We start from the raw sequence: 113,436 nt of genomic DNA on the forward strand, positions 1-113,436 counted from the left end.
TCACGACCGACACGGGCGTGGAGTTCGACGCGGTCGTCCGCATCGACACCCCCGGTGAGGCGGACTACTACCGCAACGGCGGCATCATGCAGTACGTGCTGCGCTCGCTGATCCGCAAGTAAGCGGCACGAAGCGAGAGGGCCGCACCCCGAGGGATCGGGGTGCGGCCCTTTGCCGTCAGAAGAGGCTGTTGTACTGGCCCCAACCGCCGCCGATGCGGACGCGGTTGTCGAAGGGGTCGTTCTGGTTGCCGTTGCCCTTGTACAGCCAGAGCACGCCGTCGCGGTCGCGGGCGAGCATGTCGCTGCGGCCGTCGGCGTTCATGTCACCGGTGGACAGCAGCATGTCGTACGTGTTCCAACCGCCGCCGACGCGGACGCGGCTCTCGAACGGGTCGTTGATGTTGCCGGTGCCCTTGTAGAACCACAGCACACCGTCGCGGTCCTTGGCGACGATGTCGGTCTTGCCGTCGCCGTTGAGGTCGCCGCGGCCGACGATGTCGGTGTAGATGTCCCACCCGCGGCCGATACGGACACGGTCGCCGAGGGTGCCGTCCTGACGGGCCTGGTAGAGCCACAGGACACCGGACTTGTCACGGGCGATGAGGTCGGCGTGACCGCTGCCGGTGAGGTCGCCGGGGGAGAGGATGCGGTCGTAGGTGTTCCAGCCGCCGCCGATCAGCTTCGGCTGCGGCTCGTCGTTCTCGTTCTCGGGAACGCTGGTGAAGATCAGCGAGCCGTCGGTGGCGCGGAGGTAGAGACCGTCCATCAGACCGTGCTGGTTGAGGTCGACCTGCACCGATGCGGTGACGTCCCGCGAGTCGCTGTCCTTGACGATGTCCCGGTCGCCGAAGCCGCCTTGGAGGTTCGGCTCGTACGTGTAGACCTCGCCGGATGCCTTGGTGGCGAACAGCGGGAAGAAGGGCGCGGCAGCGGTCGGGTGGACCGGGGCGTGCTGAACCGCCGGGGCGGTCTTCAGGAGTGCCGGGACGGGCGGCGCCGGGGTGGCGGCGGCGGTTCCGGCGGTGGCACCGACCAGTGCGGCAGCGATTGCTGCGGTGGCGAGACGCGAGAGTGCGCGTCCGCGCTTGCGGCCGGAGAGTTGGGCCACGTGGTGCTCCTATGGCAGGTAAGAAAGACGTGACGCCCTCGAACGGGGCATCACGGTAACTCCTGGATCTTTACACGGGATCTTCAAAAATCAACCGGCTCTGATGCTCGGTTCAGAAAAGGTTGTTGTACTGGTCCCAACCGCCGCCGATGCGGGTGCGGTTGTCGAAGGGGTCCTGCTGGTTGCCGTTGCCCCTGTAGAGCCACAGGACGCCGTTGCGGTCGCGCGCCAGCAGGTCGCTGCGGCCATCGAAGTCCACATCACCCGTCGACACCAGGAAGTCGTATTGGTCCCAGCCGCCCCCGATGCGGACACGGCTCTGGAAGGGGTCGCGGTAGTCGCCGGTGCCTTTGTAGAACCAGAGGACGCCTTGACGGTCTTTTGCGACGATGTCGGTTTTGCCGTCGCCGTCGAGGTCACCGCGTCCGACGATGTCGGTGTACCGGTCCCAGCCGGGCCCCACCCGGAATCGGTCGCTCAGCGTGCCGTCCGGGTATGCGAGGTAGATCCAGAGAACCCCGGACTGGTCACGCGCCAGCAGGTCGGGCTCCTTGGCACCGCCGAGGTTGCCCGGGACCAGGATACGGTCGTAGATGTTCCAACCGCTCCCGATCTTCTTGGCTTTGCCCTCCCCCTGGGTCAGGTACAACGAGCCGTCAAGGGTCCTGAAATAGTGGCCGTCCGCGATGCCGTCCTGGTTCAGGTCGACCTGAATAATCGAGGTGATGCCCCACCACTTGTCTGTGATCTGCTCGCGATCGCCGAACCCTCCGTGCTGGTCGGGCCAGTAGCGGTAGAGCTCTCCGGATCCTCGGGACGCCATCAACGGGAAGCGGGGCGACTCGGCTCGGGATTCTCCGTTGGCCGCACGCGTTGCGGTCGGGGACTGGACGGTGGTTTCGACGGTCTTCACCGGTGCCGGGGTGTCCGCTGCGGCGGTTCCGGCTGTGGTGCCGATCAGTGCGGCGGCTATCGCTGTGGTGGCGAGGCGCGTGAGCGTACGTCCGCGCTTGTGGACGGGGAGTTGAGCCACGTGGTTCTCCTGTGATTTGAGGCAAGGCGCGACATTCCATGTGGGATGCCGCGATACGTCCTTGATCATTCCACGGGGCACTGACACGGCAGGGGCCGCACCTTGTGGCGGTGCGGCCCCTGGTCTGCTGACCGAGAGACTCAGAACAGCAGGCGGTACTGGTCCCAACCGCCGCCGATGCGGGTGCGGTTGTCGAAGGGGTCCTGCTGGTTGCCGTTGCCCTTGTAGAGCCACATGACGCCGTCACGGTCGCGGGCGAGCAGGTCGCTCTGGCCGTCGCGGTCGACGTCGCCGGTAGCGATCAACGTGTTGTAGGTGTTCCAGCCCTGGCCGACCTTGACGCGGTTGTCGAAGGGGTCATTGGTGCTGCCGTTGCCCTTGTAGAACCAGAGGACACCCTGGCGGTCCTTGGCGACGATGTCGGGCTTGCCGTCACCGTTGAGGTCGCCCAGGCCGGCGATGTCGGTGAACTGGTCCCAGCCGCCGCCGACGCGGATTCGGTCGCTCAGGGTGTTGTCCGAGCGGACCTTGTAGCGCCACAGCACACCGGACTTGTCCCGGGCCAGAATGTCCGACCCGTCGGAGCCACCGAGGTCACCGGGGGAGAAGATGTGGTTGTAGATGTTCCAGCCGGGGCCGATCTCCTGCTTGGGCTCGCCGTCGTCCGGGAAGAAGAGCAGCTGGCCGTCAAAGCCGCGGATGTACTCGCCGTCGGGGTGGCCGTCCTGGTCCTTGTCGACCGGGACGGCGGCGGAGACGCCGTCCCAGTGGGTGCCGAACCACTCCCGGTCCTTGAAGTTGCCGCGGCCGTTGGGCTCATAGCCCCAGAGCCAGCCGAGGTCGTCGACCGCGCGCAGCGGGAAAGACGGGGTGCTTGCGCTGGGTGAGAAGGCGGTTGCCCGCGGCGCGGCCTGCGGAACACCGGACTTCGCGGCTTTCTCGGGGGCCGGGTCGGTGGCAGGGGCAGCGGATGCGGTCCCGGCGGCGGTGCCAATCAGTGCCGCGGCGATCGCTGCGGTGACGGCACGCGACAGGACGCGTCCGCGCTTGCGGCCAGGAAGGTGAGTCACGTAAGACTCCATCGAATCGAAGGGTGAGATGTGACGAACCCCGTCGAAGCGAAGGATCGTCACCCAATCACCAGGATCCTTTCACATCCTCTTTACCTGTCAAATGCAATTGCTTGACCTTGGTGCTCAGGCCGTGGCCAGGTCGGAACTCACCGGTCGGCTGCGGCTCCGTACTGCGGTAGAGGAACCTGGATGGAAGGACCCCTGCCCCGCCTCTCAAGCGGCGGGGCAGGGGGTCCGGCAGGAGATGGGGCAGGATGCGTCAGGAACCCGTGGGCCACATGAGGCTGCGCTCACCGAGCATTCCGTCGTCCTTGCCGGGGTACAGGTAGAGGTCACCACTGCCATTGATGGCCGCGATGTCGCTCTTGCCGTCGCGGTTGAAGTCACCGCCCATCATGGCCCGGTACGTGTCCCAGGTGTTGTCACGCCACATGTAGGTGCCGTCATCGAACGTGCCCTGGGCGTTGCCCCGGTACAGGTGCATTGCGCCGTTGTTCGCGATGGCTGCGATGTCATCCCGGCCGTCGCCGTTGAAGTCGCCGGTGGTGATGTGCTTCTTGAACCAAGTCTTGTCACGCCACATCTCGCGCCGCGAGTCCAGGAGTACGCCATCGGAGCCCGTCGTGTAGGCGTACAGAGAGCCGTCCTTCGTGATGGCGAGCAGCCCGTCGCGGCCAGAACTGTCAGCCTTGTAGCGTGCAACGTGCGGCATTCCGTCCCAGGTGTTATCCCTCCACATGGTCAGCGGTTCACCCAGTGGCCCGTCTTTCTTCCCGGGGTAGAGGCGAAGACTGCCGTCGTAGGTGATCGCAGCGATGTCAGCCACACCGTCGCCATTGAAGTCGCCACCGATAATCTTTTGCATCTTGGGCCAGCTGGCGTCGTGAGCCCACAGCTCACGACCGTACTCAAGCTTGCCATCTGATGCCGTGTAGAACGCGTACAGGTTGCCGTCGCCCATCACCGCCGCTACGTCAGGACGACCGTCGCCATTGAAGTCGGCTGATGTGACGACGTCGGTTGTGCCTTTGTTTGCTCTATCCAGAGGGTTCTTCGCGCCCTTATGCAGGACGTCCTTGTACATGGATGCCAGACGGGTTCGCTGAATCCAGCTGTTGACGTCGTCGACCCGGGTCCCGACGGCCTCGTTGCGGCCTTCAGCGGAGCCGAAGCATCCTCCTTGCGATGAGGTGCTGTTGATCCCGACGAGCTCGAAGCGACCTTCATTCTCCCGGAAGATAGGGCTGCCAGCGTCACCCTGGCAGATGCCTGCACCGGACGGAGACTTTCCGGCGATGTTGAAGCTGCCGTTCTGCACCGATTCCACGGTGAAGGCGGCAGCGTGCATGCGATCCGGGACCCACTCGTCCTTGGTCCGTCCAAAGCCGCTTGACCTCAGGCCCTCGCCCTTGACGGGCGCAGTGGTTCCGACGGCGATCGGCTTGGGGCGGGAAAACGGGGAAGCAAGCTTGGGGGCGAAGGGGCCGGAGCTGATCTGTTCGGAGCTGACCCTGGCCATGACCAGGTCACGGTTCTCGTGAGGGACGAGCTCAACGATCTCGACTGTCATGATCCTGGTGGCAACAGGGTTACGGAAGTTGGGGAGATCGGCGCTATCGAGACTTACAGAGGCCTTCTTCTTGGGTGTGCCAGCTGTGACCTTTGAACCCTCCTGAGGACTGTCAGCAAAGCAGCTGGCTGCCGTGAGAATCCATCGCGGGTCGACCAGTGTGCCCGAGCAGATGCGCTCCCCATCGCCGATGTGGATCTTTGCGGTGAATGGATACTGCCCTTCCTGGGCCTCATCACCTACGACAGCATGAGCAGGGGTGCCGGTCAGGACGCCGGCGGCGACGGAGGCCGTGAGAATCCCTGCGAGCCACGCAGCGCGTGAACCCTTGCCAGACATGTTCTTCCTTACGAGTAGTGCTGCGTGGGCAGTAGTGGGTTTCTGCGGTGGAACGCTTCCGAACGTCACTTCTTGGCGACGATCTCCATGAGAGTGAACTCGCGGTTCAGGGGATCATCGGCGGCCTTGCCGACAGCGGTCCACATGTTCTTGTCCAGCTTGAAGGATTTCTCTTCACCTGGCGTCACCATGTTGAGGTTCACGTCGTAGTCGTTGCCCATCGCGCCGTAGACACGGGGGAGTTCCAGGCTGAGGTAGCCGGTCTTGCCAATGACGCGGAAGCAGTACCGGCCCTGGCCGACTGTGTCGACCTTCTGCATGCCACGAGCGGATATTTCGATGAGGCCGGGGCGGCTGTCGCAATCGACGAGCGTGATGTGCCCATCACCCCGCTTGAGCTTGATGCCGCGTTCTGTGAAAATCTTGTCGGCCTGCGGGTAGTCCAAATATTCAACGGTGGAGGACTGGGAGTCTTTTTCCTCGGCCATGGCATTGACGGAGCCGGCCGCAGCCATGGCAGTTGTGACGGCACCGATGATCAGTGTGCGGCGAAATAGCCTCATTGGTTTGGTTCCTTGCTCTTGAGATGCGGCCGTGACAAACCAGCTCGTCCCGAATGGTGCGCAGGCATGCCTGTTGGTGGGAGCCGGGTGGACGGAGCACCCTTCCTGACGGTTGAGGCGTGATTAGACGGCCGCCGGTCGGCCCCTCCGGCCATCCTGGCTGGCGGTGCCACTGAAACCACGTGTGGTGTGTTGTCCGCTGAGCGTCGCTGACATCGCGCCATACCGCCGTCTTGCTTGAGGTGTGACGTTCAGCCGGTCACGCCATGGTTGGGGGTTCTTGGCGGGTTCATCCCTTCCAGGAGGGTAGCCGGGGAAGGGACCGCCATGTCGGTTTAGTTATACGATCTTGCGTGCGCGATCGCAACTGTCGGCGCGTTGCGTGCCGTGGTCGCGATGCGCTCCGGCGGCATGACTGTCGGAGCTGCGACTCGCCCCTGCTCAACTTGCCCAAGTGGTGGGTGGGCTCAGGTCGAAGCCCAGTGGGCTGTGCAACGGAAGTATGTGAACGCGCCTTGTTCGATAAGGGACTTGGCGGCCCACCCGGCTCCGGTTCCTGTCGTTCGCCGACGGCGCGTCGACTGCCCTGTGCTCGAATCAGGCAAGGTCGCGTCACTGTCCGGCTCTGCCTGGAGGGGATGGCTGACGTTCCGTCATATCTGCGGGCTTCGTCAGTGTATATGCCGTCTTCGGGGGCTCGGCGACTCTTGGGGTCGCACACCCCAAACGTACCGTCCAGTCTGCTTCGCATACGATCAGGCGCTGTGTCGCAGCACATGCACGGCACATGACAGACCGTCAAGCGGTCTGGCGAAGTCTTTGAGGGGACATGACCAACAAGAGACCGATAGCTGGTCTGCCGCGCACAGAGAACTTGCGCGCGAGATTCGTATCCATTGCAGCCCTGAGCATGGCTGCCGTCGTCCTCGGTACGACGACGGCAGGCGCGGCTCCTGCCAGCCCCGACGGGTTGCCTCTTCCGGCGAACGCCCGTGCCCAGGTAATTGAAGCCTGGAACCTCGGTGGGACAGCGACGAGGGACGCCGCGGAGATGGCTTTGCTCGGCTCCGACCAGGACATCAGCACGTTCCTGAAGTCAGGGCTGGACCGAGCGAAGGCCGAAGACGAGCGCTTCGCCGTTCTCAAGATGCTCAGCACTGCCGGTGACAGTGTCCGTGAGGCGGCGTCGAAGGCACTGAGCGGTTCGGATGCGGACATTCACGAGTTCGTGAAGTCTGGCTATAAGAACCCGCTGGAAGATGATCGGCGTACTGCCATCCTCATGGCGATGAACCATGGGGGGGACGCGGTCCGTGAAGCAGGGGATCAAGCGCTCAAGAAGGGCTCCAGCGACGCCCTGAGCACGTTCCTTCAGGAGGGCCTGGACGAGGCCCAGGAAGAGGACGACCGCTTCCAAGTCCTGAAGATCATGAAAAACGGCGGACCGGAGGTGAAGAAGCTGGGCGACCGTGCCCTGAAGGGCACAGCCCAGGACCGCAAGGAATTCCTTGAGACCGGGCAGCACCTGGCTCGATCCCGGGACCAGGAAAGTTTGACCGTCGCTCAGCTGGCCCAAGTTGCCGATGAGGCGGGTAAGCGAGCCAAGGCGGAGACCGATGCGGCCAAGGAGGCCGGCAAACGGGCCGAGGACGCGGCGGCGAAAGCCAAGGAAGCTGCGCTGAAGGCTGCCAAGGAGACCGAGGCAGCCAAGAACGACATGCAGAAGGCGGGCCAGGCCGCCAATCGCGCTGCCGCCGCGGCCCAGGGCGCTGCTGATGCTGCGCGTACGGCAATCGCCGCGTCGAACACTGCGGTATCCGCTGCGCGAACGGCTGCGAACGCCGCCCAAGCGGCTGCAGCCGCTGCTGCGGCCGCTGGTCAAGCCGCTGCACGCGCCTACTTTGCAGCTTCCGCTGCTGCTGGCAACGCTGGTGAAGCAGCAGCGGCCCGTCAGGCTGCCCAGGCCGCACGAGATGCAGCGGCTGGCGCCCGTACAGCGGCCGCGGCAGCCGAGCACGCTGCCGATGCCAGCGCAGAGGCCGGTCGTTCCGGGGCGGCTGCCGCGCGGGCCGCACAGGACGCGGCGGCTGCGGCCGGTGCTGCGGCGGAGGCCAGCAGTGCGGCGGGCGAAGCCAGCGCACAGGCCCGCCGGGCTCGTGAGGCCGCAGGCGTCGCTCGCGATGCGGCTGCCACCGCGACCGCTGCGGCTGAGAGGGCTCAGTCACTGGCCAACCGAGCAGCGTCTGCAGCTCGTGAGGCGCACAAATTTGCCAACAGTGCTGCTGAGCATGCTGAGAAGGCTGCCAAGGCGGCGGACGAGGCTGCGGCGCAGGCTGGCAAAGCCCAAGACTGGGCGAACGAGGCCACGGAGCATGCCAATGCTGCCATCAATGCCGCCAAGACGGCCTCTGACGCGGTGGCACAGGCGCAGAAGACCGAGCAACTCGCCCGTGACTCCGAAAAAGCCCAACTCGAGGCCGACACGCAGGCCGGAATCGAGGAGGCAAAGGCCTTCAAGAAGGCCGACCGGGTCACGCACAGTCGGATTGCGCAGCTGCAGAAGCAGACAAATGACACCGATGAGGCCACGAAACAGCTTCTGAAGAAGGCCGCCGAGCCGGGTATAGGTGACAAAACCGCAGCCGAGCTGGGGCGCAAGGCTGCTGTCAATCTGCTGCGCAGCTCCGCAACTTGGACACGGGGCGCTGCTGAGACTGCGCTGTCCGGAACGGACAGCGCAGTCGTCAGCTGGGTCAAGACGGAATATCGTCGGGCCCAGCAGCTGGATGACAGGGATAAGGTTCTCTACCTCGGAAAGATCGGCGGTCCAGCGCTCGCCGAGGCGGCTCAGAAGACGCTGGAGAGCAACGACCCGAGCCAGGTAGAGAAGTTTCTCACCGAAGGTTCGTACGACGTTCAGTCCGAGGATTACCGGTTCCAGGTCCTCAAACTCATGAATGAAGCCGGGCAGTCCGTCAAGGAAGCGGGCAGTGCCGCTTTGAAGGACGGGAGCGTCAAGGTTCTGAGCGCCTTCCTGCTCGACGGGTACCAGGACGCCCTCGCCGAGGACGACCGGGTCCAGACCCTCGCCATCATGAACAGCGGTGGTCCGGCTGTGAAGGCCGCTGCCCAGGTCGCGATGGCTGGCCCCACGTCCATGCAGCACGACTTCGTGACAGGCGTCCGGTACAAGGCCGCACAGCTCGACGCTGACACGGCCACCCATGTGGCCTCTGTGCAAGCGATGATCGCCAACGCCGCCCGAGCAGCGGCCACCGCGAACCAGAACGCCTCAGAAGCCTACGAGGTCGCCGCCAACGCCCGTGCCAAGGCCAAGGAAGCCGGCGAATGGGCCGACAAGGCCAAGGCTTCCGCCAAGGAAGCTCAGGGATACGCCGACCAGGCACAGAGGAAGGCCCAGGAAGCCGATGCATCGGCGGCTTCTGCAGCAACCTCTGCACAGAAGGCGAAGGAAGCAGCGTCGACGGCTCAGCAGGCCGCCCGCCAGGCCAACTACTCGGCCAATCAGGCTACTGCGTCCGCCGAGCAGGCCGCTGCGTCGGCCAGCAGCGCTCAGGCATCGGCGGCAAGCGCCAGTCAGTCGGCCGTTAGCGCCGGCAGGGATGCTGCAGCGGCGTCTCAAGCTGCTGTCGAGGCCAAGGGCATCGCGATCCAGAAGTACCAGGCGGAACAGGAGGCTGCCGCTGCCAAGGCAGTACAGGAAGCCCGCGAGAACACTGCGAACGGCATCGACCCCGCCGACAATCCCAAGAACGACTCCCTCACCCTGGCCAGTTTCAATTCGGGAGGCGGGAAGGGGGACGATCACGAGACGGCAAGGAAGTGGGCCAGTTACCTTCGCATGGCGGGAGGTGCCTCGGGACTTCTCGCCTGGGGCTTCGGGAAGATACCGAAGGGAATTCCCTACGTCGGGCAGATAGGGGCCTGGGGTCAGGGCATTGCAAGGGGGATATCGATAGGATCCGGAGTAGGCGCGTCGGCCCTGACCTTCTATGCCGACGGCCATCTCGACGAAGTCCTCCAAGAGGCCGGTATCGGCTGGAACCAGTACCTCTATGGAAACACGGGGCGGGGGGCAAGCCCAGTCGCCAGGGCGATGGGTATCATCACGCGAAAGACCAATGAAGCCGTGGATGGCTTCAAGTCCGGCATCAGGCGATTGTTCGACTGACCGGCCTGAGTCCGCAAGAAGCTGTGGGGCCCGCTCCGCGGGCCCCACAGGCCAGCTCAAGGGGCAATGTATGCAACCTCCCTCAATCCCTCTCTCCGTATGGTGGAGTATTTCCGCCGCAGTGACAGTGGTATTTGTCGTCTTCTTTGTCACCATCCTTCCGAACCGGCAGCACAGGGTTCGAATATGCTCCATCCCTATATATCTCGCTACAGCTTCAGCGGTGCTCGCCTTCATCGGATTCTTGGGGGCGCGGCAATCGCAGATCTGTTACAGTGCTGCGGTCCTGGGGATCATCCTGGCCTTCATTGGGCGCCGAAAGACCATGAAGCGGGCGATCTCTGAATATGCCAATCGTTCCGATGGGGCAGAGGTGAAACCTACTCTCGGAATGTACATGCAGGTCGTCCTGGCGATCGTTGGGGTGATCGTGCTCGGGGCGTGGCTCGCCTAAAGGCCCGGCTCGCGACCGCTTACGAGCCTCGGCAGTTGCCCCTCGGGCCGCGGTCAGTGCGCAAGCAGCGACGGTCGGCGCAAGCAGTCCGCTCTGAGCGTTGGCCGCGCCCGGCCCAGGATTCGGCGCATGGCTCAGGCCCCACCCCGCCCCGCCAACAACTCCACCTCCGCCAACGTCCCCGAACCCCCCACCACCCGCAGCCGGTACCGCCCGTACGTCCCCGCCCGGCTCACCCCGAACACCCGCGTCTGCCGGTTCCAGGCAAACGTCTCACCGTCCCGCCTGTCGACCTCCGCCCACGTCTCCCCGTCGTCCGCCGAGCCTTCCAGCACCCAGCTCCGCGGAGCCCGCCCCCTATCCGCGCCCGACGTCAGCGTGTAGGACGTCACCGGACCCGCCCCGTCCGTCACCTCGAACTCCGCCGTCTCGAAAGTCGCCTCCGTCCGCGACGAGTTGTCCGTCAGAGGCGAGCTGCCCGGCACCGTCACGTCCACCGCCGGCGACGGCACCCGGCCCTCATCCTTCGTAATCGACGTCGGGCCCGCGTCCACCCCCGCCCCCCACTTCGACGGCTTCGGCCCCATCGTGAACTCCAGCGTGCCGCCCGCCGCCACCACCGCATGCGGCAGCGCCGTCGAGTTCCATGGCTTGCCGTTCACCTTCACGCCTTGCACGTACACATTGCGGGCGCTGTTGCCCGGCGCGTGCACCACCCACTTCTTGCCGTTCTCCAAGTGCACCGTCGCCTTCTTGAAGAGCGGTGAGCCGATCGCGTATTCGCCCTCGCCCATCACCAGCGGGTAGAAGCCCAGGGCGCTGAACACGTACCACGCCGACATCTCGCCGTTGTCCTCGTCGCCCGGGTATCCCTGGCCGATCTCGCTGCCCAGGTACAGACGCGACAGCACCTCCCGCACCTTCGCCTGCGTCTTCCACGGTCGGCCCGCCGCGTCGTACAGGTACGCAATGTGGTGCGAAGGCTGGTTGCTGTGGCCGTACATGCCCATGCGGACGTCCCGCGCCTCCGTCATCTCGTGGATGACGCCGCCGTACGAGCCCGCGAATTCAGGGGCGCCCGTCTCGGGCGTGGCGAAGAACTCGTCCAGTTTCTCCGCCAGTCCGGACCTGCCCCCGTACAGCGTCGCCAGGCCCCTCGTGTCCTGGACCGCCGGGAAGGCGAAGTTCCAGCCGTTCGTCTCCGTGTAGTCGTAGCCCCACACCCGCGGGTCGTACTCCTCCGGCGGCAGGCGCCATTCGCCCTGTTCGTCCTTGCCCTGGAAGAAGCCGATGCGGTGGTCGAAGAGGTGGACGTAGCCCAGTGCGCGGTTGAGGAAGTAGTCCGACTCCTCGCGGTATCGCTGCTTGTGCGTTTTCGCGTACAGCGCCTTGCCCATCTTCGCCAGGCCGAAGTCGTTCAAGTAGCCCTCCACGGACCACGAGACGCCCTCCGGTGTCTTCGTGCTCGTGTAGCCCAGGAAGGGGGACGTGTCCATTCCCTTGCGGCCCACCCCGGGGTTGTCCGGCGCCACCGTCGCGTTCTTCAGCGCGGCTTCGTATGCCGCTTCCGCGTCCAGCCCAACGCCCTTTACGTACGCGTCCGCGAAGGCCACGTCCGAGCTCGTGCCCGTCATCAGGTCGGCGTAGCCGGGGGACGACCAGCGGGAGATCCAACCCCCGTCCCTGTACTGCTGGATGAAGCCGTCGGCCATCCGGGCGGCTTCCCGCGGAGTGAACAGCGCATACGCCGGCCACGCCGTGCGGTACGTGTCCCAGAAGCCGTTGTTGACGTACATCTCGCCGTCGACGATCTTCGCGCCCGTGTGGGTCGGAGTGTTCTCGCCCGTCGGAGGGGAGAACGGGCTCGCATAGCGCGGCACCGGGTGCGCCGCCGTGCCCGTGTTCTCGTAGCCCGAGTTGGGGTAGAGGTACAGGCGGTACAGGTTCGAATAGAGCGTCGTCAGCTGGTCCTTGGTCGCACCCTCCACCTCGATGCGGCCCAGCAGCGCGTCCCACGCCGCCCGCGCGCGGTCCCGCACGCCCTCGAACGTCGTGCCCTCCGGGATCTCCTGGGCGAGGTTGGCCTTGGCCTGGTCGATGCCGATGAGGGACGTCGCGATGCGCAGATTGACCGTGCGGGACCCGAAGCGGAAGTAGCCCGCGACGCCCCTCGCGTCGCCGCCCCCGCTCGCCGTCACCGGTGCGTCGAAGACCCCGTACACGAACATCCGCCCCGCGCCCGTCGACAGGCCGCTCTTCACGTCCGTCCAGGCACTGAACGCCCCGTGCTCCGGGTCGAGCGTCAGGCCGCCCTCCCGCCGGACGTTGTCGAGGATGACGGACGCGTCCGGCCCCGGGAACGTGAAGCGCATCATCGCCGCGTGGTCGGCCGGGGCGATCTCCGCCCGCAGGCCGTTGTCGAACGTGACGCCGTAGTAGTGGGGGCGCGCGGTCTCGTGCTCGTGCCGGAAGGGCAGCGCGCGCGCCTTGCGCGCCGGATCCGGGATGCCGGTCGCCGTCGACGGCATCACCTGGAACGTCTGCCGGTCGCCCATCCACGGACTCGGCTCGTGGCTCGCGCTGAACGCCTGGATCGTGGGGAGGTTGTCGTCGTTGTTGGCCGCCGCGTACTGGTACAGCCAGTCGGTCGAGCCGGCGTTGGTCACCGGGGTCCAGAAGTTGAAGCCGTGCGGGACCGCGGTCGCGGGGAAGGTGTTGCCGCGGGAGAAGTTGGAGCTGGAATTGGTGCCGCGCGTGGTGACCGCCCGGTCCGCCGGGTGGGCCGGAGGGTGTTCCTCCGGGGCCGGTGCGATCGAGACGTCGTCGATCCAGCCGCGGAACTTCGCCGGGCCGACGGGGGAGTCGTAGGCCACCAGGATGCGGGCGACGGTCTTGCCCGCGGCGACCTCGCCGATCCGCGACTCCTTGGCGTTCCACTGGTTCACGTACAGCGTCTTCGACTCCGCCTGACCCTGCGGAGTCAGCGGCGCGCCGTGCTGGTCGACGGCGCCCAGATGAGAGAGATAGGTGCCGTCCGTGAAGGCCAGGTCGACCGCGACGTGGGTGGCCGGGTAGCGCGGGTCGCGCTCGGGCATGGCGGGGAAGACCTTGTACGCGAGCACGGTCTGCGGCGTGACCTCGGTGTGCACGGCGAAGACCTTGTTGTACGAGTACGCGTGGCCGGTCGCCAGATGGGTGCCGCCGTAGCGCAGGGCGTGGGTGCCGGTGAAGCCCACGTGGGCCTTGGCGGTGGGCGAGCCGGTGGGGCCGCGGTCGACGTAGCTGCGCATCTCGGGCGGCGGGGGCGGGCCGGCGTCGGCGGTGGCGATCTGGACCTCGGCGAGCTGGGTGATGCTGTCGCCGTTGTTGCGGGTTATCTCCAGGCGGTACTGGCGGTACGGGCGGGACGGCTCGAAGTCGAACTCCCTGGTCTGCTGGCGGCGTTCGAAGGTCTCGCCCTCGCGGGTGTCCAGGGTGGTCCAGGACTTGCCGTCGTCGGAGCCGAGGAAATTCCAGTCCCGCGGGTCGCGCGCGGGGGCGTCGTTGGCGGAGGTCAGCGCGTAGCGCACGGCCGGCACGGGCTCGGACAGCTGGAACTCCAGCCACGCCGTGCGGGCGAAGACCAGCCATTTGGTGGCGCCCTCGCCGTCGACCAGGTTCTCCTTGACCTCGCCGGCCTCGGTGTTCTCGCCGCTCGCGCGGACGGCGGTGACCTTGCCGGTCACGTTGCCGGGGATGCCGCTGGTGTCGCTGCCGTCGACACCGGAGGCGAGCTTGCGGCCGTCGGGCCCCGTCTCGACCGTGTTCAGCCAATCGGGCTGCGGCTCGCCGGGCTCGAAGGAGGAGGCGAAGCGCTCCTGCCCGGCTCCGGCGGTGCGCCCGGCGGATGCCGCCATGGCGTTGCTCCCTGTCGTCTGAGGGGTAGTCATCAGCAGAGCCGCCACGAGGAGGACCGCGAGGGCGGCCCACCGACGGTGCCCGGGACGGAGTCCGAGTCTGTGTCGCATCCCTCGCCTCTCCACGCATCCGACAACGTTGTCACCCCGTATCGCGCAGTGATAAGTAGGGCGTGCGACGCCATGAGTGTCAAGAGTTCCGGGGATGGTGTCGCCGGGGGACGGGGCCGTGGCCGGACGCGGGTGCCGTGGGTGTCGGAGAGGTCTCAACTCGGGAAAGACTGACGGCCGAAGCTGCTCCCGATCTTGCCCAGTTGATCGGAGTGGACTATACCTGTCGGCGTCCGGGGCGGCCGCGCGGCCGCCTTGCCGGTACGTACCCAGCACGCACCCAGTACACACCCAGGTACACACCCAGCACACCAGGCTTCAACGCTTCAACTGACCCGCGGTGTCGGGCCCTTCGTACGGCGAGTCCTCGACGGCGAATCGGCAAGGGGAGACCGGTGCACCGCCTGAGTCCTGTGGGAGAGCGAGGACTTGCGCATGGGAACCACCCCGGAATTCAGCCGGCGCGATCTGATCAAACGGGCCGCCGCAGCCGGACTGTTCGCCGTCCCGGCGATGAGTGCGCTGAGCGCCTGCGCGAGCAGCGGCGGCGGCAGCAGTGACAACCATGTGGACAAGGGGAAGAAGAGCGCCAAGAACCCCTTGGCCGTCAATGAGACCGCGCCGCTCGACGTCGTCATCTTCAACGGCGGATTCGGCGACCAGTACGCCAAGGACGCCGAGGCGGAGTACAAGGCGGCCTTCCCCAAGGCCCAGGTCAAGCACGCCGCCACGCAGGACATCCAGACCGAGCTGCAGCCCCGGTTCAACGGCGGTACCCCGCCGGACCTCATCGACAACTCCGGTGCCAAGCAGATGGACATGGGCACGCTCGTAGGAAAGCAGCAGCTGACCGATCTCAACGCCCTGCTGGACGCCCCCTCCTTCGACGACCCCGCCAAGAAGGTGCGCGACACCCTGCGCCCCGGCGTCGTGGAGATGGGGCAGTTCGAGGGCAGCGAGACCTGGATCCTCTACTACGCCTACACCGTCTACGGCGTCTGGTACTCGAAGACCAATCTGCAGAAGCTCGACGCCCAATACCCCGAGACCTGGGACGACATGCTCAAGGTCTGCGAGGCGGCGAAGAAGAAGGGCATCGCCGGCTGGACGTACGCCGGCAAGTACCCGTACTACCTGCCCTTCAGCCTCTACCCCTTCATCGCCAAGATCGGCGGTGTCGAGGTGCTGAACCGCATCGACAACCTGGAGCCGAACGCCTGGAAGGACCCGGCCGTCAAGGCCGCCTTCGACGCGTATGACGAGCTCTACAAGAAGGGCTACATCCTCCAGGGCACGCCCGGCCTCACCCATATCGAGTCGCAGACCGCCTGGAACGAGGGCAAGGCGCTGTTCATCCCCAACGGTTCGTGGGTGGAGAACGAGTCGAAGAAGACCACGCCCAAGGACTTCCAGATGGCCGTCGGGGCGCCGTCCAGCCTCGACAGGAACGACAAGATGCCGTTCGGCACCCTGTGGGCCGCGGGCGGCGAGCCGTTCATCGTGCCGAAGAACGCCAAGAACCCCCAGGGCGGCATGGAGTTGCTGCGGGTGATGCTCGGCAAGAAGTCCTCCCAGAACTTCGTCCAGAAGGTGTCCTCCCTCACCTCCTTCAACGGCGGCACCGAGGGGATCGCGCTGCCGCCGGGGCTCGCCTCCTCCCAGGAGGCCCTCGCCAAGGCCGGGAAGAACGTCGTCAACCCCCGGATCCAGGACTGGTACGTGGCCCTGCAGAAGGAGAAGATCGGGGTGGGGGCGCTCGGGGAGATGATGGCCGGCCGGATGACCCCGGACGAGGCGATCACGAAGATCCAGCGTTACGCCGACGAGACGGCCAAGGACGACTCCGTCAAGAAGTACAAGCACAAGTAGGGGCTTCAGTACGCACGCACGGAATCGGGTCGGGACGGGATCGGGACGGATCGGGGTCGGAGGGCATGCAGCACGGCAAGTACCGCTTCATCGTGGGGTTTCTGGTCCTGCCCCTGGCGATCTACGGGATATTCGTGATCTCGCCGTTCGTCCAGGCCATCTACTACTCCTTCACGGACTGGACGGGCCTGAGCCCCGACTTCGCGGTGACGGGCTTCAAGAACTATCAACGGCTCTGGCACGACGAGGTGTTCTGGAAGGCCGTGGGACACAACGTCCTGCTGTTGCTGATCCTGCCGTTGGTGACGCTCGGACTCGGCCTGTTCTTCGCGTTCATGCTCAACGTCGGCGGCCGCCGCAGGAAGGGCGCGGCGGTGGCCGGGGTACGCGGCTCCGGCGTCTACAAGGTCGTGTACTTCTTTCCCCAGGTGCTCTCGATCGCCATCGTCGCCCTGCTCTTCCAGTTCGGATACAACCCCAACAGCGGTGCCCTCAACTCCCTGCTCCGGGCGGTCGGTCTGGGGTCCGTCCACCCGGAGTGGCTGGGCGATCCGCGGCTCGCGCTGTGGTGCGTGATGGCGGTGATGGTCTGGAGCAACGTCGGCTTCTACGTGGTGCTGTTCTCGGCCGGCATGAGCTCCATTCCGAAGGACTTCTACGAGGCCGCTCTGCTGGACGGCGCCAACCGCCTCCAGACCTTCTTCCGGATCACGCTGCCGCTGCTGTGGGACACGGTGCAGACCGGCTGGGTCTACATGGGCATCATGGCGCTCGACGGCTTCGCGGTCGTGCAGATCATGACCGTGGGGCCGGGCGGGCCGGACTATTCCACGGAAGTGCTCTCCTTCTACCTCTACACGAAGGCGTTCCGGGACGGGCAGGCCGGATACGCCACCACGCTCGGAGTGGCGCTGCTCATCGTCACCCTCCTCTTCGCGGGCATCGTGATGAAGCTCGGCCGGCGCGAACGACTGGAGTACTGATGCCCGTACGCGATTCCCGACGTTCCCGGCGGGCCGATCCGCAGCGGGCAGGCGGCGAGGGGCGGGTGCTCAACGTCTTCTCGCACGGGGTCCTCGTGCTGTGGGGGCTGATGGTGACGCTGCCGCTGCTGTGGGCGGTGATGAGCGCCTTCAAGACCGACAAGGAGATCTTCACCTCGCCCTGGGCGCTGCCGGGCCGGCTGCACTTCGACGCCTGGGGGCGGGCGTGGTCCCAGGCGCACATGAGCCAGTACTTCCTCAATTCGCTGATCGTCGTGGCGGGTTCGCTGTTCGGGACGATGCTGCTGGGGTCGATGGCGGCCTATGTGCTGGCCCGTTTCGAGTTCCCCGGCAACCGTCTGGTCTATTTCCTCTTCGTGGGCGGGATGAGCTTTCCGATCATCCTGGCGCTGGTGCCGCTGTTCTTCGTGATGAAGAACATGCAGCTGCTGAACACCTACCCCGGGCTGATCCTGGTCTACATCGCCTACTCGCTGCCGTTCACGATCTTCTTCCTCAGCGGCTTCTTCCGGACGCTGCCGACGACGGTGGCGGAGGCGGCGCTGATCGACGGGGCGTCGCACACCCGGACCTTCTTCCAGGTGATGCTGCCGATGGCCCGGCCGGGGCTGATCAGCGTCGGCATCTTCAACTTCCTGGGCCAGTGGAACCAGTACCTGCTGCCCACGGTGCTCAACGTCGGCGACGAGAACCGCAAGCTGCTGCCGCAGGGCCTGGTGGCCCTCGCCGTGAACCAGGGCTACCGGGGCGACTGGTCGGGGCTGTTCGCGGGGCTGGTGATGGCGATGCTGCCGGTGCTCGCCGCCTACATCGTCTTCCAGCGGCAGGTGCAGGCGGGGCTGACGGCGGGTGCACTGAAGTAGGTGCGCCGAAGGAGGCAGCGCGAGGCAGCCACCCCTGACTGCATAAATTCGCCATGTCTCCACCCCTGTGGGTGACTGTGCACTCCGCGTTCCTGCAGGCAGACTCTTTTCCCCACAGGGGGAGGGGGAACGCCATGGGACGGAAACCGCCACCGACCATCCGCCAGAAGCGGCTGGGCGCCGAGCTGCGCCGGCTGCGCGAGGCGGCCGGCATGTCCGGGGAGCACGCCGCGGCGGCGCTGGAGTGCGGGCAGGCGAAGATCAGCCGGATCGAGACGGGGGCGAACGGCATCCGGCCGTTCGAGCTCCGCGGCCTGCTGAAGGCCTACGGGGTCGCGGACCAGGAGCTGGTCGAGTCGCTCGTCGAGATGGCCAAGGAGGGACGCCGGCAGGGCTGGTGGAACCAGTACGCGAAGACCTTCCCCGGCATCGTGGACCTGGCGCACCTGGAGTCCACCGCCGTGTGCATCCGCACCTGGCAGACCGTGCTCGTCCCCGGCCTCCTCCAGGCGCCGGGCTACATGCGCGCGCTGTTCCGGCGCGGCCGGCGCGCGTACACCGAGGCCCAGGTCGAGCAGTGCGTGGAGGCCCGGACGGCCCGGCAGCAGGTCTTCGAGAAGGCCGATCCGCCGGAGTACCGGGCCGTGCTCTACGAGGCGGTGCTGCGCTCGTGCGTGGGCGGGGAGACGGTGATGCGCCGGCAGCTGGAGCACATCGCGGAGCTGGCGGAGAGCGGGCGGGTCTCGGTACGGGTCGTGCCGTTCGGGAGCGGGGCGCACGGGGGGCTGGACGGTTCGTTCGTGCTCTACGGCACGGCGTGCCCGGGGATGGACGTCGTCCTCATGGACGGGCTGGCGGGGACGGCGCACCTCGATCAGGAGGAGGACGTGCAGCGGTACCACAGGGTCTTCGACGGCCTCACCGCCCTCGCGCTGGATCCGGCGCGGTCGCTGGAGATGATCAAGGCGCATGCCGTTTGCCCTTCGTGCTGAGAGGGTGCTTCTTCGGCTGCGGGTCCGTCGTGGTTGCCCGCGCAGTTCCCCGCGCCCCTTACGGGGCGTGACGCCCCCGTACGATGAGGGGTCGGCTGTTTCCGGACCTTGACGTGAGGCAACCCGGACGGCTGAGCTTAGAGTTCAGATGTTGTAGAAACGGCGTGGGAGTGGATGGGCGTGGAAACTCCGGGTTCGCAGTCGTCGCTGCACCGGGCCAACCTGGAGCGCGTCGTGCGCGCGGTCCGTATGGCGGGGTCGCTCACCCAGGCCGAGATCGCCCGCACCACGGGCCTTTCCGCCGCCACGGTCTCCAACATCGTCCGGGAACTGAGGGACAGCGGCACGGTCGAGGTGACGCCCACCTCCTCCGGCGGGCGGCGGGCCCGCAGCGTCTCGCTCTCCGGTGACTCCGGGATCGTCGTGGGCGTCGACTTCGGCCACACCCACCTGCGCGTCGCCATCGGCAACCTCGCCCACCGGGTGCTGGCCGAGGAGGCCGAGCCGCTGGACGTGGACGCCTCGGCCGCGCAGGGCCTGGAGCGCGCCGAGCAGCTGGTCGGCCGGCTGATCAAGGCCGCCGGGATCAGCCCCGGCAAGATCGTCGGAGTGGGGCTGGGGGTCCCGGGGCCGATCGACGTGGAGTCCGGGGTGCTGGGCTCGACCGCGATCCTGCCCGGCTGGGTCGGCACCAATCCCCGGGAGGACCTCGCGGCCCGGCTCGGTGTCCCCGTCCACGTCGACAACGATGCCAACCTCGGCGCCCTCGGCGAGCTCGTCTGGGGCGCCGGCCGCGGGGCCACGGACCTGGCCTACATCAAGGTCGCCAGCGGCGTGGGCGCCGGACTGGTGATCAACGGGCGGATCTACCGGGGCCCGGGCGGCACCGCCGGGGAGATCGGGCACATCACGCTGGACGAGTCCGGGCCGGTGTGCCGCTGCGGCAACCGCGGCTGCCTGGAGACGTTCGCCGCCGCCCGGCACGTGCTGCCGCTGCTCCATTCGGCGCACGGCACCGATCTGACCGTGGTGCGCATGGTCGAGCTCGCGCGCGCGGGCGACCCCGGCTGCCGGCGCGTGATCGGGGACGTCGGACGGCACATCGGCAGCGCCGTGGCGAGCCTGTGCAATCTGCTCAACCCCAGCCGGGTGGTGCTCGGCGGGGAGCTCGCGGAGGCCGGCGAGCTGGTGCTCGGGCCCATCCGCGAATCGGTCTCGCGGTACGCGATCCCCAGTGCGGCACGGCAGTTGGAGGTCGTGCCGGGGGCGCTGGGCGGCCGTTCCGAGGTGCTCGGCGCACTGGCGCTGGTGCTCAGCGAGATGGGCGACTCGAGCCTGCTGGAGGAGACCCGTCCGGCGGACGCCCCTGCGCTTGCCTGACGGGCGCCGCGGTGGTCCGATGGCTCTGACCGCCCCTTGGTTCCGCCCCTGGTTTCGAGTGCTCTGAGTTCACAGAGGTAACGAATGGCATCGTTGCCATGTCGTTAAGACGCTACTTCTTGACGCTGTTTGGGCTGCGCAGAAGACTTCCAGCCACCTCGGCCGCGATGACGCGGCCTCGTCAGGGAGGTATCTGCACGTGAACACGCATCTGCGCCGTGCCGTCGTGGCCGTGGCGGCGCTCTCCATGGCGGCGGGGCTCGCGGCCTGCGGCAAGGCCAAGGAAGCGGGCGGTGGCTCCACGAAGGAGAAGAAGGGCGCGCTGACGATCGGGCTGCTGCTGCCGGAGAATCAGACCGCCCGTTACGAGCGTTTCGACAAGCCTTTGATCGAGAAGAAGATCAAGGAGCTGGCGGGTACGGACACCACGATTCTCTACGAGAACGCCAAGCAGGACGCGTCGGTTCAGCAGCAGCAGGTCGACACGATGATCACGAAGAAGGTCGATGCGCTGATCCTGGACGCGGTGGATGCGAAGTCGATAGCGAGCTCGGTGAAGAAGGCCGCGGGCAAGGGCATTCCGGTCGTGGCCTACGACCGGCTGGCCGAGGGGCCGGTGAAGGCCTACACCTCCGTCGACAACGAGCGCGTCGGCAAGATCCAGGCCGAGTCGCTGCTCAAGGCGCTGGGCGACAACGCCTCCAAGGGCCAGGTCGTGATGATGAACGGCTCCGTCACCGATCCCAACGCGAAGATGTACAAGGACGGTGCGCATTCCGTCCTGGACGGCAAGGTGAAGATCGGCAAGGAGTACGACACCAAGGAGTGGAAGCCGGAGAACGCCAACGAGAACATGAAGGGCGCGATCTCCTCGCTCGGCAAGGACAACATCGTCGGGGTGTATTCCGCGAACGACGGTATGGCGGGCGGCATCATCACCGCGCTCAAGAGTGCCGGCTTCGACAAGCTCCCTCCGGTCACCGGCCAGGACGCCGAACTCTCCGCTGTGCAACGGATTCTGACGGGCGAGCAGTACATGAGCGTCTACAAGCCCTATAAGCCCGAGGCGGATGCCGCCGCGGAGATGGCCGTCGCCCTCGCCCGCGGCAACAAGCTCGACACCGTCGCGAAATCCACTGTCGACAGTGGTTCCAGGAAGAAGATCCCCGCCATCATCGTCACGCCCTTCGCCCTGACCAAGGACGACATCAAGCAGTACGTGGGCAAGGAGGGCTTCTTCATCCTCAATGAGATCTGCACCGCCAGGTACGCGGCGGACTGTGCCAAAGCCGGCCTGAAGTAGAGCGGGTGGCGAAGGAGTTGAGCGACATGCCTGCTGTGCCCGTGCTGGCGTTGCGTGGTGTCTCCAAGCGGTTCGGGGCCGTCCAGGCGCTGAGTGAGGTCGAGTTGGAGATCCGTGCCGGTGAGGTGGTCGCCCTGGTGGGTGACAACGGTGCCGGAAAGTCCACTTTGGTCAAGGCGATTGCCGGGGTGGGGCCGGCGGACGAGGGGGTGATCGAGTGGGAGGGCCGGCCGGTTGCCGTGGACCGTCCCCACACCGCCCAGGAGCTGGGTATCGCGACCGTCTACCAGGATCTCGCGCTGTGCGACAACCTCGATGTCGTCGGCAACCTCTTCCTCGGCCGGGAGACCGTGCGCGCCGGGGTGCTGGACGAGGTCGAGATGGAACGCCGCGCCCGTGAGTTGCTGGCCACCCTCTCCATCCGCATCCCCAGCGTCCGCATCCCGGTCGCGTCGCTGTCGGGCGGGCAGCGCCAGACCGTGGCCATCGCCCGTTCCCTGCTGGGCGAGCCCAAGGTCGTCATCCTGGACGAGCCCACCGCCGCCCTCGGCGTCGAGCAGACCGCCCAGGTCCTGGACCTGGTGGAGCGGCTGCGCGAACGCGGCCTCGCCGTCATCCTCATCAGCCACAACATGGCCGACGTCAAGGCCGTCGCCGACCGCGTCGCGGTCCTGCGCCTGGGCCGCAACAACGGCACCTTCGACGTCCGCACCACCAGCCAGGAAGACATCATCTCGGCCATCACCGGCGCCACCGACAACGCCGTCACCCGCCGCCGGGCACGCACTGCGGAGTCGCAGGGGGAGGGGGAGCAATGACCACGGACCTCACACCGGCCGAGGACAACGGCCGTCCGCAGGAGGCCCCGCCCGCCGCCGTCGCCACCGCCGTCGATCCGCGGCTGCTGGTCCGCCAGGAGGGTTTCGCGGGTTACTGGAGCGAGTTCGGGCGCAAGCTGCGCAGCGGTGAACTGGGTTCGCTGCCCGTGGTGGTCGGGCTGATCGTGATCGGTCTGGTCTTCCAGCTGAAGGACTCCGCCTTCCTCGGCCCGGAGAACCTCTCCAACCTCTTCGTCACCGCCGCGGGCACCGGGCTGATCGCGGTCGGCATCGTCTTCGTCCTCATCCTCGGTGAAATCGACCTCTCCGTCGGCTCCGTCAGCGGACTCGCAGCCGCCGTCTTCGCGGTCCTCAACATCAACCACGGCATGCCGGAATGGCTCGCCCTGATCGTCGCCGTCCTCTCCGGCGCGGTCATCGGTGCCCTGCACGGCTTCTTCTTCGCGCGGATCGGCGTGCCCGCCTTCGTCGTCACCCTGGCCGGACTCCTCGGCTGGAACGGCCTGATGCTCCAAGTGCTCGGCTCCGACGGCACCATCAACCTCGACGACTCGGGGCTGGTCGCCCAGCTGACCAACCACTACTTCACCGACATCTCCGCGGCCTACGGCCTGGCGACCCTGTGCGTGGCGGCGTTCTTCCTGTTCTCGTACCGCGACAGCAGGCGCCGGGAGGCGGCCGGGGTGCCCAGCCGGCCGGTGAGCGAGATCGTGCTGCGCACGGCCGTGCTCGCGGTGCCGGCGTTCGTGGTGGCGTGGCTGTTCAACCAGTACAAGGGGCTGCCGCTGGCCGTGGTGATCTTTCTCGGGGTGGTCGTCGCCTCCGACTTCGTGCTGCGGCGTACTCGTTACGGGCGCACGGTCTATGCCCTGGGCGGGAGTGTGGAGGCCGCGCGGCGTGCGGGCATCAACGTCGCGGCCGTGCGGATCTCGGTGTTCGCGCTGTCCGGCACGATGGCAGCGCTGGGCGGGATGTTCCTGGCCTCGCAGATCAACGCCGCCAACCAGTCCTCCGGCGCGGGCAGCCTGCTGATGAACGCCATCGCCGCGGCCGTCATCGGCGGCACCAGCCTCTTCGGCGGCCGCGGGCGTACCTGGTCGGCGTTGCTGGGCGTGCTCGTCATCCAGTCCATCGCCTCCGGCATGGCCCTCCTCGGCATCGCCTCCGCCGTCCAGTACATGATCACCGGCGCGGTGCTGCTGGCCGCCGTCGTCATCGACTCGGTGTCGCGGAAGACGCAGAAGACCGCCGGGCGGGTCTGACCGCGTACCGATGGGCCCGGACCGCGCTGCGGTCCGGGCCCACTGCCGTGCTCAAGTGCTGAAGTGCTCGCGTACTCAATCGTTCACGTGCTCACGTACTCAGGCGCGCGCTGCCGTCGTCGGTGGAGCCGGAGGCGAAGGCGGCGGTGCCGTTGGGGGTGCCGAGGCCGGTGGGGCCGTTGTAGCCGGGGCCCCCGGTGCACAGGTAGGACGGGCTGCAGCTGCCGTTGGCGCCGCTGGTCACGTTGTTGAGCGCCGAGGGGTGGGCGTAGGGGTACGAGGCCGGGTACGTGCCCGCGGCCGGGGTGCCGGCCAGCGCGTACACGGAGGCGATGATCGGCGACGAGGCGCTGGTGCCGCCGTAGACGTTCCAGCCGGTGGCCTGGTAGCTGTCGTAGACCGCGACGCCCGTGGCGGGGTCGGCGACGGCCGCGACGTCGGCGACGCTGCGGTTGGTGCAGCCGGTGTCCTGCTGCCAGGACGGCTTGGGGTCGTACGCGGAGCAGCCGGAGCCCGCGCCCTGGCCGCCGAAGCTGGAGCCCCACACCGACTCGGACCAGCCGCGGCTGCTGCTGTCGCGGGTGAGCGAGGTGCCGCCCACGGCCGTCACGTACTGGGAGGCCGCCGGGTACTCCACGCCGTAGCCGCTGTCGCCGGAGCTCACGGTGATGGCGACGCCGGGGTGGTTGAAGTAGGACGAGTCGGAGGCGGTGTCGGTCGCGTCCTCGTTGCCGCCGTAGCTGTTGGAGACGTACTTGGCGCCCATGGTGACGGCGCGGTTCACGGCTGCGCCCAGGTCGTCCATGGTGGCGCTGTTCGCCTCGACGAGCAGGATGTGGCACTGCGGGCAGACCGCGCTGACCATGTCGACGTCGAGGGAGATCTCGCCGGCCCAGCCGGAGTCGGCCGTCGGGTAGGTGGTGCCGCCGTTCTGGTCCGCCTTCTGGAAGCAGCCGTTGGCGGTGCTGCACTCGGGCAGGCCGTACTGGGCGCGGTAAGTGGCCAGGTCCTGCTCGGCGTTGGGGTCGTCGTACGCGTCGACGATGGCCACGGTGGCACCGGAACCGGCGCCGGAGGGCAGGTTGTAGGCGCTCTGCAGGTCGGCGGGGCCGAGGCCGGACGGGGCGGCGTCGGTGATGCCGAGGTGCTGCATGACGTCGGTGCGGACCAGACCCAGGCAGTGCATCTGCCCCGGCTGCGCGCTTTCGGAGCAGAGCTGCCGGACGTGGGGGCCGTCGGTGTGGGGGGAGACGGCGGCGGACGAGGCGGGGGCGGCGGCTATCAGACCGCCGCTGACCAGGGCCGCGAGGGAGAACAGGGCGGCGACGGCGCGGCCGGTGGGCCGTCTTGAGCCGGGGGACCCGGAACTCGTGGGGTGCATGGATGGGCCTCCATGGGGGGTGTCCGCCTGCGGTGCACAGGCAGGCCGATGAATGTAGAGGGCATGACAATCACGCCCTCCGAAAAGTGCCACCCCGGTGAGTGGTGGCACTGTCCCGAAAGTAGCGACGCCCCCTCCGGCCGACAACAGCCCTACGGCAAAGGCTTGTTATGGGCGCAACTCCGGCGGTCACCGGGTGATCTCCGGCGGATAGCGTGGGCGTCATGGAGCCGGAGCAGGAAACCGTCGCCGGCCTCGTGGCGCTCGGGCTGTCGCGGTACGAGGCGCGCGTCTACCAGGCCCTGGTCAGGCGCGAGGCGTTCACGGCCGCCCAGGTCGCCCGCGAGGCCGGGGTGCCCCGCCAGCGGATCTACGACGTCCTGGACGCGCTCGCCCGCAGCGGCCTGGCCACGGCCCACGGCGGACGGGTCGCCACCTGGTCCGCCATCGCCCCCGAACTGGCCCTCACCCGGCTGATGGCCCGCCGCAGGGAGACGCTCGAGGAGCTGGAGCGCGTCTCGGCCGGGCTCGCGGCGGCCCTGCTGCCGCTATGGACCGACGGCCGCACGCACACCGACCCGCTCGACTACATCGAGGTGCTCCGCGACCCCGGCACCATCGCCGACCGGTTCGCCGCCATCCAGACCCAGGCCACCGGCGAGCTCCTCACCTTCTGCCGGCCCCCCTTCGTCGCCCCCACCCGCAACACCGCCGGCATCAAGGCGGCCCGCCGCATCAGCCGCGAGGGCGGCACGGTCCGGGCCGTCTACACCCGGGACACGCTCGACGACCCGGAGCTGAAGGAGAGCGTCCTGCGCTTCGGCCAGGCGGGGGAGGAGGCCCGCTTCGCCGCGGAGCTGCCGCTGAAGCTCGTCGTCGCCGACGCCTCGCTCGTCCTGTGCGACATGCCCGATCCGGTGGCCGGCACCGGCTCCACCACCGCCCTCTACATCGAGCACCCGGCCCTGGCATCCTGTCTCCGCCTGGCTTTTCAGACGGTTTGGGAACGCGCTGCGCCGAACGCGTGACATAGGTCGCATTACCCGTTCACTGTGATCGCGGACGGAAGATTAGACTCGACGGGATCACTAGTCAGCGTCGACCGACACTCAAGGAGGCACGGGTGGCCCTGCTGACCCGCATCGGGGGACCGCGCGACCTGGACCGGCTCGGCCCGGAGCAGCTCGACCGGCTGGCCGCGGAGATCCGTTCCTTCCTCGTCGACGCAGTCGCGAAGACCGGCGGCCACCTCGGACCCAACCTCGGCGTGGTGGAGCTCACCATCGCCCTGCACCGGGTGTTCGACTCCCCGAAGGACAGGATCCTCTTCGACACCGGCCACCAGGCCTACGTCCACAAGCTGCTCACCGGCCGCCAGGACTTCTCCCGGCTGCGCTCCAGGGACGGCCTCTCCGGCTACCCCTCCCGCGCCGAGTCCGAGCACGACGTGATCGAGAACAGCCACGCCTCGACGGTCCTGGGCTGGGCCGACGGCCTCGCCAAGGCCAACGAGGTGCGCGGCCGCAAGGACCACGTCGTCGCCGTCATCGGCGACGGGGCGCTGACCGGCGGCATGGCCTGGGAGGCGCTGAACAACATCGCCGCCGCCAAGGACCGCCCGCTCGTCATCGTCGTCAACGACAACGAGCGCTCCTACGCGCCCACCATCGGCGGCCTGGCCAACCACCTCGCCACCCTGCGCACCACCGACGGCTACGAGCGCTTCCTGGCCCGCGGCAAGGACCTGCTGGAGCGCACCCCCGTCCTCGGCAAGCCCCTCTACGAGACGCTGCACGGCGCCAAGAAGGGCCTCAAGGACTTCATCGCCCCGCAGGGCATGTTCGAGGACCTCGGCCTGAAGTACGTCGGCCCCATCGACGGCCACGACATGGAGGCCCTGGAGTCCGCCCTGCAGCGCGCCAAGCGCTTCAACGGCCCCGTCCTCGTCCACTGCCTCACCGAGAAGGGCCGCGGCTACAAGCCCGCCGAGCAGCACGAGGGCGACCGCTTCCACGGCATCGGCGTCATCCACCCGGACACCGGCCTCCCGGTCTCCTCCGGCGGCACCAGCTGGACCTCGGTCTTCGGCGAGGAGATGGTCAAGCTCGGCCGCGAGCGCGACGACATCGTGGCCATCACCGCCGCCATGATGCAGCCCGTCGGCCTGCAGCCCTTCGCCAAGGCCTTCCCCGACCGCGTCTACGACGTGGGCATCGCCGAGCAGCACGCGGCCGTCTCCGCGGCCGGCCTCGCCACGGGCGGCCTGCACCCGGTCTTCGCGGTCTACGCGACCTTCCTCAACCGCGCCTTCGACCAGGTCCTGATGGACGTCGCCCTGCACAAGTGCGGTGTGACGTTCGTCCTGGACCGCGCCGGCGTCACCGGCGACGACGGCGCCTCCCACAACGGCATGTGGGACATGTCGATCCTCCAGGTCGTCCCCGGCCTGCGGATCGCGGCCCCGCGCGACGCCGACCAGGTGCGCGCCCAGCTGCGCGAGGCCGTCGAGGTCAAGGACGCCCCCACCGTCGTGCGCTACTCCAAGGGCACCGTCGGCCCGGCCGTCGAGGCCGTCGGCCGCATCGGCGGCATGGACGTCCTCCGCCGCCCGGCCGAGGACGCCGCCCTCCCCCGTAGCCTGAACGGCACGGGAGGTACCCCCACGGACGTGCTCCTCGTCTCCGTCGGCGCGCTCGCCCCGATGTGCCTGGAGATCGCCGACCTGCTCGACAAGCAGGGCATCTCCTCGACCGTCGTCGACCCCCGCTGGGTCAAGCCGGTCGACGAGGCGCTGCCCGGGCTCGCCGCGGAGCACCGCGTCGTCGTCACCGTCGAGGACAACGGCCGTGTCGGCGGCGTCGGTTCGGCGGTCGCCCAGGCCCTGCGCGACGCGGGCGTCGACCTCCCGCTGCGCGACTTCGGCATCCCCGCCCGCTTCCTGGACCACGCCTCCCGCAAGGAGGTCATGGCGGAGATCGGCCTCACGGCGCCGGACATCGCCCGCCAGGTGACGGGGCTGGTGGCCAAGCTGGACGGGCGGCTGGACGACGCCACGGCCGCCGACGCCGCGGAGCCGGCGCGGGACTGAGGTCCTCCGGTCCTGAAACGCCGGTCCTGAAACGCCGGACGGGCTGAAGAACACCCTCCATCGGGTGAATCCTGCACGGGGGTGGCCGTTGCCACCCCCGAACGGGTTCCATCATCGCGAAGACTCGCGACGGTGGAGGTGAGCCGATGACCCGCGGTACGCGCGGCGTGTTCCGGACGAAGACGGTCGAGCAGTCCATCCAGGACACCGAAGAACCGGAACACGCGCTCAAGAAGTCCCTCACCGCACTCGACCTCACGGTCTTCGGTGTCGGTGTCGTCATCGGCACCGGCATCTTCGTGCTCACCGGAAAGGTCGCCAAGCAGAACGCCGGGCCCGCCGTGGCGCTGGCCTTCGTCCTCGCCGGCGTCGTGTGCGGGCTCGCGGCCCTGTGCTACGCGGAGTTCGCCTCCACCGTCCCGGTCGCCGGGTCCGCGTACACCTTCTCGTACGCCACGCTCGGCGAACTGCCCGCCTGGATCATCGGCTGGGACCTGATCCTGGAGCTGGCGCTGGGCTGCGCCGTGGTCGCCGTCGGCTGGTCCGGCTACATCCGGTCGCTGCTGGACAACGCCGGCTGGCACCTGCCGGCCGAGCTCAGCGGCCCGCACGGCGGCACGTTCGGCTTCGACATCCTCGCCTGTGCGCTGGTCCTGCTGCTGACGGTCGTCCTCGTCGCGGGAATAAAGCTTTCCTCGCGGGTGACCGCGGTGGTGGTCGCGGTGAAGGTCACCGTCGTCCTCATCGTCATCGTCGTGGGCGCCTTCCTGATCAACGGCGACAACTACAAGCCGTTCATCCCGCCCGCCCAGGGCACCTCCGGCAACAACGGGCTCGCCGCACCGCTCTCGCAGCTGATGTTCGGCTTCACCCCGTCGAACTTCGGCGTCATGGGCATCTTCTCGGCCGCCGCCGTCGTCTTCTTCGCCTTCATCGGCTTCGACATCGTCGCCACCGCCGCCGAGGAGACCCGCAACCCGCAGCACGACGTCCCCCGCGGCATCCTCGGCTCGCTCGCCATCTGCACCGCGCTGTACGTGGGCGTCTCCATCGTCGTCACCGGCATGGAGAAGTACAGCCGGCTCTCGACGGAGGCGCCGCTCGCCGACGCGTTCAAGAGCCGGGGGCACCCCTTCTGGGCCGGTCTGATCAGCTTCGGCGCCGCGGTCGGCCTGACCACCGTCTGCATGATCCTGCTGCTCGGCCAGAGCCGGGTGTTCTTCGCCATGAGCCGCGACGGGCTGCTGCCGCGCTTCTTCTCGACGGTCCATCCCCGCTTCGGCACCCCCTACCGTTCGACGGTCCTGCTGGGCGTGGTCGTGGCGGTGGTGGCGGGGTTCACCTCGATCGACGTCCTGGCCGAACTGGTCAACATCGGCACGCTGTTCGCCTTCGTCGTCGTCGCGCTCGGCGTGATCATCCTGCGCCGCCGACGGCCCGACCTGCCGCGGGCCTTCCGCACCCCGTTCGTCCCGGCCGTGCCGGTGCTGTCGGTGACGGCGTCGGTGTGGCTGATGCTCAACCTGCCCGCGGAGACGTGGCTGCGGTTCGCGGCGTGGATGGTGCTGGGCGTGGCGGTGTACTTCGCGTACGGGCACCGGCACAGCCGGGTGGGCGGGGGCGCTCCTTAGGGGGCGCTCAGCCCCGCACTGCGCGCGGCCCCACAACCTCTGCGCCGAGTGCCCGCACCCGGCCCCGCAGCTCCCGGTCCGCAGTGACCACGATGCACCGCCGCCCGGGCGCCCGGGCGGCGACGATCTCCACGATCCGGTCGTCGCCGCTGCCCGCGGCGGCGACGACCCGCACCCCCGGCACCGGGCCGACGCCCCGTGCCGCCCCCTCCACCACGAGGACGATCTCCAGCGGCCCGGTCGGCGGCTGCACGGCCCCGCCCGGCAGCCCGTCCGCCGCGTACGCGGCAAGCCCGTCGCGCAGTCGTCCGGCGGCACCGGCGCGGTCGCGCCACCAGCCGTCGGGCACGGAGCCGACGACATTCGCCGCATCCACGACGAGAAGTGCTGTGTGATCGTTCACGGGCCGGTCCTCCACGCCGGACAGCCTTGCACGCCCGACGGTCCGCCGGGCGTGCAATGTTAGGGTCGGGCGTCGGTAAAGCCGACGAACTCCCCCACGAGAGAGGCTGGCAGCGAGTCATGGCAGTGCGGACGGCCGCCCACACCACCGGCTGGTTGCTGAGGGGCAAGGACGGCCGGCTGACGGCCTACGCCCCGGCCCAGGACGGCGTCACGCGCTGGACCGAGACCCGCCCCGGCTGGACCGGCCCCCAGCACCTGGCCATGCCCGGCCTGGAGCCCTGCCTGTCCATAGCGCAGACCCCCGAGGGGTACGTGTACCTGGCCGGCCTGCGCCGCCGGGCGCACGAGGACGGCCGGGCCGAGACGGACGTCGTCTACACCACCCAGTTCCAGCCCGGCCGCGCCGTCACCAACTGGCGCACGCTCGGCACTCCGTACGGCAGGGACTGGGAGCGCGCGGACCGGATCGGCGCCCCCACCGCGGTCGTGGACGCCGAGGGTCTCTTCCTCGTCCTGCGCAACGCGGGCAACGGGCTGAGCGCGCGCAAGCAGGACGCCAAGGGCATCTGGGGCCCGTGGCTGGACCTGGGGGGCAGCCGGGTGCTCGACCCGGTGTCCGCCGCGGCGACCGCCGAGGGCCGGGCGGAACTGCTCGCCCCCGCGAACGAGGTCGTCCTGCGCTGGCGCCAGGAGGAGCCCGGCGGCGAGTTCGTCCGCACCCTCAACACCCCCGCGAAGCCGCTGCCCGGCTCGCTGGCGTCCGTGTCCCTCGGCGACGGGCGCATCGCGCACTTCTGGCGGGACGCGACGGATTCCGCGCTGCTGGTGCAGCACCCCGAGGCCGGGCAGGAAGGCGCGGAGGCCCCTGCGCCGCTTCCCCTCGCCTCGCCGGATCCCGGCGGTTCGGGTCCGGTGGTCGCGCTGCGCGCGACGGTGGACGGGGGTGCCTGCACCGTCATGGCGCAGCGCGCCGCGTCGGGGCGGGCGGCCGTGGCCGTCGTGCCGGACGGCCAGGACGACCCGGCCCGGGTGTCGTGGTCGGAGCCGGGCACCGAACCGTGCTCGGGCGTCCCGGCGCTCGCCCTCGACGGTGACGACCGTGTCGTGCTGGCCTTCGTCGCGGAGGACGGCGGGCTGCGGGTGGCGCGTCAGCGCACCGTCGGCGCGGAGCTGGAGTTCGGGGAGTGGGAGCGGGCCTGAGCGGCCCGCAGGACGCGAAGTCGCGCCGCGCCCCTTCAGTCCGCGGTGACCACCGTGAACGAGGCGCGGTAGAGCGCGTGGTCGGACTCGGCGAACTTCTCGATGTCCGCGCGGGGTCCGGTGAAGTGCCTGCGATCCGCGAAAATGTAGTCGATCTTCTGTCCCCCGGGGACCGTGCCCCGGTCCCCCTCGTCGGCCTCGACGAACCGTCCCGGCGGGTCCGGCGTGCCATGGGCAGCGTGCGGGCCGCCATAGAGGTTCGCCATGGCGGGGGAGTCCGGCCGTAGGTTCATGTCGCCCGCGATGACGAGCGGGACGTCCGGCGGGAAGAGCGACGGGTCGTCCGTCCACTGCCGGATCTCGCGCATCTGCTCGGGCGCCTTCCCATTGGCGTGTGCCGTACAGGCTTTGAGCGGCCGCCCGGCGAACGAGGTGCCGGCGCACAGCAGCCCCCGCGCGACGTTCACGGTGCGGCCGCCGTTGGTGTAGGTCTCGTCGCCGGTGTTCCGGAAGGCGTGGTACTCCTGCCTTCCGGTCTGCACCTCCTGCCGGCTGAGGACGGCGGATCCGTAGCGCTGGTCCCTCCCGCAGTTGACGACGTTGTCCTGCGACGAGGCGTAGGTGCCGTCCATCGCGTAGCCGGCTGCCCGCAACTGCCTTCTGAGGGCCGCGTACTGCGAGTGACAGACCTCGTTGAGGGAGATGACGTCCGGGGCGTGAGCGACGGCATTCTCGACGACCCGGGCGATCGAACTGCCCGGCCCCGAGGCGCCCTTGTTCCCTTCCTTGCCCGAACACCGGTGGGCGGCACCGCAGATGTTGTAGTGCATCACCTTGATCCGCGGGGTCGTGTCCCTCGCCTGCGGGACCGCGCCCGGCGCGAGCATGCCGAGGCAGACGGCCAGGGCGGCGAGGGCCGTCCTGCGGCGGGAGGCTGCGGGGATCGTCCGGCGGGCCTCGGAAGGCATGCCTAGACCACCCGGCCCGGCCCCATCGGGCTGCCCACCGCCGACGAGAGCTGGCGCCGGACGTGCAGCCGGCCGTCCGTGCCGACGGTGGCCGCGACGACCCGGCCCGAGGCGTCGAGGGCCAGGGACGGGGCGTGGGTGAACATCTCGCCCGCCTCGCGCCAACGGGGGCCCGGGATGTTCTTGTCGCGGTCGGGAAGGGACAACGCCAGGCGGCCGCGAGCGCTGCGGTGTGCCAGATAGGCCTCCCGGGCGCCGCGCTCCGGGGCCCAGACCGCGGCGACAGGACCGGTGCCGCCGTGGCCGCCGAGGCCGGCGCCCGCGCCGGGCCAGCGGCCGTCGTCGTGCTGCCGGTAGGCCATGACCTGCTGGGTGTCCGCCTCGCGGTAGTACAGACAGGTGCGCCCGCCGCCCGAGCCGACCGCTGCGATGCCGCCGGTCGCCACCCTGCCGGTGCGCAGCGACTCGTCCCGCAGGAAAGGGCCCGCGAGTTCGGTCTGGTGCCAGCGGTGGACGGACTTCTTCCCGGGAACGTACAGCTCGACGGTGCCCCGGTCGGTGGTGTGGGCGACGCCTCCGTCCTGGACGAAGCCGCCTCCGAGGTCCTCCCACGGTCCCCATCCGCCGTCCTCGGTCTGCCGGCGCATGCTGATGCCCTGGCCGAAGTTGCGCAGGAAGACGTGCAGCCGTCCGGCGCCGTCCGCGGCCACCGCGGGTACCCCCGCCTCGCGCTCCGCACGGGGATCACCGTGGTGCCGGTCGGGGTTCCCCAGCGACTGCCAGCCGGCGAAACCCTTGCCGTCGGGGTCCTGCATGGTGTGCACCAGGTCCACGGCGACGGCCCCCTGCGCGTCGGTCTGCCGGCGCAGGGCCACCAGGTGCGCGGGGGCGCCGGGAGCCCCCGCCACTCTGACGGACGGGCAGAGCCAGCCGTCGCCGAGCAGGAACGGTCCCTTCCACTCACCGGTGGCGGGGCCGGTCTCCGACCAGAAGGCCAGCCTTCCGCCCAGGACCGCATAGGCGTTGAGCCGCCCGCCGGGCCCCATGCGCAGCCAGTCGGTGCCGGGCGTGTAGCGGTGGGCGGTGCTCATCATGTGGGTGCTGCGGTACGGGTCGGTGCCCAACTGCCGGTCGCCGCACCGCTCGCAGGTGCCCTGCGGGCAGTCGGTGGCGTCGAGGCCCGCGTACGTGGCGAGGTACTCGGCCTTCTCGGCGGCTGCCGAGGGGTCCAGGTTGTAGGGCCAGAACCTGTTGGCATAGGCGCGGTAGTGCTCGACGACGGGTGCCCGGTCCGCGCCCTCCCGGTGGCGGGCCAGTGCGGCCAGGGTGAACTCCGCGGTGACCGTGTGGTCCTGGTGGTCGGAGGTCACGAACCCGGGCTTGCCGCCGTCGTGTTCGGGGTCGGGATCCATGGTGCGGACGACGGTGGGCCGGGCGTCGGCGAGCAGCGCGGCGAGCGTGCCGATGAGTTGCTCGCGCGAAACGCTCTGGGCGGCCCCGACAGCGGAGCCGGGCAGGACCAGCGTGGGCTGGGCGGCCGTGGTTCCCTCCCACAGGTCGCCCAGCCGGGCGCGCTCGCCGTGGGGTGTGGGTGCCGACATGCACACGTTCAGGAAGAACATCCGGACGTTCTCCCGCGCCGCCAGGGTGAAGCACTCCACCGCGAAGCCGGGCACGGGCTCCACGGCGGACCGGTGCCAGGGGGCGGAGCGGTCGCCGGTGGTCATCCGGGCGTAGGCGGAGCGCAGTCCGCACCCGCGGGCGCTGCTGTACCCGGGGCGGTCCGGCGGTACCGCCGTCCGCTTCGGGTCGCCGGTGTCGGCATTGATCCCGTCGGCCTCGCCCGCGGTCACCACGATCGTGGTGACGCGGTCGCCGTCCTGGAGCGAGCGCACCAGGTCGGGGTTCATGAAGTAGAGGTCGTCGTCGTGGTGGGCGATCACGTGGACGACGGAGCTGGGTTCGGTCCTCATCGTTCCTCGGTGTTCTGTGAAGGGAGGTGGGGACGGCTCACCGGTCCACCACGTTCATCGCCATCGCGCCCGATGCCGAGCAGTACGCCCGCACCCGTACCGGACGCCCCGGGTGCGCGGACACGAAACGCGGGTCCTCCTCCGGGGCCACCGGGACGGCCGGGTACACGTAGGCGCCCTTCACGTCCAGGAAGTCCTCCAGGAGATGACAGATGCGCACCTTGCGGCGGTCGGCCGGGTCGGGCTGGAGCCACCAGTCCCAGTCCTCCCAGCGCTCCAGGCGGGCGTCGACGACCTGCCGCACCGGGACCTGCGCCCGGAAGGCGCGGTTGCCGAAGACGTGGACCGGCACGGCGACGTCCGCGGCGTGCGTACCGCGGCGGCTCAGCACGAAGCGGGCGCCGGGGAGCAGGGACCGGCTGCCGCAGAGGACGCCGGAGACGGTGATGGTGTCGTGCCCGATGCCGACCTCCGTGGCCTCTGCGTGCAGGGCGCGGTGGACCGTGCGCAGCATGAGGCGGCCGTTGGGCTGCGCGTAGGGGAGGTTCCACAGGACGGTGGGACCGTCGGGTGCGGCGAGGAGCCGGTGGCGGACGTCGATCAGGGCGGCCGTGTCGCGGATGCCGGCCTTCATATGGACGGTCTCGGAGTTGGCGGACTCCATCATCACCCGCCAGCGGCCGTCGCCGAGCTGCTCGAGCGCCGAGGGGGTGACGGCCGCCGAGTAGTGGGTGGCTCCGGAGGGCAGGGGCTTGCGGACGGTGCGCAGGGGCAGGTCGGGCAGCCGCTCGCCCCCGGAGGGGCTGTGCCGCAGCAGGAAGCGGCGCCGGTGCTTGCCGTCGGCCGGGCCCTCGGCGGAGAACCGGAGCCAGCCCGAGGGGTCGGCCGTGGTGTGGACGACGGTCCGGTGGACGGCCGTGGGCGCGGTGCCCCGGCCCGCGCCGCGTGCCCGCGACTTCCCGGACGGGCCGTGGTACTTGCGGTCGTGGGCGGCGCGCCGCTCGGCGGCGTCCTCGAAGAGGGCGACGTAGCGCCGGGCCACCGCCCCGGGGTCGTAACGCTCAGAGTTGCGCAGGGCCGCCTCGCCCATGGCCACGCGCAGGGCGTCGTCGCCCATCAGCCGGCGCAGGCCCGCCGCGACGGCGTCGGTGTCGCCGTTGGGCACGAGGAGGCCGTCCTCGCCGTGGCGCAGGATCTCCCGCGGCCCGACCGGGCAGTCCGTGGCGACCACGGGCAGCCCGCAGCGCATGGCCTCGACCAGGGTCATGCCGAAGGACTCGGCGCTGGAGGTGACGGCGGCGATGGAGCCCTTGGCCCACTCCGACTCGATCGGGGCGAAGCCGCCCATCAGCAACGCGCGTCCGGTGAGCCCGAGTTCGGTGACGAGGCCGCGCAGCTTCGCGGCCTCCGAGCCGTCGCCGTAGATGCGCAGCTGCCAGCCGGGGAACTCGTCGGCGACCTGTCCGAAGGCGCGGATGAGCAGGTCGTAGCGCTTGACGTGGTGCATCCGGCCGGCGCTGACGATCACCTTGTGGGTGCAGTCGGAGGGCGCGACGACCGGCTGCGGGACGCTGTTGGGGATGCCGGTCACCGGCAGTCCGTCGATCGGGGTGTTCTCCCTGAAGGAACGGGCGTCGGCCTCGGTGACGGTCGTGACGGCGTCGAGCCGCGGGTAGACCCGGGCCATCTCCGCCCGTACGGCCGGGGGGATCGCCAGGTGCGTCATGTGCTCCTGGGCGATGCGCAGGGCCGAGTCCCGGGTGAAGCGGGCCACGAAGAGGTTCAGACTGGGGCGGGTGCCGATGACGACGTCCGCGTCCGTCTTTTGCAGGTGGTTGATGATGCGCTCGTCGCTCAGCCTGCTGTACTGCGCGAAGAACTCCTCCTGCCGCGGCACGACGTCGCTGGGCTCGTCCAGGCCGTCCGTGCCCCGGTCGGCACCGGCCCGGCCGGGCCGCAGGTCCACCAGGGAGTGCACGGTCACCAGCGGGGAGATCTCGAACTTGGGCGCGCCGGTCCGGCGGAACACCGAGACGATCTCGACGTCGTGCTCGTGGGAGAGGGCCTCGGCGAGGTTGATGACAGTGCGGTTGGTGCCGCCGATGCCGTAGATGTTGTTGATCAGGAACGAGATCTTCACCGGGCCACCTCTCCTTCCGGGGAACGCCCCTGGGCGCGTCCCGTTCGCTCGAACGGGCTGGGTATCGGGTAGTAGGCGTCGAGGAAGCGCCGGAGCATCCGGGTCTGCCGCTCGGTGTCCACGCCGTCGGAGACGGTGTCGTTGATGCAGAACGCCTGCCGGTCGCGGCCGGCGAGCAGAATGCCGAGGCGGCGCTCGATCTCCGGTTTCGCCAGGTCCAGATATGCGAATTCGATCTGCGAGGGAACGGCCCGCCCGGTGAAGTACGCGTAATAGTGGTACAGGGACGACGGGATGGAGATGTCGGTCGGGCTACGGAACCTGCTGAACGAGGTCCTGCGGTGTGCCTCGGCGAACTCCCGCTCGATCTCGAACAGCACACTGCGGCGCATCGCGTAGGGTGCGTGACGCATTTTCTGCACAATCATCGAGTCGAAGTTCTCCGAGATGATCCGGCGGTTGTTCTTGCCCGCCGCGTCCACCGGCCGGTCGCCGAGGGAGAGTTCCCACTGGGGGACCTGGGAGGGGGACAGGAAGACCCGGGTCATCCCGTTGGACAGGAAGAAGTCCTGGGGCGTGACCGGGCGTCCGAGGAACATGTCGTCGTTGAAGTACAGGAAGTGCTCGGCCAGTCCGTCGATGTGGTGCAGCCGGCTCTCGATGGCGTGTGAATTGAACGTGGGCAGCGCCCGGGGGTCGTCGAATATCTCCGTGTGGTCGACCACCGTGATCCGCGGGTGCCGGTCGTCCAGCCAGGCCGGCCGCTGCCGGTCGGTCACCAGGAAGATGCGGCGCACCCAGGGGGCGTGCTGCTCCAACGCCCTCAGGGAGTAGCGGAGTTCGTCCCGGCTGATGTAGCGGGCGGGGTTCGCCGACTCCGTGTGGTAGCCGCCCTCGCCGTGTTCCCGGCGGCGCCGCTGCCACTGCGGGTCGTTGCCGTCGACCCAGGTGTAGACGACGTCGACAGGGAAACGGACGTCCTCCGGAAGCGGGGCCGCACAGGGAGCGATGGTGTGAACGAGCCGGGTGCGCCGGGTGTGCCGGGCTGCGAAGCCCGTCATCCGGTGCAGGGGTACCGTCACCCGGGGTGCGTCGGCCGCCACGTCCTCGGTGACCCGGTTCGGGCGCGGGGCCACGAGACGGCCGCCCTCGGCGCGCCAGAACTCCACGTCGCAGCCGTACTCCAGGCCCAGCACCAGCGAGCCGCCCGGGTCGCGCCACAGCATGCCGACGCGGACGACGGACGCCGTGGCACAGATCCGCCGGCCCCGCCGTGATCCGCTCAGGGCCGGGCGTGCGGCCGCCTGGTCGCCGGGGGCGACGTAGACCGGCAAGTCCCGCACCACCTCGGCCAGCGCCCGGCACACCCGTTCGCGGTCGGCAGCGGGCACGGCCACGGTGGCCCGGAACTCCGAAGTGCCGCGCACCGCGAAGTGGTCGACGCCCGCCCGGTCCAGGGCGGAGACGACGAGTTCGAGACTGGCCTCGCGCAGGCCGAGCGGGGAGGCCGTCGGCCGCACCAGGGCGATCAGCGTCCCCTGCCCGACGAGCGCGGCGAGCCGCTCGCCGCCCGTGAACAGGTGCGGCCAGCGCCGTCGCGCGGACAGGGCACGCAGCGCACGCAGCAGACCGGTGCCCGACTGGGCACGCCGGAGCAGCCGCTTGGCCCTCATGCGCAGGCCCATCGGCACCCGGCGCGCGATGCGGCGCCGCAACGCGGCGGGCAGCAGGGCGCGGTAGAGACCGACGGCGGACGAGGCCTCGGGGTTGTGTGCGGTCACTGCGGGGGGTCCCCCTCGGGGCCGTGCTCGTACGGGCTCGGCACGGGGAAGTAGCGGGGCAGGAAGGCCAGGACGGCCTCGGTGCCGCCGTTCTCCCACGCCTGGCCGGTGCCCAGCCCGAAGAAGTGGAACTGCTGTGCGTCCCGGCGCACCAGCAGCCGTTGCAGCCACTGCCCGACGCCGGGCAGGGCCGCGTGCAGCGCGAGGGTCGCCTCTCCCGAGGGCTCCGCCCGCCCGCCGCAGTGGGCGGTGTGGTGGACGAGCCCGTCCAGCGGGTGGGTGTCCGCCAGTTCGGGCAGGTACTGGCCCTGGGGCAGGTACCCGTTCGGATCGTGGGCCTGGGCGACCGACTGCAGCGCGACGCGCGTGTACGGCTGCGGGCCGTCGGCGAAGCCGTGGGACACGGCGCGTCCGGACAGGGCGCGGGCGCGGTCGGTCCAGGGCGCGGCGGAGTCCCGGGCGGTCAGCGGCCGGCGCCGTGGGCGGGTGCTGCCGTGCGGGGTGAAGAAGTCGAACGGCCGGACCGGCCGGGCCAGTGCCGCGCCGGGCCGGAAGAGCAGGAACTGTTCGGCCAGCTCGGGCAGTTCGTGCAGCCGGAACTCCGCGTCCGGCCCGGCCACCGTCGTGCTGATGCGGTCCTCGATGCGTACCCAGGCCGGGATGGGCGCCTGTGCGACCAGGTGCACCATGTCGATCCAGGGCGCGTATTGGTGCAGCGAGCGCAGCGCTGCACGCAGCAGCTCCTCGGCCCAGGGCTCGTCGTGCTGCCACAGCACCACGGCGTCCACGGGGAAGAGGATCTCCTCCAGGCGCGGGACCTCGAAGTCGGCGTGGGTGACACTGACGTCCTCCTCCGTCCCGAGGTCGGCGTACCCGGTGAGCCTGTCGAGGGGGACCTCCACCGGGTCGATCTCCACCGGCGCCACACGCTGTACGCGATTGGGCCGCGGGCCGACCAGGCGGGGTGCGGCGAGGGCCTTGTCGACGGTCCAGAACTCGATCTCGACGCCCTGGTCCTCGCCGCACCACAGCGACTCGGTCGGGTCGGTCCGCAGCCACGTCACGCGGATCACGCGCGCCTTGCCGTAGTGCTTCCACGCCTTGACGTGCGAGCCCGGCGTCTGTGCGGTGGAGGCGTTCGCCGGGGACACGGACACGACGTACCCGGTGTGCTCCTCCAACAGGGCGCGCAGCACCCGCCGTACGGCGGGCTTGTGCTCCCGGGGCACGGCCACGGCCAGCCGGCGGTCGTCGAGGGCGGGCACCGTGAACCAGGGAATCCGGGCGGTGTCCAGCGCGGCGGTGACCAGTTCGTGGTCCAGCCTGCGCGCCAGGTCGGCCGTCAGGCCGCGGTGCACGTGCCCGACCCGGCCGTCGGCGGCGGCTGCGCGGCGCTCCGGCAGGGTTCCGGGTCCGGACTCGCGTACCTGCTTCAGGGCGCGCCGGTGTTTGCGCGACTCCCGCTCGGCGAGCGTGCGCGCCAGCTTGCGCTGGACCCCGCGGCGGACGCGGGGCGGCAGCCGGTGGGCCGCCACGGAACGCACGGGCAGCGGTACGTACTTGCGGTAGACGTGGGCGGCGGAGCTCATCGACGCCTTGTCGGTCATGCGGGCGCTCCGTCCGGGTACTCGTAGGGGCTGGGGGTGGGGAAGTAGGAGTTGAGGAAGCCGTCGAGGAGTTCCTGCTGGGCCTCCAGATCCTCCGGCGTGGAGAAGGCGTCGTTGAGGCAGAAGGTGTCCTGGTCGCGCCCGTCGAGCAGCCGCTGGAGGCGGTCGGCCAGGTCCGGCACGGCCAGTTGGAGGTAGGTGAAGGGCATGGAGCCGGGCAGCGCGCGGCCGCTGAGGGCCGCGTAGTAGAGGGCGAACGAGGAGGTGGGCGACAGATCGGTCATCGCACGGAAGCGGCTGGCCGACGTACGGGCCCAGGCCTCGGGGAATTCCGCCTCCGCCTCCTCCATGGCGCTGCGGCGCAGGGCGTAGGGGATGTGCTCCATGGGCTGGGTGATCACCCGGCCGAAGCGCTCGTACAGCAGGGCGCGGTTGTTCTTGCAGGCGGCGTCGACGGGGCTGTCCGTCTCCGCCACCGGGCCCTGCGGGATGCGGTTGCGGGAGGGGAAGTAGCGGGCCGTGCCGGTGGGGGTGAAGAACGACTGGGGGGCCACGGGGCGGCCGATGAACATGTCGTCGTTGAAGTAGAGGAAGTGCTCGGCCAGTCCGTCGATGTGGTGGAGCTGGCTCTCGATGGAGTGCGAGTTGAACGTGGGAAGGTCGGCCGGGTTGCGGAAGATCTCGCGGTGGCTGACGACCCGGATGCCGGGGACGTCCTGGCGCAGCCACACCGGCACCTGGTCGTCGGTGACGACGTAGATGTTGCGGATCCAGGGCGCGAACAGGTGCAGGGAGCGGATGGAGTAGCGCAGTTCGTCGCGGCTGATGAACCGGGCGTCGCTGGCCGATTCGGCGTGGTACACCTCGCCCTTGGCGGAGGCCTTGCGCTCCTTCCACGCAGGGTCGTTGCCGTCGACCCAGGTGTAGACGGCGTCCACGGGGAAGTCGACGTCCTCGGCCGTGAGCACCAGGAACTCGGGCCGGGTCGGGAGGGCGGGCGCGTCGTGGGCCGGGGTGCTGTGCGAGACGAAACGGCTGAACAGCGGTGCCGCGCCGGGGACGTTGCCGCCGTGGGCCGAGACCGACCAGGTGACCCGGTTGGCGCGGGGCGCGGTGAGCCGGTCGCCCTGGAGGCTCCAGAACTCGACGGTGCAGCCGTACTCGTGGCCCATGACCAGGTGCCCGCCGGGGTCGGTCCGGTACCAGCTCAGCTGGATGCCCGGCGCGGTCCGCACGTCGCGCCATGCCTTGGGGTCCCGGCTGGACCGGGGACGAGCCGCCCGGACGGGGCGGTCCTCCAGCACGGTGATGTGGCCCGGGTACTGCGACAGGTAGCGGAACATCCCGCCGAGCACGCGCTCGCGCTCGTGCTCGGGCACGCCGATCACCGTGCCGTGGTCGGAGGTGCCGCGTACCGCGAAGTGCGGTACGCCGAGGTGGCCGAGCACCCCGGCCACGGCGGCCCGGTTGGCCTCGCGCGCGGCCAGCGGGGTCGCCAGGGGGTGGACGTACGCCTCGTCCCGGGCATCGCCGACGTGGATCGTCGCCGATGGTGCGGCGGCACGTGCGCCGGCGGCGGCGTGGTGACCGCCGTCCGCACCTGCCCGTGTCGCATAGCCAGGCATGGTGGTCATGCTGTGCCTCCCTACGGCACGATACGTAGTGAAAATCAACTGAGTTGAACTCAAAAAGATGATTTTTCGGACCTGTGGCAGGTCGTGCCGGGCCCGGGGACATGCGCCGCATGCCCCTGCCCGACGCAGCCCCCGCCGAGTCGGCTCCCCCCTCTTGGCTCAGACGGTCGTCCATTCGCCGAGCAACAGCCCTTGGGCATCCGGGACCTGGCGGGCCACCTGGAGCCGGCCGTCGAGTCCCAGTGAGGCCACCACGAGCCGGTCGTGGGCGTCGGCCGCGGCGCCCGGTTCGCGCACCCCCGGCCCGCCGGTGCGCTGCCACCACAGGTCGGGTGACTCGTAGCCGGTGGGGAAGGCGCCGATCGCCGTGTCCCCCTCGGCCGAGCGCTGGAGCAGAACCGTGCAGTCGTAGCCGTCGATCGCCGCCTGGACGGCCGTGACGCCCTGGCCGCCCGACCCGCCGAGCGAGCCGGCGGCACCGTCGGTCCGGACGGCACCGAGCGTGCCGTCGTGTGCCGCACAGCCGTAGACGGTGGTCCCGCCCGGCGCCGTGCGCAGTGCGGCGAGCGCCGAGCCGGGCTCCGCCGGCAGCGGCAGCAGCCGCGAGGCCTGCTGCAACGCGCCGCCGTCCGGGCCGTGTTGCCAGTGCAGCACTCCGGCGGGGGCCGCACCGAACAGCTCGGGGCGGCCGTCGTCGTCGAGCACCGCGGCCAGTCCGTCCCGGACGCCGGACCCCTGGAGGTCCCGCCACGGGCCCCAGACACCGTTCGGCTGCTGGCTGCGCGCGCTCACGCCACGCCCGAAGTTGCGGGCGAAGACGTGGGCGCAGCCGCTCCGGTCCACCACGACGGCCGGCACGCCGGCCTCGCGCCCCTTGACGGGATGCGTGCCGTTGGGGTTGCCGAGCGAACGCCAGGCCCCGGCAGGGCGGCCCGTCTGGTACTGCACGGCGTGCATCACCTCGACCGGTGCCCGGCCGGAGTCCTCCGGTGCACGCCGCAGCGACACCAAGTGGACCCAGCCTTCGGGGCTTTGGGCCACGGAGAGCACCGGGAGCAGCGGGGGCGAGGGGATCGCCGCGCGACTGCTCCACTCCGGGCCGCCGGGGGAGGTCTCGGTCCAGCGGACGAGCCCGCCGCCGAGCGCGGCGTACGCGGTCAGCCGGCCGTCCCTGCCGCGCGTCAGCCACACGCGGCGGCCCGGGTACCGGACGACGGCGGCACGAGGTGCGGCGCCGTCCTCGCAGCTCCCCGTGGCCCGGAAGCACTCCACGACGAGTGCGCCGCCCGCGCCGTGCGCCGCGTGCCGGTGCACGGCCCGGAGCACGGCCCGGGCCACGGCGCCGTGTTCGGGGTGGTCGGCGTACCGGGCGCCGCTCTCGTCGCTCCAGCCGGTGTGCTCGGGATCGGGGTCGAGGGTGAGGACGGTGCCGGGGGCGAAGCGCTCCAGCAGGTGTGCGGCGCACTCCGTCAGGTCGGTGGGTTCCGGTCCCGCCTCCAGGAAGCAGACCTGGATGTGCGGGGCGGAGCCGAAGGCGTGCACCCGCAGAGTGGGGCCACCGGGGAGCTCCTCGGTGTGCTCGTGCCAGGCCCCGTCGCCACCCAGCGCGCCGAGCAGGGCCCGGCGCCCCTGCGCGGCGCCGGGTGCCAGGCAGGCGACGACGACGGGGCGCCCGTACTCCCGGAGGCTGCGCCGCAGTTCGGGGCCGGTGGCGGTCAGGGCGTCGCCGGGGTGGGCGACCAGATGGAGAACGGCCGGGAGTGCGCTGGAGGGCCGGGTGTGCGGCGCACGGCTCGCACTCTCCCCGGTGCCGGTGCTGCGCCGCCCCCGTCGCGTCGCGCGCCGCTCATCTCTCGCGCTGGCGCGTCCCATCGATACTCCCAGTCCCCCGTGTCATAAGACCTTCACATTACACTCGCTTTGCCTACACATTAGTGCAGGCGTTCAAGGAAATTTTCGTGGTATGGGCGATGAGGGGATCCGCTGTGCTTGGAATCCCCCAGTCCATTTCAAGGGGCACGCAACTGATGACCGATCTCACAGCCGATTCGCCGCAGAGTGGTGGAGCGGGCCGCGGAAAAGGCACCCGAGCGGGCCGGAAAGGCCGCCGCCGTGCCCGGAAGAGGAGCGTCCGCAAGATCGTGCTCTGGGCGCTCCTGGCAGTGATTCCGGTCACCGGCGCCGGCGGTTGGTGGGTCTATCACCGATTCGAATCCAACCTGCACAGCGTCGACTTGAACGAAGCGCTGGGCAAGGACCGCCCGCAGAAGATATCGGGCAGCGCGATGGATATCCTGGTCCTCGGCTCGGATTCGCGGTCCGGGGCCAATGCGGGCCTCGCGGGCGGGGATACGGGCGGAACGGCGCGTTCCGACACGGCCATGGTGCTGCACGTCCCCGGCGACCGCACCCGGGCCACCGCGGTGAGCATTCCGCGCGACACTCTGGTCACGCGGCCCGAGTGCCGCAGGCCCGACGGCTCGACGCTGGCGTCCGCGCAGCGCGTGATGTTCAACTCCGTCTACACGGCGGCCGGTCCGGCCTGCGTGGTCAAGACGGTGGAGCAGATGTCCGGCGTGCGGCTGGACCACTATGTCGAGCTGGACTTCGCCGGGTTCAAGGATCTCGTCGATGCGCTGGGCGGGGTGACGGTCACCACCGACCGGGCCATCGACGACGCGTCGAGCGGGCTGCACCTCCCGGCGGGGGAGCACCGTCTGGACGGTGCGCAGGCGCTGGCGTTCGTCCGGACCCGGCACGGCATCGGCGACGGCAGCGACCTGGGGCGCATCGGGCTCCAGCAGCAGTTCCTGATCGCGGTGCTGGCGGAGGTCAAGCGGCAGGACGCGCTCGGCAGCCCGGCCAAGCTCTACCGGCTCGCCGACGCTGCCACCAAGTCCCTGACCACGGACACCGGCCTGGCGTCGCTCTCGTCGCTCTCGGGCTTCGCCCGCAGCATGAAGCGCGTCGACCCGGGCCGGATGGCCACCGTCATGCTCCCCGTGGTGCCCGACCGCGAGGACCCCAACCGGGTCGTGGCCGACGAGCCCGCAGCCGGAAGGCTGTGGTCCGCCGTACGGGAGGACAAGGGCATAACTGCCGCATCACCAGCAAAAGGTGCGGTTGGTAAAAACGTTGCAGGCTCCATAAAGTAATGGTCAAGTCGCCCTCGCCGGGCGGCGCACGAGAGAGGAGCGGCCGTCCGGCCGTGCACCGTATGCAGTCACCCGCCACCGAGACCGTGGTCAAGGCCGTCATCCCCGCAGCAGGCCTCGGCACCCGCTTCCTGCCGGCCACCAAGGCGACGCCCAAGGAGATGCTGCCGCTGGTCGACAAGCCGGCCATCCAGTACGTCGTGGAGGAAGCGGCCGCCGCCGGGCTCGACGACGTACTGATGATCACCGGCCGCAACAAGCGGGCCCTGGAGGACCACTTCGACCGGGCCCACGAGCTGGAGAGCGTGCTGGAGGGCAAGGGCGATCTCGAACGCCTCGCCCTGGTACGGCAGTCCAGCACCCTGGCCACCGTGCACTACGCCCGCCAGGGCGACCCGATGGGCCTGGGCCACGCCGTGCTCTGCGCGGAGGCCCACGTCGGGGACAACCCCTTCGCCGTGCTGCTCGGCGACGACCTCATCGACCCCCGCGACCCGCTGCTCTCCCGCATGACCGAGGTGCGCAGGCGGCTGGGCGGCAGCGTCGTCGCCCTCACCGAGGTGCCCGAGGACCGCATCCACCTCTACGGGTGCGCCGAGGTCCGGGCCGTCCCGGGCGACGACGAGGCGCTGCGGGTCACCGGGCTGGTGGAGAAGCCCGCCTCCGGAACGGCCCCCAGCCGGTACGCGGTCATCGGCCGTTACGTCCTGGACCCCGCGGTCTTCGGCGTCCTGCGCACCACCGCACCCGGCCGGGGCGGGGAGATCCAGCTCACCGACGCACTGCACACCCTGGCCACCACCGGGATCGGCGGCCCGGTGCACGGCGTCGTCTTCCGCGGCCGCCGGTACGACACCGGGGACCGCGGCGAGTACCTGCGCGCCACCGTGCGCCTGGCCTGCGAACGGGCCGACCTCGGGCCCGAATTCCGGGCCTGGCTGCGCGAGTTCGCCGCCAACGAGCTGCCGGCGGACTGACCCGGGACGCCCGACGGGGGCGTGCGGGCGGGGTAACCCCCTGCCCGCACGCCCCCGTTCGCGCGACGCTGCGCGTCCCGTTACGCCGGAACGCTCGCCACGCCCTGCGCCAGGAAGCGCTTGCCGTTCGCGCGCTCCGAGATGCCCTCGCGGTCCAGGTACGGCGTGAGGCCGCCCAGGTGGAAGGGCCAGCCGGCGCCGGTGATCAGGCACAGGTCGATGTCCTGGGCCTCGGCGACGATGCCCTCGTCCAGCATCAGGCCGATCTCCTGTGCGACCGCGTCGAAGACGCGGGTGCGGACCTGCTCCTCCGTCAGGACCGTGTCGCCCTGCACCAGGAGGGCCGCGACCTCGGGGTCCAGCTCCGGCTTCCCGGAGTCGTAGACGTAGAAGCCGCGCTTGCCGGCCTTGACGACCGCCGCCAGGTTCGGGGAGACCTTGAAGCGGTCGGGGAAGGCGGCGGCCAGCGTCTCGGAGACGTGCAGGCCGATCGCCGGGCCGACCAGCTCCAGCAGGACCAGCGGGGACATCGGCAGGCCGAGCGGCTCGACGGCCTTCTCGGCCGTCGCGACCGGGGTGCCCTCGTCGATGACGTTCTGGATCTCGCCCATGAAGCGGGTCAGGATGCGGTTGACGACGAACGCGGGGGCGTCCTTCACCAACACGGCCGTCTTCTTCAGGGACTTGGCGACCGAGAAGGCGGTGGCCAGCGCCGCGTCGTCGGTGCGCTCGCCGCGGACGATCTCCAGCAGCGGCAGGATCGCGACCGGGTTGAAGAAGTGGAAGCCGACGACCCGCTCGGGGTGCTCGAGCTTCGACGCCATCTCCGACACCGACAGCGAGGAGGTGTTGGTGGCGAGGACGGCGTGCTCGGGCACGACCGCCTCGACCTCGGCGAACACCTGCTGCTTGACGCCCATCTCCTCGAAGACGGCCTCGATGACGAAGTCCGCGTCGCCGAAGGCGGCGGCCTTGTCGAGGGAGCCGGACACCAGGCCCTTGAGGCGGTTGGCCTTGTCCTGGTTGATGCGGCCCTTGCCGAGCAGCTTGTCGATCTCGCCGTGGACGTAGCCCACGCCCTTGTCGATGCGCTCCTGGTCGATGTCGGTCAGTACGACCGGCACCTCGAGGCGGCGCGCGAAGAGCAGCGCCAGCTGCGAGGCCATCAGGCCCGCGCCGACGACGCCCACCTTGGTGACCGGACGGGCCAGCGACTTGTCCGGGGCGCCGGCGGGGCGCTTGCCGCGCTTCTGCACCAGGTTGAACGCGTAGATGCCGCTGCGCAGTTCGCCGGACATGATCAGGTCCGCGAGGGCCTGGTCCTCGGCGTCGAAGCCCTGGCGCAGGTCGCCGTTCTTGGCCTGGGCGATGATGTCCAGCGCGCGGTACGCGGCCGGAGCGGCGCCGTGCACCTTGCCGTCGGCGATGAAGCGGCCGCGCTCGACGGCCCGGTCCCAGGCCTCGCCGCGGTCGACCTCGGCGCGGACGACCTCGGTCGTGCCCTTCAGGACGGAGGCGGTCCAGATCAGCGACTGCTCCAGGAAGTCCGCACCGTCGAAGATCGCGTCGGCGATCCCGAGGTCGAAGACCTGCTTGCCCTTGAGCTGCCTGTTCTGGTTGAGCGAGTTCTCGACGATCACCGAGACCGCGCGGTCCGCACCGATGATGTTCGGCAGCAGGGTGCAGCCGCCCCAGCCCGGGACGAGGCCCAGGAAGACCTCGGGCAGCGAGAAGGCCGGGAGCGCCCGGGACACCGTGCGGTAGGTGCAGTGCAGGCCGACCTCGACGCCGCCGCCCATGGCCGCGCCGTTGTAGTACGCGAAGGTCGGGACCGCGAGGGCCGACAGGCGCTTGAAGACGTCGTGGCCGCCCTTGCCGATGGACACCGCGTCCTCGTGGCGGGTCAGCAGCTCGAGGCCCTTGAGGTCGGCGCCGACGGCGAAGATGAACGGCTTGCCGGTGACACCGATACCGACGATGCCACCCTCGGCGGCCTCCTTCTCCAGCTGGTCGATCGCCGCATCGAGGTGGGCGAGGGACTGCGGGCCGAAGGTGGTCGGCTTGGTGTGGTCCAGGCCGTTGTCCAGCGTGATCAGGGCGAACTTGCCCGCGCCCTGCGGGAGGTCGAGGTGGCGCACGTGCGCCTGCGTGACGACCTCGTCGGGGAAGAGCTCAGCCGCGCTCTTCAACAGATCGGCGGTGGTGCTCATGCCGCTCCCTCGCTGCGCTCGGTCGTGCATTCGCACGTGCTGCCCCTTTTGACTGTTCGCTCGCTGCGCTCGCTCACTTGCCCTCCCAGTGGGGGTTCTCCCAGATGACCGTGCCGCCCATGCCGAAGCCGACGCACATGGTGGTGATGCCGTAACGGACGTGCGGCTGCTCCTCGAACTGCCGGGCCAGCTGCGTCATCAGGCGGACGCCGGACGAGGCCAGCGGGTGGCCGAACGCGATGGCGCCGCCGTACTGGTTGACGCGCGGGTCGTCGTCGGCGATGCCGTAGTGGTCCAGGAGCGAGAGCACCTGCACCGCGAAGGCCTCGTTGACCTCGAACAGGCCGATGTCGTCGATCGACAGGCCCGCCTTGGCGAGCGCCTTCTCGGTCGCCGGGACCGGGCCGATGCCCATGACCTCCGGCTCGACACCCGCGAACGCGTAGGCGACCAGGCGCATCTTGACCGGCAGGCCCAGCTCGCGCGCCACGTCCTCGGAGGCGATCAGCGAGGCGGTCGCACCGTCGTTGAGACCGGCCGCGTTGCCCGCGGTGACCCGGCCGTGCGGACGGAACGGGGTCTTCAGCGAGGCCAGGCCGTCCAGCGTGGTGCCCGGGCGCATCGGCTCGTCGGCGGTGGCCAGGCCCCAGCCGGTCTCGCCGGCGTCGGGGGAGGTGCGGCGCACGGAGACCGGCACCAGGTCGGCCTGGATCCTGCCGTCGGCGTAGGCCTTGGCGGCCTTCTCCTGGCTGCGGACCGCGTACTCGTCGGCGCGCTGCTTGGTGATGTGCGGCAGGCGGTCGTGCAGGTTCTCCGCCGTCATGCCCATGAACAGGGCGGACTGGTCGACCAGCTTCTCGGAGACGAAGCGCGGGTTGGGGTCCACGCCCTCGCCCATCGGGTGGCGGCCCATGTGCTCGACACCGCCCGCGACGGCGATGTCGTAGGCACCGAAGGCGATGCCGCCGGCGACGCTGGTGACGGCCGTCATCGCACCGGCACACATGCGGTCGATGGAGAAGCCGGGCACCGACTGCGGGAGGCCCGCGAGGATGCCGGCGGTGCGGCCCAGGGTCAGGCCCTGGTCGCCGATCTGGGTCGTCGCGGCGAGGGCCACCTCGTCGATCCGGGCCGGGTCCAGGTCCGGGTTGCGGCGCAGCAGTTCCCGGATGCACTTGACGACCAGGTCGTCCGCGCGGGTCTCGTGGTAGATGCCCTTCGGGCCCGCCTTGCCGAACGGGGTGCGGACGCCGTCGACGAAGACGACGTCCCTAGCGTTACGAGGCACGTTGGCTCTCCTCCAGATGCGGGGTCGCTGCGCTCGGGCATGCCGGAACACGGGTACGCCACGGCGCGGAAGCTCACCGTCATGCTACTTGCGGGTAACCATGCTGCCCAGCCCTCTGGAGGGGAGCGTCACAGATCACACGCCGGGCGCCTTTCCCGCTGGTCCCGGGTACGCCGACGGGCCCGGACCGCCGCCTGGGGCGGGGCCGGGCCCGTCGGGGGGAGGAGGATCAGGCCGCGGGCGTGCTCAACGCCGTGACCAGTACCGGAGTCACCTGCTCCACCTGCCAGGGGCGGGCGCCGTGGGCCGCGAGGACCTCGGCGACCGCCTCCGGGGTGGGGTCCTGCGGCGGTTCCCAGCACAGCCGGCGCACGGTGTCCGGGGTGATCAGGTTCTCCTGCGGCATCGTCAGCCGCTCGGCCAGCCCGGAGACCGCGGAGCGCGCCGCCGTCAGCCGGGCGGCCGCGACCGGGTCCTTGTCCGCCCAGGCGCGCGGCGGGGGCGGGCCCGTGAGCGGCTGGCCGGGCTGCGGGAGCTCAGCCTCCGGGATGGCCCGGGCCCGGTCGACGGCCGACTGCCACTGCTCCAGCTGCTTGCGGCTCATCCGGTGCCCGAAGCCGGGCAGGGCGGCCAGCGCGTGGGCGTTCGGCGGCATGTTCAGCGCCGCCTCGACGATCGCGCCGTCGCCCAGCACCTTGCCCGGCGAGACGTCGCGCCGCTGCGCGACGTGGTCGCGCACGTTCCACAGCTCCCGCACCACGGCCATCTGCCGGCGCCTGCGCACCTTGTGCATGCCGGAGGTGCGGCGCCAGGGGTCCTTGCGGGGCGGGGGCGGCGGGGCGGCGGCGATGGCGGCGAACTCCTGCCGGGCCCACTCCAGCTTGCCCTGCCGGTCCAGCTCGGCCTCCAGGGCGTCGCGCAGGTCGACGAGCAGCTCCACGTCCAGCGCGGCGTAGCGCAGCCAGGGGTCGGGCAGCGGGCGGGTGGACCAGTCGACGGCGGAGTGGCCCTTCTCCAGGGCGTACCCCAGGACGTTCTCGACCATGGCGCCGAGCCCCACCCGCGCGAAGCCCGCGAGCCGGCCCGCGAGCTCGGTGTCGAACAGCCGCGTGGGCACCATCCCTATCTCGCGCAGGCACGGCAGGTCCTGGGTGGCGGCGTGCAGCACCCACTCGGCGTCCGAGACCGCTTCGCCGAGAGCGGACAGGTCGGGGCAGCCGACCGGGTCGATCAGCGCCGAGCCGGCGCCCTCGCGGCGCAGCTGGACGAGGTAGGCGCGCTGGCCGTAGCGGTAGCCGGAGGCCCGCTCGGCGTCGACGGCGACGGGGCCGGTGCCCGCGGCGAAGGCGGCGACGACATCGGCCAGGGCGTCGGGGTCGGCGACGACCGGGGGGATGCCCTCACGCGGCTCCAGCAGGGGGATCGGCGCCGTTTCGACGTCGGCCGGAGGGTCGCCCCCGGGGGTTCGCAGTGTCGCTTCTGCTGCGGTGTCTTGGGCGTCGGTCACTGGTCAAGGGTATCCGTGCATGGCAAGCGCCCGTCGCCGGAACGTTCCGGCGACGGGCGCTTGCGGGGGGACCGGGTCAGTGGATGATGCCGGTGCGCAACGCCACGGCGACCATTCCGGCCCGGTCCCCGGTGCCCAGTTTGCGGGCGATCCGGGCCAGGTGGCTCTTCACGGTGAGTGCGGACAGCCCCATCGAGACGCCGATGGCCTTGTTCGACTGGCCCTCCGCCACCAGCCGCAGGACCTCGACCTCGCGGCCGGACAGTTCGCGGTAGCCGCCCGGGTGCCCGGGGGCCCCGGGCGGGCGGCGCTGCATCCGGGCCGCCGCGGAGCCGATGGGGGCGGCTCCGGGGCGGCCGGGGACGCCGAGGTTGGTACGGGTTCCGGTGACGACGTAGCCCTTGACGCCGCCCGCGAGGGCGTTGCGCACGGCACCGATGTCGTCGGCGGCGGACAGGGCCAGGCCGTTGGGCCAGCCGGCGGCGCGGGTCTCGGAGAGGAGCGTCAGCCCGGAGCCGTCCGGCAGGTGGACGTCGGCGACGCAGATGTCGCGCGGGTTGCCGATGCGGGGGCGGGCCTCCGCGATGGAAGAGGCCTCGATCACGTCGCGCACTCCGAGGGCCCACAAGTGGCGGGTGACCGTGGAGCGGACCCGGGGGTCGGCGACGACGACCATGGCCGTCGGTTTGTTCGGACGGTAGGCGAGGCTCGCGGGTTGCTCGAGGAGAACGGACACCAGGCCTCCAAAGGGGAGTGGCGGGGACGGGTGCCGGACTTTGGGGATAAGCCGGGCGATCCGTGCAGGAAGGGTCACAAAGTCCTTCGGCACTCAAACGGCCTGGCTTTAGGGAATGATCACGAATTGGTGAGTAACAATTCGGGCAATTGAGACGATTGCCCTATCAGGCATGCCCGATCAGCGGTACCGGAACACGATTCCTTGACGAACGTGATGAACGTGACGAAACGTGAAGAGCCGCAAAAAAGGTGACGGACCGTCTCAGCGGCTCTGCGGGCCCCGGCGCTGAGGCAGCGTCACCACACCCGCCTCCGGGGCGCCGCCCGGCGGCAGCCCCGCGATCTGGCAGAGCAGGTCGCACCACGCCGACAGGTGCGCCGCCGTGTCCGGCACGCCCTGCCCCGGCGCCGGTGCCGCCGGGCCCGGCCGCACCGGCGACCACGACGCCCGGATCTCGATCCGCGTCGACGGCTCGCGCTCCTGCAGCCCGCCGAAGTAGTGCGAACTCGCCCGCGTCACCGTCCCGCTGATCGCCGCGTACGGCACCCGGCGCGCCTCCAGCGCGCCCGTCAGCCAGGACCAGCACACCTCGGGCAGCAGCGGGTCCTCCGCCATCTCCTCCTCGAGGTCGGCGTGGATCAGTGTCACCAGACGGAACGTCCCGCCCCACGCGTCGTGGCCCGCCGGGTCGTGCAGCAGGATCAGCCGGCCGTCCGCCAACTCCTCGTCGTCCACGACGACCGCCGCCTCCAGCGCGTACGAGAAGGGGGCGAGCCGCTGCGGGGGCGGGGTCGCGTCCAGCTCGATCTCCGGCCGCAGCCGGACCCCTTGGAGCCCCGCGACCGCCTGCCGGAAGACGGACGGGATGCCCTCCCCATCCGCGTCGTCCGGACCGTCCGAGAGGTGTCCCTGCGCCGCAGCCATGCCCGGAAGACTAGGCGGAAGGACGCGCGGTTCCGGGTAGGGACACCCACATGGGCGGGTCACTCGTTCGGCCCGTGCGAAGATTTGGGACATGAGTGAGCGCAGCCAGCAGCAGACGGGCCGCACCGCGGCACACGATTCGGCCTTCCTGAAGGCGTGCCGGCGCGAACCCGTCCCGCACACGCCGGTCTGGTTCATGCGGCAGGCGGGGCGTTCGCTGCCCGAGTACCGCAAGGTCCGCGAGGGCATCCCGATGCTCGAGTCGTGCATGCGGCCCGAGCTCGTCACCGAGATCACCCTGCAGCCCGTCCGCCGCCACGGCGTCGACGCGGCCATCTTCTTCAGCGACATCGTCGTGCCGCTCAAGGCCATCGGCGTCGACCTGGACATCAAGCCCGGCGTCGGCCCGGTCGTCGCCGAGCCGGTGCGCACCCGCGCCGACCTGGACCGGCTGCGCGCGCTCGACCCGTCGGACGTCCCGTACGTGACCGAGGCCATCGGCATGCTCACCGCCGAGCTGGGCGGCACCCCGCTCATCGGCTTCGCCGGCGCCCCCTTCACGCTCGCCAGCTACCTCATCGAGGGCGGGCCCTCGCGCAGCTACGAGCGCACCAAGGCCATGATCTACGGCGACCCGGAGCTGTGGCGCGACCTCGTCGGCCGGCTCGCGGACATCACCGCCGCGTTCCTGCGCGTCCAGATCGAGGCGGGCGTGAGCGCCGTCCAGCTCTTCGACTCCTGGGCCGGCGCCCTCGCCCCCGCCGACTACCGGCAGTACGTGCTGCCCGCCTCCACCGAGGTCTTCGACGCCGTCGCCGGATACGGCGTGCCGCGCATCCACTTCGGTGTCGGCACCGGCGAGCTGCTCGGCCTCATGGGCGAGGCCGGCGCGGACGTCGTCGGCGTCGACTGGCGCGTCCCGCTGGACGAGGCCGTCCACCGCGTCGGCCCCGGCAAGGCGCTGCAGGGGAACCTCGACCCGGCCGTCCTCTTCGCCCCGACCGAGGCGGTCGAGGCGAAGACGCGCGAGGTGCTCGACGCTGCGCGCGGCCTGGAGGGGCACGTGTTCAACCTCGGGCACGGCGTCATGCCCGACACCGACCCTGAGGCGCTTACCCGGCTGGTGGCTTACGTGCACGAGCAGACCTCGCGTTGATCCTCGGCTGCGGGTCGGCTGTGGCTGGTCGCGCCCACGCGGCGGAGCCGCATATTCAAAACAGTCCCGCGCCCCTTACGGGGCGAGGAAGACCGTTTCCTCCTCGCCCTGCAAGTGCACGTCGAAGCGGTACGTGCTGTGCCCCGTCGGATCCGGTCTCGCCAGGAGCGTGCTGCGGCGCTCCGGCGGGACCGTCCGCAGCAGTGGGTCGGTCTCCGGCAGCGTGAAGTAGACGCGCGTGAACAGGTGGTGGGTCAGGCCCCGGGCGAAGACGCACAGTGCCAGGTACGGCGCGCCGCCCGGTGGCAGGGTTCGCAGGGCGTAGTGGCCGTCGTTGCCGGTGGGTATGCGGGCGAAGCCGGTGAAGCGGGCGCCGTCGCGGTGCAGGCCGGCGGTGCCGCCCTGCCAGAACTCCAGCAGGGCGTCCGGTACGGGCTCGCCCGCGCCGTCCCGTACATAGCCGTGCACGGTGACGGCCTCCGGGTGCCCGGCGGGTGCGAGGTCGCCGCCGCCGGGGATCGGCAGGCCGATGTGGAAGTACGGGCCGATCGTCTGCGAGGGCGTCGCCGGCATCAGCGGCTCCCCAGGACGATGTCCCAGCGGTAACCGAGCGCCCGCATCGGCTCGTCGAGCCCCGGGTCGTGCGCGGCGACCAGGGACCGGCGGGCGGCCGGGTCGGAGACCGCGTGCAGCACCGGGTCGTACGCCAGCAGCGGGTCGCCCGGGAAGTACATCTGAGTCACCAGACGTTCGGTGAACGCCGTGCCGAAGACCGAGAAGTGCAGGTGCGCCGGGCGCCAGGTGTTCGCGCACTCCTCCAGGGGGTAGGCCCCCGGGCGGATCGTGGTGAAGCGGTACCGGCCCTCGTCGTCGGTCAGACAACGGCCCGTGCCGGTGAAGTTGGGGTCGAGGGGCGCCGCGTGCCGGTCGCCCTGGTGGACGTAGCGGCCCGCGGCATTGGCCTGCCACAGCTCCAGCAGCTGGCCGCGGACCGGGCGGCCCCGGCCGTCCACGACCCGCCCGGCGACGACGATGCGCTCGCCGATCGGCTCGCCCGGGTGCTGCCGGGTCAGATCGGCGTCGAACGGGCCCACGTCGGCCGTGCCGAAGACCGGCCCGGCCGCCTCGACGGCGTCCGGGTCGGGGACGAACGGTATCGGCGGCCGCTGCGGGCGCCGGCTCTCCAGCCCCTGGTAGTGCGGGGGTGTCTGCTCCGTCAGAAGTTGAGGCGCTGTCATGACTGTGCCCTACCCCGGCCGGACCGCCCATCCGCCGCTCGTTTCAGGCCAGTTCGGGTCAGCGCTCCAGGACCACGGCCTGGCCCTGCCCCACCCCGATGCACAGCGCCGCCAAACCCGTGCCCGAGCCCGCGGCCGCCAGCTGGTGGGCGACGGCGCCGGTCAGCCGGGCGCCCGAGCAGCCCAGCGGGTGGCCGACGGCGATGGCGCCGCCGCGCGGGTTGACGATGCCCGGGTCGAGGTCGGGCCACTCGGCGAAGCAGCCCAGCGCCTGGGCGGCGAAGGCCTCGTTGAGCTCGAAGCGGGTCACCTCCGCGAAGCACCGCCGCGCCTTGGCGAGCGCCCGCCGCACCGCGTCCACCGGCCCGAGCCCGTACAGGTCCGGCTCGATGCCGGTGACCGCCGTGGAGCGCACCCGGGCGAGCGGCTCGTGGCCCGTCTCGCGCAGCCCGTCCTCGTCGCACAGCAGCAGCGCCGCCGCACCGTCGCTCAGCGGCGAGGAGTTGCCCGCCGTGACCGTGCCGCCGTCCTTGCGGAAGGCGGGCTTCAGCGCGGCGAGGGCCTCCGGCGAGGTGGTGTCGCGGATGGACTCGTCCCGCGCGAGCGACACCCCCGGCACGGGCACCACCTCGGCCGCGTACGCGCCCTCCCGCCACGCCCGCGCGGCCTTCTCGTGGCTGGCGAGCGCGAAGGCGTCCTGCTCGGCCCGGCCGATGCCGTGCTTCTCGGCGATCAGTTCGGCGCCCTCGCCCAGCGAGACCGTCCACTGCGGCGGCATGGCCGGATTGGTCATCCGCCAGCCCAGCGTCGTCGAGTACATCTCCTGGTGCCCGGCGGGGAAGGCCCGTTCGGGCTTGGGCAGCACCCAGGGGGCGCGGCTCATCGACTCCACGCCGCCCGCGATCACCACCGACGCGTCGCCGAGCGCGATCGCGCGGTACGCCTGCACGACCGCCTCCATCCCGGACGCGCACAGCCGGTTGACGGTCGCGCCGGGCACGGAGACGGGCAGCCCGGCGAGCAGCACGGCCATGCGGGCCACGTTCCGGTTCTCCTCGCCCGCGCCGTTGGCGTTGCCCAGCACGACGTCGTCGATGCGTGCCGGGTCCAGCGCCGGCGACCGGCCGACCAGGGAGCGGACGACGTGCGCGGCGAGGTCGTCGGGCCGGACGCCCGCGAGCGCGCCGCCGTACTTGCCGACGGGCGTGCGGACGGCGTCGACGATGTACACATCCCGGATGCGGTCGGTCATGAGGTCTCCGTAAACGGTCGGTGATCGCTGCGCGCGAGTCTCGGCGGGGCGCCGGTACCTGTCAATGGGGTTGCCGACCGCGGCCGTAGGGCGATTTGAGACAGTGGACCCATGAGCGCAGCGCACACCTCCTCGCGGCACGTGGTCGTCATCGGCGGCGGAATCTCGGGGCTGGCAGCGGCCCTCCGGCTGCTGGAGGGCGGGGCGCGGGTGACGCTCCTGGAGGGCTCGGACCGCGTCGGCGGCAAGCTGCACGCGGGCGAGATCGCGGGCATGCCCGTCGACCTGGGCGCCGAGTCGGTGCTGGCGCGGCGGCCGGAGGCCGTCGGCCTGGCCCGCGCCGTCGGCCTCGGCGACCGGCTGCAGCCGCCCGCCGCCACCGCGATGCTGTGGACCCGCGGCGGCCTGCGGCCGCTGCCCCAGGGCCATGTGATGGGCGTCCCCGGCGATCCGGCCGCGCTCGCCGCCTCCGGCGTCTTCTCCGCGGAGGGCCTCGCCGGGATCGCCCGGGACGCCGAACTGCCGCCCTCCGAGGTCGGCGAGGACGTCGCCATCGGCACCCACGTCGCCGAGCGCATGGGCCGCGAGGTCGTCGACCGGCTCGTCGAGCCCCTGCTGGGCGGCGTCTACGCGGGCGACGCCTACCGGATCTCGATGCGCGCCGCCGTGCCCCAGCTCTTCGAGGCCGTGCGCACGCACCGCACGCTGACCGAGGCCGTGCACGCCGTGCAGGCGCGCGCCGCGAGCGCCCCGCAGCAGGCCGGCCCGGTCTTCCAGGGCATCGAGGGCGGCATCGGGCGGCTGCCGCTCGCGGCGGCGGACGCGGTGCGGGCCGCGGGGGGCGAGATCCGTACCGGTACGCCCGTCCGCTCGCTCGCCCGCGGCGCGGACGGCTGGAGCGTGACGACCGACGGGGGCGCGCTCGCCGCCGACGCCGTGGTGCTCGCCGCGCCCGCGCCCGCCGCGGCGGCCCTGCTGGCGGACGCGTCCCCCGCCGCCTCCGCCGAGCTCGCCGCCGTCGAGTACGCCTCCATGGCGCTCGTCACCATGGCCTTCCGCCGCTCCGACGTCGAGGGGCTGCTGCAGGGCAGCGGCTTCCTCGTGCCGCCCGTCGACGGGCGGACGATCAAGGCATCCACCTTCTCCAGCAACAAGTGGCGCTGGAACGCGGAGGCCGACCCGGACCTCTTCGTGCTGCGTACCTCGATCGGGCGGTTCGGCGACGAGGCCGACCTGAGCCGCGAGGACGCCGATCTGGTAGCGCTGTCGCTCAAGGACCTCGGCGAGGCCGTGGGCCTCACGGCGGCCCCGGTCGACAGCCGGGTCACCCGCTGGCACCGCGGACTGCCGCAGTACCCCGTCGGCCACCTCGGCCGCGTGGCCCGCATCCGCGACCACGTCTCCCGCCTGCAGGGCCTGCGGGTGTGCGGCGCGGCCTACGGCGGCGTGGGCATTCCGGCCTGCATTTCCAGCGGGCAGCAGGCCGCCGGCGAGGTACTCGCCACCCTGGCCGCACGCGGCGACGGCGGCGAGTGAGAATAGGGACATGACTGACGCCCCTGTGAAGACCCCGAACGCCGGCAAGAAGGCCAAGGACCTCAACGAGGTCATCCGCTACACCCTGTGGTCGGTGTTCAAGCTGCGCGACGTACTCCCGCAGGACCGGGCCGGCTGGGCCGACGAGGTCGAGGAGCTCTTCGCCCAGCTCGCCGAGAAGGACGTCACGGTGCGCGGCACCTACGACCTGTCCGGGCTGCGGGCCGACGCCGACGTCATGATCTGGTGGCACTCCGAGACCTCGGACGCCCTCCAGGACGCCTACAGCCGCTTCCGCCGGACGAACCTGGGCCGCGCCCTGGAGCCGGTCTGGTCGAACATGGCCCTGCACCGTCCCGCCGAGTTCAACAAGTCGCACATCCCGGCGTTCCTCGCCGACGAGAACCCGCGCGACTACGTCAGCGTGTACCCCTTCGTCCGCTCCTACGACTGGTACCTGCTGCCCGACGAGGACCGCCGCCGCATGCTCGCCGACCACGGCAAGATGGCCCGCGGCTACCCGGACGTGCGGGCCAACACGGTCGCGTCCTTCTCGCTGGGCGACTACGAGTGGATCCTGGCCTTCGAGGCGGACGAGCTCTACCGGATCGTCGACCTGATGCGTCACCTGCGCGCGTCCGAGGCGCGCATGCACGTGCGCGAGGAGGTCCCGTTCTTCACCGGCCGCCGCAAGGCCGTCGCGGACCTGATCGCGGGCCTGGCGTAAGGGTCTTGCACACGGCGGAGGGGCCCGGGAGCACGCTGCTCCCGGGCCCCTCCGCCGTGCTCAGGACGCGCGGGGTTCCGCGCGCGGTGCGCAGTACGTGCGGCGGGCGGGGAGCCGTCCCGTCAGCAGGTACGTGTCCAGGTGCCGGTTGACGCACGCGTTGGGGCCGCCGCCGATGCCGTGCGTGCCCGAGCCGCGCTCGGTGACCAGGGCCGACCCCGGCAGCCTCTTCTGCAGCTCCAGCGCTCCCCGGTACGGCGTGGCCGCGTCCCGTTCGGCGGCCAGCAGCAGGGTGGGCGGCAGGGCGGAGCGGCGTGCCACGCCGACGTCGACCACCCGCTGGCGGGGGCCCTGCCAGAACGCGCACGGCAGGTTCATCCAGGCGTTGCTCCACGTCTCGAACGGCGCGTGCTTGGCGAGCCGGGTGTTGTCCTTGTCCCACACCTCCCACGACTTGGGCCAGGCCGCGTCGTTGCACTCGACGGCCGTGTAGACCGCGTTCTCGTTCTCCGACGACGCCGCGGTGTTCGCGTCGGGCGGCGAGGCGATGGCCAGCAGCGGCCCCTCGTCGCCGTGCACGTAGGCGGAGATCGCCTGGGCGTCGCGCGCCCAATGGCTGTCGCTGTAACCGGACTTGAGGACCGCTCCCTGCAGCTGGCCGGGTCCGACCACGCCGCCGGCCGGGTGGTGCTCCAGCTGCCTGCTCGCCTTCTCGTACGCGGCCAGCACCTGCTCCGGGCGGCGGCCCAGGTGGTAGACCGCGTCGTGGCGGGACACCCAGCGGCGCCAGTCGGCGAAGCGCCGGTCGAAGGCGGCGGACTGGTCGAGGTTGTTGCCGTACCAGATCTTGTGCGGGTCGGGGTTGACCACGCTGTCGAAGACCATGCGGCGCACGTGCCCCGGGAAGAGCGTCGCGTACAGGGCGCCGAAGTAGGTGCCGTAGGAGGCGCCCACGTAGTTGAGCTTCTTCTCGCCCAGTGCGGCGCGCAGGACGTCGAGGTCACGGGCGTTGTTGACGCTGGTGAAGTACCGCAGGGACGCCCCGTTGCGCCGTGCGCAGCCCGCCGCGTAGGAACGGGCCTGGGCGATCTGCTTCTTCTTGAACGCGGCCGTGGGGTGCTCCGGGGCGGCGCTGGGGCCGCCGTCGAAGCCCGCCGCGTCGGTGCAGGAGATGGGGGCGGAGCGGCCGACGCCGCGCGGTGCGTAGCCGACGATGTCGTAGGCCTCGGCGACGTTCCGCCAGGCGGGGAGGCCGGCGATGAGCGGGTAGAACATGCCGTTGCCGCCGGGGCCGCCCGGGTTGAACACCAGGGCCCCCTGCCGCTCCTCGCCGGTGGCGCGGTGGCGGCTGACGGTGAGCCTGATCTGTCGGCCGTCGGGGCGGGCGTAGTCCAGGGGGACCAGGACGGTGCCGCACTCGACGGTGCCGGGCAGGCCTTCGACGGCCGGGCAGCTGTCGAAGTCGATGCCCCGGACCGCCGCGCGCTGGGCCGCGACGGTCTCGCCGCGGGCCTCGGCGGCGCTGCTGCCCGGGGGAGCGGTGCCGGTCGCGGTGGCCGGGACGGCGGGGAGGCCGGTGAACCCCGTGAGGATCAGTGAGCCGATCGTGCCGTACAGGGCTGCTGCTTTCACGGGGCCATCCCTCCAGTGATTGTGCGATAAAGGGGATAATTGGGATGGCGGTTGACGAAGTAAAGCACCGTCCTGCGATGTCGGGCCAATGCGCCCGAAGGGACCTGGAAGGGCCTCCCGTCAGCCGCAGCGGCGGTCGTCGTCGATGCAGCGCACGACCGTCGACATCAGTGCCCGCGGCATGACGTCCGCGAAGTCCGCATGGTCGGTGACGGGTTTGCGCAGCTGCTCGGGGAAGCTGTCGACGGCGAACGCCGGGCCGCGCGGCACGGAGTAGACGAGCTCCATCCGCAGCTGCGGCACGGCAACCGTGCCCGCCGTGCAGCGGCCTGACGCGGCGTCGGGGAAGCGGAGGTGGGAGCGGTGGTCCGCGCTGTCCGCGTGCTGCCCGTCCCAGCAGCTGGGGAAGTCCAGCAGCCGGACGACGCGGCTGCCGCGCGGGCACAGCGGGTACCGGTCGGTGAAGTGCCGTCCGGCGATGCCGGTGCAGCCCCAGCGGGCCCGGGCGTCGGCGGTTCCGGCGGTGAACGCCTTGGCGTCGCCGGTGATCGCGCGGAGCCCGTCGGGCATGGCGGTGACCGGGGAGGCGGGGTTGCCGCGGAAGGTCAGGGTCACGCTGTCGGGGGTGAGGATGCGGCCGGAGTTCTGTCCGCCCGCGTTCCGTACGTCGCGGAGCACGGGCCAGAAATATGCGGACTTGTCGCCCCGGGCGCAGGTGGTGCCGGAAGCCTGCAGGGAGGCGTCCGTCGAGAAGGCGTCGGTGGAGAGGTTGCCGACGTAGTCGTGGACGTGGTGGGCGCCGTTGGTGACGCCGGGCGTGACGATGAAGTTGTCGGGGTTGCGGTGGCCGTTCGCGTTGCGGCCGCAGCGGGCGGTGAAGGTGCCCGTGGACGCCTCGGAGCCGGGGTCCGGGGCGGGGGCGTCGCGCGGGGCCCGGCGGATGTCGGCGAAGTCGGCGGGGGAGGGGCCCGCGTGGGCGTGGCCGGGGCCGTTGTCAGTGGCGGACGGCACACTGGGCGGTGCCTGGTGGGCGGAGGCGTTGCCGGTGACGGCGGCGAAGGCGGCCGCCGAGCCGAGCAGGGCCAGTAAGGCGATCAGGATCAGGTGCGTGCCGCCGAGGCGGCGGCGGTGGCGGGTCGGCATGGGGTCATTTCTCCGAGAGGGAGTGCGAGGGGGAGTTCGATGGGGAGGGGGAATCCGGTGCAGGAGCCGGTGGCTGGGCCAGTTGGGAGGCCAGGGCGTCGAAGTCGACGAGGCCCGTGTCCTCCAGCACCTTCATGTGGTCGAGGACGGTGGCGTTGGCGTCGTCGGCCAGCTCGCGCACGGCCGAGTTCCGGGTGGCCGCCCGCACCTGCCCGACGAGGGCGAAGACCCTGCCGTGGGCGAGCCGCAGGATGTTGACGAACTCCCGGTCATAGGCGTCGCCCTGCGCGGCGTCGAGGCGGGCGAGCCAGCCGCGCTGCTCGGCGGTCGGCTGGCTGGGCAGGGGGAGCCCCAGCCGGCCGGCCACGTCGCGCACGTGCTTGTCGAGCGCGGTGTGGCCCTCCACCAGGTGCTCGCCCGCGCGCCGCACGGCCGCCGTCGTGCCGCGCGCCACGGCCTGCTGCCCGGCCGGCAGCTCCCACAGGCCGGCCTGCCGGACCCGGGTGACGAAGTCGCGGTCCGCGACGGACAGCGGCCCGTAGCGGGTGGGGACGGAGCCTGCCGCGAGGTCGACGGTGACCGTCCCGGTGCGGGGGTGGTAGGTCCAGATCGGGAAGAGCAGCGCGGCCAGGGTCGCCGCCAGCGCGGCGACGAGCAGGCCGGTGCCGGTGCGGGATCGCATGGCGCCTCCTAGGCCGCGCTGACCCATCGGACAGGCCCTGGTGCGGCGGCACCGCACGGTAGACGCCCCGGGGTGATCCCCGAGGGGATTCGCCGGGCGCGGGCGGCCGGGCGGGGCCGGCAATGCGGCGCTGACCTGGGTGCGGCCCGGTTGCAGATGTTCGACGCACGGGTGTGTGCTGCGTCACGGTGCGGGCAAGAGCGCCCGCGCGGGGAGGGGCCGTTGGTACGGTGCTCGGTTCGCCGTACCGGCCGGGCACTGGTGAGGCCCCGCGAACGGGGGGAGTCGCGGGGCCTCATCCCTTCCAACGGCCGGCCGAATGGGTTGGTTCCCGGGCTTCTGCGGCAATATGGCGGGTGGGGGTGATGGGCGTGCACGAGCCGAAGAGCAGTGCGAACGGAAGGCGCTACGACCCCGAGAGGCTCTTCCTGCCACCTGACGACGATCTCGCCCCCAACCGCCCGGGCGAGACGCTCCGCGCGCGCCTCGACGGCTCCCGCACCGGGCGCGCCGGGCTGCTGCTCGCAAGGCTCCTCGGCCGCCGCCCCGTCGAGGACGTCTGGCGCCGCTCGCTCGCGGCCGAACAACTCGTCGGGGCCCGGCTGGACGGGCTGACCGCGGGCGGCTGGGAGGTGGTGCACTCCATCGCCCTGCCCGGCGACGCGGTCATATCCCACCTGCTCATAGGCCCCGGCGGCGTCTTCTGCATCACCGCCGAGCAGACCCGCAGGGCCCGGGTCCGGGTGGACGACGCCATGGTCCGCGCACCCCGGGAGCGCCCTCGGCCCTGCGTCCGCCGGGCCCGGCAGTGCGCCACGCGGTCCGCGCACGTGCTCTCGTACGGCTGCCGCTTCCTGGTGCGGGTGGAGCCGGTCCTGGTGCTGGTCGGGGCCACGGCGGTGGACGGGGCGGACGCCTCGGAGGACGTCCGGGTGTTCCGGGAGCCGGAGGTCGCGGGGCTCGGTGCGCTGGGCGGCGTGCTGCACCCGGAGCGGGTCGACAGGATCCACACGGTGGCCCGCGACCGCCGTGTCTGGACGGCCGCCTGACGTGACGTCGGACGGGTGAAGTACGGGGCGTTCCCGTCCGGCACGGCGCAGGCAGGCCCGGTGCGGGCGGGCGCGGTGCCTAGCATGAGCCGCCGTCAGCCTGTTGTTGACGTCTGGAGCCCCCGGAGTGCCAGCTGTCCCTCCCGCCGTGCCGCGGCCGCGCGCCCTGGTGCCGGTCGTGTGCGGAGGGCTGCTGGCCGTCACTGCCGCCTGGGCGCCGGGCGGCGGGCCGGACCGCACCGCCGTCGAGGTCTCGCCGGGCGGCTGCGGGACGGGCTGGTCCCGCCCGCACGCCGGGGTGCAGGACTTCGCCCTGCGCAACACCTCCGCCACGGCGGCGGACGTGCGCCTGCAGGACGCCCGCACGGGAGCGGTGTTCGGCGAGGTGGAGGGGCTCGGACCGGGCACGGTCCGGGAGCTGCGGGCCCGGCTGGGCCCCGGCTCGTACGCGTTCGTCTGCCTGCACGAGGACGCGGACGCCGTCACCGGCCCCACCGTGCGGATCGCCGGCGGCCCCGCGGCCGGCGGCCCCGCCGCCGTGCCCGTCACCCGGCACGACCTGATCCCGTCGGCCCTGGCGTACCAGCGATGGGTGGCCCGGCATCTGGACGCCTTGGTGGCCCGGACCGACGCCCTGAGCGCGGCCGTCACCGCCGGGGACCGGGCTGCCGCCCGCGCGGCCTGGCTCTCCGCCCACCTCGGTTACGCGCGGCTGGGCGCCGCTTACGGTGCATTCGGCGCGGCGGGCGAGGCCGTCGGCCGCACGACGGCCGGCCTGCCCGGCGGCGTGCACGACCCGCGCTTCACCGGCTTCCACCGCGTCGAGTACGGACTGTGGCGCGGCGAGCACGGCCCCGGCCTGCGCCGGGCCGCACGCCGGCTGGCCGCGGACGTGCGCACCCTGCGCGACGCGTGGGCCCTGGCCCGCATGGATCCCGCGGACCTGCCGCGGCGCGCGCACGAGATCCTGGAGGACACCTTCCGCCAGGAGCTGACGGGCCGCACCGACTACGGCAGCGGCACCGCCCTCGCCACGGCCCGGGCCGACGTCGACGGCACGCGCGCCGTACTCGACCGGCTGCGGCCGCTGCTGCGCGGCCGTTATCCGCATCTGGCGACGCTGGACGGTCGACTGGTGCGCGTGCGGCGCACCTTGGACGCGCAACGGCGGGGGCACGTCTGGACTCCGCCCGGGCGGCTCGCACGCGCCGACCGGGAACGGATCGACGCCCAGCTCGGCGAGCTGCTCGAACGCTTGGCGGATGTGGCGGCTGTGTGCGAAGCGCGGAGGACGACGTGAGCCGCGAGCAGGCTCCGGCGGTCCGCCCGGTGCCCAGGCGCGGGGTGCTGCGAGGGGTGATGGCCGGGGCCGGCGGGCTGCTGGCGAGCAGTCCGGCACTCGCGGACGGCACCGGGCCCCCCGCCCGTACCGCCGCCCCCCGCAGGGGAACCCCCTTTCACGCTCCCCGGCAGCAGGCCCTGCTCACCCCGCCCGACCGGGTCACCGCCTTCACCGCCTTCGACGTCACCGCCCCCGACCGGGCCGGGCTCGTCGAGGTGCTGCGTACGCTCACCGCCCGCGCCCGTTTCCTGACCCGCGGCGGCCCGCCGTCCCCGGCCGGTATCACCGCGCCGCCCACCGACTCCGGGGTCCTCGGCCCCCGCATCCCCGCCGCCGGCGCCGTGCGGATCACGCTCGGCGTCGGGGCCTCGCTCTTCGACGGGCGGTACGGGCTCGCGGGCCAGGTGCCCCGTCGGCTCGAGCGCATGCCGGTCTTCCCGGACGACGACCCCGACCCGGCCTGGTGTCACGGGGACGTGAGCCTCCAACTGTGCGCCGACAGCACGGACACCGTCCTGCACGCACTGCGGGACATCACCCGCCACACGCGCGGCGGTCTGCAGATCCGCTGGCGGCTGGACGGGTTCACCGCCCCGCCCCGGCCCTCGGGCGCCCCGCGCAACCTCTTCGGGTTCAAGGACGGGACCGCCAACCCCGACGTCCGCGACGCCCGCCTCATGGACCGCCTCGTGTGGGTGCCGTCCGGCCGCGGCGAACCCGCGTGGGCGGCCGGCGGGAGCTATCAAGTGGTGCGGCTGATCCGGATGTTCACCGAGTTCTGGGACCGCGTCACCCTCCGCGAACAGGAGCGGATGCTCGGCCGCAGCCGGGACACCGGCGCGCCGCTGGACGGCGACCGGGAGACCGACGCCCCGGCCTACGACCGCGACCCCACGGGCGAGGTGATCCCGCTGGACAGCCACATCCGGCTGGCCGGCCCGCGCACCCCGGCCACCGACGGGCAGCGGCTGCTGCGCCGCTCCTACAGCTACGACCGGGGCGTGGACGTCAACGGCAGCCTCGACATGGGGCTGCTCTTCTGCTGCTACCAGCAGGACCCCGTACGGCAGTTCACGGCCGTACAGCAACGGCTGGCGGGCGAACCGCTGACCGACTACGTGAAGCCCTTCGGCGGCGGCTGGTTCTTCGTGCTTCCCGGCGTACGGGACGACGCGGACTGGTACGGGCGCGCGCTGCTGGGCGCGAGCGGAAAGTGAGGCGGAAGTGAGACGGAACATCGGCGGCAGACCTGTCGCCAGACGCGCAGCGGCACTTGCCGGGGTCGCCGCGGCCCTGGGCATGACCGCAGGAGCCGCGGCACCGGCACCCCCGGTGCCCGTGACCACGGCGACACCGGTCAGGCATCTGGTGGTCGTCTACGACGAAAACATCTCCTTCGACCACTACTTCGCGACCTACCCCCACGCCGCCAACACCGACGGCACGCCCTTCACCGCCCCCCGCGGGACGCCCGGCCGCGTGGACAACCTGCGCACCGCCGGGCTATTGCGCCGCAACCCCAACCAGTACCCGCCCCGCCGGCTGGGCCCCGACCGGGCCATGACCTGCGACCAGAACCACAGTTACAGCCCCGAGCAGTACGCCGTGAACGGCGGCCGGGCCGACCGGTACGTCCAGTACACCGAGACGAGCACCTGCACCGGCCCGCTCTACGGCGAGCCAGGGCTGGTGATGGACTACTACGACGGCAACACCGTCACCGCCCTGTGGAACTACGCCCAGCGCTACAGCATGAGCGACCGGTTCTTCGGCACCACCTACGGTCCGTCGACGCCGGGCGCCGTCAACCTCGTCTCCGGCCAGACGCACGGCGCGATCTCCACCGACCCGGCGTCCGGCACCGAGCACCCCCGGCAGACGCGCACCCCGGACCGGTCCGCCGTGACCGTGCCCGACGGCAAGGGTGTGGGCACGCTCACCGAGGACCCCGATCCCGCCTACGACGACTGCTCGGGCAACGACCACACCGCCCGCAGCGCCCTGGCCGCGCTCACCGGGCGCAACGTCGGCGACCTGCTCAACGCCAAGGGCGTGACCTGGGGCTGGTTCCAGGGCGGCTTCCGGCCCAGCGCGGCGTGGGACGGCAAGTCCGGGCACTACGCGCGCTGTTCGGGCACGGCGCACGCCAACGTGGGCGGTGCGCGGGTGATCGACTACTCGCCGCACCACGCGCCGTTCCAGTACTACCGCTCCACCGCCAACCCGCACCACCTGCCCCCGGCGTCCGTCGCCGAGATCGGCCACGGCGGGCGGGCCAACCACGCCTACGACCTGGCGGACTTCGACGCCGCCCTGCGGGCGGGCCGGCTGCCCGCGGTGAGCTTCCTCAAGGCCCCCGCCTACCAGGACGGGCACGCGGGCTACTCCGACCCCCTCGACGAACAGCACTTCCTGGTGGAGTGGATCAACAAGATCCAGAGCGCGCCGCAGTGGCGGGACACGGCGGTGGTCGTCGCCTACGACGACTCCGACGGCTGGTACGACCACGTGTACGCGAAGCCGCTGAACGGCTCGCGGATCCGCAGCAAGGCGGCCGGCGGCAGGCCGACGGACGCGTCCGGCTGCCAGAACGGGCCGGCGCCCGTGGGGAAGTTCGCGGGCCGCTGCGGGCCGGGGCCGCGGCTGCCGCTGCTGGTGATCTCCCCGTACAGCAAGGCGGGGACGGTCGACCACACTCAGGTCGAGCAGACCTCGATCCTGCGCTTCGTCGAGGATAACTGGCACACCGGCCGGATCGGCGGCGGGGCGTTCGACGAACGGGCCGGTTCGCTCATGCATCTCTTCGACTTCGCGCATCCCAACGGGGCGCGGGTGCTGCTGGAGCGGGACGGCTCGGTGAAGTCGGTACAACGCGGGTCGGCGGCCCCGCCGCTCGCGGCACCGCCGGGCTCCTCCGGACGGTGGGCCCCGGAGCCGGCACCGCACCCGCACGGCCTGCGCTCGGCCGTCGCCGCCGGCGCAGTGGCGGTGGGGACGGTGAGCGGGGCGGTCGCGCTGGCGGTCCGGCGTCGAAGGGGCTGAGCGCCCCGCCCCGTAAGGGGCGCGGGGAGCTGCGCGACAAGCCACGACGCACCCGCAGATGACGTCCCCGGGCCAAGGGCGGGGCGCCCCCTACGGCAACAGCTCGCGCAGCAGCCCCGCATCCGCCGCAGTGAGCCCGCCCGCGAAGCGGGCGAGCACGGCCTCGCGGTCCGTCCTGCCGTCCAGGATCCGGTGCATGCCCCGCGCAGCGAGCCCCGCCTCGTCCGTCACCGGCGCATACGCGTAGGCCCGCCCGCGCGGCGTCCGCGTGAGGACGTCCTTGGCGTGCAGCCGGGACAGGATCGTGACCACGGTGCTGTACGTCAGCTCGCCCGGCAGTGTGTCCTGCACCTCGCGCGGGGTCAGCGGGGTGCCCGCCCGCTGCAGTGCGGCGAGGACCTCGCCCTCCAGTGCTCCGTTGGCGCGGCGGCGGCCGCGGCGCACCGCGGCGGCGGGAGTGGCCGCTTGCATCGTCAGGAGGTTCCTTCTGCCGGTCTTCCTCCTCTACAGGGCTGTAGAGGAGCCTCAGCAGTGTAAAGGACGGATATGAAAGACTCTGCCCGTCATCGAGCAGTAGATGCACAGACGGATGTTCGGACGAAGTCGGGGTCAACCGGTGGTCGAGCGGAGAGAGAGGGCACACAACCGGCGTGCCCACAAGGACGTCAGCCCTGCAGGTGGCCGCACCGGCAACCGCACCGGAAGCCGCCGCAAGCCGAAGACCGGCAGCCGGTTCGCATGGCTCGCCCGGTTCGCCCCCCTCGGCCGCCGACTGCGCCGGATGCGCCCCGCCTACCCCCGGCCCGGCCGGACCGGGTTCCGCCGCTGGGTGCCGTCCTGGCGCCAGGTGCTCGGGCTCTTCGGCGCCGGCTTCGGCACGCTCGTCGCCGCCGTCGGCGTCCTCTACGTGCTGACCGACATCCCCACCGACCTCAACGCCTCCGCCACGCAGCAGGACAACGTCTACTACTGGGCCGACGGCACCGAGATGGCCCGCACCGGCGAGGTCAACCGGCAGGACACCTCGCTGGACAAGGTCCCCGAGAAGGTGCGCTGGGCGGCCGTCGCCGCCGAGAACGAGACCTTCTACACCGACAGCGGCATCTCGCCCCGCGGCATCACCCGCGCCATCACGAAGATGGTCACCGGCGGCGACACCCAGGGCGGCTCCACGATCACCCAGCAGTACGTGAAGAACGCCTACCTCAACCAGCAGCAGACCCTCACCCGCAAGTTCACCGAGATGTTCATCGCGATCAAGCTGGACAACAAGATGAGCAAGTCGGACATCCTGGAGGGCTACCTCAACACCAGCTGGTTCGGGCGCGGTTCCTACGGCATCCAGCGCGCCTCCCACGCCTACTACGGCAAGGACGTCTCGCAGCTGAATCCGAGCGAGGGCGCGTTCCTGGCCTCGCTGCTCAAGGGCGCGGGCATGTACGACCCGGCGGTCGGCCCGAAGAACCACGAGCGGGCCGTCGAGCGCTGGAAGTGGATCCTCGACCGGATGGTCGCGATCGGGAAGCTCACGCCGCAGGAGCGGGCGAAGTACACGACCTTCCCCGAGCCCCAGGCCCCGCCCAAGCCGGCCGGGCTGACCGGGCAGGTCGGCTATCTCGTCGACACCGCGCACGCGTATGTGAGCGCCCATACCGACGTCTCCGACGCCGACTTCGACCTCGGCGGTTTCCAGATCCGCACCACCTTCGAGAAGCCGAAGGTCGACGCGCTGAACAAGGCCATCGTCTCCGTCCGCGAGCAGAAGCTCGACCCGGACAGGCGGGACGCCGACAAGAACGTGCGGATCGGCGCCGCCTCCGTCACCACCGACGGGCGCATCGTCGCCCTCTACGGCGGCCCCGACTACCTCAAGCAGGGCTTCAACGACGCCAATTCGGGCGTCGTCCCGGCGGGTGGCACCTTCGCACCCTTCGTCTACGCCGCCGGCCTGCGCGACGGCATCCAGCGCGAACGCAACGCGGCCCGTACGCCGGTGACCCCCGCCACCCTCTACAACGGGGACAACAAGGCGGCCGTGCGCACGCCCGAGGGGCCTTACTGGGACCGGGCCGGAAAGATCGTGAAGACCGTCAACGAGGGCGACAAGTCCTGGGGGAACATAGCCCTCAAGGAAGCCGTCGTGCAGAACGTCAACTCCCCGGTCGTGCAACTGGGCATGGACGTGGGCCTGGACCGGGTGAGCAGGACGGCCGTGCAGGCCGGACTGCTGGAGGAGAGCCTCGGCCCGCAGGTGCCCGCCTTCTCCCTCGGCACCACCCGGCCCAGCGCCATCCGACTGGCGGGCGCGTACGGCACCTTCGCCGCCCAGGGCCTGCACAGCGAGCCGTACTCCGTCGACCGGCTCAGCCGCAACGGCGACGCCGTCACGGTGGACAAGCCCACCGCCGAGCGTGTACTGCCCGCGAGCGTCGCCGGGGCCGTCGACGACGCGCTGCACGACGTGGTCAAGCGCGGCACCGGAGCCACTGCCAAGGCGGCCGGGCCCGACGCCGCGGGCAAGGCCGGCACCGGGCCGGACGACAAGTCGGCCTGGTTCGCGGGCTACCGGGGCAAGCTGGTCACCGCGATCTCGCTCTCGCGCATCGATCCCAAGAGCCAGGAACTGCTCCCGCTCACGGGCCTCGGCGGCACCGCACCGTCGGTGACGGGCAGCGCGTACCCGATCGACATCTGGACGAAGTACATGACCACCGCGCGCTGACCGCGCCCCTTCGGGGCCCGGTTACTTGAGGAACGTCTTCCAGTCCGGCGACTGCGCCGGGTCCAGCGTGCGCAGCTTCGCCAGCACCTTGGGGTCCTGGGCGTCCAGCCAGTCGGCCACCTGCCGGAAGGACACGCAGCGCACCCCGTCCCGGCGGCACACGCTCTCCATGACGTCCTCCATGGCCTTCATGTAGATGCCGCCGTTCCAGGTCTCGAAGTGGTTGCCCATGAACAGCGGTGCGCGGCTGCCGTTGTAGACGCGCTCGAAGCCGTTGAGATAGCCGTCGCGGGTCGTCTTCTCCCACTCGGCGTACTTCGCGGGATCGCCCTTGGTGTTGTCGCCGGACTGGTTGTAGAGGAAGTTGAAGTCCATGGAGAGGACCTGGCGGTTGCTCTTCGGATAGGGCAGCAACTGCAGCGGGAAGTTCCAGACGCCGTCGATCTTCGACGGCCATATCTGGAAGTCGCCGGGGGAACTGGCGTCGTAGCGCCAGCCGAGCGACTTCTCCACGGGTATCAGCGCCTTCTGCCCCTCCAGGCACGGTGCGCGGCCGCCGACCAGCTCCTTCTTGTAGTCGAAGGGCAGCGGGTCGACGTCCTTGAAGCCGGTGTTCGTCTTCCAGTTCTCGACGAAGGAATAGGCCTGGTCGATCTCCTTGCGCCACTCGTCGGACGTCCAGTCGACGCCGCCGCCCTTGCCGCAGAAATGGCCGTTGAAATGCGTGCCGATCTCGTTGCCGTCGAGCCAGGCGCCGCGCAGCTGCTCCAGGGTGTCCTTGATGTGCGCGTCGGAGGTGAAGTCGATGTCCGCCGCGCCCTGTTTGTGCCGGGGCGGCTGGTAGAGGCTCCGTTTGGCGTTGGGCAGCAGGTAGATGCCGCTCAGGAAGTACGTCATCTGCGCGTTGTACTTCTTGCCGGCCTCGCGGAAGTGGGAGAAGAGCTTGTCGTCGTTCTCCAGGGCGCCGTCCCAGGAGAAGACGACGAACTGCGGGGGTTTTTCGCCCGGTTTGAGCTTTTCGGGCTTGGGCACGTGGGGCTGCGGCCCGGCGTAGGACGTCGAACCGTCCCCGAGCGCCTTGACCTTGCCGTCCCACGGCTCGTCCTGGCCGTCCTCCGGGCGGGCCTTGGCCTGCGCGGTGGCGGCGGCGTCGCCCTTGCGGTCCGGGCCGTCGGAGCCGCCCGCCAGCAGGCCGACCGTGAGGGCGGTGGCCAGGGCGACGGCGCCCACGGCCGTTGCCGCGTAGAGGGTCGTCTTCTTCGAGTATTTAGGCGACTTCGCCCTTTTCGCCCGCTTCCCCCTTGGCAACGTCGAACTCCCTGACGCCAGTACGGATGTTCCGCCGCCAGTATCACAGGCCTATGTGACAGTTCGGTCGCGAAGGTCCGGGTGGTCCGCGATCAGCCGGTGAACCCCGGGACCACCAGGCCGGATTCGTACGCGATCACCACCGCGTGGGTCCGGTTGTGCGCGCCGAGCTTGGTCAGCACGTTCCCGACGTGCGTCTTCACCGTCTCCAGGCCCACCCCGAACGACTCCGCGATATCCGGGTTCGACAGGCCGGTGGCCATCAGGCGCAGCACCTCCTCCTCCCGTCCCGTGAGCGCCGCCTGCGGCAGCGCCTCGGCGGAGTCCAGCGGGCGGGCGGCGACCATCCGGCGCAGGGCCGCCGGGAAGAGGATCGCCTCGCCCGCCGCGACCACCCGCACCGCCTCCGCGATCCTGGGGACCGGAAGCCGCTTGAGCACGAAGCCACTGGCCCCCGCGCCGAGCGCGGCGGTGACGTAGCCGTCGTTCTCGAAGGTGGTGATCACCACGACCTTCGGCGGCCCGGCCGGCCCGGCGAGGAGCTGCCGGGTGGCCTCGATGCCGTTGAGGCGCGGCATCCGCACGTCCATCAGGACCACGTCCGGCCGCAACCGCTGCGCCCGCTCGACCGCTTCGACGCCGTCGGCGGCCTCCCCGACCACCGCGATTCCCGCCTGGGCCGCGAGGAGCATGCGCAGACCGCTGCGGGTCACCGCGTCGTCGTCCGCGATGAGGAGGGTGACGGGAGCGGCGGCCGGGTCGGCGGGTGCACCCGCCTCCGGGCCGGTCATGCCGGCAAGCGCACGGGCAGCCGGACCGCGAGCCGCCAGTGCTCCGGACCGTCCGGACCGGCCTCGATCTCGCCGTGCAGCAGCCGCACGCGCTCGGCGAGTCCGGGCAGGCCGTGCCCGGACGTCGGGAAGGCATGCGGGTCCGCACCCGCGCCCGTTCTGGTGCCGATCCGGTTGACCACGCCGAGTTCCAGTCCGTGCGGCGAGGCCGCCACACGGACCCCGATCGGGCCGCCCGCCCCGTGCCGCAGCGCGTTGGTCAGGCCCTCCTGGAGGATCCGGTACGCCGCCCGGGAGAGGGTCCCCTGCGCCTGCGTCCACTCGCCGGAGAACTCCGGCTCCACCAGCGCGCCCGCGTGCCGCAGCCGGTCGAGCAGCTCGGGCAGGTCGGCCAGGGTCCGGGCCGGCGCCGCCTCCGTCCTCTCCTCCTCGCGCAGCGCGCCCAGCACGTAGTCCAGGTCTTCAAGGGCGGCCCGGGCCGACTCCTCGATGCTGCGCAGGACGGCCCGCGCCGCCGTCGGGTCGGCGGAGAGCACCTCGCCCGCCACCGCCGCCTGGATCGTGGTCGCCGTCAGCGTGTGCCCGATGGAGTCGTGCAACTCATGGGCCAGCCGGTTGCGTTCGGCCAGCCGCCGTTCCCGCTCGGCCGCCAGCGCGAGCCGCTCCGCCGGTGACGGCCCCAGCAGTCTCGGAGCGAGCCATCGCAGCGCCTTCGTCACCGCCACGCACAGAGCCGCCGCCAGCAGCAGGCAGCCGAGCGCCGCCACCCAGCGCGACCAGCCGCGCTCCGCCCGTACCGTCCAGCCGAAGAGGCTCAGCTCCGCCTCGGCACGGAGCCGACCCGCCGGGAGGGTCAGGCCCATGAGGGCCGACACACCGCTCATGAGTGCCCCCGCCCATCCCAGTGCCACGTGCAGCAACAGCCAGACAGGAGTCCGGAATCGATCGCCGCCGGACGAGCCGGCGCGCTGACCTACAGCCACGGGATCCGGCAGCGGCACCTTCAGCGTCCGGCGGGCGCACACGACCAGCACCCGCCGCGTGGTGCGGGCCAGCCCGACCGCGCCGATCAGCGCTGCCCAGACCACCAAGGTCACAACGACCCGCACTCCATAGGCAGCGGACTGCCACACCAGCGCCGGGAGCATCGCGAAGGGCAGCAGCGGAAGGCTCGCCACCGCGCCGCACCAGGCGAACAGCGCACCCGAATATGTGGAGCCGCGCAGGAACGGCCGGATTCCCCTGATCATGATCAGGCCAGTATGACCGGAGTGCCCACCGGCGGCCTCCCCCGACAGGGGGAGCACCTTCTCCCGCTTTCCCGTGATGTGCACCCAGGGCCCCGCGGGCCAGGATCGTCCCATCCACGTGACGGGAGAACCACTGATGAACGCGCAAGGGGCGCAAGGAACTCAAGAGACCAGGACGAACGGCCCGGCCGTGGCAGCCATGGTGCTGGGCATCACCGGCCTGCTCACCTCGGTCGTCTTCATCGGCGGCCCGCTCGGCGTGATCGGCCTGATCCTGGGCATCGCCGCCCTGACGACGGCCGAGCGGACCGGCGTCGGCCGGGGCATGGCCGTCACCGCCGTGGTGACGTCGTCCCTCGCGGTCGTGGTGTCCGGCCTGGTCGCCGTCTTCATGGTCTGGTACGCGAACAAGACGCAGGAGTGTTACCGGCCCGACAGCTTCCACCAGTACACGCAGTGCGTCCACCGGCACCTCTCCGGAAACTGACCCGTTGCTGATTCCCCCACGAATCCATAGGAGTCGACACATGCATGAACAGGCTTCGACCCCGCGGCGGGGCGGCCGTGGCAGAGCCGTGACGGCGGCGGTCGCGGTGACCGCGGGCGTGCTGGCCATGGGCCTCCTGACACCGCCCGCGGCGTCCGCTGCCGCCGCCGGTCCGGACACCGTTCAACAGGGCCTGAACACGCTGGTGCACGCCGACGGCCTGCCCGCCGCACTGGCGAGCGTCAAGGGCCGTGACGGCCGCACCCGTACCTACACCGCAGGGGTCGGCGACCTGGCCACCGGGGCGAAGGTCCCCGGGGACGGTCAGATACGCATCGGCAGCAACACCAAGTCGTTCACCGCGGTGGTCGTGCTGCAACTGGTCGGCGAAGGCAGGATCGACCTCGATGCCCCGGTCGACACCTACCTGCCGGGCCTGGTCCGCGGGGAGGGTATCGACGGACGCCACATCACCGTCCGTCAACTCCTCCAGCAGACCAGCGGGCTTCCCGATTACGCACGATCCGTCGGCGACGACATCCTTCAGGGCCGGTACCTCGACCCCCGCGACCTCCTGGACATCGCTCTGGAGCACAAGGCGGACTTCGCCCCCGGGGCGAAGTGGAAGTACAGCAACACGAATTACGTGGTGGCCGGCCTGATCGTCCAGAAGGTCACCGGCCGGTCCCTCGCCGAGGAGATCGACCGGCGCATCGTCCAACGCATCGGCCTGCGCCACACCTACTTCCCCGCCCCCGGAGACCGGACCGTCAAAGAACCCCACCCCCACGGCTACAACAGGGATTCAGCAGGCGCGCCGCTGCGCGACGTCACGGAGGTGGATCCCTCCGCGGCCTGGGCGGCAGGAGCGATGATCTCCACCAACTCCGATCTCAACCGGTTCTTCACCGCGCTCCTGGCCGGCCGCCTCCTTCCGGCGGCGCAGCTCGCGCAGATGCGCACCACCGTCCCCGCCGAACCGCTGGGCACGGGTGCCCGTTACGGACTGGGGCTCATCAGCAGGCCGTTGTCGTGCGGCGGCGTCTACTGGGGTCACGGCGGTGACATCCCGGGATACGAGACCCGGGGCGGAGTCACCGAGGACGGCCGTGCCGCCAATGTGGCGACGACCAGCATGCCGCCCAGCGGCGCAGCCGCAGAACGTGTTCAAGGCGTCGTGGACACGGCCCTGTGCCGCTGACCCGCCGGATACGCCCTAAGACCGTCGCAGGCGGGGGAGGGGGCAGATGAGACTGCCTCCTTCGACGGCTACGGTCGGCCCGGGCGCGATCTCGGTGAAGCCCGCGTCCCGCACCACCGGCAGCCCGCTCGCCACGAGCTCCGACCAGCGGGCCGCGTCCGCCGTCCGTACGGACAGGGCGAAGCCGTCCTCCTGCCAGGCCTTGCGGGCCGTGTCGTCCAGCGCCCACCACGCCAGTTGGGCACCGTGGCCGGCCTGGGCCATGGTCTTGCCCGCGGACATCTCCAGCTCCGGGTTCAGCCACAGCACCGGCCGCGCGGGGTCCGGTGCCGCCGGCGGCTCCGGGTCGTCCAGATGCGTGCCCGACACCTGGAGCTTGACCAGCTCCTTCGGCCAGCCGTCCAGGGGGACGGGCGGGAAGACCCGCACCTCGGCCGCGGCCCCGTGCACCGTGATGCCCGGCAGCGCCGACGCCTTGCGCCACTCCGCGCCGCGCGCACGGCGCACCACCTTGCGGATGCGGGCGTCCTCCCAGTCCCGTACGGCCTGCGCCCACTCGCCGTCCTCGCCGGTCGCGCGCGCGTCCGACAGCAGCGTCAGCACCGCCCGTGCCGCCGTCTCCAGCGCGTCCGTGCGGGCCGGGGGAGCGGTCTTCTCGATCCGCACCACCAGCGGTAGCACGAACTGCGGTGCGCCGTCGCGGGGATCGGGCGTGGCGGGAATCTCGTCGGGGGTGTCAGGGCTGGTCACACCCCCCACGCTACCGTGAGGCCATGAGGCTGATGGGGGTCGGTCGCCGCTACGGAACGGGCGGACCGTGGGTGCCGCGCGACGTCGATCTCGAAGTGCCGGCGGGCACGCTGCTGCGGGTCGAGGGGGCCAACGGCAGCGGCAAGTCCACGCTGCTGCGGCTGCTCGCGGGCATCGACGCCCCGAGCACCGGCCGCATCGTGGACCGCCCCCGCACCGCGTACGTCCCCGAGCGCTTCCCCTCCGCGCTGCCCTTCACCGCGCTCGGCTGGCTCACGCACATGGGCCGGGTCCACGGCCTGGGCCGCGCGGCCGCGGGCCGTGACTGGCTGGAACGGTTCGGCGCGGGCGGCCACGCCCGCACCCCGCTCTCCGAACTCTCCAGGGGCGCGGGGAACTGCGCGACCAGCCACATACGGCCCGCAGTTACCCCTGGCGCACGCTACTGGTGCCGCTCCACGAGCGGACCCGCATCGCGCGCCAGCGCGGTAAGCCGCGAAATCGCCCGGAAGTACTTCTTCCGGTACCCGCCCCGCAGCATCTCCTCGCTGAACAGCTCGTCGAACGGCCGCCCGGACGCCAGCACCGGCACCTCACGGTCGTACAGCCGGTCGGCAAGCACCACCAGCCGCAGCGCCGTCGACTGGTCGGGCACCGGCTCGACGCCGGTCAGGCACACCGCGCGGATCGAGTCGCACATGGCGCCGTAGCGGCTCGGGTGGACCCTGGAGAGGTGGGCGAGCAGAGAGGGGAAGTCGTCGAGCGAGGCACCCTCGGCCGCGTGCGCGACGCGCTTGACGGTCTCGTCGTCGTACGGGGCCGGGGCCTGCGGCAGGCCGCGGTGGCGGTAGTCCTCGCCGTCGATGCGCAGCGGGCGGAAGTGGGCGGAGAGGCCCTGGATCTCGCGCAGGAAGTCGGCCGCGGCGAACCGGCCTTCGCCGAGCTTGCCGGGCAGCGTGTTGGAGGTTGCGGCCAGGGCCACGCCCGACTCGACGAGCTTGCCCAGCAGGCTCGAGACGAGCACGGTGTCGCCCGGGTCGTCGAGCTCGAACTCGTCGATGCACAGCAGCTTGTGGCCGCTGAGCGTCTGAACGGTCTGCTGGAAGCCCAGCGCGCCGACGAGGTTGGTCAGCTCCACGAAGGTGCCGAACGCCTTCTGCGCCGGCTCGGCCGGGGTGGCGTGCCAGAGCGAGGCCAGCAGGTGGGTCTTGCCGACGCCGTAGCCGCCGTCGAGGTAGACGCCGCGCGGACCGGAGGGCGCGGCCGGCTTCGCCTCGCGCCGGAACCAGCGCTTGCGGCCGCCGCCGTGGCCCGCACCGCCGCCGAGCCCGGCCGCGAAACCGTCGAGGACGGTGACGGCATCGGTCTGGCTGGGCTGGTTCGGGTCGGGGATGTAGGTGTCGAACCGCACGGAGTCGAAGCGCGGCGGCGGCACCATCTCGGCGACCAGACGGTCGGCCGGTACGTGCGGGGCGCGCGAGGTCAGCGCCACCGGGGCGGCGGCGGACTCGCCTGTCGGACCGTTGACGGACCCGGAGGCATCGGCAGGTGATGCGGTGGAGGATGACACAGCTGTCCAGCGTAGCTGCTGTGGAAGCCGGGACGGCCACGTGATCAGCGACCCATGTCACACTGCGGCCTATGCGACGCCTGTTCCCCTCCCCGCTCAGCCCCGCCGACCTGAATGACCGCGCCTGGGAGCTCGACGAGCTCGCCGACTTCTACGCCTACCCCGACGCCCCGCCCGCGCAGGGCGGGGCCTGGCTGCGGGCCAACATGGTCTCGTCCCTGGACGGCGCCGCCCACCACGAGGGGCGCTCCCAGCCGCTCTCGTCGGACGCCGACATGCGGATCTTCGGCACTCTGCGCGGGCTCGCCGACGCCGTCGTGGTCGGCGCCGAGACCGTGCGGCAGGAGGGCTACCGGCCGGCGCGGGCCCGGGAGGCCTTCGCGGCGCGGCGCGCGGCGCTCGGGCAGGGCCCGGCGCCGGTGATCGCGGTGGTGAGCGCGGGGCTCGGCCTGGACTTCTCGCTCCCCCTGTTCACGTCCCCGCTGGTGCCGACGATCGTGCTCACGGGCGCGGAGGCCCCGGCCGACCGGGTGGCCGCGGCCCGGGCGGCGGGTGCCGAGGTGGTCGTGGCGGGCGAGGGGCGGGGCGTGGACCCCGCGCTGGTGCCGGGCGCGCTGGCGGAGCGGGGGCTGACCCGGCTGCTCACCGAGGGCGGCCCGCGGCTGCTGGGGCAGTTCGCCGCGGCGGGGGTGCTGGACGAGATGTGCCTGTCCCTGGCCCCGATGATGGCCGCGGGCAGCGCATCGCGGATCGCGGCCGGGCCGCCGCTGGAGGTGCCGGAACGGTTCGCTCTCGGTTCGATCCTGGAGGAGGACGGCTTCCTCTTCACCCGCTACACCAGGCACCGGAGGATCTGAAGGATGCGAAGGATCTGACAATCGGCGGAATTTACCGTTCCGCTTCGCGTCCGCTGGGCAGAATGGGGATCAGACGCGAGTCAGACGCTCCCCCGAGGGCACGGGATCAAAACAGGCGGGCTCGGGGGGAGCGCGCGCAGGATGGTTTCTGTTGGGCCCGGTGGCCCACGGAGAAGAAGGGCGCCCACCGTGTTCACGAGCGTATTGATGATCGAGCAGCCGCTGTCCGCCACCGACGTCGACTTTGTCACCACGCTGCACGAGGACGACATGTCCTTCGTGGTCCTCATGCGGCCCAGAGGCAACGAGGACCGGTTGCTGCGCGCCATCGACGACGTCGCCCTCGGCGAGCTGGAGCAGGCCGTCCACGAGGCCGACGAGCCCGAGGGCGACGAGGCGCTGCGGCCCGCCGCGGTGGCGCTGGAGCACTCGCTGCGCAGCCTGCGGGCGGCGGGCTGCGAGGCGGTGGGCCAGATCATCGACAACCACCCGCTCGACCTGCTGCGCTCGGTCGTCGAGCAGACCCATGCCGACGAGGTGATCGTGCTGACCGCTCCGCACCTGGTCGAGGAGTTCTTCCACCGCGACTGGGCGTCGCGGGCCCGGCACAAGGTGGGGGTGCCGGTGCTGAAGCTCTACGCTCACGCGGACGATGCCGAGGAGACGCAGGCCTGAGGTTGCGTGCGGGTCGTCGGTGGCTGGTCGCGCAGTTCCCCGCGCCCCTGACGGGGCGCCCCTTACGGGGCGACCAGCCGCCCGTCCGCCATCGTCAGGACCCGGTCCGCCCGCTCCAGCAGCCCGCGGTCATGGGTGACGAGCACCGTCGCCGTGCCGTGCCGCCGCGTCACCTCGGCCAGGAGGGCCACCACCTGTTCGCCCCGCTCGTGATCGAGCGCCGACGTCGGCTCGTCCACCAGCAGCACGGACGGCCCGGTGCACAGCGCGCGGGCGATGTTCACGCGCTGCCGCTCGCCCCCGGACAGCTGGTGCGGGCGGCGGCGCCGTTTGGCCGCGTCCAGCCCGACCGACTCCAGCAGTTCCTCGGCCCGCGCGCGGGCGGTCCGGACGCTGCCGCCGCGCAGGTGCTCGACCGCCAGCAGCTGCTCCACGGCCGTCAGCGACGGCAGCAGGTTCGCCTGCTGGAAGACGATGCCGACCTGCTCCCGCCGCAGCCGCGTCCGCTCCCGCTCGCCCAGGCCCGCCGTGTCCCGGCCGGCCACGACGACCCGGCCCGCGTCCGGGCGCAGCAGTGTGGCGGCCACCGCCAGCAGGCTGGACTTCCCCGAGCCGGACGGGCCCACGACGGCCACGAGCTCGCCGGGCGCCACGGCCAGCGAGACCGCGTCGAGCGCGGTGAGGGCGCGGTCGCCGTCGGGGTAGGTGAGGGTGACGCCCTCCAGGGCGAGGGCCGTGGCGGTGGCGGTCGTGGCGGTCATCGGGCGGCTCCCAGGGCGGTCAGCGGGTCGACGGAGGTGATGCGGCGCACGGCGAGCACGGACCCGGCCAGGCCCAGCAGCACCATCGCCGCCACCGGGACGGCCACCGTGGCCGCGCCCAGCTCGAAGGGCACGGCGGCGGAGGCGAACCAACCGCCCACGACTCCGGCCGTGCCGCCCAGCGCCGTCCCCGCGAGCAGCACGGCCAGCGCCTGGGCGAGGGCGTCGCGCACGAGGTAGCCGCTGCTCGCCCCGACCGCCTTCAGCACGGCGATGTCCGGGCGGCGCTGCACGGTCCACACCGTGAAGAACGCCCCCACCACGAGCGCGCTCACCACGAACAGGAAGCCCTGCACCATCTGCAGCGTGCCGTGCTCGGCGGCGTACCCGTCGATCCCGTCCAGGGCGTCGGCGAGCGGCACGGCCTCGGTGGTGCGGGCCGCCGTCCCCTCCGGGCTGCCGCCGCCGGTGACGGCGAGCGCGGTCGGCTGCTGCTGGTGGGAGATCTGCTGCCAGGCGGGGAGCGTGGTCCAGACGCTGGGCGCGTGGCCGTGGCTGCGGTCGGCGGTCAGCCCCGAGACGGTCAGCCGCTCGGTGCCGAGGGTGACGGTGTCGCCGATGCGCAGGCCGCTGTCACGGGCTACGCGCTCGCTCACGGCCACCGAGCCGTCGCCGGGCGCCGAGCCGCGCACCAGCGCCGGGCGCAGCTGCTCGGAGGTGCCGAACGCGCTCACCGACGTGGCCTTGCCGTGCGCCGTCAGCCGGGTCATCGCCACGCCCAGCGGTTCGGCCGACGTCACGCCGCGCGCGGTGCGCCAGGCGGCGGCCTGCGTGCCGTCCACCGCGCTGTTGGTGAACGACACCTCCGGCTCGGCCCCGGAGGGGGCGCCGAAGACGATCCGGTCCGCCGGCAGCCCCGCGACCGCGGACGTGGCCTCGCGGGCCAGGCCGCCGGTCAGCCCGTAGAGGAAGACCACGAGCGTGGTGATGAGTGCGACGACCGTCCCCATCAGGGCGAACCGCCCCCGGGCGAAACGGATGTCGCGGAGCGCGACGAACACGACGGGACCTTTCCAGGCTTCTTCGGCTTCTTCGGTGGAGATCTCCACCGTCGCGCGTGCGCGCTCCCGGCGGTATCGGGAAAGGGAGTGGCCCGGAAATCAACCGAAGGATTGACGGTCCCGGGGGAAAGAGCCCGCGCAGCGGGCCCGTACGCTCGATGGGGTGAGCAGAACCAGCCCCCCGCCCGTGCCCGCGGCCCCCGACGTGCCCTCGCTCCGGGTGGTCCGGCTCGCCGTGCACACCGCGTTCTACGCGCTGCTCGCCGTGGCCCTGGGGCCCGCCCTGCTCGGGGAGGAACCGGCCCTCGCCCTGCTGCCGGGCGCGGCGCTGGCCGCGGTGTACGGGGCCGGGGTCGTCCGGCACCGGGACCGTCCCGTGCCGTGGCTGCTCGCCGTCACCGCCCTGTGGCTGGTGCTGCTGGCAATGGACGCGCGCTCCAGCTACGTCGCCTTCCCGCTCTTCTTCCTCTACCTGCACGTCCTGCCGGTGCGCCGGTCGCACCCCGCGATCGCCGCGGCGACCGCGGCCGTCGTGGCCGCCCAGGCCGCGGCGCCCGGCGGCCTCACCGCGGCCAAGGTGATCGGCCCGGTGGCCGGCGCCGCGGTCGCGATCATGACCGGGTACGGGTACGCCGCGCTGTACCGCGAGAGCCAGAAGCGGCAGCGGCTGATCGACGACCTGGTGCGCACGCGCGACGAACTCGCCGCCGCCCAGCGCGAGGCGGGCCGCCTCGCCGAACGGCAGCGGCTCGCCCGCGAGATCCACGACACCCTCGCCCAGGGCCTGTCCAGCATCGTCCTGCTCGCCCGCGCCGCCGAGACGGCGCCCGGCGAGGCGGCCCGCGCCCGGGTCCGCGAGATCGGCCGCACCGCCGCGGACAACCTCGCCGAGGCCCGCCGCTTCGTCCAGGCCCTCACCCCGCCCGCCCTGGAGGACGCCCCGCTGCCGGAGGCGCTGCGCCGCACCACCGCGCGCACCGTGCCGGGTGCCGTCTTCCGCGTGGACGGCGACCCCTGCCCGCTGCCCGTGGAGACCGAGGTCGCCCTGCTCCGCCTGACCCAGGAGGCGCTGGCCAACGTCGCCCGCCACGCCCGCGCCGAGCATGCCGCGGTGACCCTGGCCTACCTGGACGGCCAGGTGGCCCTGGACGTGTACGACGACGGCGTGGGCTTCGTCCCCGGCGCGGTCCCGTCCGACGGCCGCCGCACGTTCGGCCTGCACGGCATGCACGAGCGCATCGCGGAGCTCGGTGGCACCTTCACCGTCGAGTCCGCCCCGGGCGAAGGCACGGTGGTCGCGGTGGTGGTGCCGGCGGGGATGCGCCCCGTGAGGGGCGCGGGGAACTGCGCGACCGACCCCCACCGGCCCGCGGCCGGCCGCCCGGCCGTCGGGCACGCCGCGTACGGGGCAAGCTCGTCGGAGGCCACGGCATGAGCGCAGTGGTCAGGGTCCTGCTCGTCGACGACCACCCCGTCGTCCGCCGCGGCCTGCGCGCCATGGTGGACGAGCTGCCCGACGTCGAGGCCGTCGGCGAGGCGGCCGACGGAGCCGAGGCGCTGCGACGGCTCGACGAACTCGACGCGGGCGCGCGGCCGGACGTCGTCCTCATGGATCTCCAGATGGGCGCCGGCATGCACGGCGTCGAGGCCACCCGGCGCATCACCGCCCTGCCCTCCCCGCCCGCCGTGCTGATCCTCACCACCTACAGCACCGACGCCGACATCCTCGCCGCCGTCGAGGCGGGCGCCACCGGGTACCTGCTCAAGGACGCGCCGCCCGAGGACGTCGCCGCCGCCGTGCACGCAGCGGCCCGCGGCGAGACCGTCCTCGCCCCGCCGGTCGCGGCCCGGCTGCTCGGCCGCGTCCGGGCGGGCGGCCGGCCCACCCTCTCGCCGCGGGAGACCGAGATCCTGGGGCTCCTGGCCGAGGGCCTGGCCAACCGGCAGATCTCCCGCCGTCTGTTCATCAGCGAGGCGACGGTCAAGACCCACCTCGTGCACATTTACGGAAAGCTCGGCGTGGACAGCCGCACGGCGGCGGTGACGGCCGGCCTGGCGGCCGGGTTGATCCGCCCCGTCTGACGGGTGCGAGAATCATGGCCGAACGACCACGAGCACAGGGAGCACCCCACATGGCACCGGCCGTCCCCACGACGATGGAACGACCGCACTTCATCGGCATCGGCGGAGCCGGCATGTCGGGCATCGCCAAGATCCTCGCCCGGCGCGGCGCGGCCGTCGCGGGCAGCGACGCCAAGGAGTCGGCGACGGCCGGGGCGCTGCGCGCCCTGGGCGCGACGGTGCACATCGGGCACGCCGCGGAGCACCTCGCCGAGGACGCCACCTGCGTGGTCGTCTCCAGCGCCATCCGCGCCGACAACCCCGAGCTGGCCGCCGCCGCCGAGCGCGGCATCCCCGTCGTGCACCGCTCGGACGCGCTGGCCCGCCTGATGGACGGCCTGCGCCCGATCGCCGTCGCCGGCACCCACGGCAAGACCACCACGACGTCCATGCTGGCCGTCTCCCTCGGCGCGCTGGACCTGGAGCCCTCGTACGCCATCGGCGGCGACCTGGCCGGCCCCGGCACCAACGCCGCGCACGGCAGCGGCGAGATCTTCGTCGCCGAGGCGGACGAGAGCGACCGCAGCTTCCACAAGTACGCGCCCGAGGTCGCGATCGTCCTCAACGTGGAGCTGGACCACCACGCCAACTACGCGTCGATGGAGGAGATCTACGAGTCCTTCGCGACGTTCGTCGGCCGCATCCGCCCCGGCGGCACGCTCGTCGTCGCCGCGGACCAGGACGGCGCCCGCGAGCTGACGCGGCGCATCGACCGCAAGGACATCGAGGTCGTCACCTACGGCGAGGCCGAGGACGCCGACGTCCGCGTCCTCAAGGTCACCCCGCGCGGCCTGACCAGCGAGGTCACCGTCGACCTCAAGGGCCGCACGCTCACCTTCGGCGTCTCCGTCCCCGGCCGCCACTACGCGCACAACGCCGTCGCCGCCCTCGCGGCCGGTGCCGCCCTCGGCGTCCCGGCGGACGATCTGGCCTCCGCCCTCGGCAAGTTCACCGGCGTGGGCCGCCGCCTGCAGCTCAAGGGCGAGGCGAACGGCGTCCAGGTGATCGACTCCTACGCCCACCACCCCACCGAGATGACCGCCGACCTGGAGGCCATCCGCGGCGCCGCGGCCGGCTCCCGCGTCCTGGTCGTCTTCCAGCCCCACCTCTTCAGCCGCACCCAGGAACTCGGCACCGAGATGGGCCAGGCGCTCGCCCTCGCCGACTCCTCCGTGGTCCTGGACATCTACCCGGCCCGCGAGGACCCGGTCCCCGGCGTCACCAGCGCCCTGATCATCGACGCCGCGCGCGCCGCGGGCGCCGACGTCCGCGCGGAGCACGAGAAGTCGGCTGTCGCCGAGGTGATCGCGGGAATGTCCCGCCCCGGCGATCTCGTTCTCACGATGGGCGCGGGCGACGTCACGGACCTCGGCCCGGAGATCCTGGCCCGCCTGGAGAGCTGAGAAGGGACACCGCCGACATGGCGTACGAGGTCGAGAAGCCGGACGAGCAGTGGCGCGCGGAGCTGACCCCGGCGGAGTACCAGGTGCTCCGCCGGGCCGGCACCGAGCCCGCATTCCGCGGCGAGTACACCGACACGAAGACGGCGGGCGTCTACTCCTGCCGCGCGTGCGGCGCCGAACTCTTCCGCTCCACCGAGAAGTTCGAGAGCCACTGCGGCTGGCCGAGCTTCTACGACCCGAAGGACTCGTCGGCCGTCGAACTCATCGAGGACCGCTCCCACGGCATGCTCCGCACCGAGGTGCGCTGCGCCCGCTGCGGCTCGCACCTGGGCCACGTCTTCGAGGGCGAGGGCTACCCGACGCCGACGGACCAGCGGTACTGCATCAACTCGATCTCACTGCGGCTGGAGCCGACGGAGGGGTGAGCGATCACCCCCGCTTCATCCCACCGAACGCCTTGCGCAGGTCGTCCACATTCAAGACCGGATTCACCTCGACCTCGGCCTCCAGGTCCAGGAAGAGCGTCTCCACGAGGCCCGGCAGCTCTGACGGGTCCTGCAGGTCGAAGACGAAGATGCCTGAGCGGCCTCCGTCGAGGGCGGTGAAGAAGGCCGCTTCGGGGCGGAGCTTGTCCAGTATCGTTTCGATGAGCTCCGGCAGGGTGCCGTTTCTGACCGCCTCGTTCGTGGCGCGCGTGTCCAGACGGGCTCTGAGGAGCGTACGCATGGCCCTCACTCCTTCGTGATCGCATCCCTTTCAGCGTCCGTCCCCTCGGGGCGGGGTGCAAGTCCGGTCAGCGCAGCACCGCGGCGGTCTCCGGCGGCAGCCGCAGCGTGCCGTCCGCGCCGGGCGGGTCGACGGGCCGCCACGAGGTGACGACCTCGCGTGCCGCCACGGTCGGCTCCGCCGGCCGGTCGCCGAGGTTGGCCACGACGTCGTAGGGGCCGCGCCGGAAATGGACGAGCGGGCGGGGGCCGGTCACCGAGAGGGCATCGTACTCCCAGTGCGGGTCGGTCAGTTCCGGCGTGCCGCGCCGCAGTGCGATCAACCGGCGGTACCAGGCGAGCAGTTCCGCGTGCGGACTGCGCTCCGGCTCGCTCCAGTCCAGGCAGGAACGGTCACGTGTGGCCGGGTCCTGGGGATCCGGGATCTCGTCCTCCGCCCACCCGTGGGCGGCGAACTCCCGCCGCCGCCCCTTGCGGACGGCTTCCGCCAGGGCCGGATCCGTGTGGTCGGTGAAGTACTGCCACGGCGTACGGGCACCCCACTCCTCGCCCATGAACAGCATCGGCGTGAAGGGGGCGCAGAGGACCAGCGTCGCCGCGCAGGCCAGCAGGCCGGGGGAGAGGCGGGCGGAGAGCCGGTCGCCGAGGGCGCGGTTGCCGATCTGGTCGTGGGTCTGGGAGTAGCCGAGCAGCCGGTGCGCGGGGGCGGTGCGGGTGTCGAGCGGGCGGCCGTGCAGGCGGCCGCGGAAGGACGAGTACGAACCGTCGTGGAAGAAGCCCCCGCGCAGCGTCTTGGCGAGCGCGTGCGCCGGGTCGGCGGCGAAGTCGGCGTAGTAGCCCCGGGATTCGCCGGTGAGGGCGGTGTGCAGGGCGTGGTGGAAGTCGTCGTTCCACTGGGCGTGCATGCCGTGGCCGCCGGAAGCGCGCGGCGCGGTGGTGACCGGGTCGTTGAGGTCGGACTCGGCGACGACGAAGAGGGGCCGGCCGAGGCGCCGGGCCAGGTCCTCCACGGCGGCCGACAGCTCGGCCAGGAAGTGCCGGGGCCGGGTGTCGGCGAGCGCGTGCACGGCGTCCAGGCGCAGCCCGTCGAGCCGGTAGTCGCGCAGCCACGCCAGGGCGCTGTTCACGAGGTACGCCCGGACCTCGCCCGAGCCGTGAGCGTCGAGGTTGACGGCAGCACCCCACGGCGTGTGGTGGGTCTCGGTGAAGTACGGCCCGAAGGAGGGCAGATGGTTGCCGGAGGGGCCGAGGTGGTTGTGCACGACGTCGAGCACGACGCCCAGCCCGTGCGCATGGGCGGCGTCCACGAACCGCACCAGCCCGTCCGGCCCGCCGTAGGGCTCGTGGACGGCCCACGGCGCCACGCCGTCGTACCCCCACCCGTGCGTGCCGGGGAAGGGGCACACCGGCATCAGCTCCACGTGCGTGATCCCCAACGCGGCGAGGTGCCCGAGCAGTTCGGCGGCGGAATCGAAGGTGCCGTCACGGGTGAACGTCCCGACGTGCAGCTCGTACAGCACCGCCCCGGTCAACGGCCGCCCGGCCCACCGCCCTTGCCGCCAGGCGAACCGCGAGACGTCCACCACGGCGCCGAGCCCGTCCGGCCCGTCGGGCAGCCGCCGCGACCGCGGGTCGGGGAGCACGGGACCGCCGTCCAGGGCGAATCCGTACCGGCTCCCGGCGGAGGCGGCCGCGGAACAGCACCACCAGCCGGCACGGACGGGATCGGGCTCCATGGCGTACGCGGCACCGTCGACGTGCAGGGTCACACGCCGCCGGGCCCTGGGCGCCCACACCTCGAACAGCACGACCGGCTCCCTCCGACGGCGACGGCGGTGCCGCTCATGGTGCCACTGTCGACGTGACTACGTGGGCGGGTCCGGCCGAGGACTTGGTCAGCGCCGGTCCCGGGACCCGTCCTGGAGCGCATCGACCACCGCATCGGCCATGGCCCGTTCGCCGTTGGCGTTGGGGTGGACGGGGAAGGCCGGGCGGACGGGCCGGGTGAAGAGGCCTTCGACGTAGCGGTCGGCGAACGGCCGGCAGGCGTCGTGGCCGGTGCTGACGGCGGTGGTGTCGACGTAGCGGGCGCCGTGCGTGTCCGCCTCGCGGTGCAGCATGGCGTCGAGGCTGTGCAAGGTGCGGCGCAGGTAGGGCTGGTCGCCGTCGGCGACGCGCAGGGACTGGCGGCAGCCCTCGGTGTCGTCGCCGATCACGACCGGGTAGCCGACGAGTGCGATGCGGGCGTGCGGGGCCCGATGGTGCACGGCTTTGAGGACGTCGCCGACCTTCGAGGCCGTGGCGTCGATACGCCGCTGGAGCTCGTCGGCACCGCTTTGCGTGTAGTACTGCTCACAGGGGTTGTCGCGGGGGACGGGCTTGTGCAACGCGGTCGAGCACTTGATGACGATCTCGCCGAAGCCGATGTCGTTGCCGCCGATGCCTATGGTGACCAGGCGTGTGTCCGGGCCGACGGCGTCGAGCTGCGCGATGTTGCCGGTGCCGGACTGCGGCTCCCACATGTCGTCCGTCGTGGCGCCGCCGCAGCTGACGTCGGTGAAGTCCGTGATGCCCAGTGCTGCCCGGGTCAGCGAAGGGTAGTTGGCGTCGGACCGGGCGCACTTGAGGTGGACCTGGCGGGGGATGAGGGGTCCGGAGGTGAAGGAATCGCCGAGAGCGACGTATTGCTCGCCGGCAGCGGAAGGGGTGGCGGACGCGGGGGTGACGACCCCCGCTCCCAGGGTCATGGCGGTGCCGAGTGCGGCGGCGAGGGCCCATCGGGTTCTGGCACGGTTCCGGCGTTGCATGTGCGCCTCCTGCGCTGAATCGGGAGTTCTTGTTCTTCGCGGTGCACGACAGTGGGGTGCAACGCAGGGAGGCGTCAATCAACGGGGGTGCGATACGGGCAGGTTCAGGACGTCCGACAGGCGTCACCTGCCCTTGACGGGCTTGCAGTACGCGTTGGTCGACTGTCGTCCCTGGTCACGGATGGTGTGCCCGTAGACCTCCTGGTTCAGGGAGTTCCGCCTCATGGGCATGTCGCACAGTACGGTCCGCCCGGAACCCTTGAGCTTGAACGGGTGCGTCGTGTCCCCTTCGGCCTTGCCCAGGTGATTGCCGAGCAGCTCGACACCCGAGGACCAATTCTCACCGTTCTCGGTCTTGTTGGGGACGTTGCAGTTATCGCCGATGGTGTCGTAGTAGGGGCTGTGCTCGTCGACCTGATGGTGCAGCGCGAGCTTGCCGGTGCAGGTATAGGTCGGCAGGTCCTTCGCCTGCGCGACAGGCGCGACCGCGGCCAGCGTGCCCGCCGCCAGGGCGACGGCGGCCAGGGAGTGCAGAGGCTTCACATGGACCCTTCCGGAACCGGGGATCGGGAGGCGCCACGGGGGCGCGGCCCCATGTGTATCTGTCCGGGGGGAACGAAGGAGCGGGGCATGCCCCGACGTTCACCCGGATTGCGCACATCGTCCCCGGCGAGACATGCGGGCGCATCCGCGCAGTGGGCGGCGCAGGGGCAGTTGTGCGCGCCGTGCCCGCTGTTCACATCCGGCCGCACGTGTGGCGGCCGTCCGACGTGCCGTCGGGCCGAGGGGCAAAAGGCGGCGGATCGTAGCGTGAGGCCGTGCCGTCGGGCATGCCGGGAGAGCGCGGGCGGCCGTGGCTCGGCCATTGCATGACCCTGACGGGAGTGCCTGATGTCGCACAGCCGAACAGCTGGGGCTGAGGGAGAAGCGAGTGCGTGGCGGCCCGGCACGCAAGTGGCCCCTGCGGTGACCGGGCCGGTGCCGGGCGGCCGGGCGGACGGCGGGTAAAGGCCGTTCCATGCCCCCTGGCGCAAAGCCGACCTTTTGGGGAAACGATGCTGCACGCAACGCTGTTGGGCGCCGAATGAAGCGGAATGCGCAAGGAGGCGGCATGGAATTCATCGGGTACTTTCCGCAATGGTCGATCTACGACCGCGGGGTGTTCCTCAAAACCCTCGACGACAACGGCACGGCGGAGCGGCTGACCATCCTCAACTACGCCTTCGAGAACATCACGTCGGGTGATGTGCCGAAGTCCACGGAATATCCCGAGGGGTACGCGGGGTATCGCTGTTTCGAGGAGGTCAGGGCCCTCAAGCAGACGAACCCGCCGAATGCGGACAACGGCATCAATGCCGGGGATGCCGGCGCGGACTGGCTCACGCCGTTCATCAAGGGCTCGGGCAAGGAGCCCATCGGGACCGACGACCCGGGCTGGGGCGCGCAGGCGCTGATGGGCAACTTCAACCAGCTCAAGAAGCTCAAGGACAAGCACAAGCAGCTCAAGGTCCTCGTCTCGCTCGGCGGCTGGACGTACAGCCGCAACTGGTCGCTGGCCGCGGCCACCGAGCAGGGGCGGAAGGACCTGGTCTCCTCGTGCATCGACCTCTTCATCAAGGGGAACCTGCCCACACAGATCTGGATGACCGACTGGCAGCATCCGCAGGACCCCCCGACCCTCAAGCAGCAGTTCGGCGGCACCGGCGTGGCCAAGGGAATCTTCGACGGCGTCGACATCGACTGGGAATGGCCCGGGTGCGACAAGGGGCTTTCCGGGAACAAGTACGACCGGGTGCACGACAAGGCGAATTTCGTGGCGCTCCTGAAGGAGTTCCGTAAGCAGCTGGACGACCCCGACCTGCTCAAGAACTATCCGCCGCGCGGCGGGAAGTACCTGCTGTCCGCATTCCTCCCCGCCGATCCGGGCATCATGGCGGCCGGCTGGGACGCGTCCGAGGTCATGAAGTGCCTCGACTTCGGCAACATCCAGGGCTACGACTTCCACGGGGCGTGGGAGAACACCACCGACCAGCAGTCCGCCCTCCTCCCGCCGGCCACCGGGCTCACCGTGGAGGCCGCGGTCGACGCCTGGATCAAGGCGGCGGGGGAAAACGTCCGGTCGAAGCTGACCTTCGGGATCCCGTACTACAGCCGCGGCTGGAAGGGTGTGGGAACGCGGCACCCCGACGGGCTGCACAACTCGGCGACCGGTCCGGCGGACGGCAAGTACGAGGCCGGCGTCAACGACTACCGCGTGATCGCCCAGCTCGGCGACGGCTACAAGGTGTACTACAGCCCGGACAAGGCCAATTGCAGCTTCGCCTGGCGGTACAGCGAGACGGACCACGTCTTCTGGACCTACGACGACCCGACCCTCGTCTACCGCAAGGCCGCCCACGCCAAGACGCTCAAGCTGGGCGGCGTCATGGCGTACTCGCTCGACGGCGACGACCTGAAGACGGGTGAGCTCTCGCAGCAGATCCATGCCGGACTCCAGGGCACGAAGCCCCCGTTCAACGGGCTGAACGGAGGCTGATCCCCCGGTCCGGCACATGGGCCCCTGCCGCCCGGCGGCAGGGGCCTATCGGCTCTTGCGCTCATGTGACCCGTGTGGAGCCATGGAATGGGCTGGCGAGTGAGGAGGAAACCATGCCGGACGAGCGGGTCTCGCTCATGTGGCTCGAAATCACGGGGAAGTGCCAGTTGGCATGCGTGCACTGCTACGCGGACAGCGGACCCGCCGGGACCCATGGGGCGATGGAGACCGAAGACTGGTTACGCGTGATGTGCGAGGCCACGGAGATCGGGGTGCAGACGGTCACGTTCATCGGCGGGGAACCACTGCTGCATCCGCAGCTGTCCCGATTCATCGGACGGGCACTCGAACTCGGGTTACTGGTACGGGTGGTGAGCAATTTCGTTCATGTTCCGGAGGCACTGTGGCCGGTGCTCACCGACGCCCGGGTCTCCGTCTCGGTCAGCTACTACTCGGCCGGGCCCGGCCCTCACGATGCGATGACCCGGCGCCGGGGGAGCCACCGCCGTACCTCTGCCAACCTGCGCAAGGGCGCGGACCTCGGTGTGCGGCTGACCGGTCTGGTGCTGACTTCCGCAGCCACGCCGGATCCCGGACCGGCCCGGGCGGCTCTGCAGACCCTGGGGGTCGGTCACGACCGGGTCGCCCCGCTGCAGGCCGTGGGGCGTGCAGCAGGCGGCAGGGTGCCCTCGATCGCCGACCTGTGCGGCTGGTGTCCGCGCGAGCTGCTGGCCGTCACCCCGAGCGGCGACGTGTTCCCGTGCACCATGGCCCGCTGGCTGCCCGTGGGGAACGTACGCAGCGAGCATCTCCGGGACATCGTGCGGGGCGGGAGACTGGGCGACGTGCGGGCGGAAATGCGGGACGTGTTCAGCCGGCGCGCAGTGAGCAGCGAGTGCAACAGCGGCAATAGCGGCAACAGCAAGTGCGCACCGTAGAGCCGGCCTCGGCCTCGGCTTCAGTGGAGGCCGCCCGGCAACATCGGGATATGGAACTCCTCGACGGCGGAGCGCAGTTCCCCCGCCAATGACGAATCCCGTACGGCCGGCAAGGCCAGTGATTTGGCGAAGTCGAGAAGCAAGGCCCGCATGTGGTCACTTCGCATGTGCACGGGCAGGTCGAGTACGGGGCGCAGTTCCTCCCGCGCCGCGTCGACGTCCCTGCGCAGAAGACAGGACGTGGCAAGGGTGATGCGTGCACCCGCTTCCAGCGAGGTGTCCCGGCTGCTGTCCGGGCCCTGCTCGTACAACCGGATCGCAGAGCGGGCGGCGGACGCCGCGTCCTCACCACGGCCGAGGGAGATTATCCCGGTCGCCGCATTGTGATACTGGCGCGCACGGTCGGCCGTGAAGATTCCTCCCACCTCGTCGAAGAAGTCGTCCGTCCCGCTCTGGCGTTCCCGGGCCTCCTCGGCGAGCCGGAAGGCCCGCAGAGCACCGTCCACGTCACCCATCGAGGCGAGCGCGGCACCCTCCATCGAGTACAGCCGCTGCTTCGACGCCTCGTTCCGGCCGGCGAACCGCTGTCCGGACCGGGCGAGCGCAGCCGCGGCCTGCGGCCGCTGGTCGCGGTAGGCGTACCAGGACTGCGCCGCCCTGCACCAGACCCGCAGCGAATCGTGCCCCACGATCTCGGCGTAGGCCCAGGCCGCACGCGTCTGTTCAAGGGCGGCCGAGTAGTACCCGAACGTGTGGCTGACGTCGGCCAGCAGACCGCACACCACGGCGGCGAGGAAATACAACTCGGCCGACTGCCGCGGTCGTTGATGTCCTTCCAGAACGCCGTAGATGCGATCCCGGGTGGCGACCATCTGCCCGAAGAGCGGGAGCGGGTCCTGATGGACCAGTTCGCGGGACAAGCGGATCACGTCGTCGCGCAGCGTATCGAGACCGGATGCGCCGATGTTGCTGGTCTCCGCCCGGGCGGCGTGATCGCTGGATTCGTGGGCTGCTGCCATGACAGCCACCTCCTTGATCTCCCTTGAGCGCACACGGGGTTCGAACCCTCTGCGGGGAACGGCGACGGGGTTCCGGACAGGACCCGCCGATCCGACCGGGCGCAGGGCGGCGGAAGCGCCGCCCGCCCGGAGCAGTTCGAGTTCCTCGACGGGATAGTTCTTCCGGTCCAGCAGGTCCGTGAGCTCGATCGGGCCGACCTTGTACACGCGCCCGAGGCGGAACAGTGCGCGGACGCCGGGACGCGAACCGCCCAGCGGCCATATCTCGTACTCGCTGATCCGCTTGCCCGTCAGCAGCGAATCACCTTCCTTGGTCAGCGAATTGCAGCGCTCGGCCGCCTCGTCCTGTGTCATTCCGTGGGCATGCCGCCACGCCTGGCGGGGGCGGAAATTCCAGCGCCGGACCATCTCTTCCATGATCTGGCGCGGATCGCACCCCTCCGCCAGGAGCTCGCGGCGCAGCTGTTCCCGCTCGGGCTTGGACCCGGGCTTTCCCTTGCGTACTCGTACCACGGCTCCCCCGGTCACGCTTCGTACGGTAGCCATGTGCGGCGCCTCGCGGAACTCCGTCCCCGGAGGGGCGGGAAAGCGCCCCGGGCTTGCGGGAAAGACGCACGTCAGCGCGGTGCCGGAGGCGGAGAAACCGTCCGGCTGCCGGAGTTCAGAGACGGGCCCGCAGAGCCGACCCTGAAGACGCCACGGCAACGAAGGGAGACGGACATGAACAGGGCCGGCATCGGGCTGATCGCGGCTGCGGCAAGCATCGCCGTGCTGATGGTGCTCAACCCGGCGGGCTTTCCCGAGGCACTCGGGATCGCACTGATCGACTTACTGCGTGTGATCGCGGAGGGGGTGCTTCGCAGCGGGCGTGAATGGTACCGACCACCCTCGCCCGCTGCCGATCCAGGTGCCGAACAGCCACGCGACGGCTGTTGAGTCGGCTATCGCTCAGGCGGCGTGCGCGTACGCCGGCCGCCCCGCGTGGAGTTCGGCGCACGTGCCGGTGCGGGCGGCGTACAGGGCCGCGGCCACTCTGTGGGCCTGGTACGTCGTGCAGTGCGAGTGCAAGTCGTGCCGTGTGAGCCACTTGTAGGCAGCCAGCTCGGGGACGTGGCCGCTGTTCGGGTGCGCGAGGCGGACGGCCGTGTCGTCCGCGATCGTCAGCGTCTGGTAGACGAAGTCGATCGCGGTCGGCGCGCACGTACGGTGGTCGCGCGGCGTGAAGTCGGTCAGTACGAGCCGCACGGGCGTCAGGGCCAGCCCCGTCGCCCGCTTGCCCTCGCGCACCATCGCCTCCCATGCCGGTTCGTCCTCCCACGCGGTGCCGCCCGGCAGTTGGAAGTTCCGTCCGGTGTCCGGAGCGTTGCCCTTGCAGTACGGCGAGACGAGCAGCACCTTGCCGTCACCGTTGAGAATGAGAGCCAGCGCACGGATGCGAGGGGAGGGCATGGGGGCGCCTTTCGGGTTGTGGGGGGATGGGGCGTGCTGCCGAACGGTCCCGATTCGGCCGCACAACCAGCCTGCTGGCTGCCAGAGTTGGTCTGCAAGTCGCGGCGACACTCTCGCCGAAAGTGGCATATTCGACGTGCAGGGCACGGGTTTTTGCGCGGCGGGCAAGGGGTATCGGCCAGCGGGTACGAGTACGTGCCCAGGGGGCAGCCACGCCGCCGAGCCCGACACGGGAGGGTTCACGGATGGCAGTGAAGACAGGGCCGACGCTTCGCAGGGTGCAGCTCGGCAAGGAGCTCCGGCGGCTCCGGGACCTCGCCGGGATGACGCCCGCCCAGGCGGTCGAGGGGCTGGGCTTCAGCGAGACGAAGCTGTGGCGGGTCGAGCGCGGGTTGACGAGCCTGGACAAGGTCCAGGACCTTCGGAATCTGTGCGGGCGGTACGGACTTGAGGACGAGGAGGATGTTGAGTTCCTCGTTCAGATCCAACGGGAGTCACTGAGTCGGGATTGGTGGATCCCGTATCGGAACGTGATGCCCTCGGGAATGGCGACGTTCGTCGGTATGGAGAGGGACGCGCGGCGGATGCGGGGCTGGCAGCCAGGCGTGGTCTACGGGCTGCTGCAGTCGGAGGGGTACGCGCGAGCGATGTTCGAAACCGCCAAGCCGGTCGAAGAAACCACGACTGAGTTCGTGGAGCGCCACCTCCAGCTCCGAATGGAGCGGAAGGAGATCATCACCAGGTCCGAGAAGCCTGTGGAGTTGTGGGTCATCATGAGTGAGGGCGCACTTCGGCAGGTCTTCGGAGGCCCTGGCGTTATGCGTGAGCAGTACGCACTGATCGCCGAGCTGGCGAAGCTCGACAACGTGACGGTGCAGATCATGCCTTGGACCACTCCCACATACCGTGCCAGCAGGAATTTCACGCTGATGGAGTTCGGTCCTCCCCTTCCCCCGGCGGTGCAGGCGGACGACCACAAGTCGGTGAACATGGTGGACAAGGAGACCGAGGTCTGGAAGTACACCCGGAGGTTTGACGCCATGGTCGCGGGTGCCTTGGCGCCGGGTGAGACGCCAACGTTTTTGGAACGACTAGCAAGAGAGCAGACGGAGTCATGAACACAACCTTCTGGTTCAAGTCCTCTTACAGCACCGAGAAAGGGGACGCGTGCGTGGAGGTCGCGGTGCTGCCAGAAAGGATCGGCATACGCGACTCCAAGGACCCCGCACCCCGTCTGGCCATCCCCGCCCCCGCCTGGACGGCGTTCATCGCCGAACTCCGCAACAGCTGACCGTCCTCACTCCCGCACCAGCAACGCCACCGGCCCCGCGGCCAACAGCTCCGTCAGGGGCACCGGTCCCGCGGGGTGGGCGCGCCCGCTGAGCGCGTCGCGCCAGGCCCCGCCCCCGGGGAGGGAGAGCGCCGTGTCCCGCCAGCCACCGCCCCCGGCCAGCCGGCGAGGCAACCGGGTTGCGACCGCAACGACGTGGCCCGCGCGGCCGAACGCGACACAGTGGCCGGCCGCAGGCCCGACGGCCGTGAACGGTTCGTACGTCGACGCGGCACCGAACCACTCCGGATGCGCGCGCCGCAGGCGCAACGCCGCGCGCGTGAGCCAGAGTTTCTCGCCGGGCAGCCCCTCCACGGCGGGGCGGCCGCAGGCCTCCGGGGGGCGCCGGTTGTCGGGGTCGACGAGTGCCCGGTACACCGTCTCCGTCCCCATGTACAGGTCCGGCACTCCCGGCATGGTCAGGTGCAGCAGCGCCGCTCCCAGCGTGTGGGCCCGGATCGACGGCCAGGTCTCGTCCGCGAGTTGCACGAGCTCCTCGTGCAGCACCCCGCAGGGCCCGGCCGTCACAAAGGCCTCGACTGCCGCTTCGTAGGCGGCATCCGGTTCCGTCCACGTGGTCAGCAGTGCGGCCTCCCGTACTGCCTTCCGCATGGCCGGCCCCAGCCGGCCCGCGTCCGCCGCGCCCAGACCGAACGCGCTCTGCCAGGCCACCCACGCCACGTGCGGGTCCGGCGCGGGGTACCGCGCCCACAGGCGGATCATGAGCTCGGCCCACCGCTCCGGGTACTCGGTCAGCGCGGCGATGCGCGCCCGTACGTCCCCGCTCCGCTTGGTGTCGTGCGTGGACAGCACGGTTCCCGTCGAGGGCCAGTCCCGCTGGAGCCGTCCGCAGAAGGCGTGGAATTCGGGAGGGTCGACCGCAGGGCGGTCCGGCGTGCCGCCCACTTCGTTTGCGGACAGCAACGGTGCGTAGCGGTAGAAGGCCGTGTCCTCCACGGACTTGGCCCGCAGCGCGGTGGCGGTCTGGGCGAAGCGGGCGCAGAAGTCCCGGTGGTCGGGGCCGTCGCCCAGGCGCCCGAGTGCCGCGTCCCGCACCATCTCCACGACCGCGGCCTCTTCCGGCACGGCGAAGGCCGAACGGGCGCCCTGTGCGGCCTCGTCCAGCATCGCCCAGTCGACCGGGGCGACGGGCGACGCGCCGCCCGGCAGGGCGTAGGGCCGGTACACCGGGAGCCGTACCAGGATCTCCCGCAGTGCAGCCCGCAGGGCCCACGGCGCGTGGTCGCGCAGGACGTGCGAGGCCTCGCAGACGCGGACGCCGGCCCGCACGAGCCGTTCGACCTCGGCGGCCAGTTCGTGCGTGACGACGCGGCACGCGGCGCGGCGCACCGTGGCGGGCCAGTCGCCGCCCTGGTCGGCGGGGCGGCCGGTGAAGGTGCGGTAGGCGGCGGCCAGTTCGGTGGCGCCCTGGGGGTCGGTGAAGAGGCCGTCGAGGTGGCGGAGGGCGTCGTAGCCGGTGGTGCCGGCGACGGGCCAGTCGGGGGGCAGGCGTTCGTCCCCGCTGAGGATCTTCTCGACGACGATCCAGGCGCGGGGCCGGGCCCGGCCGCCGTGGTCGGTGGCCTTGTGCAGTCTGTGCAGGTAGCCGTGCGGGTCCGCGAGGCCGTCGGGGTGGTCGATGCGGAGGCCGTCGAGCACGCCGTCGCGTATGAGCTGGAGCAGCTTGCTGTGGGTGGCGGCGAAGACGTCCGGGTCCTCGACCCGTACCGCTATGAGCGTCGAGACGGTGAAGAAACGCCGGTAGTTGAGCTCTGTACGACCCAGCCGCCACCACGCGGGCCGGTACCACTGGGCGTCGAGCAGCTCGGGCAGCGGCAGTTGCCCGGTGCCGGGGCGCAGCGGGAACACGTGGTCGCGGTAGTGCAGGACGCCGTCCGCCGTGCGGAAGTGGGCGAGCTCGTCGCCGAGCCGGCCGGCGAGGACGGGCAGCAGGACCTTGCCGCCGTGCTCGGCCCAGTCGATGTCGAACCAGCGTGCGCAGGGCGAGGCCGGACCGTCCCGCAGAACCTCCCACAGCGGGCCGTTGAGGTGCTCGGGCACGGGAACGGCCATGTGGTTGGGCACGATGTCGGCGATCAGGCCGAGCCCGTGGGCGTGTGCCGTGCGGGCGAGGGCCCGCAGCCCGTCCTCGCCGCCGAGTTCGGCCCGGACGGCCGAGTGGTCGGTGACGTCGTAGCCGTGGGTGGAGCCGGGGGGCGCCTCCAGGACGGGGGAGAGGTGCAGGTGCGACACCCCGAGGGAGGCCAGGCGCGGGACGCTGCGCTCGGCCGCGGCGAAGGGGAAGCGGGGCTGGAGCTGGAGGCGGTACGTCGCCGTCGGTGAGGTGTCGGCTGCGCCTGAGGCTTTGCGCTGCATGCAGCGTACGTACCCGCTGCGGGGTGGTGGCTATCTGCGGGTCGTTCGTGGTTGCTCGCGCAGTTCCCCGCGCCCCTTCGGGGCGCGGTATTTACGCCGGCCTCTGCAGGATCACCAGGCTCCTGTCCGTCACCGTCAGGTGTTCGCCCGCCGCCACCTTCGGGCCGTCCGTCGAGACGCCCTCCGGGCGGGCCGTGTCGACGACCACCTGCCACTGGCGGCCGTGGTCGGCGGGGACGGCGAAGTCGAGCGGTTCCTCGTGCGCGTTGAACATGAGGAGGAAGGAGTCGTCGACGACCGGCTCGCCGCGCGGCCCGGGTTCGGAGATGGCGCTGCCGTTGAGGAAGACGGTCAGGGACTTGGCATGGGCGGCCTGCCAATCGCTGTCCCGCATTTCATTGCCGTCCGGAGTGAACCAGGAGATGTCGGACAGCTCGTCGTGCGTGCCCTGCATCGGACGGCCGTGGAAGAAGCGGCGGCGCCGGAAGACCGGGTGGTCGCGGCGCAGCCACACCAGGGAGCGGGTGAAGTGCAGCAGCCGGCGTGCCCGGGCCGAGGACTCCTCGGCGGCGTGCGGCCAGTGCAGCCAGGAGAGCGCGTTGTCCTGGCAGTAGGCGTTGTTGTTGCCGTGCTGGGTGCGGGCGAACTCGTCGCCGTGGCTGAGCATGGGCACGCCCTGCGACACCATGAGCGTGGCGATGAAGTTGCGCATCTGGCGCTCGCGCAGGGCCAGTACGGCCGGGTCGTCCGTCTCGCCCTCGACGCCGCAGTTCCAGGAGCGGTTGTGGCTCTCGCCGTCGCGGTTGTCCTCGCCGTTGGCCTCGTTGCGCTTGTGGTGGTACGAGACGAGGTCGTTCAACGTGAAACCGTCGTGGCAGGTGACGAAGTTGATGGAGGCCAGCGGCCGCCGCCCGTCGCCCTGGTAGAGGTCGGAGGAACCGGTCAGCCGGGAGCCGAACTCCGCCAGGGTGGCCTGCTCGCCCCGCCACAGGTCCCGCACGGTGTCCCGGAACTTGCCGTTCCATTCGGTCCACAGCGGCGGGAAGTTGCCGACCTGGTAACCGCCCTCGCCGACGTCCCACGGCTCGGCGATCAGCTTCACCTGGCTGACGACCGGATCCTGCTGCACCAGGTCGAAGAACGACGACAGCCGGTCCACCTCGTGGAACTGCCGGGCCAGCGTGGCGGCGAGGTCGAAGCGGAAGCCGTCCACGCGCATCTCGGTCACCCAGTAGCGCAGCGAGTCCATGATGAGCTGCAGCACGTGCGGGCTGCGCATCAGCAGGGAGTTGCCGGTGCCGGTGGTGTCCATGTAGTACCGCGGGTCGTCCGCCAGACGGTAGTACGAGGCGTTGTCCAGGCCCCGGAAGGAGAGAGTCGGCCCCAGATGGCTGCCCTCGGCCGTGTGGTTGTAGACGACGTCGAGGATCACCTCGATGCCCGCCGCGTGCAGCGCCCGCACCGCCGACTTGAACTCCAGTACTTGCTGACCGCGGTCGCCCCAGGAGGCGTAGGCGTTGTGCGGGGCGAAGAAGCCGATGGTGTTGTAGCCCCAGTAGTTGGCCAGTTCCGCATCCACCAGTCGGTGGTCGTTGACGAACTGATGGACCGGCATCAGCTCGATCGCCGTCACGCCGAGTTCCGTCAGGTGCTCGATGAGCGCCGGGTGGGCGAGCCCCGCGTACGTGCCGCGGATCTCCTCCGGCAGCGCCGGGTGAAGCATCGTCAGACCCTTGACGTGGGCCTCGTAGATGACGGTGCGGTGGTAGTCGGTGCGCGGCGGGCGGTCGTTGCCCCAGTCGAAATACGGATTGACCACCACGGACGTCATCATGTGGGGCGCGGAATCAAGGTCATTGCGCTTCTCGGGGCGCCCGAAGGGATAGCCGTACACCGCCTCGCCCCAGTCCACCGCGCCGCTGACCGCCTTCGCGTACGGGTCGAGCAGCAGCTTCGCGGAGTTGCAGCGCTGCCCGCGCCCCGGCTCGTACGGGCCGTGCACGCGGAAGCCGTACCGCTGGCCGGGCATCATGCCGGGCAGGTACGCATGCCACACGAAGGCGTCGCTCTCCCGCAGTTCCACCGCCGTCTCGGAGCCGTCCTCGTGCAACAGGCACAACTCGACTCGCTCGGCAGCCTCGGAGAACACCGCGAAGTTCGTCCCGGCGCCGTCGTACGTGGCGCCGAGGGGGTACGCCTGTCCAGGCCACACCTGCATGAGGGGAGTCTTCCACCTCGCAGGGTCTCTTCCCGGTCATTCACACCGGCGCTCACGGAGCACCGGCGGTGCATACGGTGCGGACGAGCGGTCGCAGGGGGCAACCGGCGGGGCGGCGGATCTCGTCCAAGCGGGTGACAGCAGCAACCCCGAGGACGACCGGACGGCGACCGGAGGACCAACTGGCTATGAATCAGCTCACGTGCCGTGCCCGGGCGGAGGACAACATGCCAGCCGGTGGACCCAGTTGGCCGAAGCCCGGCGGAGCGCGTGTGCGCCGCGTCCCGCCCGCACAGTAATCTGCCTTGATCGTTGGACGGGGGCGGAAGGCGGGTGCACAGGTGAGCTCGGGCGGACTGGAGCTGCCCCCCGGAGACGGCTGTCCCGAGGGAGATGGTTCGACCGGCACACCACCCGGTGTGGTGTCCCTGACGCGTCCCAGGGAGATCGGGGCGGAACTGGACTGGGACAGCGAGGCCTGGAGCGAGGTGCGCACGCGCGCCCGCCGGGCCGGACGGGCCTACATCTGGCTGAACCTGGTGGAACAGCGGCTGCGCGCCGTCGTCGCCGCCGTGCTGAGGCCGGTCTACGAGCCGGTGCACGGCGAGGACGAGTGGGTCGTCGCCGCCGCGGGCCCCGCGGGGCAGGAGTGGGTGCAGCGCGCCGTGGCCGTCCGGGAGGTCAGCCGGCGCAAGGGCTACCTGCTCGACCCGGCCGACGACAACGTCCTCAGCTTCCTCACCCTGCCCCAGCTGCGCGAACTGCTCGTCCAGCACTGGCCCTGCTTCGAGCCCTACCTGGACGACCGGCGCGAGCTCGAAATGGCACTGGACGAGCTGGAGGTCGCCCGCAACGTCGTCTCCCGCAACCGCGCCCTCTCCCAGACCGTCCTCGCCCAGGCCGAACGGGCCTCGGCCCGGCTGCTCGACATCCTCGGCGGCAGCGGGACCGGCCCCACCTCCGCCGACCGGCTGCCCATAGATGCCGTCGAGGACCTCGTCGGCGACCGCTACGCCGACGTTGTCGGCGTCCACCCGGACCGCGTGCGCCTGCAACGGCAGCTGCCCGTCGAGGACCTCTTCGGCAACGCCCGCCGTCTGGACGCCGTCGGCATAGGCCTCAACCTGCTCGTCCAGAACTACTCCGGACGCCGCCTCGTCCGCCTCGCCGAGTCCGGCTGCCGGGCCCGGCTGCTCTTCCTCAACCCGGCCAGCAGCTCGGTGCGCCGCCGGGAGCGGGAACTGGGCATCAAGAAGGGCGAGATGAGCAGGTCCGTCGAGATGAACATCATGCACATGCGCCGGGTCCGGGACCGGCTGCGCGACCCCGGCGCCTTCGAGATCCGTGTCTTCGACGAGACTCCGCGCTTCACGGCGTATCTGGTCAACGGGGACGGATCGGACGGCCTGGCCGTCGTGCAGTCGTACCTGCGCAAGGCGCGCGGCATGGAGTCGCCGGTGCTGGTGCTGCGCGGGGGCGGCCGGTCCGTGGTGCGCGAGGGGCGCACCGCCGACGACACCGGCGGGCTCTTCGACACCTACCGCGAGGAGTTCGAGGGCGTGTGGACGGACTCCAGGCCGGTGTCCTGAGGGGCTCGGCGGTGGTTGTCAGTGGTGCGTGGCAGGCTGGGTGACCAGACGGGGGAAGCACCACCTGAGGGGGATCGCCATGGGCTGGCACGGGGAGCTGCTGGTCGGCTTCGACCTGGAGACCACGGGCACGGATCCGGCGGAGGCCAGGATCGTCACGGCCGCGGTCGTCGAGACCAAGGGCGGGGTGCTCCTGGGGAGCCGGCACTGGCTGGCCGATCCCGGGGTGCCCATTCCGGCCGAGGCGGCGGCGATACACGGCATCACGAGCGAGGAGGCGGCGGCCCGCGGCCGCCCCGTCCGCGAGGTGGCCGGGGAGATAGCGGCCGTGCTGGCCGGGCACTGGTCGATGGGCGTGCCGGTCGTCGCCTACAACGCCCGCTTCGACCTGAGCCTGCTGGCGGCGGAGCTGCGGCGGCACGGTCTGCCGCCGCTCGGCGAAGTGGGCCCGGTCGTGGACCCGTTCACCATCGACCGGGCGGTCGACCGCTACCGCAAGGGCCGGCGCACGCTGAGCGCCGCGTGCGAGGAGTACGGCGTCGAGCTGGACGGGGCGCACGAGGCGGGCGCGGACGCCCTCGCCGCGGTGCGGGTCGCGCGGGCGATCGCCGCGCGCTACCCGGAGGTGGCGGAGGCGGATCTGCGGCAGCTGCACGCGGATCAGCGGGGCTGGTATGCGGAGTGGGCGGCGGGGTACGAGGGGTGGCTGCGGCGGCGGGGGGATGCGGGGGCGGTGGTGGGGCGGGGGTGGCCGATGCAGTGAGTTCGGCTGCGGGTCGTCTGTGGTTGCTCGCGCAGTTCCCTGTGACCCTTACGGGGCACTGTCTCTGCCTAGAACGGGTACCAGCGCACCGCCGCGTCCCCGTCCCGTAGCGAGCCGACTCGGCGCTCGAACTCCGCGAGAGCGGCCGGGTTGGTGGGCGCGTGCTGGGCCACCCACGCACAGCTCGCCGTCTCGCGGGCGCCGCGCAGGACGGAGCAGCCTGCCCACTCGCGGACGTCCCAGCCGTAGGCGTGGGTGAACGCCTCGTACGTCGCCGGGTCCAGCCCGTACCGGTCGCGGCTGAGTGCCATGACGACGAGGTCGTGCTCCCGGAGGTCCGTGGCGAAGGTCTCCAGGTCCAGGAGGACGGGGCCGTCGGGGCCGATGTGCACGTTGCGGGGGAGCGCGTCGCCGTGGATCGGCCCGGGCGGCAAGTGCGGGGTGAGGGCGGCGGCCGCCGAGGCGAAGCCGTCGCGGCGCTCGCGGAGGTAGTCGGCGTCGCGCGGGTCGATCGCGTCCCCGGCCAGCCGCAGCCAGCGCTCGACGCCGCCGAGCAGGTCGCGGCGCGGCAGCCCGAAGTCCGGTTCGGGGAGGGCGTGGACCCTGCGCAGGAGGGGGGCGAGATCGGCGGGGCCGGCGGGGCGGACGGCCTCGGGGAGCTGATGCCAGAGGGTGACCGGGTGGCCGTCGGCCACGAGCACTTCGGGTTCGGCGGCGCGGACGGCCGGGATGTCGTGCTCGTGGAGCCAGGCGGCGATGCGGAGTTCGCGCTCGGCGCGGGGGAGGAGCGAGGCGTCGCGGCCGACCTTGGCGACGAGCCCGTCGGCGGCGAAGACGGCGTTCTCGCCGAGGGAGAGGAGCGCGGCGGAGGAGGCGGGGAGGGGTGCCTTCGAGGCGGCGAGCAGGGCGCGTGCCCGGTGTTCGGTGAATGCCACGTCCGTACCTTCGCCTTCGCTCACTTTGTTTCTGGTTGTTTCTGGTGTGCCTGATCGGGGACAGTGTCTCGTGCGGACGGTGACCGGGTGGCATCGGGTTGCGAAAATAGGTGGCACGATACGTTGCGTCTTGCCTAGCGTGTGGGTGTGAGTTCCTATTCCCATATCGCCATGTTCAGCATCGCGGCCCACGGCCACGTGAACCCCAACCTGGACGTCATCCGCGAACTCGTCGCGCGTGGCCACCGGGTGACGTACGCCATCCCCGAGTCCTTCGCGGACGTCGTCGCAGGGGCCGGTGCCGAGCCCGTGGTCTACCGCACGACGCTTCCGGACGCGGGGGACCCGGATGCCTGGGGAACCGAGCAGATCGGCTACATGGAGCTGTTCTTCAATGACGCGGTCCAGGCGCTCCCGCAACTCGCGGAGGCGTACGAGGGCGATGTGCCGGACCTGGTGCTGTACGACAGCACGTCGTATCCGGCGCGGGTCCTCGCCCACGGCTGGGGTGTGCCCATCGTCCAGCTCTCGCCGCACATGGTGGCCTGGCAGGGCAGCGAAGACGGTCCCGTTGCCCGGAAGTTCGAGGAGATCAAGCGGAGCGAGCGCGGCCGCGCCTACTACGACCGCTTCGCGGAGTGGCTCGCCGGCAACGGCGTGACCATCGACCACGACCGTTTCGTCGGTCACCCCGAGCGGTGCCTCGCTCTCATCCCGCGGGCCATGCAGCCGCATGCCGACCAGGTCGACGAGAAGGTGTACACCTTCACGGGCCCGTGCCAGGGGGACCGGAGCCACCAGGGCGAGTGGAAGCGCCCGGCGGACGCCGAGAGGGTGCTGCTGGTGTCGCTGGGGTCCACGTTCAACAAGCGGCCGGAGTTCTACCGCGAGTGCATCAAGGCCTTCGGCGACGTTGCCGGGTGGCATGTGGTGCTGCAGATCGGCAGGCAGGTGGAGGTTGCCCAACTGGGCGACATCCCGCCGAACTTCGAGGTGCACCACTGGGTGCCGCAGCTGTCCGTTCTGCGGCAGGCGGACGCCTTCGTGACCCATGCCGGCATGGGCGGCTCCCAGGAGGGCCTGGCGTGCGGGGTGCCGATGGTGGCGGTACCGCAGGCGGTCGACCAGTTCGGCAACGCCGCGATCCTGGAGGGGCTGGGGGTGGCGCGGCACGTACCGACCGAGTCGGCCACGGCCGAGGTGCTGCGGGAGGCGGTGCTGTCTCTGGTGGGCGACCCGGCGGTGGCGGCGCGGTGCGCCGAGCTGAAGGCGGAACTTGCGGCGGAGGGCGGCACTCCGCGGGCCGCGGACCTGATCGAGGCGGAACTTCGGTCCCGGGGGTAACCCCTGGTACGGTCCGTCGGTGGCGGCCGCCGTACTTCACCCCCACGGCGTATGGCGGTCGCCGTTCAAATGGCGGTCACGGCGCCCGGAGGAAACGCATCGGTGCCGAGTACCTGTGCGGTGCCGCCGACTTCGCGCTGTCCCCGCACCACGTCCTTGAGGCTCTCCTCCAGCTCCAGCGAGGCCCCCGCCGCCTTGTGCCAGCGGTGGACGAACACCAGGACGTCCCGCCTGCTCATCGGCCTGACGGTGCACTCCGTGAACTCCTGCCCAGAAAGCCACCGTTCGGGAACCGCGGTAGGCCTCGTCGTGACGAGGAACCGCGCCTGCGGATACGCGGCGATGAGCTCCCGCAGCCACCGTCGGGTGTGTTCGCGCTGCTGCTTCGGCACCTCGTCGAGCCCGTCGATGAGCAGCAGGCCGCGACCGGCCGAAAGCAGCCGGTCCTCCCAGCCTTTCGGCTGCATGCTCGCGAGCGCGCATCCCGTGGCCGCCAGGAAATCCTGTGGAATCGGCAGCGGGCCGTGGCGCACCAGGGTGCGTAAAGGGAGGACGAAGGGGACGAGGTCCGGCGCGGAGGTGACCGCGAGCCATTGCAGCAACGTCGTCTTGCCGCTCCCCGCCTGCCCGCGGATGAGTACGCGCCGACGCCCGGCAAGTGCCTGCTCCGCGCGTTCCACGGTCGTGACGGGACCGTGGAGAGACCGTTCGACCTCGCTTGGCAGCTCAAGGCTCAAGTACGCCGTGTCCAGCGGCCAGCACGCCGCCTCCGGCCGGCTGAGGTCCAGGCCGACGATGGTCAGGCCGCTGTGGCGCTCGACGACGTAGTCGCGGTAGCGCTGTTCGAAGGCGACGTCTTCGGCCGACAGGCGCGGACCGGCATCCCGCGCCCGCAATGCCAGCAGCTCCCCGGCATCAACACCCAGCGCCCTGGCCAAGGCGACCACCGTCGCCTCGCTCGGCATCTTCCGCCCGTTCAGCGCCTGACTGACCGTCGTATGCCCCAGCCCGGCCCGGCGCCCCAGTGCATCCGCCGTCAACCGCTTCTCCGCGCGGAACAGCCGCAGCCGAGCGGCCAGTTCATTCAGCGCGCCGGGATCGGAAGCCTCCATCCGTACATCTTCGTACGTCTGAACGTCGGCGAATGCCAGACCGGCGAACTTGGCCTCATGACTCACACACAGCTGGCCCTCGCCGCAGTCGCCCTCACCGTCACCGTGATCCTCGCCGTCGCGATCGGCGCCCTCGCCGCACTCTTCGCCCGCATGGACGGCGCCAGCCGCCCCGCCGCCGCAACCCGCGCCGGTGCCGCCTTCGGTGCCGCGCTCACCGTTGTGACGGCGCTGCTGGCCCTGGCCCACGACATGCTCAGCTCATGAACCCCGCGCCCCGAAGGGGCACGGGAGACATCATGCGGCTCCGCCGCGTGGGCGCGATCAGCCACGAACAACCCGCAGCGATCAGGCCGCCTGAGCCCGCACCGCCAGTTTCGGCGGCTTCGCCGCCGCCCGCGCCTTGGACCCGTACTCGTCCACGTACTCCTGATCCGACAGCTTCAGCAGCGCGTACATGATCTCGTCCGTCGCCGCCCGCAGCACCTCGCGCGACTCCTCCATTCCTGCATAGCGGGAGAAGTCCAGCGGCTCCCCGAACCGGATGGTGATCGGGACCAGGCGCGGCAGGCGGCGGCCGATCGGCTGGGCCTCGAAGGTGCCGATCATGGCGCAGGGTATGACCGGTGCGCCCGAGCGAATGGCCATCTCCGCCACGCCCACCTTGCCCTTGTAGAGACGGCCGTCGGGCGAGCGAGTCCCTTCGGGGTAGATGCCGAGGAGCTCTCCGCCGCCCAGCACTTTGAGGCCCGTCTCGACCGCGGCGCGGCCCGCGCCGTTGCCCGAGCGGTCCACGGGGATCTGGCCGACGCCGCGGAAGAACGCCGCCGTGAGGCGGCCCTTGAGGCCGCGGCCGGTGAAGTACTCGCTCTTGCACAGGAACGTCACCCGGCGCTTCACCATCACCGGCATCAGGAAGCTGTCGCAGAACGACAGGTGGTTTCCCGCGATGATCGCCGAACCGTCGGCCGGTATGTGCTCCATGCCTTCGACCCGCGGGCGGAAGACCCAGCGCAGGAACGGGACGAGCACCACGGCCCTGAAGAGGAAGTAGAACAACTCAGTGAGCCTCTCTGACCAATCTGATCACTGACCAATGCGCCCCCGTGCGGCGTGACGCTAATGGCCTTCGAGGATCAGTGGCGAGAGGGCCTATTGAGCCATTTCGAGCATGGCGGTTCCTGCCAACACCCGTGCCTCGTCGAACCTTTGCAACAGCAGATCCACCACCTCCGGCGCCGGACCCAGCACGTCCGCCACCACGTCCGCCCCGGCGGCCGCCGCGCCCGCCGCGATACGGTCCGGCAGGCGGCCCGGTGCGAGGACGTACGGAGCCACCGCCACGCGCGATGCCCCCGCCGCGCGCAGCGCGCGCACCGCGTCCTCCGTGCGCGGCGCGCAGGCGGAGGCGAACGCGGGCCGCACGGCGCACCAACCGGTGTGCCGCCACTCCCGCGCGATTGCTGCGATCACCGCGATCGCCTCCGGGTCCGAGGAGCCCGCCGAGGCCAGCACGACCCCGGTCGAGCTCCGGTCGCCGGGGCGCACCCCGGCCTCGTACAGCCGCCGCTCCAGGGCGGCCGTCAACAAGGTTGACGGACCCAGGACTTCGGCCTGGAGCAGAGAGAGCCCCGGCAGGCGGGCCGCTGCGCGGCGCAGGGCCGCCGGCACGTCCGTCTTGGCATGGAAGGCCCGCGTCAGCAGCAGCGGCTGCGCCACCGCCTGCCGCACGCCCTCCGCCGCCAGCCGTTCCAGGACCTGCCCCACGCTCGGGGCGCAGAAGTCCAGGAAGGCCACTTCCACGCGCAGACCCGGCCGTTGCTCCGCCACCCGTGCCCGCAGCCGCGCCACCGTCGCCGCGTGGCGCGGGTCGCGGCTGCCGTGCGCGACCAGGACGAGAGTCTCCGTCACCGGCCCGCCGCCAGGCCCCGCGTGCGCAGCACCCGCCGCTCCAGCGGGCTGAAGACCGCCAGGTCGATGGCGATGCCGACGAAGAGGATGAGGAGGATGCCGAGCAGCACCCCCGGCATGTCCGAATCCGTACGGGCGTTCTCCAAGTACTGGCCGAGCCCCAGGCCCAAATCGGGTGACGATGCGATGAGTTCCGCCGCCATCAGTGACCGCCACGAGAACGCCCACCCCTGCTTCAGGCCCGCCACATAGCCCGGCAGGGCCGCCGGCAGCAGGACGTACCGTGCGCCCCGCACTCCCGTCGCCCCCAGGGTGCGGCCCGCCCGCAGGTACAGCGGGGGCACCTGGTCGATGCCCGACACCAGGCCGTTGGCGATGGACGGCACCGCGCCCAGCAGGATCACCGCGTACATCGCCGCATCCGTGATCCCCAGCCAGATGACCGCCGCCGGCACCCACGCCACCGACGGCAGCGACTGCAGGCCCGAGAGCACCGGGCCCAGTGCCGCGCGGACGAACGGGACCCGGGCCACCAGCAGGCCGAGCGGGGTGCCGATGGCGAGCGCGGCGAGGAAGCCGAGCAGGCCGCGCGAGACGCTGGTCCAGATGATGTCGAACAGGGTGCCGTTCAGCCACAGTTCGCGCAGGCTGTGCCAGACCGCCGAGGGGTCGGGCAGCTTGTAGTCGTCGGTGATGTGCGCGAGGACCAGCAGCTTCCAGACGGCCAGGACGACGATCACCGCCGTGGCCGGCGGCAGCACCTTCCGCCACAGGATCTCCCGCCACGGCGTGCGGCGCACGGGACGGGTCTCCAGGGCGTCCAGCCCCGCCTCCAGGCCCGCCAGCTCTGCGGTGCCCTTCGTGTCGGCTCCGGTCGTGTCAGATCCGGTCGTGTCAGTTCCGGCCATGACGGCGGATCTCCCCCCGCAGTTCCTCGGTGATCTCGATCGACAGGTCCGCCACCGCCGGGTCCTCGATGCGGCGCGGCTGCGGCAGACCGACCGTCCACTCCCGGGCCACCCGGCCCGGCCGTGACGACAGCAGCACCACGCGCTCGCCCAGCCGCACGGCCTCCCGCACGTTGTGCGTGACGAACACAACCGACAGCTGTGTCTCGGCCCAGATGCGGGCCAGTTCGTGGTGCAGCACGTCGCGGGTGATGGCGTCGAGCGCGGCGAACGGCTCGTCCATCAGCAGCACCCGGCTGTCCTGCGCGAGCGCCCGGGCCAGGGCGACGCGCTGCCGCATGCCGCCCGACAGCTCGTGCACCCGCTTGCCGTACGCCCCGCCCAGGCGGACGAGGTCCAGCAACCGCTCGGCCTCCGCCCGGCGTTCGGGCCGGGGCACGCCGCGCAGCCGCAGCGCCAGCTCGATGTTGCGGCCGGCGGTCAGCCACGGGAAGAGGGCGTGGTCCTGGAACATCAGGGCCGGGCGGCCGCCGGGCACCTCGATGCTGCCGGACGTCGGGCTGTCCAGGCCCGCGACCAGGTTCAGCAGCGTCGACTTGCCGCAGCCCGAGGCGCCCAGCAGGCAGACGAACTCGCCGTGGCGGACGTCGAGGGTGATGTCGTCGAGGACGGGCGCGGCGGGGCCGCCGTGGCCCGGCCGTCCGAAGCTCTTGTGGACGTGGTCGAGCCGGACGGCCACGGCCGTGCCGGTGGTGAGTGTTGCCGGAGCCATCCGGTCACCTCCAGGGGAACGGGCCTACTGCCGGCCGAGGTTCGCGGCGCCGACCGGCCGCTTGCCCTCGCCGGCGAGGACCTTGTTGAGCAGCCTCAGGTCGTAGATGCCGGTCAGGTCCGGCTTGTCCAGCAGTCCGGCCGCGACGGCGTGGGACGCCTCGGCGTCCAGGGTCGCGGCCAGCGGGTCGTCGGTGGGCGTGAGGGATGCCCACGCCGGGTCGAGGACCGCGGCGGGAAGAGCGCTGCCGGCCAGCTTCTTCAGCGCCGCGTTGGCGCTCTCCTTCGCCTTCTGAGGGTTGGCGGCCATCCACGCGTTGGTCTTCACCGAGCCGCGCAGCACGGCCTCGACGACGTCCGGGTGCGCGGCGAGGAACTTCTGCGACACCACCACGTTGGTGATGACGAACTTCCTGTCCGGCCACAGCGTGCTCTCGTCGAGCAGCACCTTGCCGCCCTCCGAGACGAGCTTGGAGGCCGTCGGTTCGGGCACCCAGGCGCCGTCCACCGAGCCGGACCTGAAGGCGTCCGGTGTCACCTTGTTGTCCATGCGGACGACGGAGACGTCGCCCTTGCCGCTCTGCGGGTCGACCTTCCAGTCTCTCTGGGCGATCCAGTTGAGGAACGCCACGTCCTGCGTGTTGCCCTTCTGCGGGGTGGCGATCCTCTTGCCCTTGACGTCGTCCGGGGTGGTGATCTTCTTGGGGTCGACGACGAGCTTGACGCCGCCGGACGCGGAGCCGGAGACGATGCGCAGGCTGCGGCCCTTGGACTTCACGTAGCCGTTGATCGCGGGGGCGGGGCCGATCCAGCCGATGTCGATGGAACCGGCGTTGAGCGCCTCGATCTCGGACGGACCGGCGTTGAACGTCGTCGACTTCAGCCGGGTGCCGCCCAGTTCCTTCCGGATCAGGCCTTCGTGGTCGCCGACCAGGGCCGTGGCGTGGGTGATGTTGGGGAAGTAGCCGATGCGCACGGTGCTCGCGGACAGTTTCCTGCCGGACGATGCCGTGGCCGCGGTGTCGGCCTGTCGCTGCGAGCCGTAACCGCAGGCGCCGAGGGCCGGGGTGAGCAGGGGCAGGGCGGCGAGGGCCGCGAGGATGCGGCGGGCGGCTGCGGGCACGAGGGGGTTCCTTCTCGATGGGCGGATCGTCGTCATGCGGCACCACGGCGCCCCGTGAGGGGCGCGGGGAACTGCGCGACCGGCCACGACGCGCCCGCAGCCGACCGTTCCCGGGGCTTCGCCCCCGGACCCCGGGGTGGTGCGCCGACTGCGGGCCGTCGGGGGCCGGTCGCGCAGTTCCCCGCGCCCCTCACGGGGCGCGAAGGCATCCCGGTGCAACGGGCGGCGTCCCGAAGGCCGTTCCGGCCATGCCCGCCGTGAGCGTCGTCCCGTCGGCCGGGTCGATCAGCAGGAACGAGCCCGTGCGGCGGGAGTCGGCGTAGGCGTCGAGCGCGAGCGGCTCCGCGGTGCGCAGCACCACCCGGCCGATGTCGTTGGCGGCCAGCTCGCCGGGGTCGGCGTGCTGGGAGAGGTCGTCGAGGGCGAGGCGCGAGGGGACGGCCTTGACGATGGCCTTCACCGTGCGGGTGGTGTGTTTGAGCAGGACGCGGTCGCCGGGGCGCAGCGGCCGGTCCGCGACGTGGCAGACGGTCGCCTCGACGTCCTGCGTGGGCGCGGGGGCGGCAGCGGCGGGGGCGATGAGGTCGCCGCGCGAGACGTCGAGGTCGTCGGCGAGCCGCACCGTCACCGACTGCGGTGCCCAGGCCACGTCCACGGGGTGCCCGAGCGCGTCGATCGCGGCGATCGTGCTCGTCCGCCCGGACGGCAGCACGGTCACCGGCTCGCCGACGCGCAGCACGCCGGAGGCGATCTGGCCCGCGTAGCCGCGGTAGTCGGGGTGGTCGGCCGTCCGGGGGCGGATGACGTACTGGACGGGGAACCGGGCCGGTTCGCCGCTGGGGTCGGCGACGACGGGTACGGTCTCCAGGTGTTCCAGCACGGTCGGGCCGCCGTACCAGTCCATGTGGGCGGACGGTTCCACGACGTTGTCGCCGGCGAGTGCGGAGACGGGAATGGCGGTCACCTCGGGCACGCCGAGCGACGAGGCGTAGCCGCCGAACTCCTCGGCGATGGCGGCGAAGACGGGCTCCGCGTAGTCGACGAGGTCCATCTTGTTGACCGCCAGCACCACGTGCGGCACGCGCAGCAGGGCGGCGACGGCGGCGTGGCGCCGGGTCTGCTCGACGACGCCGTTGCGGGCGTCGACGAGCACCACGGCCAGCTCGGCGGTCGACGCGCCGGTCACCATGTTGCGCGTGTACTGCACGTGACCGGGCGTGTCGGCCAGCACGAACCGCCTGCGGGGGGTGGCGAAGTAGCGGTAGGCGACGTCGATGGTGATGCCCTGCTCGCGCTCCGCGCGCAGCCCGTCGGTGAGCAGGGCGAGGTCGGGCGCGGCGGCGCCGCGGCTGCGGGAGGCGTGCTCGACGGCCTCCAACTGGTCGGCCAGGACGGCCTTGGAGTCGTGCAGCAGCCGCCCGACGAGCGTGGACTTGCCGTCGTCGACGGATCCGGCGGTGGCGAACCGCAGCAGCGAGGTCGTGCCCGCTTCGATGGTCGTACTGGACATGGCTAGAAGTACCCCTCGCGCTTGCGGTCCTCCATCGCGGCCTCCGACAGCTTGTCGTCGGCCCGGGTGGCGCCCCGTTCGGTGAGCCGGGACGCGGCGATCTCCGCGATGACGGCCTCGATGGTCACGGCGTCGGAATCCACCGCGCCGGTGCAGGACATGTCGCCGACCGTCCGGTAGCGCACGAGCCGTCTCTCCAGCTCCTCGCCGTCCTTCGGGCCGCCCCAGCCGCCCGGGGCCAGCCACATGCCGCTGCGGCGGAAGACGTCGCGCTCGTGCGCGTAGTAGATCGACGGCAGGTCGATCCCCTCGCGGGCGACGTACTGCCACACGTCCAGCTCGGTCCAGTTGGACAGGGGGAAGACGCGGACGTGCTCGCCGGGCGAGTGGCGGCCGTTGTACAGCTGCCACAGCTCGGGGCGCTGGCGGCGCGGGTCCCAGCCGCCGAACTCGTCGCGCAGGCTGAACACCCGCTCCTTGGCGCGCGCCTTCTCCTCGTCCCGCCGCCCGCCGCCGAACACCGCGTCGAAGCGGTGCGCGGCGATGGCGTCCAGCAGCGGCACGGTCTGCAGCGGGTTGCGGGTGCCGTCCGGCCGTTCGCGCAGCCGGCCGTCGTCGATGAACTCCTGCACCGAGGCCACGTGCAGCCGCAGCCCGTGCTCGGCCACCGTGCGGTCGCGGTAGGCGAGCACCTCGGGGAAGTTGTGCCCGGTGTCGACGTGCAGCAGGGCGAACGGCACGGGAGCGGGGGCGAACGCCTTGAGCGCCAGGTGCAGCATGACGATCGAGTCCTTGCCGCCGGAGAACAGGATCACCGGCCGCTCGAACTCGCCCGCCACCTCGCGGAAGATGTGCACCGCCTCGGACTCCAGGGCGTCCAGGTGCGTGAGCGCGTACGGGCTGTCCGTCGGGCTGTCCGTCATATCAGGCCCCTTTCCTTCAGCAGTGCGTGCAGGGCCGTCGCCGACTCCGCCACGCTCTGCTCGTGCGTCTCGATCCGCAGGTCCGGGTCGGCCGGTGCCTCGTACGGGTCGTCCACGCCCGTCAGCCCGGACAGTTCGCCCGCGGCCTGCCGCGCGTACAGGCCCTTCACATCGCGCACGGAGCACACCTCCACCGGGGTCGCCACGTGCACCTCCAGATAGCCGGTGCCGTGCGCCTGGTGCCGCTTGCGCACCGCCTCGCGGGAGTCCGCGTACGGTGCGATGACGGGCACCAGGACGGTCACACCGTGCGAGGCGAGCAACTGGGCGACGAAGCCGATCCGTTGCACGTTCGTGTGACGGTCCTGTCGCGAGAAACCGAGTCCTGCGGAGAGGAATTCGCGGATCTCGTCGCCGTCCAGCACCTCCACCCGGTGTCCTTCGGCGTGCAGCCGACCGGCCAGGGCGCGGGCGATCGTCGTCTTGCCCGCGCTCGGCAGACCGGTCAGCCACACCGTGGCCCCTGCTGTCGTCGCTGTCGTCTCTGTCATTCGTGCAGTCCGCATTCCGTCTTGGCACGGCCGGCCCAGCGGCCGGCGCGCGCATCCTCGCCCTCGTGCACGCGGCGGGTGCAGGGCGCGCACCCCACCGACGCGTAGCCGTCCTGGAGCAGGGGGTTGGTGAGCACGCCGTGTTCGGCGATGTAGGCGTCGACGTCGTCCTGCGTCCACCGGGCGATCGGCGAGACCTTCACCTTGCCCCGCCTGGCGTCCCAGCCGACGACCGGGGTGTGCGCCCGGGTCGGTGACTCGTCGCGGCGCAGGCCCGTCGCCCATGCGTCATACGAACGCAGGCCCTCCTCCAGCGGCTTCACCTTGCGCAGGGCGCAGCACAGGTCGGGGTCGCGGTCGTGCAGGCGCGGCCCGTGCTCG

The 113,436-nt window shown here is 71.2% G+C and carries 95 protein-coding genes and 1 pseudogene (2 of these 96 cut by a window edge); 43 read left to right on the plus strand and 53 right to left on the minus strand.

From position 1 onward, the window contains the following. Positions 1 to 122 carry the 3' end of an aconitate hydratase AcnA gene (acnA, locus tag ACLHRZ_RS09805; RefSeq protein WP_490417913.1) on the plus strand. 2,593 nt of this gene lie to the left of the window's left edge, so the window shows 122 of its 2,715 coding nt (coding positions 2,594-2,715); the start codon falls outside the window, past its left edge; the stop codon is at positions 120 to 122. Between the two features lie 55 nt (positions 123 to 177). Here acnA and ACLHRZ_RS09810 read toward each other — a convergent pair whose 3' ends face one another. From ACLHRZ_RS09810 to ACLHRZ_RS09830, 5 genes are all read right to left on the minus strand, one after another. Then, positions 178 to 1,110, minus strand: coding sequence for an FG-GAP repeat domain-containing protein (locus ACLHRZ_RS09810; protein WP_490417914.1), 933 nt, complete (start codon positions 1,108 to 1,110; stop codon positions 178 to 180). 112 nt (positions 1,111 to 1,222) lie between these two features. Next, positions 1,223 to 2,143: an FG-GAP repeat domain-containing protein gene (locus tag ACLHRZ_RS09815; RefSeq protein WP_490417915.1), complete on the minus strand. Its 921-nt coding sequence runs from the start codon at positions 2,141 to 2,143 to the stop codon at positions 1,223 to 1,225. 140 nt (positions 2,144 to 2,283) lie between these two features. Continuing rightward, the gene (locus ACLHRZ_RS09820; protein ID WP_490417916.1) at positions 2,284 to 3,213 is read right to left on the minus strand and encodes an FG-GAP repeat domain-containing protein; all 930 of its coding nucleotides are present in this window, start codon (positions 3,211 to 3,213) and stop codon (positions 2,284 to 2,286) included. Positions 3,214 to 3,475: 262 nt separating this feature from the next. Beyond that, the gene (locus ACLHRZ_RS09825) at positions 3,476 to 5,125 is read right to left on the minus strand and encodes an FG-GAP-like repeat-containing protein (RefSeq protein ID WP_490417917.1); all 1,650 of its coding nucleotides are present in this window, start codon (positions 5,123 to 5,125) and stop codon (positions 3,476 to 3,478) included. Between the two features lie 65 nt (positions 5,126 to 5,190). Next, a complete protein-coding gene (locus ACLHRZ_RS09830; protein ID WP_490417918.1) occupies positions 5,191 to 5,688 on the minus strand; it encodes a hypothetical protein in 498 nt (165 codons plus the stop codon). Positions 5,689 to 6,517: 829 nt separating this feature from the next. On the opposite strand from ACLHRZ_RS09830, the gene ACLHRZ_RS09835 reads away from it, so the two are divergent. Continuing rightward, positions 6,518 to 9,880, plus strand: coding sequence for an ALF repeat-containing protein (locus tag ACLHRZ_RS09835; RefSeq protein ID WP_490417919.1), 3,363 nt, complete (start codon positions 6,518 to 6,520; stop codon positions 9,878 to 9,880). A 223-nt stretch (positions 9,881 to 10,103) separates the two neighbouring features. Beyond that, the gene (locus tag ACLHRZ_RS09840; protein ID WP_490417920.1) at positions 10,104 to 10,334 is read left to right on the plus strand and encodes a hypothetical protein; all 231 of its coding nucleotides are present in this window, start codon (positions 10,104 to 10,106) and stop codon (positions 10,332 to 10,334) included. Positions 10,335 to 10,468: 134 nt separating this feature from the next. On the opposite strand, the gene ACLHRZ_RS09845 is transcribed toward ACLHRZ_RS09840, so the two are convergent. Then, positions 10,469 to 14,341 (minus strand): GH92 family glycosyl hydrolase, encoded by a 3,873-nt coding sequence (locus tag ACLHRZ_RS09845; RefSeq protein ID WP_490417921.1) that lies wholly within the window; start codon positions 14,339 to 14,341, stop codon positions 10,469 to 10,471. A gap of 435 nt (positions 14,342 to 14,776) precedes the next feature. Here ACLHRZ_RS09845 and ngcE point away from each other — a divergent pair, with 435 nt between their 5' ends. From ngcE to ACLHRZ_RS09885, 8 genes are all read left to right on the plus strand, one after another. Continuing rightward, positions 14,777 to 16,210, plus strand: a complete 1,434-nt coding sequence (ngcE, locus tag ACLHRZ_RS09850; RefSeq protein WP_490417922.1) for an N-acetylglucosamine/diacetylchitobiose ABC transporter substrate-binding protein — start codon at positions 14,777 to 14,779, stop codon at positions 16,208 to 16,210. Between the two features lie 65 nt (positions 16,211 to 16,275). Beyond that, positions 16,276 to 17,193 carry a carbohydrate ABC transporter permease gene (locus ACLHRZ_RS09855; protein ID WP_490417923.1) on the plus strand — a complete coding sequence of 306 codons (918 nt, stop codon included), beginning with the start codon at positions 16,276 to 16,278 and terminating at the stop codon, positions 17,191 to 17,193. Continuing rightward, a complete protein-coding gene (locus ACLHRZ_RS09860; RefSeq protein ID WP_490417924.1) occupies positions 17,193 to 18,077 on the plus strand; it encodes a carbohydrate ABC transporter permease in 885 nt (294 codons plus the stop codon). The genes ACLHRZ_RS09855 and ACLHRZ_RS09860 overlap by 1 nt, the downstream gene beginning before the upstream one ends. Positions 18,078 to 18,211: 134 nt before the next feature. Next, entirely contained in the window at positions 18,212 to 19,069 is an 858-nt protein-coding gene (locus ACLHRZ_RS09865; protein ID WP_490417925.1) for a helix-turn-helix domain-containing protein, read from the plus strand. 180 nt (positions 19,070 to 19,249) lie between these two features. Further along, positions 19,250 to 20,449 (plus strand): ROK family transcriptional regulator, encoded by a 1,200-nt coding sequence (locus ACLHRZ_RS09870; protein WP_490417926.1) that lies wholly within the window; start codon positions 19,250 to 19,252, stop codon positions 20,447 to 20,449. A gap of 199 nt (positions 20,450 to 20,648) precedes the next feature. Beyond that, a complete protein-coding gene (locus ACLHRZ_RS09875; protein ID WP_490417927.1) occupies positions 20,649 to 21,752 on the plus strand; it encodes a substrate-binding domain-containing protein in 1,104 nt (367 codons plus the stop codon). 26 nt (positions 21,753 to 21,778) lie between these two features. After that, positions 21,779 to 22,570: an ATP-binding cassette domain-containing protein gene (locus tag ACLHRZ_RS09880; RefSeq protein WP_490417928.1), complete on the plus strand. Its 792-nt coding sequence runs from the start codon at positions 21,779 to 21,781 to the stop codon at positions 22,568 to 22,570. Beyond that, positions 22,567 to 23,853, plus strand: a complete 1,287-nt coding sequence (locus ACLHRZ_RS09885) for a sugar ABC transporter permease (protein WP_490417929.1) — start codon at positions 22,567 to 22,569, stop codon at positions 23,851 to 23,853. Before ACLHRZ_RS09880 ends, ACLHRZ_RS09885 begins: the two co-directional genes overlap by 4 nt. A 91-nt stretch (positions 23,854 to 23,944) precedes the next feature. On the opposite strand, the gene ACLHRZ_RS09890 is transcribed toward ACLHRZ_RS09885, so the two are convergent. Next, positions 23,945 to 25,234 (minus strand): S53 family peptidase, encoded by a 1,290-nt coding sequence (locus tag ACLHRZ_RS09890; RefSeq protein ID WP_490417930.1) that lies wholly within the window; start codon positions 25,232 to 25,234, stop codon positions 23,945 to 23,947. Between the two features lie 224 nt (positions 25,235 to 25,458). Here ACLHRZ_RS09890 and ACLHRZ_RS09895 point away from each other — a divergent pair, with 224 nt between their 5' ends. From ACLHRZ_RS09895 to ACLHRZ_RS09905, 3 genes are all read left to right on the plus strand, one after another. After that, positions 25,459 to 26,262, plus strand: a complete 804-nt coding sequence (locus tag ACLHRZ_RS09895; protein ID WP_490417931.1) for a TrmB family transcriptional regulator — start codon at positions 25,459 to 25,461, stop codon at positions 26,260 to 26,262. Between the two features lie 95 nt (positions 26,263 to 26,357). Beyond that, entirely contained in the window at positions 26,358 to 28,322 is a 1,965-nt protein-coding gene (gene dxs, locus ACLHRZ_RS09900; RefSeq protein WP_490417932.1) for a 1-deoxy-D-xylulose-5-phosphate synthase, read from the plus strand. Positions 28,323 to 28,468: 146 nt separating this feature from the next. Beyond that, entirely contained in the window at positions 28,469 to 29,953 is a 1,485-nt protein-coding gene (locus ACLHRZ_RS09905; RefSeq protein ID WP_490417933.1) for an amino acid permease, read from the plus strand. A gap of 7 nt (positions 29,954 to 29,960) precedes the next feature. On the opposite strand, the gene ACLHRZ_RS09910 is transcribed toward ACLHRZ_RS09905, so the two are convergent. Next, entirely contained in the window at positions 29,961 to 30,371 is a 411-nt protein-coding gene (locus ACLHRZ_RS09910) for an NTP pyrophosphohydrolase (RefSeq protein WP_490417934.1), read from the minus strand. Positions 30,372 to 30,475: 104 nt separating this feature from the next. Between ACLHRZ_RS09910 and ACLHRZ_RS09915 the strand changes: the two genes are divergently transcribed. Continuing rightward, a complete protein-coding gene (locus ACLHRZ_RS09915; RefSeq protein ID WP_490417935.1) occupies positions 30,476 to 31,558 on the plus strand; it encodes a PLL family lectin in 1,083 nt (360 codons plus the stop codon). 35 nt (positions 31,559 to 31,593) lie between these two features. On the opposite strand, the gene ACLHRZ_RS09920 is transcribed toward ACLHRZ_RS09915, so the two are convergent. The 7 genes from ACLHRZ_RS09920 to ACLHRZ_RS09950 all read right to left on the minus strand — a co-directional run bounded on the left by ACLHRZ_RS09920 (position 31,594) and on the right by ACLHRZ_RS09950 (position 43,533). Further along, the gene (locus tag ACLHRZ_RS09920) at positions 31,594 to 32,526 is read right to left on the minus strand and encodes an endonuclease/exonuclease/phosphatase family protein (RefSeq protein ID WP_490417936.1); all 933 of its coding nucleotides are present in this window, start codon (positions 32,524 to 32,526) and stop codon (positions 31,594 to 31,596) included. A 2-nt stretch (positions 32,527 to 32,528) separates the two neighbouring features. Then, complete coding sequence (locus tag ACLHRZ_RS09925) at positions 32,529 to 34,499, minus strand: PIG-L family deacetylase (protein WP_490417937.1); 1,971 nt, start codon at positions 34,497 to 34,499, stop codon at positions 32,529 to 32,531. 37 nt (positions 34,500 to 34,536) lie between these two features. Next, positions 34,537 to 36,639: a glycosyltransferase family 4 protein gene (locus tag ACLHRZ_RS09930; RefSeq protein ID WP_490417938.1), complete on the minus strand. Its 2,103-nt coding sequence runs from the start codon at positions 36,637 to 36,639 to the stop codon at positions 34,537 to 34,539. After that, positions 36,636 to 38,420: a stealth conserved region 3 domain-containing protein gene (locus ACLHRZ_RS09935; RefSeq protein WP_490417939.1), complete on the minus strand. Its 1,785-nt coding sequence runs from the start codon at positions 38,418 to 38,420 to the stop codon at positions 36,636 to 36,638. Before ACLHRZ_RS09935 ends, ACLHRZ_RS09930 begins: the two co-directional genes overlap by 4 nt. Next, entirely contained in the window at positions 38,417 to 40,027 is a 1,611-nt protein-coding gene (locus ACLHRZ_RS09940) for a sugar phosphotransferase (protein ID WP_490417940.1), read from the minus strand. Before ACLHRZ_RS09940 ends, ACLHRZ_RS09935 begins: the two co-directional genes overlap by 4 nt. Further along, positions 40,024 to 41,661 (minus strand): stealth family protein, encoded by a 1,638-nt coding sequence (locus tag ACLHRZ_RS09945; RefSeq protein ID WP_490417941.1) that lies wholly within the window; start codon positions 41,659 to 41,661, stop codon positions 40,024 to 40,026. The genes ACLHRZ_RS09940 and ACLHRZ_RS09945 overlap by 4 nt, the downstream gene beginning before the upstream one ends. A 159-nt stretch (positions 41,662 to 41,820) precedes the next feature. After that, positions 41,821 to 43,533, minus strand: coding sequence for a hypothetical protein (locus tag ACLHRZ_RS09950; protein ID WP_490417942.1), 1,713 nt, complete (start codon positions 43,531 to 43,533; stop codon positions 41,821 to 41,823). Between the two features lie 155 nt (positions 43,534 to 43,688). Between ACLHRZ_RS09950 and ACLHRZ_RS09955 the strand changes: the two genes are divergently transcribed. Both ACLHRZ_RS09955 and ACLHRZ_RS09960 read left to right on the plus strand, forming a co-directional pair. Beyond that, entirely contained in the window at positions 43,689 to 44,816 is a 1,128-nt protein-coding gene (locus tag ACLHRZ_RS09955) for an LCP family protein (RefSeq protein ID WP_490417943.1), read from the plus strand. 62 nt (positions 44,817 to 44,878) lie between these two features. Continuing rightward, positions 44,879 to 45,793, plus strand: coding sequence for a UTP--glucose-1-phosphate uridylyltransferase (locus ACLHRZ_RS09960; RefSeq protein WP_490418058.1), 915 nt, complete (start codon positions 44,879 to 44,881; stop codon positions 45,791 to 45,793). Between the two features lie 80 nt (positions 45,794 to 45,873). Here ACLHRZ_RS09960 and ACLHRZ_RS09965 read toward each other — a convergent pair whose 3' ends face one another. The 5 genes from ACLHRZ_RS09965 to ACLHRZ_RS09985 form a co-directional block, all read right to left on the minus strand. After that, complete coding sequence (locus tag ACLHRZ_RS09965; protein WP_490417944.1) at positions 45,874 to 48,003, minus strand: 3-hydroxyacyl-CoA dehydrogenase NAD-binding domain-containing protein; 2,130 nt, start codon at positions 48,001 to 48,003, stop codon at positions 45,874 to 45,876. A gap of 73 nt (positions 48,004 to 48,076) precedes the next feature. Then, entirely contained in the window at positions 48,077 to 49,291 is a 1,215-nt protein-coding gene (locus ACLHRZ_RS09970) for a thiolase family protein (RefSeq protein WP_490417945.1), read from the minus strand. A 229-nt stretch (positions 49,292 to 49,520) separates the two neighbouring features. Further along, positions 49,521 to 50,798 (minus strand): HRDC domain-containing protein, encoded by a 1,278-nt coding sequence (locus ACLHRZ_RS09975; RefSeq protein ID WP_490417946.1) that lies wholly within the window; start codon positions 50,796 to 50,798, stop codon positions 49,521 to 49,523. A gap of 76 nt (positions 50,799 to 50,874) precedes the next feature. Further along, positions 50,875 to 51,534, minus strand: coding sequence for a response regulator transcription factor (locus ACLHRZ_RS09980; protein ID WP_086571339.1), 660 nt, complete (start codon positions 51,532 to 51,534; stop codon positions 50,875 to 50,877). A 264-nt stretch (positions 51,535 to 51,798) separates the two neighbouring features. After that, on the minus strand, positions 51,799 to 52,461 hold the full coding sequence (locus ACLHRZ_RS09985) for a DUF3000 domain-containing protein (RefSeq protein ID WP_490417947.1): 663 nt from the start codon (positions 52,459 to 52,461) through the stop codon (positions 51,799 to 51,801). 91 nt (positions 52,462 to 52,552) lie between these two features. Between ACLHRZ_RS09985 and hemE the strand changes: the two genes are divergently transcribed. Further along, positions 52,553 to 53,617, plus strand: a complete 1,065-nt coding sequence (gene hemE, locus ACLHRZ_RS09990) for a uroporphyrinogen decarboxylase (RefSeq protein ID WP_490417948.1) — start codon at positions 52,553 to 52,555, stop codon at positions 53,615 to 53,617. Between the two features lie 75 nt (positions 53,618 to 53,692). Here the strand turns inward: hemE and pcaG are convergent, their stop codons facing one another. Genes pcaG through ACLHRZ_RS10005 form a run of 3 tightly spaced genes read right to left on the minus strand, consistent with a single transcriptional unit; the run spans position 53,693 to position 56,107 of the window. Then, positions 53,693 to 54,193, minus strand: coding sequence for a protocatechuate 3,4-dioxygenase subunit alpha (gene pcaG, locus ACLHRZ_RS09995; RefSeq protein ID WP_490418059.1), 501 nt, complete (start codon positions 54,191 to 54,193; stop codon positions 53,693 to 53,695). After that, positions 54,190 to 54,855 carry a protocatechuate 3,4-dioxygenase subunit beta gene (pcaH, locus tag ACLHRZ_RS10000; protein ID WP_490417949.1) on the minus strand — a complete coding sequence of 222 codons (666 nt, stop codon included), beginning with the start codon at positions 54,853 to 54,855 and terminating at the stop codon, positions 54,190 to 54,192. The genes pcaG and pcaH overlap by 4 nt, the downstream gene beginning before the upstream one ends. A gap of 58 nt (positions 54,856 to 54,913) precedes the next feature. Further along, complete coding sequence (locus tag ACLHRZ_RS10005) at positions 54,914 to 56,107, minus strand: thiolase family protein (protein WP_490417950.1); 1,194 nt, start codon at positions 56,105 to 56,107, stop codon at positions 54,914 to 54,916. A 111-nt stretch (positions 56,108 to 56,218) separates the two neighbouring features. Between ACLHRZ_RS10005 and hemG the strand changes: the two genes are divergently transcribed. Both hemG and hemQ read left to right on the plus strand, forming a co-directional pair. Next, positions 56,219 to 57,643, plus strand: a complete 1,425-nt coding sequence (gene hemG / locus ACLHRZ_RS10010) for a protoporphyrinogen oxidase (protein ID WP_490417951.1) — start codon at positions 56,219 to 56,221, stop codon at positions 57,641 to 57,643. Positions 57,644 to 57,653: 10 nt separating this feature from the next. Further along, positions 57,654 to 58,370: a hydrogen peroxide-dependent heme synthase gene (hemQ, locus tag ACLHRZ_RS10015; RefSeq protein WP_490417952.1), complete on the plus strand. Its 717-nt coding sequence runs from the start codon at positions 57,654 to 57,656 to the stop codon at positions 58,368 to 58,370. A 60-nt stretch (positions 58,371 to 58,430) separates the two neighbouring features. Here hemQ and ACLHRZ_RS10020 read toward each other — a convergent pair whose 3' ends face one another. The 3 genes from ACLHRZ_RS10020 to ACLHRZ_RS10030 form a co-directional block, all read right to left on the minus strand. Then, entirely contained in the window at positions 58,431 to 60,002 is a 1,572-nt protein-coding gene (locus ACLHRZ_RS10020; RefSeq protein WP_490417953.1) for an alpha/beta hydrolase, read from the minus strand. 120 nt (positions 60,003 to 60,122) lie between these two features. Then, a complete protein-coding gene (locus ACLHRZ_RS10025) occupies positions 60,123 to 61,145 on the minus strand; it encodes a DUF1996 domain-containing protein (protein WP_490417954.1) in 1,023 nt (340 codons plus the stop codon). Between the two features lie 4 nt (positions 61,146 to 61,149). Further along, positions 61,150 to 61,827, minus strand: a complete 678-nt coding sequence (locus ACLHRZ_RS10030) for a DUF4142 domain-containing protein (protein WP_490417955.1) — start codon at positions 61,825 to 61,827, stop codon at positions 61,150 to 61,152. 371 nt (positions 61,828 to 62,198) lie between these two features. Between ACLHRZ_RS10030 and ACLHRZ_RS10035 the strand changes: the two genes are divergently transcribed. From ACLHRZ_RS10035 to ACLHRZ_RS10050, 4 genes are all read left to right on the plus strand, one after another. Then, positions 62,199 to 62,876, plus strand: a complete 678-nt coding sequence (locus ACLHRZ_RS10035; protein WP_490417956.1) for a nuclease-related domain-containing protein — start codon at positions 62,199 to 62,201, stop codon at positions 62,874 to 62,876. Positions 62,877 to 63,003: 127 nt separating this feature from the next. Continuing rightward, positions 63,004 to 64,176 carry an imelysin family protein gene (locus tag ACLHRZ_RS10040; RefSeq protein ID WP_490417957.1) on the plus strand — a complete coding sequence of 391 codons (1,173 nt, stop codon included), beginning with the start codon at positions 63,004 to 63,006 and terminating at the stop codon, positions 64,174 to 64,176. 59 nt (positions 64,177 to 64,235) lie between these two features. Next, the gene (locus ACLHRZ_RS10045; RefSeq protein ID WP_490418060.1) at positions 64,236 to 65,435 is read left to right on the plus strand and encodes a Dyp-type peroxidase; all 1,200 of its coding nucleotides are present in this window, start codon (positions 64,236 to 64,238) and stop codon (positions 65,433 to 65,435) included. A gap of 82 nt (positions 65,436 to 65,517) precedes the next feature. Beyond that, positions 65,518 to 67,260, plus strand: coding sequence for a phospholipase C (locus tag ACLHRZ_RS10050; protein WP_490418061.1), 1,743 nt, complete (start codon positions 65,518 to 65,520; stop codon positions 67,258 to 67,260). A gap of 90 nt (positions 67,261 to 67,350) precedes the next feature. On the opposite strand, the gene ACLHRZ_RS10055 is transcribed toward ACLHRZ_RS10050, so the two are convergent. Beyond that, positions 67,351 to 67,731 (minus strand): BlaI/MecI/CopY family transcriptional regulator, encoded by a 381-nt coding sequence (locus ACLHRZ_RS10055; protein WP_490417958.1) that lies wholly within the window; start codon positions 67,729 to 67,731, stop codon positions 67,351 to 67,353. Between the two features lie 145 nt (positions 67,732 to 67,876). Between ACLHRZ_RS10055 and ACLHRZ_RS10060 the strand changes: the two genes are divergently transcribed. Then, complete coding sequence (locus ACLHRZ_RS10060; RefSeq protein ID WP_490417959.1) at positions 67,877 to 69,982, plus strand: transglycosylase domain-containing protein; 2,106 nt, start codon at positions 67,877 to 67,879, stop codon at positions 69,980 to 69,982. Positions 69,983 to 70,003: 21 nt separating this feature from the next. Here the strand turns inward: ACLHRZ_RS10060 and ACLHRZ_RS10065 are convergent, their stop codons facing one another. The 3 genes from ACLHRZ_RS10065 to ACLHRZ_RS10075 form a co-directional block, all read right to left on the minus strand. Next, positions 70,004 to 71,290 carry a polysaccharide deacetylase family protein gene (locus ACLHRZ_RS10065; RefSeq protein ID WP_490417960.1) on the minus strand — a complete coding sequence of 429 codons (1,287 nt, stop codon included), beginning with the start codon at positions 71,288 to 71,290 and terminating at the stop codon, positions 70,004 to 70,006. A gap of 92 nt (positions 71,291 to 71,382) precedes the next feature. Then, entirely contained in the window at positions 71,383 to 72,081 is a 699-nt protein-coding gene (locus ACLHRZ_RS10070; RefSeq protein WP_490417961.1) for a response regulator transcription factor, read from the minus strand. After that, entirely contained in the window at positions 72,078 to 73,331 is a 1,254-nt protein-coding gene (locus tag ACLHRZ_RS10075; protein ID WP_490417962.1) for a sensor histidine kinase, read from the minus strand. Before ACLHRZ_RS10075 ends, ACLHRZ_RS10070 begins: the two co-directional genes overlap by 4 nt. A gap of 136 nt (positions 73,332 to 73,467) precedes the next feature. Between ACLHRZ_RS10075 and ACLHRZ_RS10080 the strand changes: the two genes are divergently transcribed. After that, entirely contained in the window at positions 73,468 to 73,818 is a 351-nt protein-coding gene (locus ACLHRZ_RS10080) for a DUF4190 domain-containing protein (RefSeq protein WP_490417963.1), read from the plus strand. A gap of 40 nt (positions 73,819 to 73,858) precedes the next feature. Then, positions 73,859 to 75,019, plus strand: a complete 1,161-nt coding sequence (locus tag ACLHRZ_RS10085) for a serine hydrolase domain-containing protein (protein WP_490417964.1) — start codon at positions 73,859 to 73,861, stop codon at positions 75,017 to 75,019. A gap of 15 nt (positions 75,020 to 75,034) precedes the next feature. Here the strand turns inward: ACLHRZ_RS10085 and ACLHRZ_RS10090 are convergent, their stop codons facing one another. Further along, entirely contained in the window at positions 75,035 to 75,769 is a 735-nt protein-coding gene (locus ACLHRZ_RS10090; RefSeq protein WP_490417965.1) for a peptidyl-tRNA hydrolase, read from the minus strand. A gap of 23 nt (positions 75,770 to 75,792) precedes the next feature. On the opposite strand from ACLHRZ_RS10090, the pseudogene ACLHRZ_RS10095 reads away from it, so the two are divergent. Further along, positions 75,793 to 76,158: pseudogene (locus tag ACLHRZ_RS10095) on the plus strand (ATP-binding cassette domain-containing protein); the annotation flags it as partial. A 53-nt stretch (positions 76,159 to 76,211) separates the two neighbouring features. Here the strand turns inward: ACLHRZ_RS10095 and zapE are convergent. Beyond that, positions 76,212 to 77,339, minus strand: coding sequence for a cell division protein ZapE (gene zapE / locus ACLHRZ_RS10100; RefSeq protein ID WP_490417966.1), 1,128 nt, complete (start codon positions 77,337 to 77,339; stop codon positions 76,212 to 76,214). Between the two features lie 71 nt (positions 77,340 to 77,410). Here zapE and ACLHRZ_RS10105 point away from each other — a divergent pair, with 71 nt between their 5' ends. Both ACLHRZ_RS10105 and ACLHRZ_RS10110 read left to right on the plus strand, forming a co-directional pair. After that, a complete protein-coding gene (locus tag ACLHRZ_RS10105; protein WP_490417967.1) occupies positions 77,411 to 78,196 on the plus strand; it encodes a pyrimidine reductase family protein in 786 nt (261 codons plus the stop codon). A gap of 189 nt (positions 78,197 to 78,385) precedes the next feature. Beyond that, complete coding sequence (locus tag ACLHRZ_RS10110) at positions 78,386 to 78,871, plus strand: indole-3-glycerol phosphate synthase (RefSeq protein WP_490417968.1); 486 nt, start codon at positions 78,386 to 78,388, stop codon at positions 78,869 to 78,871. A gap of 62 nt (positions 78,872 to 78,933) precedes the next feature. On the opposite strand, the gene ACLHRZ_RS10115 is transcribed toward ACLHRZ_RS10110, so the two are convergent. Both ACLHRZ_RS10115 and ACLHRZ_RS10120 read right to left on the minus strand, forming a co-directional pair. Further along, a complete protein-coding gene (locus ACLHRZ_RS10115; protein WP_490417969.1) occupies positions 78,934 to 79,632 on the minus strand; it encodes an ABC transporter ATP-binding protein in 699 nt (232 codons plus the stop codon). Then, on the minus strand, positions 79,629 to 80,693 hold the full coding sequence (locus ACLHRZ_RS10120; RefSeq protein ID WP_490417970.1) for an ABC transporter permease: 1,065 nt from the start codon (positions 80,691 to 80,693) through the stop codon (positions 79,629 to 79,631). The genes ACLHRZ_RS10115 and ACLHRZ_RS10120 overlap by 4 nt, the downstream gene beginning before the upstream one ends. Before the next feature lie 163 nt (positions 80,694 to 80,856). On the opposite strand from ACLHRZ_RS10120, the gene ACLHRZ_RS10125 reads away from it, so the two are divergent. The 4 genes from ACLHRZ_RS10125 to msrB are packed head-to-tail and all read left to right on the plus strand — an operon-like array spanning position 80,857 to position 84,642. Further along, complete coding sequence (locus tag ACLHRZ_RS10125; RefSeq protein ID WP_490417971.1) at positions 80,857 to 82,128, plus strand: sensor histidine kinase; 1,272 nt, start codon at positions 80,857 to 80,859, stop codon at positions 82,126 to 82,128. Next, positions 82,125 to 82,775 (plus strand): response regulator, encoded by a 651-nt coding sequence (locus tag ACLHRZ_RS10130; protein ID WP_490417972.1) that lies wholly within the window; start codon positions 82,125 to 82,127, stop codon positions 82,773 to 82,775. The genes ACLHRZ_RS10125 and ACLHRZ_RS10130 overlap by 4 nt, the downstream gene beginning before the upstream one ends. A gap of 50 nt (positions 82,776 to 82,825) precedes the next feature. Continuing rightward, entirely contained in the window at positions 82,826 to 84,217 is a 1,392-nt protein-coding gene (murC, locus tag ACLHRZ_RS10135) for a UDP-N-acetylmuramate--L-alanine ligase (protein WP_490417973.1), read from the plus strand. 17 nt (positions 84,218 to 84,234) lie between these two features. Then, entirely contained in the window at positions 84,235 to 84,642 is a 408-nt protein-coding gene (msrB, locus tag ACLHRZ_RS10140) for a peptide-methionine (R)-S-oxide reductase MsrB (protein ID WP_490417974.1), read from the plus strand. 4 nt (positions 84,643 to 84,646) lie between these two features. On the opposite strand, the gene ACLHRZ_RS10145 is transcribed toward msrB, so the two are convergent. From ACLHRZ_RS10145 to ACLHRZ_RS10160, 4 genes are all read right to left on the minus strand, one after another. Next, a complete protein-coding gene (locus ACLHRZ_RS10145; RefSeq protein WP_490417975.1) occupies positions 84,647 to 84,943 on the minus strand; it encodes a hypothetical protein in 297 nt (98 codons plus the stop codon). A 67-nt stretch (positions 84,944 to 85,010) separates the two neighbouring features. Continuing rightward, positions 85,011 to 86,750, minus strand: a complete 1,740-nt coding sequence (treZ, locus tag ACLHRZ_RS10150) for a malto-oligosyltrehalose trehalohydrolase (RefSeq protein WP_490417976.1) — start codon at positions 86,748 to 86,750, stop codon at positions 85,011 to 85,013. A gap of 87 nt (positions 86,751 to 86,837) precedes the next feature. Further along, positions 86,838 to 87,749 (minus strand): SGNH/GDSL hydrolase family protein, encoded by a 912-nt coding sequence (locus ACLHRZ_RS10155; protein WP_490417977.1) that lies wholly within the window; start codon positions 87,747 to 87,749, stop codon positions 86,838 to 86,840. 123 nt (positions 87,750 to 87,872) lie between these two features. Further along, on the minus strand, positions 87,873 to 88,292 hold the full coding sequence (locus ACLHRZ_RS10160) for a hypothetical protein (protein WP_490417978.1): 420 nt from the start codon (positions 88,290 to 88,292) through the stop codon (positions 87,873 to 87,875). A gap of 568 nt (positions 88,293 to 88,860) precedes the next feature. Between ACLHRZ_RS10160 and ACLHRZ_RS10165 the strand changes: the two genes are divergently transcribed. Together ACLHRZ_RS10165 and ACLHRZ_RS10170 are read left to right on the plus strand one after the other, a co-directional pair. Continuing rightward, positions 88,861 to 90,285, plus strand: a complete 1,425-nt coding sequence (locus ACLHRZ_RS10165) for a glycoside hydrolase family 18 protein (protein ID WP_490417979.1) — start codon at positions 88,861 to 88,863, stop codon at positions 90,283 to 90,285. Between the two features lie 113 nt (positions 90,286 to 90,398). Beyond that, complete coding sequence (locus ACLHRZ_RS10170) at positions 90,399 to 91,223, plus strand: radical SAM/SPASM domain-containing protein (RefSeq protein ID WP_490417980.1); 825 nt, start codon at positions 90,399 to 90,401, stop codon at positions 91,221 to 91,223. A 20-nt stretch (positions 91,224 to 91,243) separates the two neighbouring features. Here ACLHRZ_RS10170 and ACLHRZ_RS10175 read toward each other — a convergent pair whose 3' ends face one another. Then, positions 91,244 to 92,770, minus strand: coding sequence for an NsdA family TPR-like regulatory protein (locus ACLHRZ_RS10175; RefSeq protein ID WP_490417981.1), 1,527 nt, complete (start codon positions 92,768 to 92,770; stop codon positions 91,244 to 91,246). A gap of 192 nt (positions 92,771 to 92,962) precedes the next feature. On the opposite strand from ACLHRZ_RS10175, the gene ACLHRZ_RS10180 reads away from it, so the two are divergent. Beyond that, a complete protein-coding gene (locus ACLHRZ_RS10180) occupies positions 92,963 to 93,178 on the plus strand; it encodes a hypothetical protein (RefSeq protein WP_490417982.1) in 216 nt (71 codons plus the stop codon). A 12-nt stretch (positions 93,179 to 93,190) separates the two neighbouring features. On the opposite strand, the gene ACLHRZ_RS10185 is transcribed toward ACLHRZ_RS10180, so the two are convergent. Continuing rightward, the gene (locus tag ACLHRZ_RS10185; RefSeq protein ID WP_490417983.1) at positions 93,191 to 93,691 is read right to left on the minus strand and encodes an NUDIX domain-containing protein; all 501 of its coding nucleotides are present in this window, start codon (positions 93,689 to 93,691) and stop codon (positions 93,191 to 93,193) included. Positions 93,692 to 93,936: 245 nt separating this feature from the next. Between ACLHRZ_RS10185 and ACLHRZ_RS10190 the strand changes: the two genes are divergently transcribed. Next, entirely contained in the window at positions 93,937 to 94,809 is an 873-nt protein-coding gene (locus tag ACLHRZ_RS10190; RefSeq protein WP_490417984.1) for a helix-turn-helix domain-containing protein, read from the plus strand. Next, a complete protein-coding gene (locus ACLHRZ_RS10195) occupies positions 94,806 to 94,982 on the plus strand; it encodes a DUF397 domain-containing protein (RefSeq protein ID WP_490417985.1) in 177 nt (58 codons plus the stop codon). Before ACLHRZ_RS10190 ends, ACLHRZ_RS10195 begins: the two co-directional genes overlap by 4 nt. 6 nt (positions 94,983 to 94,988) lie before the next feature. On the opposite strand, the gene treY is transcribed toward ACLHRZ_RS10195, so the two are convergent. After that, a complete protein-coding gene (gene treY / locus ACLHRZ_RS10200) occupies positions 94,989 to 97,397 on the minus strand; it encodes a malto-oligosyltrehalose synthase (protein ID WP_490417986.1) in 2,409 nt (802 codons plus the stop codon). Between the two features lie 91 nt (positions 97,398 to 97,488). Further along, positions 97,489 to 99,615, minus strand: a complete 2,127-nt coding sequence (gene glgX / locus ACLHRZ_RS10205; RefSeq protein ID WP_490417987.1) for a glycogen debranching protein GlgX — start codon at positions 99,613 to 99,615, stop codon at positions 97,489 to 97,491. Positions 99,616 to 99,956: 341 nt separating this feature from the next. Between glgX and ACLHRZ_RS10210 the strand changes: the two genes are divergently transcribed. Both ACLHRZ_RS10210 and ACLHRZ_RS10215 read left to right on the plus strand, forming a co-directional pair. Then, positions 99,957 to 101,204, plus strand: a complete 1,248-nt coding sequence (locus ACLHRZ_RS10210; protein ID WP_490417988.1) for a DUF5919 domain-containing protein — start codon at positions 99,957 to 99,959, stop codon at positions 101,202 to 101,204. Positions 101,205 to 101,283: 79 nt separating this feature from the next. Continuing rightward, positions 101,284 to 101,967: an exonuclease domain-containing protein gene (locus ACLHRZ_RS10215; protein ID WP_490417989.1), complete on the plus strand. Its 684-nt coding sequence runs from the start codon at positions 101,284 to 101,286 to the stop codon at positions 101,965 to 101,967. A 68-nt stretch (positions 101,968 to 102,035) separates the two neighbouring features. Here ACLHRZ_RS10215 and ACLHRZ_RS10220 read toward each other — a convergent pair whose 3' ends face one another. Next, a complete protein-coding gene (locus ACLHRZ_RS10220) occupies positions 102,036 to 102,902 on the minus strand; it encodes a phosphotransferase enzyme family protein (RefSeq protein ID WP_490417990.1) in 867 nt (288 codons plus the stop codon). A gap of 171 nt (positions 102,903 to 103,073) precedes the next feature. Here ACLHRZ_RS10220 and ACLHRZ_RS10225 point away from each other — a divergent pair, with 171 nt between their 5' ends. After that, positions 103,074 to 104,246, plus strand: a complete 1,173-nt coding sequence (locus ACLHRZ_RS10225) for a macrolide family glycosyltransferase (RefSeq protein ID WP_490418062.1) — start codon at positions 103,074 to 103,076, stop codon at positions 104,244 to 104,246. A 65-nt stretch (positions 104,247 to 104,311) separates the two neighbouring features. Here ACLHRZ_RS10225 and ACLHRZ_RS10230 read toward each other — a convergent pair whose 3' ends face one another. Continuing rightward, positions 104,312 to 105,358: an NACHT domain-containing protein gene (locus ACLHRZ_RS10230; RefSeq protein WP_490417991.1), complete on the minus strand. Its 1,047-nt coding sequence runs from the start codon at positions 105,356 to 105,358 to the stop codon at positions 104,312 to 104,314. Between the two features lie 57 nt (positions 105,359 to 105,415). On the opposite strand from ACLHRZ_RS10230, the gene ACLHRZ_RS10235 reads away from it, so the two are divergent. Next, entirely contained in the window at positions 105,416 to 105,625 is a 210-nt protein-coding gene (locus ACLHRZ_RS10235; protein WP_490417992.1) for a hypothetical protein, read from the plus strand. An 81-nt stretch (positions 105,626 to 105,706) separates the two neighbouring features. Here the strand turns inward: ACLHRZ_RS10235 and ACLHRZ_RS10240 are convergent, their stop codons facing one another. The 9 genes from ACLHRZ_RS10240 to ACLHRZ_RS10280 form a co-directional block, all read right to left on the minus strand. Continuing rightward, positions 105,707 to 106,417, minus strand: a complete 711-nt coding sequence (locus ACLHRZ_RS10240) for a lysophospholipid acyltransferase family protein (RefSeq protein ID WP_490417993.1) — start codon at positions 106,415 to 106,417, stop codon at positions 105,707 to 105,709. A 93-nt stretch (positions 106,418 to 106,510) separates the two neighbouring features. After that, entirely contained in the window at positions 106,511 to 107,269 is a 759-nt protein-coding gene (locus ACLHRZ_RS10245; protein WP_490417994.1) for a sirohydrochlorin chelatase, read from the minus strand. Next, positions 107,266 to 108,177 carry an ABC transporter permease gene (locus ACLHRZ_RS10250; protein WP_490417995.1) on the minus strand — a complete coding sequence of 304 codons (912 nt, stop codon included), beginning with the start codon at positions 108,175 to 108,177 and terminating at the stop codon, positions 107,266 to 107,268. The genes ACLHRZ_RS10245 and ACLHRZ_RS10250 overlap by 4 nt, the downstream gene beginning before the upstream one ends. Further along, positions 108,164 to 108,949: an ABC transporter ATP-binding protein gene (locus ACLHRZ_RS10255; protein WP_490417996.1), complete on the minus strand. Its 786-nt coding sequence runs from the start codon at positions 108,947 to 108,949 to the stop codon at positions 108,164 to 108,166. The genes ACLHRZ_RS10250 and ACLHRZ_RS10255 overlap by 14 nt, the downstream gene beginning before the upstream one ends. Positions 108,950 to 108,973: 24 nt before the next feature. Then, positions 108,974 to 110,107: an aliphatic sulfonate ABC transporter substrate-binding protein gene (locus ACLHRZ_RS10260; RefSeq protein WP_490417997.1), complete on the minus strand. Its 1,134-nt coding sequence runs from the start codon at positions 110,105 to 110,107 to the stop codon at positions 108,974 to 108,976. Positions 110,108 to 110,261: 154 nt separating this feature from the next. Next, positions 110,262 to 111,581 (minus strand): sulfate adenylyltransferase subunit 1, encoded by a 1,320-nt coding sequence (locus ACLHRZ_RS10265; RefSeq protein ID WP_490417998.1) that lies wholly within the window; start codon positions 111,579 to 111,581, stop codon positions 110,262 to 110,264. Positions 111,582 to 111,583: 2 nt separating this feature from the next. Next, positions 111,584 to 112,504 carry a sulfate adenylyltransferase subunit CysD gene (gene cysD / locus ACLHRZ_RS10270; RefSeq protein ID WP_490417999.1) on the minus strand — a complete coding sequence of 307 codons (921 nt, stop codon included), beginning with the start codon at positions 112,502 to 112,504 and terminating at the stop codon, positions 111,584 to 111,586. After that, positions 112,501 to 113,070: an adenylyl-sulfate kinase gene (gene cysC / locus ACLHRZ_RS10275; RefSeq protein WP_490418000.1), complete on the minus strand. Its 570-nt coding sequence runs from the start codon at positions 113,068 to 113,070 to the stop codon at positions 112,501 to 112,503. The genes cysD and cysC overlap by 4 nt, the downstream gene beginning before the upstream one ends. Next, positions 113,052 to 113,436 carry the 3' portion of a phosphoadenylyl-sulfate reductase gene (locus ACLHRZ_RS10280; protein ID WP_490418001.1) on the minus strand. 299 nt of this gene lie beyond the right edge of the window, so only the last 385 of its 684 coding nucleotides appear in the window; the start codon falls outside the window, past its right edge — the gene reads right to left on this strand; it ends in the stop codon at positions 113,052 to 113,054. Before ACLHRZ_RS10280 ends, cysC begins: the two co-directional genes overlap by 19 nt.

It is taken from the genome of Streptomyces sp. AM25 (assembly GCF_058146165.1).

Excerpts from the sequence above, each read along its gene's own strand:
- ACLHRZ_RS09925 (WP_490417937.1), bottom strand. The coding sequence starts at position 34,499 with ATGAGGACCGAACCCAGCTCCGTCGTCCACGTGATCGCCCACCACGAC.
- hemQ (WP_490417952.1), top strand. The coding sequence starts at position 57,654 with ATGACTGACGCCCCTGTGAAGACCCCGAACGCCGGCAAGAAGGCCAAG.
- ACLHRZ_RS10030 (WP_490417955.1), bottom strand. The coding sequence starts at position 61,827 with ATGCGATCCCGCACCGGCACCGGCCTGCTCGTCGCCGCGCTGGCGGCG.
- ACLHRZ_RS10185 (WP_490417983.1), bottom strand. The coding sequence starts at position 93,691 with ATGCCCTCCCCTCGCATCCGTGCGCTGGCTCTCATTCTCAACGGTGAC.
- ACLHRZ_RS10225 (WP_490418062.1), top strand. The coding sequence starts at position 103,074 with ATGTTCAGCATCGCGGCCCACGGCCACGTGAACCCCAACCTGGACGTC.
- ACLHRZ_RS09945 (WP_490417941.1), bottom strand. The coding sequence starts at position 41,661 with ATGACCACCATGCCTGGCTATGCGACACGGGCAGGTGCGGACGGCGGT.
- glgX (WP_490417987.1), bottom strand. The coding sequence starts at position 99,615 with ATGCAGGTGTGGCCTGGACAGGCGTACCCCCTCGGCGCCACGTACGAC.
- ACLHRZ_RS10075 (WP_490417962.1), bottom strand. The coding sequence starts at position 73,331 with ATGATCAGGGGAATCCGGCCGTTCCTGCGCGGCTCCACATATTCGGGT.
- ACLHRZ_RS10130 (WP_490417972.1), top strand. The coding sequence starts at position 82,125 with ATGAGCGCAGTGGTCAGGGTCCTGCTCGTCGACGACCACCCCGTCGTC.
- ACLHRZ_RS09960 (WP_490418058.1), top strand. The coding sequence starts at position 44,879 with ATGCAGTCACCCGCCACCGAGACCGTGGTCAAGGCCGTCATCCCCGCA.
- hemG (WP_490417951.1), top strand. The coding sequence starts at position 56,219 with ATGAGCGCAGCGCACACCTCCTCGCGGCACGTGGTCGTCATCGGCGGC.
- ACLHRZ_RS10265 (WP_490417998.1), bottom strand. The coding sequence starts at position 111,581 with ATGTCCAGTACGACCATCGAAGCGGGCACGACCTCGCTGCTGCGGTTC.
- treY (WP_490417986.1), bottom strand. The coding sequence starts at position 97,397 with ATGCAGCGCAAAGCCTCAGGCGCAGCCGACACCTCACCGACGGCGACG.
- ACLHRZ_RS10105 (WP_490417967.1), top strand. The coding sequence starts at position 77,411 with ATGCGACGCCTGTTCCCCTCCCCGCTCAGCCCCGCCGACCTGAATGAC.
- cysD (WP_490417999.1), bottom strand. The coding sequence starts at position 112,504 with ATGACGGACAGCCCGACGGACAGCCCGTACGCGCTCACGCACCTGGAC.
- ACLHRZ_RS09920 (WP_490417936.1), bottom strand. The coding sequence starts at position 32,526 with ATGCCTTCCGAGGCCCGCCGGACGATCCCCGCAGCCTCCCGCCGCAGG.
- hemE (WP_490417948.1), top strand. The coding sequence starts at position 52,553 with ATGAGTGAGCGCAGCCAGCAGCAGACGGGCCGCACCGCGGCACACGAT.
- ACLHRZ_RS09855 (WP_490417923.1), top strand. The coding sequence starts at position 16,276 with ATGCAGCACGGCAAGTACCGCTTCATCGTGGGGTTTCTGGTCCTGCCC.
- ngcE (WP_490417922.1), top strand. The coding sequence starts at position 14,777 with ATGGGAACCACCCCGGAATTCAGCCGGCGCGATCTGATCAAACGGGCC.
- ACLHRZ_RS10250 (WP_490417995.1), bottom strand. The coding sequence starts at position 108,177 with ATGGCCGGAACTGACACGACCGGATCTGACACGACCGGAGCCGACACG.
- ACLHRZ_RS10255 (WP_490417996.1), bottom strand. The coding sequence starts at position 108,949 with ATGGCTCCGGCAACACTCACCACCGGCACGGCCGTGGCCGTCCGGCTC.
- ACLHRZ_RS09865 (WP_490417925.1), top strand. The coding sequence starts at position 18,212 with ATGGGACGGAAACCGCCACCGACCATCCGCCAGAAGCGGCTGGGCGCC.
- ACLHRZ_RS10170 (WP_490417980.1), top strand. The coding sequence starts at position 90,399 with ATGCCGGACGAGCGGGTCTCGCTCATGTGGCTCGAAATCACGGGGAAG.
- ACLHRZ_RS10080 (WP_490417963.1), top strand. The coding sequence starts at position 73,468 with ATGAACGCGCAAGGGGCGCAAGGAACTCAAGAGACCAGGACGAACGGC.
- ACLHRZ_RS10055 (WP_490417958.1), bottom strand. The coding sequence starts at position 67,731 with ATGCAAGCGGCCACTCCCGCCGCCGCGGTGCGCCGCGGCCGCCGCCGC.
- ACLHRZ_RS10155 (WP_490417977.1), bottom strand. The coding sequence starts at position 87,749 with ATGCAACGCCGGAACCGTGCCAGAACCCGATGGGCCCTCGCCGCCGCA.
- msrB (WP_490417974.1), top strand. The coding sequence starts at position 84,235 with ATGGCGTACGAGGTCGAGAAGCCGGACGAGCAGTGGCGCGCGGAGCTG.
- ACLHRZ_RS09965 (WP_490417944.1), bottom strand. The coding sequence starts at position 48,003 with ATGAGCACCACCGCCGATCTGTTGAAGAGCGCGGCTGAGCTCTTCCCC.
- ACLHRZ_RS09905 (WP_490417933.1), top strand. The coding sequence starts at position 28,469 with ATGACCCGCGGTACGCGCGGCGTGTTCCGGACGAAGACGGTCGAGCAG.
- ACLHRZ_RS10195 (WP_490417985.1), top strand. The coding sequence starts at position 94,806 with ATGAACACAACCTTCTGGTTCAAGTCCTCTTACAGCACCGAGAAAGGG.
- ACLHRZ_RS10215 (WP_490417989.1), top strand. The coding sequence starts at position 101,284 with ATGGGCTGGCACGGGGAGCTGCTGGTCGGCTTCGACCTGGAGACCACG.
- ACLHRZ_RS10190 (WP_490417984.1), top strand. The coding sequence starts at position 93,937 with ATGGCAGTGAAGACAGGGCCGACGCTTCGCAGGGTGCAGCTCGGCAAG.
- ACLHRZ_RS09860 (WP_490417924.1), top strand. The coding sequence starts at position 17,193 with ATGCCCGTACGCGATTCCCGACGTTCCCGGCGGGCCGATCCGCAGCGG.
- ACLHRZ_RS10085 (WP_490417964.1), top strand. The coding sequence starts at position 73,859 with ATGCATGAACAGGCTTCGACCCCGCGGCGGGGCGGCCGTGGCAGAGCC.
- ACLHRZ_RS10235 (WP_490417992.1), top strand. The coding sequence starts at position 105,416 with ATGACTCACACACAGCTGGCCCTCGCCGCAGTCGCCCTCACCGTCACC.
- ACLHRZ_RS10145 (WP_490417975.1), bottom strand. The coding sequence starts at position 84,943 with ATGCGTACGCTCCTCAGAGCCCGTCTGGACACGCGCGCCACGAACGAG.
- ACLHRZ_RS10025 (WP_490417954.1), bottom strand. The coding sequence starts at position 61,145 with ATGCCGACCCGCCACCGCCGCCGCCTCGGCGGCACGCACCTGATCCTG.
- ACLHRZ_RS09880 (WP_490417928.1), top strand. The coding sequence starts at position 21,779 with ATGCCTGCTGTGCCCGTGCTGGCGTTGCGTGGTGTCTCCAAGCGGTTC.
- ACLHRZ_RS10045 (WP_490418060.1), top strand. The coding sequence starts at position 64,236 with ATGGCCGGGGCCGGCGGGCTGCTGGCGAGCAGTCCGGCACTCGCGGAC.
- ACLHRZ_RS10005 (WP_490417950.1), bottom strand. The coding sequence starts at position 56,107 with ATGACCGACCGCATCCGGGATGTGTACATCGTCGACGCCGTCCGCACG.
- ACLHRZ_RS10180 (WP_490417982.1), top strand. The coding sequence starts at position 92,963 with ATGAACAGGGCCGGCATCGGGCTGATCGCGGCTGCGGCAAGCATCGCC.
- ACLHRZ_RS09830 (WP_490417918.1), bottom strand. The coding sequence starts at position 5,688 with ATGAGGCTATTTCGCCGCACACTGATCATCGGTGCCGTCACAACTGCC.
- ACLHRZ_RS09885 (WP_490417929.1), top strand. The coding sequence starts at position 22,567 with ATGACCACGGACCTCACACCGGCCGAGGACAACGGCCGTCCGCAGGAG.
- pcaH (WP_490417949.1), bottom strand. The coding sequence starts at position 54,855 with ATGACAGCGCCTCAACTTCTGACGGAGCAGACACCCCCGCACTACCAG.
- ACLHRZ_RS09950 (WP_490417942.1), bottom strand. The coding sequence starts at position 43,533 with ATGGGACGCGCCAGCGCGAGAGATGAGCGGCGCGCGACGCGACGGGGG.
- murC (WP_490417973.1), top strand. The coding sequence starts at position 82,826 with ATGGCACCGGCCGTCCCCACGACGATGGAACGACCGCACTTCATCGGC.
- ACLHRZ_RS09825 (WP_490417917.1), bottom strand. The coding sequence starts at position 5,125 with ATGTCTGGCAAGGGTTCACGCGCTGCGTGGCTCGCAGGGATTCTCACG.
- ACLHRZ_RS09955 (WP_490417943.1), top strand. The coding sequence starts at position 43,689 with ATGACCGATCTCACAGCCGATTCGCCGCAGAGTGGTGGAGCGGGCCGC.
- ACLHRZ_RS10165 (WP_490417979.1), top strand. The coding sequence starts at position 88,861 with ATGGAATTCATCGGGTACTTTCCGCAATGGTCGATCTACGACCGCGGG.
- ACLHRZ_RS10115 (WP_490417969.1), bottom strand. The coding sequence starts at position 79,632 with ATGACCGCCACGACCGCCACCGCCACGGCCCTCGCCCTGGAGGGCGTC.
- ACLHRZ_RS10050 (WP_490418061.1), top strand. The coding sequence starts at position 65,518 with ATGACCGCAGGAGCCGCGGCACCGGCACCCCCGGTGCCCGTGACCACG.
- ACLHRZ_RS09845 (WP_490417921.1), bottom strand. The coding sequence starts at position 14,341 with ATGCGACACAGACTCGGACTCCGTCCCGGGCACCGTCGGTGGGCCGCC.
- ACLHRZ_RS09940 (WP_490417940.1), bottom strand. The coding sequence starts at position 40,027 with ATGACCGACAAGGCGTCGATGAGCTCCGCCGCCCACGTCTACCGCAAG.
- ACLHRZ_RS10260 (WP_490417997.1), bottom strand. The coding sequence starts at position 110,107 with ATGACGACGATCCGCCCATCGAGAAGGAACCCCCTCGTGCCCGCAGCC.
- ACLHRZ_RS09895 (WP_490417931.1), top strand. The coding sequence starts at position 25,459 with ATGGAGCCGGAGCAGGAAACCGTCGCCGGCCTCGTGGCGCTCGGGCTG.
- cysC (WP_490418000.1), bottom strand. The coding sequence starts at position 113,070 with ATGCGGACTGCACGAATGACAGAGACGACAGCGACGACAGCAGGGGCC.
- ACLHRZ_RS10230 (WP_490417991.1), bottom strand. The coding sequence starts at position 105,358 with ATGGAGGCTTCCGATCCCGGCGCGCTGAATGAACTGGCCGCTCGGCTG.
- ACLHRZ_RS09915 (WP_490417935.1), top strand. The coding sequence starts at position 30,476 with ATGGCAGTGCGGACGGCCGCCCACACCACCGGCTGGTTGCTGAGGGGC.
- ACLHRZ_RS10070 (WP_490417961.1), bottom strand. The coding sequence starts at position 72,081 with ATGACCGGCCCGGAGGCGGGTGCACCCGCCGACCCGGCCGCCGCTCCC.
- ACLHRZ_RS09835 (WP_490417919.1), top strand. The coding sequence starts at position 6,518 with ATGACCAACAAGAGACCGATAGCTGGTCTGCCGCGCACAGAGAACTTG.
- ACLHRZ_RS09890 (WP_490417930.1), bottom strand. The coding sequence starts at position 25,234 with ATGCACCCCACGAGTTCCGGGTCCCCCGGCTCAAGACGGCCCACCGGC.
- ACLHRZ_RS09985 (WP_490417947.1), bottom strand. The coding sequence starts at position 52,461 with ATGGCTGCGGCGCAGGGACACCTCTCGGACGGTCCGGACGACGCGGAT.